Origin of the sequence: Rhizobium sp. JAB6, assembly GCF_003024605.1 — a bacterium.
Classification (GTDB): domain Bacteria; phylum Pseudomonadota; class Alphaproteobacteria; order Rhizobiales; family Rhizobiaceae; genus Rhizobium.
Map to the genome: position 1 here is coordinate 1 of NZ_PYJQ01000007.1, position 114,035 is coordinate 114,035.

The 114,035-nt window shown below is 59.7% G+C and carries 107 protein-coding genes, 8 tRNA genes and 3 pseudogenes (1 of these 118 running past the window's edge); 81 read left to right on the forward strand and 37 right to left on the reverse strand.

The genetic code is table 11. The features are described 5' to 3' along the window. The 13 genes and pseudogenes from C7U61_RS08720 to C7U61_RS08780 all read left to right on the forward strand — a co-directional run. Positions 1 to 670: pseudogene (locus C7U61_RS08720) on the forward strand (deoxyguanosinetriphosphate triphosphohydrolase); the annotation flags it as partial. 56 nt (positions 671 to 726) lie between these two features. Continuing rightward, positions 727 to 2,487, forward strand: a complete 1,761-nt coding sequence (gene argS / locus C7U61_RS08725; protein WP_106997938.1) for an arginine--tRNA ligase — start codon at positions 727 to 729, stop codon at positions 2,485 to 2,487. A gap of 61 nt (positions 2,488 to 2,548) precedes the next feature. Then, positions 2,549 to 5,302: an SPOR domain-containing protein gene (locus C7U61_RS08730; RefSeq protein ID WP_106997724.1), complete on the forward strand. Its 2,754-nt coding sequence runs from the start codon at positions 2,549 to 2,551 to the stop codon at positions 5,300 to 5,302. A gap of 123 nt (positions 5,303 to 5,425) precedes the next feature. Next, positions 5,426 to 6,439 (forward strand): beta-N-acetylhexosaminidase, encoded by a 1,014-nt coding sequence (gene nagZ, locus C7U61_RS08735; protein ID WP_106997725.1) that lies wholly within the window; start codon positions 5,426 to 5,428, stop codon positions 6,437 to 6,439. 20 nt (positions 6,440 to 6,459) lie between these two features. Then, positions 6,460 to 7,311: a ScpA family protein gene (locus tag C7U61_RS08740; RefSeq protein WP_106997726.1), complete on the forward strand. Its 852-nt coding sequence runs from the start codon at positions 6,460 to 6,462 to the stop codon at positions 7,309 to 7,311. A 40-nt stretch (positions 7,312 to 7,351) separates the two neighbouring features. Next, the gene (gene scpB / locus C7U61_RS08745) at positions 7,352 to 8,044 is read left to right on the forward strand and encodes an SMC-Scp complex subunit ScpB (RefSeq protein WP_245410780.1); all 693 of its coding nucleotides are present in this window, start codon (positions 7,352 to 7,354) and stop codon (positions 8,042 to 8,044) included. 246 nt (positions 8,045 to 8,290) lie between these two features. Continuing rightward, complete coding sequence (locus C7U61_RS08750) at positions 8,291 to 8,497, forward strand: twin-arginine translocase TatA/TatE family subunit (protein WP_106997728.1); 207 nt, start codon at positions 8,291 to 8,293, stop codon at positions 8,495 to 8,497. 55 nt (positions 8,498 to 8,552) lie between these two features. Continuing rightward, entirely contained in the window at positions 8,553 to 9,263 is a 711-nt protein-coding gene (gene tatB / locus C7U61_RS08755) for a Sec-independent protein translocase protein TatB (RefSeq protein WP_106997729.1), read from the forward strand. Further along, entirely contained in the window at positions 9,260 to 10,087 is an 828-nt protein-coding gene (tatC, locus tag C7U61_RS08760; RefSeq protein ID WP_106997730.1) for a twin-arginine translocase subunit TatC, read from the forward strand. Before tatB ends, tatC begins: the two co-directional genes overlap by 4 nt. A 100-nt stretch (positions 10,088 to 10,187) precedes the next feature. Continuing rightward, the gene (serS, locus tag C7U61_RS08765) at positions 10,188 to 11,471 is read left to right on the forward strand and encodes a serine--tRNA ligase (protein ID WP_106997731.1); all 1,284 of its coding nucleotides are present in this window, start codon (positions 10,188 to 10,190) and stop codon (positions 11,469 to 11,471) included. Between the two features lie 15 nt (positions 11,472 to 11,486). Further along, a complete protein-coding gene (gene surE / locus C7U61_RS08770) occupies positions 11,487 to 12,251 on the forward strand; it encodes a 5'/3'-nucleotidase SurE (protein WP_106997732.1) in 765 nt (254 codons plus the stop codon). Positions 12,252 to 12,255: 4 nt separating this feature from the next. Then, a complete protein-coding gene (locus C7U61_RS08775; protein WP_106997733.1) occupies positions 12,256 to 12,909 on the forward strand; it encodes a protein-L-isoaspartate(D-aspartate) O-methyltransferase in 654 nt (217 codons plus the stop codon). 169 nt (positions 12,910 to 13,078) lie between these two features. Next, the gene (locus C7U61_RS08780) at positions 13,079 to 14,773 is read left to right on the forward strand and encodes a peptidoglycan DD-metalloendopeptidase family protein (RefSeq protein ID WP_106997734.1); all 1,695 of its coding nucleotides are present in this window, start codon (positions 13,079 to 13,081) and stop codon (positions 14,771 to 14,773) included. A 71-nt stretch (positions 14,774 to 14,844) separates the two neighbouring features. On the opposite strand, the gene C7U61_RS08785 is transcribed toward C7U61_RS08780, so the two are convergent. After that, the gene (locus C7U61_RS08785; protein ID WP_106997735.1) at positions 14,845 to 15,717 is read right to left on the reverse strand and encodes an ATP-binding protein; all 873 of its coding nucleotides are present in this window, start codon (positions 15,715 to 15,717) and stop codon (positions 14,845 to 14,847) included. A gap of 206 nt (positions 15,718 to 15,923) precedes the next feature. On the opposite strand from C7U61_RS08785, the gene yajC reads away from it, so the two are divergent. From yajC to C7U61_RS08805, 5 genes and pseudogenes are all read left to right on the forward strand, one after another. Next, positions 15,924 to 16,271, forward strand: coding sequence for a preprotein translocase subunit YajC (yajC, locus tag C7U61_RS08790; RefSeq protein ID WP_106997736.1), 348 nt, complete (start codon positions 15,924 to 15,926; stop codon positions 16,269 to 16,271). A 158-nt stretch (positions 16,272 to 16,429) separates the two neighbouring features. After that, a pseudogene (secDF, locus tag C7U61_RS08795) lies at positions 16,430 to 18,958 on the forward strand (protein translocase subunit SecDF); the annotation flags it as partial. A gap of 18 nt (positions 18,959 to 18,976) precedes the next feature. Next, on the forward strand, positions 18,977 to 19,363 hold the full coding sequence (locus tag C7U61_RS19735; protein ID WP_112421411.1) for an Mth938-like domain-containing protein: 387 nt from the start codon (positions 18,977 to 18,979) through the stop codon (positions 19,361 to 19,363). 16 nt (positions 19,364 to 19,379) lie between these two features. Continuing rightward, positions 19,380 to 20,240: a phytoene/squalene synthase family protein gene (locus tag C7U61_RS08800; protein ID WP_106997738.1), complete on the forward strand. Its 861-nt coding sequence runs from the start codon at positions 19,380 to 19,382 to the stop codon at positions 20,238 to 20,240. Positions 20,241 to 20,317: 77 nt separating this feature from the next. Continuing rightward, entirely contained in the window at positions 20,318 to 20,779 is a 462-nt protein-coding gene (locus C7U61_RS08805; RefSeq protein ID WP_106997739.1) for a hypothetical protein, read from the forward strand. A gap of 19 nt (positions 20,780 to 20,798) precedes the next feature. Here the strand turns inward: C7U61_RS08805 and trmFO are convergent, their stop codons facing one another. The 4 genes from trmFO to C7U61_RS08825 form a co-directional block, all read right to left on the reverse strand. Beyond that, the gene (gene trmFO, locus C7U61_RS08810; RefSeq protein ID WP_106997740.1) at positions 20,799 to 22,235 is read right to left on the reverse strand and encodes a methylenetetrahydrofolate--tRNA-(uracil(54)-C(5))-methyltransferase (FADH(2)-oxidizing) TrmFO; all 1,437 of its coding nucleotides are present in this window, start codon (positions 22,233 to 22,235) and stop codon (positions 20,799 to 20,801) included. 117 nt (positions 22,236 to 22,352) lie between these two features. Next, positions 22,353 to 22,709 carry a VOC family protein gene (locus C7U61_RS08815; RefSeq protein WP_106997741.1) on the reverse strand — a complete coding sequence of 119 codons (357 nt, stop codon included), beginning with the start codon at positions 22,707 to 22,709 and terminating at the stop codon, positions 22,353 to 22,355. 279 nt (positions 22,710 to 22,988) lie between these two features. Next, positions 22,989 to 23,132 carry a DUF1127 domain-containing protein gene (locus tag C7U61_RS08820; RefSeq protein ID WP_069611985.1) on the reverse strand — a complete coding sequence of 48 codons (144 nt, stop codon included), beginning with the start codon at positions 23,130 to 23,132 and terminating at the stop codon, positions 22,989 to 22,991. A gap of 305 nt (positions 23,133 to 23,437) precedes the next feature. Then, the gene (locus C7U61_RS08825; protein ID WP_081615319.1) at positions 23,438 to 23,584 is read right to left on the reverse strand and encodes a DUF1127 domain-containing protein; all 147 of its coding nucleotides are present in this window, start codon (positions 23,582 to 23,584) and stop codon (positions 23,438 to 23,440) included. An 873-nt stretch (positions 23,585 to 24,457) separates the two neighbouring features. On the opposite strand from C7U61_RS08825, the gene C7U61_RS08830 reads away from it, so the two are divergent. From C7U61_RS08830 to C7U61_RS08855, 6 genes are all read left to right on the forward strand, one after another. Then, positions 24,458 to 25,597, forward strand: a complete 1,140-nt coding sequence (locus C7U61_RS08830) for a DUF2157 domain-containing protein (protein WP_106997742.1) — start codon at positions 24,458 to 24,460, stop codon at positions 25,595 to 25,597. Further along, entirely contained in the window at positions 25,594 to 26,208 is a 615-nt protein-coding gene (locus tag C7U61_RS08835; protein WP_106997743.1) for a GDYXXLXY domain-containing protein, read from the forward strand. The genes C7U61_RS08830 and C7U61_RS08835 overlap by 4 nt, the downstream gene beginning before the upstream one ends. Before the next feature lie 146 nt (positions 26,209 to 26,354). Then, positions 26,355 to 26,439 (forward strand) — tRNA-Leu (locus tag C7U61_RS08840). A 279-nt stretch (positions 26,440 to 26,718) separates the two neighbouring features. After that, complete coding sequence (tig, locus tag C7U61_RS08845) at positions 26,719 to 28,206, forward strand: trigger factor (RefSeq protein ID WP_106997744.1); 1,488 nt, start codon at positions 26,719 to 26,721, stop codon at positions 28,204 to 28,206. Positions 28,207 to 28,585: 379 nt separating this feature from the next. Continuing rightward, complete coding sequence (locus C7U61_RS08850) at positions 28,586 to 28,888, forward strand: antibiotic biosynthesis monooxygenase (RefSeq protein WP_181315822.1); 303 nt, start codon at positions 28,586 to 28,588, stop codon at positions 28,886 to 28,888. Positions 28,889 to 28,899: 11 nt separating this feature from the next. Next, positions 28,900 to 29,676 carry an AraC family transcriptional regulator gene (locus C7U61_RS08855; protein WP_106997746.1) on the forward strand — a complete coding sequence of 259 codons (777 nt, stop codon included), beginning with the start codon at positions 28,900 to 28,902 and terminating at the stop codon, positions 29,674 to 29,676. Between the two features lie 37 nt (positions 29,677 to 29,713). On the opposite strand, the gene sthA is transcribed toward C7U61_RS08855, so the two are convergent. The 6 genes from sthA to phaC all read right to left on the reverse strand — a co-directional run bounded on the left by sthA (position 29,714) and on the right by phaC (position 36,483). Beyond that, entirely contained in the window at positions 29,714 to 31,120 is a 1,407-nt protein-coding gene (gene sthA, locus C7U61_RS08860) for a Si-specific NAD(P)(+) transhydrogenase (protein WP_106997747.1), read from the reverse strand. Positions 31,121 to 31,321: 201 nt separating this feature from the next. Then, entirely contained in the window at positions 31,322 to 31,918 is a 597-nt protein-coding gene (locus C7U61_RS08865; RefSeq protein WP_106997748.1) for a dual specificity protein phosphatase family protein, read from the reverse strand. Positions 31,919 to 32,178: 260 nt separating this feature from the next. Next, positions 32,179 to 33,033: a DNA repair protein RadC gene (radC, locus tag C7U61_RS08870; protein WP_106997749.1), complete on the reverse strand. Its 855-nt coding sequence runs from the start codon at positions 33,031 to 33,033 to the stop codon at positions 32,179 to 32,181. A gap of 2 nt (positions 33,034 to 33,035) precedes the next feature. Continuing rightward, on the reverse strand, positions 33,036 to 33,872 hold the full coding sequence (gene map, locus C7U61_RS08875) for a type I methionyl aminopeptidase (RefSeq protein ID WP_106997750.1): 837 nt from the start codon (positions 33,870 to 33,872) through the stop codon (positions 33,036 to 33,038). A gap of 2 nt (positions 33,873 to 33,874) precedes the next feature. Continuing rightward, a complete protein-coding gene (gene sfsA, locus C7U61_RS08880) occupies positions 33,875 to 34,621 on the reverse strand; it encodes a DNA/RNA nuclease SfsA (protein ID WP_106997751.1) in 747 nt (248 codons plus the stop codon). Positions 34,622 to 34,635: 14 nt separating this feature from the next. Beyond that, positions 34,636 to 36,483 carry a class I poly(R)-hydroxyalkanoic acid synthase gene (gene phaC / locus C7U61_RS08885; RefSeq protein WP_106997752.1) on the reverse strand — a complete coding sequence of 616 codons (1,848 nt, stop codon included), beginning with the start codon at positions 36,481 to 36,483 and terminating at the stop codon, positions 34,636 to 34,638. Between the two features lie 159 nt (positions 36,484 to 36,642). Here phaC and C7U61_RS08890 point away from each other — a divergent pair, with 159 nt between their 5' ends. The 4 genes from C7U61_RS08890 to recJ all read left to right on the forward strand — a co-directional run bounded on the left by C7U61_RS08890 (position 36,643) and on the right by recJ (position 41,772). After that, positions 36,643 to 37,095, forward strand: a complete 453-nt coding sequence (locus C7U61_RS08890) for a hypothetical protein (protein WP_106997753.1) — start codon at positions 36,643 to 36,645, stop codon at positions 37,093 to 37,095. A 222-nt stretch (positions 37,096 to 37,317) separates the two neighbouring features. Beyond that, on the forward strand, positions 37,318 to 38,538 hold the full coding sequence (locus C7U61_RS08895) for an LL-diaminopimelate aminotransferase (RefSeq protein ID WP_106997754.1): 1,221 nt from the start codon (positions 37,318 to 37,320) through the stop codon (positions 38,536 to 38,538). A gap of 56 nt (positions 38,539 to 38,594) precedes the next feature. After that, complete coding sequence (locus tag C7U61_RS08900; protein WP_106997755.1) at positions 38,595 to 39,914, forward strand: homoserine dehydrogenase; 1,320 nt, start codon at positions 38,595 to 38,597, stop codon at positions 39,912 to 39,914. Positions 39,915 to 39,969: 55 nt separating this feature from the next. Further along, the gene (gene recJ / locus C7U61_RS08905; RefSeq protein ID WP_106997939.1) at positions 39,970 to 41,772 is read left to right on the forward strand and encodes a single-stranded-DNA-specific exonuclease RecJ; all 1,803 of its coding nucleotides are present in this window, start codon (positions 39,970 to 39,972) and stop codon (positions 41,770 to 41,772) included. A gap of 74 nt (positions 41,773 to 41,846) precedes the next feature. Here the strand turns inward: recJ and C7U61_RS08910 are convergent. The 7 genes from C7U61_RS08910 to C7U61_RS08940 all read right to left on the reverse strand — a co-directional run bounded on the left by C7U61_RS08910 (position 41,847) and on the right by C7U61_RS08940 (position 44,249). Then, a tRNA-Glu gene (locus tag C7U61_RS08910) sits at positions 41,847 to 41,921 on the reverse strand. 127 nt (positions 41,922 to 42,048) lie between these two features. Beyond that, positions 42,049 to 42,123, reverse strand: a tRNA-Glu gene (locus C7U61_RS08915). A gap of 83 nt (positions 42,124 to 42,206) precedes the next feature. After that, positions 42,207 to 42,281 (reverse strand) — tRNA-Glu (locus C7U61_RS08920). Positions 42,282 to 42,408: 127 nt separating this feature from the next. After that, positions 42,409 to 42,483, reverse strand: a tRNA-Glu gene (locus C7U61_RS08925). 83 nt (positions 42,484 to 42,566) lie between these two features. After that, positions 42,567 to 42,641 (reverse strand) — tRNA-Glu (locus C7U61_RS08930). 172 nt (positions 42,642 to 42,813) lie between these two features. Continuing rightward, positions 42,814 to 43,533, reverse strand: coding sequence for a hypothetical protein (locus C7U61_RS08935; protein WP_245410776.1), 720 nt, complete (start codon positions 43,531 to 43,533; stop codon positions 42,814 to 42,816). A gap of 275 nt (positions 43,534 to 43,808) precedes the next feature. Continuing rightward, the gene (locus C7U61_RS08940; RefSeq protein ID WP_106997757.1) at positions 43,809 to 44,249 is read right to left on the reverse strand and encodes a VOC family protein; all 441 of its coding nucleotides are present in this window, start codon (positions 44,247 to 44,249) and stop codon (positions 43,809 to 43,811) included. 197 nt (positions 44,250 to 44,446) lie between these two features. On the opposite strand from C7U61_RS08940, the gene C7U61_RS08945 reads away from it, so the two are divergent. The 5 genes from C7U61_RS08945 to C7U61_RS08965 all read left to right on the forward strand — a co-directional run bounded on the left by C7U61_RS08945 (position 44,447) and on the right by C7U61_RS08965 (position 46,413). After that, a complete protein-coding gene (locus tag C7U61_RS08945) occupies positions 44,447 to 45,025 on the forward strand; it encodes a cold-shock protein (RefSeq protein WP_106997758.1) in 579 nt (192 codons plus the stop codon). A 1-nt stretch (position 45,026) separates the two neighbouring features. After that, positions 45,027 to 45,539 (forward strand): DUF192 domain-containing protein, encoded by a 513-nt coding sequence (locus tag C7U61_RS08950; protein WP_106997759.1) that lies wholly within the window; start codon positions 45,027 to 45,029, stop codon positions 45,537 to 45,539. A gap of 146 nt (positions 45,540 to 45,685) precedes the next feature. Continuing rightward, a tRNA-Pro gene (locus C7U61_RS08955) sits at positions 45,686 to 45,762 on the forward strand. A 177-nt stretch (positions 45,763 to 45,939) separates the two neighbouring features. Further along, positions 45,940 to 46,245: an ETC complex I subunit gene (locus C7U61_RS08960; RefSeq protein ID WP_106997760.1), complete on the forward strand. Its 306-nt coding sequence runs from the start codon at positions 45,940 to 45,942 to the stop codon at positions 46,243 to 46,245. 91 nt (positions 46,246 to 46,336) lie between these two features. Next, positions 46,337 to 46,413 (forward strand) — tRNA-Arg (locus C7U61_RS08965). A gap of 108 nt (positions 46,414 to 46,521) precedes the next feature. On the opposite strand, the gene C7U61_RS19500 is transcribed toward C7U61_RS08965, so the two are convergent. Beyond that, a complete protein-coding gene (locus tag C7U61_RS19500; RefSeq protein ID WP_181315824.1) occupies positions 46,522 to 46,683 on the reverse strand; it encodes a hypothetical protein in 162 nt (53 codons plus the stop codon). 89 nt (positions 46,684 to 46,772) lie between these two features. Continuing rightward, positions 46,773 to 47,381 carry a LysE family translocator gene (locus C7U61_RS08970; protein ID WP_106997761.1) on the reverse strand — a complete coding sequence of 203 codons (609 nt, stop codon included), beginning with the start codon at positions 47,379 to 47,381 and terminating at the stop codon, positions 46,773 to 46,775. A 104-nt stretch (positions 47,382 to 47,485) separates the two neighbouring features. Here C7U61_RS08970 and C7U61_RS08975 point away from each other — a divergent pair, with 104 nt between their 5' ends. After that, on the forward strand, positions 47,486 to 47,953 hold the full coding sequence (locus tag C7U61_RS08975) for an Lrp/AsnC family transcriptional regulator (protein ID WP_181315825.1): 468 nt from the start codon (positions 47,486 to 47,488) through the stop codon (positions 47,951 to 47,953). A gap of 87 nt (positions 47,954 to 48,040) precedes the next feature. Here the strand turns inward: C7U61_RS08975 and C7U61_RS08980 are convergent, their stop codons facing one another. The 4 genes from C7U61_RS08980 to C7U61_RS08995 all read right to left on the reverse strand — a co-directional run bounded on the left by C7U61_RS08980 (position 48,041) and on the right by C7U61_RS08995 (position 52,309). Then, positions 48,041 to 48,814, reverse strand: coding sequence for an amino acid ABC transporter ATP-binding protein (locus C7U61_RS08980; protein ID WP_106997763.1), 774 nt, complete (start codon positions 48,812 to 48,814; stop codon positions 48,041 to 48,043). A gap of 18 nt (positions 48,815 to 48,832) precedes the next feature. Next, on the reverse strand, positions 48,833 to 49,987 hold the full coding sequence (locus C7U61_RS08985; RefSeq protein WP_106997764.1) for an amino acid ABC transporter permease: 1,155 nt from the start codon (positions 49,985 to 49,987) through the stop codon (positions 48,833 to 48,835). Between the two features lies 1 nt (position 49,988). Then, positions 49,989 to 51,182 (reverse strand): amino acid ABC transporter permease, encoded by a 1,194-nt coding sequence (locus tag C7U61_RS08990; protein ID WP_106997765.1) that lies wholly within the window; start codon positions 51,180 to 51,182, stop codon positions 49,989 to 49,991. Between the two features lie 101 nt (positions 51,183 to 51,283). Beyond that, positions 51,284 to 52,309: an amino acid ABC transporter substrate-binding protein gene (locus C7U61_RS08995; protein WP_106997766.1), complete on the reverse strand. Its 1,026-nt coding sequence runs from the start codon at positions 52,307 to 52,309 to the stop codon at positions 51,284 to 51,286. Between the two features lie 371 nt (positions 52,310 to 52,680). Here C7U61_RS08995 and C7U61_RS09000 point away from each other — a divergent pair, with 371 nt between their 5' ends. Further along, positions 52,681 to 53,871 carry a cystathionine beta-lyase gene (locus C7U61_RS09000; RefSeq protein WP_106997767.1) on the forward strand — a complete coding sequence of 397 codons (1,191 nt, stop codon included), beginning with the start codon at positions 52,681 to 52,683 and terminating at the stop codon, positions 53,869 to 53,871. On the opposite strand, the gene C7U61_RS09005 is transcribed toward C7U61_RS09000, so the two are convergent. Both C7U61_RS09005 and C7U61_RS09010 read right to left on the reverse strand, forming a co-directional pair. Next, a complete protein-coding gene (locus C7U61_RS09005; protein WP_106997768.1) occupies positions 53,872 to 55,035 on the reverse strand; it encodes an FAD-dependent monooxygenase in 1,164 nt (387 codons plus the stop codon). Between the two features lie 29 nt (positions 55,036 to 55,064). Next, complete coding sequence (locus tag C7U61_RS09010; RefSeq protein ID WP_015339780.1) at positions 55,065 to 55,310, reverse strand: zinc-finger domain-containing protein; 246 nt, start codon at positions 55,308 to 55,310, stop codon at positions 55,065 to 55,067. 201 nt (positions 55,311 to 55,511) lie between these two features. On the opposite strand from C7U61_RS09010, the gene C7U61_RS09015 reads away from it, so the two are divergent. Beyond that, on the forward strand, positions 55,512 to 56,297 hold the full coding sequence (locus C7U61_RS09015) for an alpha/beta hydrolase (protein ID WP_106997769.1): 786 nt from the start codon (positions 55,512 to 55,514) through the stop codon (positions 56,295 to 56,297). A gap of 9 nt (positions 56,298 to 56,306) precedes the next feature. Here the strand turns inward: C7U61_RS09015 and C7U61_RS09020 are convergent, their stop codons facing one another. Next, entirely contained in the window at positions 56,307 to 57,107 is an 801-nt protein-coding gene (locus C7U61_RS09020; RefSeq protein WP_106997770.1) for an enoyl-CoA hydratase-related protein, read from the reverse strand. A gap of 76 nt (positions 57,108 to 57,183) precedes the next feature. On the opposite strand from C7U61_RS09020, the gene cysE reads away from it, so the two are divergent. The 5 genes from cysE to clpA all read left to right on the forward strand — a co-directional run bounded on the left by cysE (position 57,184) and on the right by clpA (position 62,270). Then, on the forward strand, positions 57,184 to 58,047 hold the full coding sequence (gene cysE / locus C7U61_RS09025; protein ID WP_106997771.1) for a serine O-acetyltransferase: 864 nt from the start codon (positions 57,184 to 57,186) through the stop codon (positions 58,045 to 58,047). Between the two features lie 124 nt (positions 58,048 to 58,171). Next, a complete protein-coding gene (locus C7U61_RS09030) occupies positions 58,172 to 58,375 on the forward strand; it encodes a DUF3126 family protein (protein WP_015339784.1) in 204 nt (67 codons plus the stop codon). A 349-nt stretch (positions 58,376 to 58,724) separates the two neighbouring features. Next, positions 58,725 to 59,090 (forward strand): phasin family protein, encoded by a 366-nt coding sequence (locus C7U61_RS09035; protein ID WP_106997772.1) that lies wholly within the window; start codon positions 58,725 to 58,727, stop codon positions 59,088 to 59,090. Positions 59,091 to 59,377: 287 nt separating this feature from the next. Next, positions 59,378 to 59,731, forward strand: coding sequence for an ATP-dependent Clp protease adapter ClpS (gene clpS, locus C7U61_RS09040; RefSeq protein WP_069612294.1), 354 nt, complete (start codon positions 59,378 to 59,380; stop codon positions 59,729 to 59,731). A 10-nt stretch (positions 59,732 to 59,741) separates the two neighbouring features. Further along, positions 59,742 to 62,270, forward strand: a complete 2,529-nt coding sequence (gene clpA / locus C7U61_RS09045; RefSeq protein WP_106997773.1) for an ATP-dependent Clp protease ATP-binding subunit ClpA — start codon at positions 59,742 to 59,744, stop codon at positions 62,268 to 62,270. Positions 62,271 to 62,379: 109 nt separating this feature from the next. Here the strand turns inward: clpA and C7U61_RS09050 are convergent, their stop codons facing one another. From C7U61_RS09050 to C7U61_RS09065, 4 genes are all read right to left on the reverse strand, one after another. Continuing rightward, complete coding sequence (locus tag C7U61_RS09050) at positions 62,380 to 62,808, reverse strand: HIT family protein (RefSeq protein WP_106997774.1); 429 nt, start codon at positions 62,806 to 62,808, stop codon at positions 62,380 to 62,382. Positions 62,809 to 62,849: 41 nt separating this feature from the next. Beyond that, positions 62,850 to 64,037 (reverse strand): GNAT family N-acetyltransferase, encoded by a 1,188-nt coding sequence (locus C7U61_RS09055; RefSeq protein WP_106997775.1) that lies wholly within the window; start codon positions 64,035 to 64,037, stop codon positions 62,850 to 62,852. A gap of 121 nt (positions 64,038 to 64,158) precedes the next feature. After that, entirely contained in the window at positions 64,159 to 64,878 is a 720-nt protein-coding gene (locus C7U61_RS09060) for a glycerophosphodiester phosphodiesterase (RefSeq protein WP_106997940.1), read from the reverse strand. After that, positions 64,878 to 65,345: a RidA family protein gene (locus C7U61_RS09065; RefSeq protein WP_106997776.1), complete on the reverse strand. Its 468-nt coding sequence runs from the start codon at positions 65,343 to 65,345 to the stop codon at positions 64,878 to 64,880. The genes C7U61_RS09060 and C7U61_RS09065 overlap by 1 nt, the downstream gene beginning before the upstream one ends. Positions 65,346 to 65,481: 136 nt before the next feature. On the opposite strand from C7U61_RS09065, the gene C7U61_RS09070 reads away from it, so the two are divergent. The 14 genes from C7U61_RS09070 (at position 65,482) to lpxB (ending at position 80,523) form a co-directional block, all read left to right on the forward strand. Next, complete coding sequence (locus C7U61_RS09070) at positions 65,482 to 66,309, forward strand: cell envelope integrity EipB family protein (RefSeq protein WP_106997777.1); 828 nt, start codon at positions 65,482 to 65,484, stop codon at positions 66,307 to 66,309. Positions 66,310 to 66,515: 206 nt separating this feature from the next. Next, entirely contained in the window at positions 66,516 to 67,283 is a 768-nt protein-coding gene (rpsB, locus tag C7U61_RS09075) for a 30S ribosomal protein S2 (RefSeq protein WP_106997778.1), read from the forward strand. A gap of 263 nt (positions 67,284 to 67,546) precedes the next feature. Next, positions 67,547 to 68,473 carry a translation elongation factor Ts gene (gene tsf / locus C7U61_RS09080; RefSeq protein WP_106997779.1) on the forward strand — a complete coding sequence of 309 codons (927 nt, stop codon included), beginning with the start codon at positions 67,547 to 67,549 and terminating at the stop codon, positions 68,471 to 68,473. Between the two features lie 237 nt (positions 68,474 to 68,710). After that, positions 68,711 to 69,430 (forward strand): UMP kinase, encoded by a 720-nt coding sequence (pyrH, locus tag C7U61_RS09085; RefSeq protein WP_106997780.1) that lies wholly within the window; start codon positions 68,711 to 68,713, stop codon positions 69,428 to 69,430. A 55-nt stretch (positions 69,431 to 69,485) separates the two neighbouring features. Beyond that, positions 69,486 to 70,046, forward strand: coding sequence for a ribosome recycling factor (frr, locus tag C7U61_RS09090; RefSeq protein WP_106997781.1), 561 nt, complete (start codon positions 69,486 to 69,488; stop codon positions 70,044 to 70,046). A 108-nt stretch (positions 70,047 to 70,154) separates the two neighbouring features. After that, a complete protein-coding gene (locus C7U61_RS09095) occupies positions 70,155 to 70,901 on the forward strand; it encodes an isoprenyl transferase (protein ID WP_106997782.1) in 747 nt (248 codons plus the stop codon). Next, complete coding sequence (locus C7U61_RS09100) at positions 70,901 to 71,734, forward strand: phosphatidate cytidylyltransferase (protein WP_106997783.1); 834 nt, start codon at positions 70,901 to 70,903, stop codon at positions 71,732 to 71,734. The genes C7U61_RS09095 and C7U61_RS09100 overlap by 1 nt, the downstream gene beginning before the upstream one ends. A gap of 126 nt (positions 71,735 to 71,860) precedes the next feature. Further along, positions 71,861 to 73,534, forward strand: coding sequence for an RIP metalloprotease RseP (rseP, locus tag C7U61_RS09105; protein ID WP_106997941.1), 1,674 nt, complete (start codon positions 71,861 to 71,863; stop codon positions 73,532 to 73,534). A gap of 196 nt (positions 73,535 to 73,730) precedes the next feature. Then, a complete protein-coding gene (bamA, locus tag C7U61_RS09110) occupies positions 73,731 to 76,064 on the forward strand; it encodes an outer membrane protein assembly factor BamA (protein WP_106997784.1) in 2,334 nt (777 codons plus the stop codon). Positions 76,065 to 76,115: 51 nt separating this feature from the next. Then, entirely contained in the window at positions 76,116 to 77,183 is a 1,068-nt protein-coding gene (gene lpxD / locus C7U61_RS09115; RefSeq protein ID WP_106997785.1) for a UDP-3-O-(3-hydroxymyristoyl)glucosamine N-acyltransferase, read from the forward strand. Beyond that, positions 77,176 to 77,649 (forward strand): 3-hydroxyacyl-ACP dehydratase FabZ, encoded by a 474-nt coding sequence (gene fabZ / locus C7U61_RS09120; RefSeq protein ID WP_106997786.1) that lies wholly within the window; start codon positions 77,176 to 77,178, stop codon positions 77,647 to 77,649. The genes lpxD and fabZ overlap by 8 nt, the downstream gene beginning before the upstream one ends. Beyond that, a complete protein-coding gene (lpxA, locus tag C7U61_RS09125) occupies positions 77,646 to 78,461 on the forward strand; it encodes an acyl-ACP--UDP-N-acetylglucosamine O-acyltransferase (RefSeq protein WP_106997787.1) in 816 nt (271 codons plus the stop codon). The genes fabZ and lpxA overlap by 4 nt, the downstream gene beginning before the upstream one ends. Positions 78,462 to 78,463: 2 nt before the next feature. Next, positions 78,464 to 79,345 (forward strand): LpxI family protein, encoded by an 882-nt coding sequence (locus C7U61_RS09130; RefSeq protein ID WP_106997788.1) that lies wholly within the window; start codon positions 78,464 to 78,466, stop codon positions 79,343 to 79,345. After that, positions 79,342 to 80,523 carry a lipid-A-disaccharide synthase gene (gene lpxB / locus C7U61_RS09135; RefSeq protein WP_106997789.1) on the forward strand — a complete coding sequence of 394 codons (1,182 nt, stop codon included), beginning with the start codon at positions 79,342 to 79,344 and terminating at the stop codon, positions 80,521 to 80,523. Before C7U61_RS09130 ends, lpxB begins: the two co-directional genes overlap by 4 nt. Before the next feature lie 26 nt (positions 80,524 to 80,549). Here lpxB and gltA read toward each other — a convergent pair whose 3' ends face one another. Next, positions 80,550 to 81,839, reverse strand: coding sequence for a citrate synthase (gene gltA, locus C7U61_RS09140; RefSeq protein WP_015339806.1), 1,290 nt, complete (start codon positions 81,837 to 81,839; stop codon positions 80,550 to 80,552). 528 nt (positions 81,840 to 82,367) lie between these two features. Between gltA and C7U61_RS19630 the strand changes: the two are divergent. After that, a pseudogene (locus C7U61_RS19630) lies at positions 82,368 to 82,814 on the forward strand (DUF4131 domain-containing protein); the annotation flags it as partial. 301 nt (positions 82,815 to 83,115) lie between these two features. Next, positions 83,116 to 84,600 (forward strand): ComEC/Rec2 family competence protein, encoded by a 1,485-nt coding sequence (locus C7U61_RS19635; protein WP_245410777.1) that lies wholly within the window; start codon positions 83,116 to 83,118, stop codon positions 84,598 to 84,600. Between the two features lie 16 nt (positions 84,601 to 84,616). Here C7U61_RS19635 and lexA read toward each other — a convergent pair whose 3' ends face one another. Continuing rightward, positions 84,617 to 85,339, reverse strand: coding sequence for a transcriptional repressor LexA (lexA, locus tag C7U61_RS09150; RefSeq protein ID WP_106997790.1), 723 nt, complete (start codon positions 85,337 to 85,339; stop codon positions 84,617 to 84,619). Between the two features lie 407 nt (positions 85,340 to 85,746). On the opposite strand from lexA, the gene C7U61_RS09155 reads away from it, so the two are divergent. The 14 genes from C7U61_RS09155 (at position 85,747) to C7U61_RS09220 (ending at position 98,374) form a co-directional block, all read left to right on the forward strand. Beyond that, positions 85,747 to 86,634 (forward strand): VOC family protein, encoded by an 888-nt coding sequence (locus tag C7U61_RS09155; RefSeq protein ID WP_106997791.1) that lies wholly within the window; start codon positions 85,747 to 85,749, stop codon positions 86,632 to 86,634. Further along, entirely contained in the window at positions 86,631 to 87,470 is an 840-nt protein-coding gene (gene kdsA / locus C7U61_RS09160; RefSeq protein WP_106997792.1) for a 3-deoxy-8-phosphooctulonate synthase, read from the forward strand. Before C7U61_RS09155 ends, kdsA begins: the two co-directional genes overlap by 4 nt. A 148-nt stretch (positions 87,471 to 87,618) precedes the next feature. Beyond that, on the forward strand, positions 87,619 to 88,893 hold the full coding sequence (eno, locus tag C7U61_RS09165) for a phosphopyruvate hydratase (protein WP_106997793.1): 1,275 nt from the start codon (positions 87,619 to 87,621) through the stop codon (positions 88,891 to 88,893). 218 nt (positions 88,894 to 89,111) lie between these two features. Then, positions 89,112 to 89,423 (forward strand): septum formation initiator family protein, encoded by a 312-nt coding sequence (locus tag C7U61_RS09170; RefSeq protein WP_106997794.1) that lies wholly within the window; start codon positions 89,112 to 89,114, stop codon positions 89,421 to 89,423. Between the two features lie 157 nt (positions 89,424 to 89,580). Continuing rightward, entirely contained in the window at positions 89,581 to 90,624 is a 1,044-nt protein-coding gene (gene pdhA / locus C7U61_RS09175; RefSeq protein ID WP_106997795.1) for a pyruvate dehydrogenase (acetyl-transferring) E1 component subunit alpha, read from the forward strand. Between the two features lie 18 nt (positions 90,625 to 90,642). Then, on the forward strand, positions 90,643 to 92,025 hold the full coding sequence (locus C7U61_RS09180; RefSeq protein ID WP_106997796.1) for a pyruvate dehydrogenase complex E1 component subunit beta: 1,383 nt from the start codon (positions 90,643 to 90,645) through the stop codon (positions 92,023 to 92,025). A 15-nt stretch (positions 92,026 to 92,040) separates the two neighbouring features. Next, entirely contained in the window at positions 92,041 to 93,399 is a 1,359-nt protein-coding gene (locus tag C7U61_RS09185) for a pyruvate dehydrogenase complex dihydrolipoamide acetyltransferase (RefSeq protein ID WP_106997797.1), read from the forward strand. Positions 93,400 to 93,425: 26 nt separating this feature from the next. Next, a complete protein-coding gene (locus tag C7U61_RS09190) occupies positions 93,426 to 94,067 on the forward strand; it encodes an SGNH/GDSL hydrolase family protein (protein ID WP_106997798.1) in 642 nt (213 codons plus the stop codon). A gap of 52 nt (positions 94,068 to 94,119) precedes the next feature. Further along, positions 94,120 to 95,565, forward strand: coding sequence for a dihydrolipoyl dehydrogenase (lpdA, locus tag C7U61_RS09195; protein WP_106997799.1), 1,446 nt, complete (start codon positions 94,120 to 94,122; stop codon positions 95,563 to 95,565). A 55-nt stretch (positions 95,566 to 95,620) separates the two neighbouring features. Further along, the gene (locus C7U61_RS09200; RefSeq protein ID WP_106997800.1) at positions 95,621 to 95,875 is read left to right on the forward strand and encodes a GlsB/YeaQ/YmgE family stress response membrane protein; all 255 of its coding nucleotides are present in this window, start codon (positions 95,621 to 95,623) and stop codon (positions 95,873 to 95,875) included. Positions 95,876 to 95,909: 34 nt separating this feature from the next. Beyond that, positions 95,910 to 96,158 (forward strand): GlsB/YeaQ/YmgE family stress response membrane protein, encoded by a 249-nt coding sequence (locus tag C7U61_RS09205; protein WP_106997801.1) that lies wholly within the window; start codon positions 95,910 to 95,912, stop codon positions 96,156 to 96,158. 36 nt (positions 96,159 to 96,194) lie between these two features. Beyond that, positions 96,195 to 97,166, forward strand: a complete 972-nt coding sequence (lipA, locus tag C7U61_RS09210) for a lipoyl synthase (RefSeq protein ID WP_106997802.1) — start codon at positions 96,195 to 96,197, stop codon at positions 97,164 to 97,166. A 158-nt stretch (positions 97,167 to 97,324) separates the two neighbouring features. Then, a complete protein-coding gene (locus C7U61_RS09215) occupies positions 97,325 to 97,918 on the forward strand; it encodes an AAA family ATPase (protein ID WP_106997803.1) in 594 nt (197 codons plus the stop codon). Positions 97,919 to 97,927: 9 nt separating this feature from the next. Continuing rightward, entirely contained in the window at positions 97,928 to 98,374 is a 447-nt protein-coding gene (locus C7U61_RS09220; RefSeq protein WP_106997942.1) for a type II toxin-antitoxin system RatA family toxin, read from the forward strand. Positions 98,375 to 98,386: 12 nt separating this feature from the next. On the opposite strand, the gene C7U61_RS09225 is transcribed toward C7U61_RS09220, so the two are convergent. Then, a complete protein-coding gene (locus C7U61_RS09225) occupies positions 98,387 to 98,884 on the reverse strand; it encodes a CinA family protein (RefSeq protein ID WP_106997804.1) in 498 nt (165 codons plus the stop codon). Beyond that, positions 98,881 to 100,101, reverse strand: a complete 1,221-nt coding sequence (locus C7U61_RS09230) for a bifunctional 2-C-methyl-D-erythritol 4-phosphate cytidylyltransferase/2-C-methyl-D-erythritol 2,4-cyclodiphosphate synthase (RefSeq protein WP_106997943.1) — start codon at positions 100,099 to 100,101, stop codon at positions 98,881 to 98,883. Before C7U61_RS09230 ends, C7U61_RS09225 begins: the two co-directional genes overlap by 4 nt. A gap of 219 nt (positions 100,102 to 100,320) precedes the next feature. Here C7U61_RS09230 and dusB point away from each other — a divergent pair, with 219 nt between their 5' ends. The 8 genes from dusB (at position 100,321) to hflX (ending at position 110,540) form a co-directional block, all read left to right on the forward strand. Beyond that, entirely contained in the window at positions 100,321 to 101,349 is a 1,029-nt protein-coding gene (dusB, locus tag C7U61_RS09235) for a tRNA dihydrouridine synthase DusB (protein WP_106997805.1), read from the forward strand. Continuing rightward, positions 101,346 to 102,503, forward strand: coding sequence for a nitrogen regulation protein NR(II) (locus tag C7U61_RS09240; protein WP_106997806.1), 1,158 nt, complete (start codon positions 101,346 to 101,348; stop codon positions 102,501 to 102,503). The genes dusB and C7U61_RS09240 overlap by 4 nt, the downstream gene beginning before the upstream one ends. Beyond that, the gene (gene ntrC, locus C7U61_RS09245; protein WP_106997807.1) at positions 102,500 to 103,951 is read left to right on the forward strand and encodes a nitrogen regulation protein NR(I); all 1,452 of its coding nucleotides are present in this window, start codon (positions 102,500 to 102,502) and stop codon (positions 103,949 to 103,951) included. The genes C7U61_RS09240 and ntrC overlap by 4 nt, the downstream gene beginning before the upstream one ends. Before the next feature lie 285 nt (positions 103,952 to 104,236). Beyond that, positions 104,237 to 106,510, forward strand: a complete 2,274-nt coding sequence (locus tag C7U61_RS09250) for a PAS domain-containing sensor histidine kinase (protein ID WP_106997808.1) — start codon at positions 104,237 to 104,239, stop codon at positions 106,508 to 106,510. Further along, entirely contained in the window at positions 106,500 to 107,864 is a 1,365-nt protein-coding gene (locus C7U61_RS09255; protein WP_106997809.1) for a sigma-54 dependent transcriptional regulator, read from the forward strand. Before C7U61_RS09250 ends, C7U61_RS09255 begins: the two co-directional genes overlap by 11 nt. A gap of 49 nt (positions 107,865 to 107,913) precedes the next feature. Continuing rightward, positions 107,914 to 108,777: a D-amino-acid transaminase gene (locus tag C7U61_RS09260; protein ID WP_106997810.1), complete on the forward strand. Its 864-nt coding sequence runs from the start codon at positions 107,914 to 107,916 to the stop codon at positions 108,775 to 108,777. Between the two features lie 107 nt (positions 108,778 to 108,884). After that, on the forward strand, positions 108,885 to 109,127 hold the full coding sequence (gene hfq, locus C7U61_RS09265; protein WP_003539403.1) for an RNA chaperone Hfq: 243 nt from the start codon (positions 108,885 to 108,887) through the stop codon (positions 109,125 to 109,127). A gap of 78 nt (positions 109,128 to 109,205) precedes the next feature. After that, on the forward strand, positions 109,206 to 110,540 hold the full coding sequence (gene hflX / locus C7U61_RS09270; RefSeq protein ID WP_106997811.1) for a GTPase HflX: 1,335 nt from the start codon (positions 109,206 to 109,208) through the stop codon (positions 110,538 to 110,540). Positions 110,541 to 110,646: 106 nt separating this feature from the next. Here hflX and mazG read toward each other — a convergent pair whose 3' ends face one another. Together mazG and C7U61_RS09280 are read right to left on the reverse strand one after the other, a co-directional pair. Then, positions 110,647 to 111,495 (reverse strand): nucleoside triphosphate pyrophosphohydrolase, encoded by an 849-nt coding sequence (gene mazG / locus C7U61_RS09275; RefSeq protein ID WP_106997812.1) that lies wholly within the window; start codon positions 111,493 to 111,495, stop codon positions 110,647 to 110,649. 22 nt (positions 111,496 to 111,517) lie between these two features. Then, positions 111,518 to 112,105 carry a nucleoside deaminase gene (locus C7U61_RS09280; protein ID WP_106997813.1) on the reverse strand — a complete coding sequence of 196 codons (588 nt, stop codon included), beginning with the start codon at positions 112,103 to 112,105 and terminating at the stop codon, positions 111,518 to 111,520. 291 nt (positions 112,106 to 112,396) lie between these two features. On the opposite strand from C7U61_RS09280, the gene cysG reads away from it, so the two are divergent. Both cysG and C7U61_RS09290 read left to right on the forward strand, forming a co-directional pair. After that, positions 112,397 to 113,833 carry a siroheme synthase CysG gene (gene cysG / locus C7U61_RS09285; RefSeq protein WP_106997814.1) on the forward strand — a complete coding sequence of 479 codons (1,437 nt, stop codon included), beginning with the start codon at positions 112,397 to 112,399 and terminating at the stop codon, positions 113,831 to 113,833. 3 nt (positions 113,834 to 113,836) lie between these two features. Further along, positions 113,837 to 114,035, forward strand: the 5' portion of a protein-coding gene (locus C7U61_RS09290) for a DUF2849 domain-containing protein (RefSeq protein ID WP_106997815.1). 116 nt of this gene lie beyond the right edge of the window; 199 of the gene's 315 nt are visible here — the first part of the coding sequence; the start codon lies at positions 113,837 to 113,839; the stop codon falls past the right edge of the window.

Below are 114,035 nucleotides of genomic sequence, written 5' to 3' on the forward strand. Positions count from 1 at the left end.
GGTGCCGCAGCCAATCCTCGATTATTGCGAGATCCACGATCTCGAAATCGCCTCCTATGCCAGCCTTGAAGCGCAAGTCGCCGCGATCGCGGATGACATCGCCTACAATACGCACGACATCGACGACGGCTTGCGTTCAGGCTATCTGACTTTCGACATGCTGGAGGAAGTGCCGTTTCTCGCCGGGCTGATGGCGGAGGTAAGGGCACGCTATCCGCATCTGGAGGCGAGCCGTTTCACGAACGAGATCATGCGCCGGCAGATCACCCGCATGGTGGAGGATGTGATCGCCGTTTCGCAGCAGGCGCTCGCCGAAATCAAGCCCGGCAATGTGGCCGACATCCGTGCTGCCGGGCGGATCATCGCGACTTTCTCGCCCGAGATGGCCGAGACCGACAAGCTGATCAAACAGATGCTGTTCAAGCGCATCTATCGTCATCCCGACATCATGCGCATCCGTGCCGGCGCGGCGCAGATCGTCACGGACCTTTTCCGCGCCTATATGGAAAATCCCAGGGAGATGCAGAGCCATTACTGGGTCGATCATATTGCGGGGCTGGCGATCGCCCCGAAGGCAAGGCATGTCGGCGACTATCTTGCCGGCATGACGGACACCTATGCCATCAGCGCCCACAAGCGCCTGTTTGACCAGACTCCCGATTTGCGGTAGGCAGCGGCGGCGTCGGGCCGATAGCGGCTCGCCGAAGCTCATGCGTGGACGATATGATGAACCTTTTCACCGACTTCGAAGTAAGAATTAAGAACGCTCTCGAACAAATTGATATTGTGCGAGAAAAGCGATCTGAGCTCGATTTCGGACGTATCGGCGTGGAGCCGCCGCGCGATGCCAGCCACGGCGATGTCGCTACCAATGCGGCCATGGTTCTGTCAAAGCCGTTGGGCACGAATCCGCGTGCGCTCGCTGAGATCATTGTCGCCAAGCTGAAGGAAGATGCTGATGTCGCCGAGGTTTCGGTGGCAGGACCCGGCTTCATCAATATCCGTCTTTCGGTCGGCTACTGGCAGCGGCTGCTGTCCACGATGATCGCCGAAGGCGAAAAGTTCGGCCGCTCCAAGATCGGCGAGGGGCAGAAGGTCAATGTCGAATATGTTTCGGCCAACCCGACCGGACCGATGCATGTCGGCCATTGCCGCGGCGCCGTCGTCGGCGATGCGCTGGCGAATCTGCTGGCCTTCTCCGGCTATGACGTCACCAAGGAATATTACATCAACGATGCGGGCTCTCAGATCGACGTGCTGGCGCGCTCCGTCTTCATTCGTTACCGCGAGGCGCTGGGCGAGCAGGTCGGCGAGATACCGCCGGGCCTCTATCCAGGTGATTATCTCGTTCCGGTCGGCGAAGCGCTTGCCAAGGAATTCGGCACCAAGCTGCGCGGCATGCCGGAAGATCAATGGCTTCCGATCGTCAAGGAGCGTGCCATCGATGCGATGATGGCGATGATCAAGGAGGATCTGGAGGCGCTGAACGTCCATCACGACGTGTTTTTCTCCGAGCGCACGCTGCATGCCAATGGCGCGGCCCTCATCCGTACCGCGATCAACGACCTGACCTTCAAGGGCTATGTCTACAAGGGCGCACTGCCGCCGCCGAAGGGGCAGCTGCCGGAAGACTGGGAAGATCGCGAGCAGACGCTGTTCCGGTCGACGGAGGTGGGTGACGATATCGATCGCCCGCTGATCAAGTCGGATGGTTCCTATACTTACTTTGCCGCCGATGTTGCTTACTTCAAGAATAAGTTCGACCGCGGCTTCAACGAGATGATCTACATTCTCGGCGCCGACCATGGCGGCTACGTCAAGCGGCTTGAGGCGGTCGCCCGTGGCGTTTCCGATGGCGCGGCGAAGCTGACGGTGCTCCTGTGCCAGCTCGTCAAGCTGTATCGAAACGGCGAACCGGTGAAGATGTCGAAGCGCTCGGGCGATTTCGTCACCCTGCGCGAAGTCGTCGATGAGGTTGGTCGCGATTCGGTGCGCTTCATGATGCTTTACCGGAAGAATTCCGAGCCGCTGGACTTCGATTTCGCCAAGGTCACCGAGCAGTCGAAGGACAATCCGGTCTTCTATGTGCAGTACGCGCATGCCCGCTGCATGTCGGTCTTCCGCCAGGCCAAGGAAGCCTTCCCGGACCTCGATATCGCCTCGCTCGACCTGTCCAAGGCCGTCATCGGCGCGATCTCCGATCCCGCTGAATTGCAGCTTGTTGCGAAGATTGCGGAATTCCCGCGAATCATCGAAGCTGCAGCACAGTCTCAAGAACCGCATCGCATCGCTTTTTATCTTTACGATTTGGCCAGTTCCTTCCACGGACACTGGAATAAAGGTAAAGATTTACCGGAATTACGTTTTGTTAACGATAAGAACCGAGAATTGAGCATAGCCAGACTTGGGCTGGTGTACGCTGTCGCGTCGGTTTTGAAGTCGGGTCTTGGTATAACCGGGACCGCAGCACCGGACGAAATGCGATAAACGTCACCATTTACCCACATTGCGCTGGCATTAGTTGAAGCGTTTTCGAGTGGAACGGGTGATGGCAGAAAAACAGTTCGCGTATCGCGCAAGCGGAAACGACAAGTTCTTTGCGGATGATGATCCGCTTGCGGAACTTGCTCGTATCGTAGGTTTCGAGCCGCGCCCCGCCGCTCAGGCGAATGCTTCGGTTCAACGGCAGGACCCTGCCTTCAACCTTGAAGACGAACTTCTTCGCGAATTCGAGCGTTACGATACGCCGCGAATGAGTCCGGCAAATGACATTTCGGCTCCGGCGGAGCAAGTGGCGCCGCCGAGCCATGAGCAGGCCGCCCTTTCAGCTGAGCCGGTACGGGTCGAACCTAAGTTTGAACAGCCGAAGTTCGAAGAACCAGCGCCTCAGCCTGCGGCTCCGATCAAGCCGACGATCGGCGCTCGCGATCTGATCGACGAGCTCGAAATGTCGATCGCGCCGGTTTTGCACTCAGCCCCGAAGTCTGCGTCCGTCGAGCCGCAGCCAACTGCCCCGGTGGTGAAGCCGACGCCGCAATCCGCTGCTGCCACCATAAGGTTGCCGCTTGCGAACTTTACGCTGGCAACCCCGGCTGCCCCGCGTGAGCAAATCACGCCGGCTGCTCCCGCTCCGAAGGCCGCTTCCGACGAGGCGCTCTTCGATGGTGCCGTCGATTTTGAAGCGTTCGATCCCATTGATCTCCCGCGCTCTTCGGAACCCGCCGCGCAGCCGGCTCCTGCCGTCTTCCGTGCGCCCGAGCCCCCAAAGGTGGTCAAGGCCGATCCGGCAGCGCTTTCGGCCGAGATCGATGCCCTTCTTGCCGACGTGAATCGCTATCCGGTTCCATCCCGGGCCGATGCGCCGGCAGCCAAGGAAGAACCGGCTGTCGGAATTTTCAGCACCTCCTTCCCGGAGCCTGCGGAGCTGCCGGTCGCTTCCGCTCCTGTGGTGCAACGCGCAGAGGCAAAGCCGATTTCCTTCGGTGCGGAAGATCCCTTCGCCGATCAGGACTTCGAATTCGATCTGGCCGATATCGAAATGGAACTTGCGGGTTTCGATTTCGCTGAGGCCGACAAGTCTTACGGCGCACGGCAACCGGCTCCGGCTGCTCCGATGGCCGAGCCGGTTCTTTCCCGTGCAACCCCGGTTGCGCCTGCACCTGCTGCTCCGGTGTTTGTACCTGCTGCTCCGGTGTTTGCCGCTGCGGCGCCGCAGCCCATGCAGCCTGCGCCGGCATCAGCCGTAAATGCTGCGCCTGCCGCGACCAAGGCAGCGGCGGTATTCGAAGCCGACCAGCCGCTGCCGTTCGATCCGACGGAAATCGCCGAGACGGAGGATCGTGTCGAAACCTTCGAGGGTTCCCATGTTCCGCATCTGCCGGCGATCGAACCGGAGGAGCCGATCGCGGTGCCGCCGGAATTTGATTTCGATCTCGATTCGGAAATGGCGAGCCTTCTGGGTACTCCGGCCAGGGAGGTCGCTCCCGAACCGAGCAAGCCCGCCGTTGCCGCCGCACTTGGCGGTATCGCAACCGCTGCCTCCTGGTCGAAGAATGCGGCTGCCCAGCCTGCTGCTCCCGCCGCAAAGCAGCCGATAGAGGAATTCGACGAGTTCGAACGCGCGCTGGAGGAGGACTTCCGTCGCAGCTATCGCGAAGCTTCTCATCCGGTCGAGAATGTCGCCAGGATGACGCTGAACCCGGCCGCGGGCAGCCACCGTCCGGTTCGTTCGGTGCGTGGCATCGTTACGACCGCTGCTGTCGTCGTGGCTCTTGGCGTCGGTGCCTACGGCGCCTATAGCTGGGTCCGTCACGGGACGCCGCTCTCCAGCTTCTCCGGCGAGCCGCGTGTGATCGCGGCCGATAGCGATCCGGTAAAGGTCGCTCCCGAAAATCCGGGCGGCACTGTCGTCCCGAATCAGGACAAGGCCGTCTATGACCGCGTTGCCGGCGATGGCACCGCAGCGCCGAAGCAGAAGGAGCTTGTCTCCTCCAACGAACAGCCGGTCGATGTCGTCCAGAAGACGCTGATCCCCGAAGCGGTATCTCCCGATGACGGCAGCGGCGATCAGGTCACGTCGACACCGGTCGGTGAAACCGAAGATCCGCGCCTGCTGCCGAACCAGAATGGCGGCAATACCAATGTCGCCGCCAACAACGACGATCAGGTGCCGTCGGTTTCGCCGCGCAAGGTGCGCACGATGATCGTCAAGCCGGACGGCTCGCTGGTGCCGCGCGACGAGCCGGTGGCCGATACGGCGCCCCCCGCCGCCAAGCCGGCGAACAATCCGGTCGCATCGACCAATTCGCGCCCGTCTCAGGCAAACACGCCGGCAGCGGCCCAGTCGGACGACGCCGATGCCGCCAGTGCCGAAAGCACGCCGATCCGCGTCGTGAAGACGAACCCGGTCCCGACGGCACGTCCTGAGCCTGCTAAGGCGAATACGGCTGCTCCGGTCCAGGAGGCCCAAGCCCAAGCTCAGCCCAAGGCTCAGCCGAAGCAGGTCGCATCGGCCAGCCCGGCGGCGGCTGCCCCGGCAGCGACCTCCGCTGCAGGCGGCGGCGCTTATGGTGTGCAGATCGCATCCCTGCCGACCGAAGCCGATGCGCAGAAGTCGCAGGCGAACCTCAAGGTCAAGTTCGCCAGCGTCATCGGCAACCATCCTCTGGAGATTCGCAAGGCCGACATCGCCGGCAAGGGCACTTACTATCGCGTCCGCGTCGTCGCCGGCTCGAAGGATGAGGCCGCGGCCATCTGCACGCGCTATCGCGCCGCCGGCGGCACCTGCCTGATCTCGAAGTAAATTCAGATACAAAATTTGGAAAACGGCGGCATCTGTTCGCCGTTTTCGTTTGTAACGTGCTCTTCCTGTGTATCTCCGCTTGACGTCACTCGCATTTCCCGGCGCAAGCCTTATGATTCGGATATGACCGAATCGAAATCCATGATCCTTGGCTGTAGCGGCCACACCATCACGCCCGAAGAGCGATCCTTCTATCAGGGAGAGCAGCCTTGGGGCTTCATCCTGTTCGGACGCAATATTTCCGAGCCGGCACAGATCGCCGATCTCGTTGCGTCCCTGCGCGATAGCGTCGGCCGTGATGCGCCTGTTTTCATCGATCAGGAGGGCGGCAGGGTGCAGCGCATCCGTCCGCCGATCCTGCCGCATTATCCGTCGGGCCAGGCACTCGGTGACATCTATCGTCAGGATCGCGAACGAGGCGTGCGTGCCGCGTGGCTGATGTCGCGGCTCCATGCCTTTGATTTGCTGAAGTTCGGCATCAATGTCGATTGTCTGCCGGTGCTGGACGTGCCGGTGGAGGGATCGAGCAATGTCATCGGCAATCGCGCCTATGGTGCCGATCCGGTGACGGTAACGGAGATGGGGCGTGCTGCCGCGGAAGGCCTGAAAGCCGGCGGCGTGCTGCCCGTGATGAAGCACATGCCCGGCCACGGCCGCGGCTTTGCCGATTCGCATCACGAACTGCCCGTCGTCTCGGTTCCGCGCGCAGAGCTGGAGGCGCATGATTTCGCACCCTTCGTGGCGCTCAAGGATGAGCTGATGGCGATGACGTGCCATGTCGTCTTCACCGATATCGATTCGGAGAACCCGGCGACGACCTCGCGCAAGGTGAACGAGGAGATCATCCGCGGCTACATTGGTTTCCAAGGGCTGCTGCTGTCGGACGATACCTCGATGAATGCACTGAAAGGCACGATCGGCGAGCGCGCGGCGAATATTGTTGCGGGCGGATGCGATATCGTGCTGCATTGCAACGGCCTCATGGACGAGATGCAGCAGGTGGTTCGCAATGTTCCGGCGCTGGCGGGTGCGTCGCTGGCGAGAGCCAAGGCGGTCGAAGCCGCTCTCGGCAAGAATGACGGCGCCGATGAAGCCTCTATTCGGGCGGAATTCGACGCGATCTTCGCCGTAGCGTAAAACCGGACTTCAAGGAACGGATGGGTGACAGAGTGAGCGGCAGCACGGACAAGCTTCAGCAGGCGGCAACGCCGATGGACAAGCTCTGGCAGGAAGGCGAGACCCAGCGCGGCTCGCATGAGCCGGCGCTCGTCGTTGATCTTGCCGGCTTCGAAGGGCCACTGGATCTCCTGCTGCATCTGGCGCGCACCCAGAAGGTCGATCTATCCCGTATTTCCGTGCTTGCGCTTGCCGAGCAATATCTTCAGTTCATCGACAGCGCCCGTCGCATCCGCATCGAGCTTGCGGCCGATTATCTCGTCATGGCCGCATGGCTCGCCTATCTGAAATCCAAGCTGCTCATCCCGCAGCAGAGCAAGGAAGACGGGCCGACGGGCGAGGAGATGGCGGCAACGCTTGCCTTCCGGCTGAAGCGCCTCGAGGCCATGCGCGATGCGGCAACCGATCTGGTCAATCGCAATCGCCTCGGCCGCGATATCTTCGCGCGTGGCGCGCCGGAGCATATTCCCGATCGCCGCCAATCGGCCTTCGATGCCAGCCTTTATGATCTCCTGACAGCCTATGCCAGCCTGCGCCAGCGCCAGGCCGTGACCCAGGTGACGATCGAGAAGCGCCGTGTCTGGTCGCTTGCCGATGCCCGCGTGATCCTGGACCGTATGATCGGCGAAATCACCGATTGGACGGCCCTGGAGCATTACCTATTGAGATATATGGCAACTTCGAGCGAGCGGGTGACGGCGATCGCCAGCGCCTTTGCGGCCTCGCTCGAGTTGGTGCGCGAAGGGCAACTGGAAATTCGTCAGGAAGGTGCGTTTCAGCCGCTTTACATGCGGCGCGGGCCGAAGCATTCGTCGCTGGAAGCAGCGGAATAGGGCAGGGAAGCGCGTGACGGAACCGGACGACGAGCAGCATTTGGAGCACGAGGCGGAAGCGTCCGATGTCGATGAGCGCCGGCTGAGCGAGGCCGAACGCATTGCAGAAGCGCTGGTCTTCGCCTCGGCGCAGCCGGTTTCCGAGACCTTCATTGCCGAGCGCGTGGCGCGTGGCGTCGATATTCCTGCCATCATGCGGAAGCTCAAGGCCGATTACGCCATGCGTGGTGTCAATCTCGTACAGGTGGATGGCGCCTGGGCCTTCCGAACGGCGGCCGATCTTTCCTTCGTGATCCGGCGCGACGAGAGCGAGGTACGCAAGCTGTCCCGCGCGGCGCTGGAAGTGTTGGCCATCATCGCTTACCACCAGCCCGTCACGCGCGCCGAGATCGAGGATATCAGGGGCGTACAGACCTCCAAGGGCACGCTCGACGTGCTGATGGAATCCGGCTGGGTACGGTTTCGTGGCCGCCGCCGCACGCCGGGACGGCCGGTGACGCTCGGCACGACGCGCGATTTCCTCGATCATTTCGGCCTGGAAGAGCTGCGTGACTTGCCCGGTCTCGAAGAGTTGAAGGGGGCGGGGCTGCTGTCGGGGCGGATTCCGGCCAACTTCAATATTCCCTCCCCCCTGATGAGTGACGAGCTCACCGAGGACGAAGATCCCATCACGCAGCTGGATCTGGAGGAACTCGGCATCCTGCCGCCGAGCGGCGCGGGCTCAAGCGATTGAACCATCGATCGGTTCCCGGCAGGCGACCGCGACCGCATCGGCAGATTTTCGCGAAACGGCGCGTCAGGTCTCTCTTTTGCCATCAGCGGGTGCGAATATAACAATCATCCTCTCTGCCTGGAGACGTCTGGTCGCCCGCATCGGCGTTCGTCCTCCCGATATGCGTGGATGCGCCACATTTTGGTGTTTGAAAAACATCCGCAAACGTCTTACATCGGGAAGACACTGTAATTGGGAGTTAAAGCAATGGGTTCTCTAAGCATATGGCACTGGCTCATCGTCCTGGCCATCGCGCTGTTGTTGTTCGGCCGTGGAAAGATCCCGGAGCTGATGGGTGACGTCGCCAAGGGCATCAAGAGCTTCAAGAAGGGCATGAGCGACGACGAAGATACGTCGGCATCCGCGTCGACGGCGTCCCGTACGGTCGAGCACAAGGCTGACGAAACGAAGTAATCATGTTCGGGCAGGCGCAAGCTGAAAGGTTTGCCATTGGCCCAGGAGCCTTTGCATGTTCGATATAGGCTGGTCCGAGCTGGTGGTTATTGGCGTCGTGGCCTTGGTGGTGATTGGCCCCAAGGAGCTGCCGTCGACATTGCGAACCATCGGTAAGATGACGGCGCGGGCCAGGAAAGTCGCTGGTGAATTCCGCGCTCAGTTCGATGAAGCCATGCGCGAGGCGGATCTGGACGATGTGCGCCAGACGATTGCCGATGCGCAGAAGCTCAATCCGGTCCACTCGCTACGGGAAGCCATGAACCCGCTGCGGGAAATGGGCAATGAGATAAAGGCAGATCTCCAGCGTACGGCAACGCCGGACAAAGCAGCTCCGGCCGCCACGCCGTTGCCGTCTGAACCGGTTCCCGGTGTTACGTCCGGCCTGCCGGAAGCGCTGGGTTCGACGTCAGTGCCGCTGGATTCTGCACCGGTCGTTGCACCCGCGCCGCAGCCAGTCGCTGCCCCGAGCCAAGTTGTTGTCAGCGAAGCCGCCGAGAAGCCAAAGGCCGTGCGCAAGCCGCGCGCCAAGGCTATCGCCAAATTTGAAGACGTTGCCGCCGCGGCCGTCCAGACGCCCGTCGTAACGGAAAAACCAAAGCGCGCCCCGCGCAAGGCCGCGACCGCTCCTGCCGTAGAGAAGGCGCTTCCAGCTCCCAGGAAGCGCCTCGCTGTGACGGCCACCAAGGCGACGCCTAGAACGCCCAAGAAGAAGGACCAGGCATGACGGGTGATATCGACGATAAGCCGCAGCCGCTTATCGAACACCTTATGGAATTGCGCACGCGGCTGATCTGGTCGCTCCTTGCGTTCTTCGTTGCCTTCATCGGATGTTTCGCCGTGGCGAAGCATCTTTTCAATTATTTGGTCTACCCGTACAAATGGGCGGTCGAGTGGGCTCATCTCGATCTCGCCAAATCCGAACTGATCTATACCGCGCCGCAGGAGTTCTTCTTCACGCAGGTGAAGGTCGCCATGTTCGGCGCCCTGGTGATTTCCTTCCCGATCATCGCTTCACAGATCTACAAGTTCGTCGCGCCGGGGCTCTACAAGAACGAGCGCAATGCCTTCCTGCCGTTTCTGATCGCGTCGCCGGTTCTGTTCCTGATGGGCGCGGCGCTCGTCTATTTCTTCTTCACGCCCATGGTGATGTGGTTCTTCCTCAAGATGCAGCAGACGGGCGGTGACGGTCAGGTCGGTATCGCGCTGATGCCGAAGGTCTCTGAATATCTGAGCCTCATCATGACGCTGGTCTTCTCCTTCGGCCTCGTCTTCCAGCTGCCCGTCATCACGACTCTGCTTGCGCGCGTCGGCCTCCTGACCTCGGCCTGGCTGGCGGAAAAGCGCAAGTTTGCCATTGTTTTTGCGTTCATCGTCGCCGCCGTGCTGACGCCGCCGGACCCGATGTCCCAGATCGGCCTTGCACTGCCGACAATCCTTCTCTACGAGATTTCCATCTACGCGGCGCGACTCGTGGAACGCCAGCGTGCCCGGCAAGCGCTTGAAGAGAGTGGCGGAAGTTCCGATATCGCCAAGACGGATGGCGTCTAGGTGAAGAAGGCTTAGCCTCGTTTCACATCTATTTGCCGGTTCGACCTCCGACCGAAGTCTCGGCCGGAGTTATACTCATGTCAAACGACCTGGAACGAAGATGCTTGATATCAGATGGATTCGTGAGAATGCCGAAGCTTTCGATGCAGCGCTTGCCAAGCGCGGTGCGGAGCCTCAGTCGCAAAGCCTCATCGCGCTCGATGAGAAGCGCCGCTCCGTCATTCAGTCCGTCCAGGACATGCAGTCCCGCCGCAACGCCGCTTCGAAAGAGATCGGCGCAGCGATGGCGCAGAAGAACACAGAGGTTGCCGAAAAGCTGAAGGCCGAAGTCGCTGACATCAAGACCTCGCTGCCGGCGGCGGAAGAGGAAGAGCGCGCTCTGACGGCGGAGCTCAACGACGCACTTTCGCGCATCCCCAACATTCCGCTGGACGACGTGCCCGTCGGCAAGGACGAGCACGACAACGTCGTCAAGCGTGTCTGGGGCGCCAAGCCGACCTGGAACCATGAACCGAAAGAACATTTCGATATCGGCGAAGCGCTGGGCTACATGGATTTCGAGCGCGCGGCAAAGCTTTCGGGCTCGCGCTTCACGGTGTTGACCTCGCAGCTTGCTCGTCTTGAACGCGCGCTTGGCCAGTTCATGCTCGATCTGCACACCGGCGAGCACGGCTACACCGAAGTCAGCGCACCGCTGATGGTACGCGACGAGGCGATGTTCGGAACCGGCCAGCTGCCGAAATTTTCCGAGGATTCCTTCAGGACCACGGACGGTCGCTGGCTGATCCCGACGGCGGAGGTTTCGCTGACCAATCTCGTTTCTGGCGAGATCCTTGATCAAGAGAAGCTGCCCCTGCGCTTTACGGCGCTGACGCCATCCTTCCGTTCGGAAGCCGGCTCCGCCGGCCGCGATACGCGCGGCATGCTGCGCCAGCACCAGTTCTGGAAGTGCGAGCTGGTCTCGATCACCGATGCGGAAAGCTCCATTGCCGAACATGAGCGGATGACGGCTTGCGCGGAAGAGGTGCTGAAGCGTCTCGGCCTGCATTACCGCGTCATGACGCTGTCGACCGGCGACATGGGCTTTGGCGCACGCAAGACCTACGATCTCGAAGTCTGGCTGCCGGGGCAGGATACCTATCGCGAGATTTCGTCCTGCTCTGTCTGCGGTGATTTCCAGGCCCGGCGCATGAATGCCCGCTACCGCGGCAAGGACGACAAGAACACCAAGTTCGTCCACACGCTGAACGGCTCCGGCACCGCCGTCGGCCGCTGCCTGATCGCCGTGCTTGAGAATTATCTCAATGCGGATGGCTCGGTCACTGTCCCCGACGCACTCCTGCCATATATGGGTGGTCTGAAGAGGATCGAAAAGGCAGCATGATCGGGCGGTGGGGCGATGCGGATTCTTCTGACCAATGATGACGGCATTCATGCCGAAGGTCTGGCGGCATTGGAGCGTATCGCCCGCACTCTGTCCGACGATGTCTGGGTCGTTGCGCCCGAGACGGATCAGAGTGGTCTTGCCCACTCATTGAGCCTTTCCGAGCCGCTGCGCATGCGCAAGGTTTCCGAGAAGCATTATGCACTCAGGGGAACGCCGACCGATTGCGTCATCATGGCGATCCGCAAGGTGATGGATATCAAGCCGGATCTGGTGCTTTCGGGCGTCAATTCCGGCTCGAACGTCGCTGACGACGTCACCTATTCCGGCACCATCGCGGGCGCCATCGAAGGCACGCTTCAGGGCGTGCGCTCCTTCGCGCTGAGCCAGGCCTATCTCTACGAAAACGGCGCCCGGGTCGTCCCCTGGGAAGTGGCAGAGGCACATGCTCCGGCTTTGCTTAACAAGCTCATGAATGTCGATCTGTCTGACGGGACCTTCCTCAACCTGAATTTTCCGAATTGCCGTCCCGCCGAGGTCGACGGAGCGGAAGTGACTGCACAGGGCAATCTTGCATTCAACGTGCAGGTCGAGGAGCGGGCCGATGGCCGCGGCTTCCCTTATTATTGGCTTCGCTTCGGCGAGCGAAACGGTATCTTCCGTCCGGGAACCGATATTCAGGCGTTGAAACAAAATCGTATTTCGGTAACGCCTTTGAAACTCGATTTGACGGATTATTCGGCGCAAGACCGCGTGGCGCGGGCGCTCGGCATGGAGTAGCGGATTGACACCTCGTTTGGTGGAAAAGGAAGGCTTCGCGGCCGTGGTTTTGCGGCTGCGGGCAGAGGGCATATTGGACATCGATCTGATGACGGCGGTCGAGCAGACGCCGCGCATGCCTTTTGTGCCGGTGCAGTTTGCCGATGATGCCTATTCCAGCCGGACCATCCCGATCGATTGCGGTGCCTTCATGGAAGGCATCGATCTCGTTGTTCGAATTCTTCACAGTCTGAAGATCAAGCCGGGCCATCGCGTACTGGAAATCGGTACGGGCAGCGGTTTCACCGCTGCCGTCATGGGGCGCATCGTCGAGCGCGTGCTGACGATCGATCGCTATAAGACGCTGACGACATCGGCGCAGCAGCGCATCGATGCGCTCGGTCTGCGCAACGTCATCATCCGTCAGGCGGACGGCAGCGCCGGCTTGCCGGGCGAGGGCACCTTCGATCGCATACTGGTCACAGCGGCCTTTACCACGATGCCGCGCTTCTATGCCGAACAGCTGGTGTCCGGCGGCTCGATGATAGCCCCGCTTATCGTCGATGAGCATACGTGTCGCCTGGTGCGTCTGACGAAGACGGGAAGCCGATTCGAGCGCGAAGAATTATTCGACGTTCCCTATCAGCCCATCGTCCCGATGCTCGCCTCCTATCTTTGAGGCTCAATTCGGGCTGATGCCTTTGTGAAACGGGCGGTTGGCGCCGTTTCATTTTCTATGGTTAGCAATTCCTCAAAAAAACACATGCGACACCAGTGCTTTAACCGCATGGTAAGATTAACGCGCTTTAATCGACCCATAATCGGTTGCGTCTTAAGTGGGTCGAGTCATGGGTTTCAGTCTTTCTTCAAACGTCAGCAAATCGGCAGGGAAAGTCCTGGTGGCCATTCTTCTGGCGAGCACTGCCACAGCTTGCAGTTCGGACACGACCCGCTTCAGCGGTCTCTTCCGTAAGACGGACAATGTAACGACCGGCTCGATCAATCGCCGCAGTCTCAATGGCCCGAACGGCGACCCGGTGCCGCGTGCCGACGTCGCTCAGGCGGGCGGCTACAGCCAGCAGGATTATTCGCAGCAGAGCGCGCCGGTGTCGCAACCATATCCGAATTCTCCGGCTCGCTATAACCCATCCTACTCCAGTGCACGGGCTTCGACCGCGCCTGTCGCAATTCAGCGCACCGATCTCGCTCCTCCGAGCGCTTCCGCCAGCGCCGGCAATTCTCGTCGGATGCCGCGGGCGGAGTCCGAGGCAATGGCGCAGCCTTTCCCCGCATCTCGCAACAATAACGGTTCCCGTGCCGCGCCGGCGCTTGCTCCCGATACAATGTCGACCGGCACGATCAAGGCCGCCGCCGCGCAGCAGATGTCTCCTGGCTGGACGACGGTCAATGCTCCGAGCGTAACGCTGCATCAGGGTGAGAATATTGCACTGCTGTCGCGCCGCTACGGTGTTCCGGAAAAGGAAATCCTGCGCGCGAACGGTCTGCGCAATGGTGCCGCCGCGCAGCCAGGCCAGCAGATCATCATCCCGACGATGAATGGCGCAGGTGTTTCGGGTCCGGCCAAGATGGCCGCTGAAGCGACGGACCTTTCCAAGGGTGGCAAGATGCCCGGCCCGGCCAAGGCGCCGCAGCAGGAAGCACTTGCTCTGCCTTCCGGCAACCAGATGCGCGGCAAGTCCCAGGCCGGCCTTGCTGATCCCAATAAGCTCGCGGCCGGTAATGGCAAAGGTCCGACGCCGAAGGGGACCTATGTCGTCAAGCCGGGTGACTCGCTGGCAAGAATCGCGAAGGAAAGCGGCGTTTCCGTCGCCGAACTGAAGCGTGCGAACAACATGCAGGCTGGCGACAGCATTCGCATCGGCCAGGCGCTCGCATTGCCGCACGGTGGCGTAGCCGCCGCGGATCCGGTCAAGACTGCGTCCATCGAACCCCAGAAGGCTTCCGCCAAACCAGGTGCGCTGCCTGTAGAGCCGAAGCAGGCCGCTGCCGACCCGGCCGCCAAGCAGGCGCCCAAGACGGTAGCGCATGCAGATACGGAAGCGGATGCCCCTGCCAAGCCGAAGGAAGTCGCCTCCGCTTCGCCAAGCCAGTCCATCAATGATGCCGCAAAGTCGGATGCGCAGGCCGATGCGCCTGAGGCAACCGGTATCGGCAAGTATCGCTGGCCGGTTCGCGGTGCGGTCGTTGCCGGCTATGGCGCCAACGTCAACGGTAGCCGCAACGACGGGATCGACATCTCCGTTCCCGAGGGCACGCCGATCAAGGCTGCCGAAAACGGCGTCGTTATCTATGCCGGCAATGGCCTGAAGGAGCTCGGCAACACGGTTCTCGTCCGCCACGACGACGGCACGGTTACGGTTTACGGCCACGCCGATGCGCTGAACGTCAGCCGCGGCCAGAAGGTTCAGCGCGGCCAGACGCTGGCAACGTCGGGCATGAGCGGCAATGTCAGCCAGCCGCAGCTGCACTTCGAAGTCCGTAAGAATTCGGCTCCGGTCAACCCAATGACGTTCCTTGAATAGGGTAGTGCGTCTCAAGGACTCTGCAAAAAGCCCGGTCAGTGCCGGGCTTTTTGTCGTTTGTGGCTCCGAGATCAGTCGCGATCGAGCATGATGCGCAGCCGGCCGGCAAGATCCTGGATATATTGCCAGGCGACACGGCCGGACCGGGCGCCGCGGGTCGTCGCCCATTCAAGCGCCTCGTGATGCATCTGCGCGCGGTCGAGATCGAGCTTGAAGTGATCGGCATAGGCATCGATCATCTGCAGATAATCTTCCTGGCTGCATCTGTGGAAGCCGAGCCAGAGACCGAAGCGATCGGAGAGCGAAACTTTCTCCTCGACGGCTTCCGAAGGATTGATGGCGGTCGACTGTTCGTTTTCCATCATGTGGCGCGGCAATAAGTGGCGGCGGTTGGAGGTCGCGTAAAACAGCACATTATTCGGCCGCCCTTCCACGCCGCCATCCAGCGCCGCCTTCAGTGACTTGTAAGCTGTATCGTCGTGGTCGAAGGAGAGATCGTCGCAGAAGATGATGATGCGATGCGGCGTCGCCTTCAATATATCGAGCAGCACCGGTAGCGAGGAAATGTCTTCGCGATGGACTTCGATCAGTTTTAGCGACACGCCGGTCGCCCGCCGTACATCTTCATGCACCGCTTTGACGAGCGAGGATTTGCCCATGCCGCGTGCGCCCCAGAGCAGCACGTTGTTGGCCGCAAACCCTTCCGCGAAACGCAATGTATTCTCGTGCAGAATATCGCGAACATGATCGACGCCGCGGATGAGGGTGAGCGCCACCCGGTTCGGCCGCGGGACCGGTTGTAGATAAAGTCGGGCAGGGACCCAGACGAAGCAATCGGCGGCATTCCAGTCGTTGACGGCAGGGGCTGGCCCGGCCAGGCGTTCGACAGCGTCGGCAAGGCGACGGACTTCGGCAAGGATCAGGGCGTTTTGGTCTTCAGTCACCGTTTCCTCCTGAATATTGAACAGGAAAGTCGTAAAATGCGCGCGCTGTCTTGCCGGGTATCATGCTCCTTTGGGAGCTGAAAGGCTAACAGACCGGGAAAACGGTACGGTTGACGGCTGTTTTTGTTGCATTCGCCATACGTGTAACTATATTCCGGCCACCTGACGCGGGGCCTGTTCCCGCTCGGAATTCAAGGGAGTTCTCGATGTTTATCACCAACGCATATGCGCAGAGCGCGACAGATTCGGCCGCGAGTGCCTTCGGCGGTTCCGGCTTTGAAATGATCATCCTGTTTGTGCCGCTGATGGTCGTTTGGTATTTCCTTCTCATCCGCCCGCAGCGCGCGCAGGCGAAGAAGCGTGACGAGATCCTGAAGAATATCCGCCGCGGCGATCAGATCGTCACCAGCGGCATCGTCGGCAAGGTCACCAAGGTCGTCGACGACAAGGAACTGGAAGTCGAGATCGCCGAAGGCGTGCGCATCCGCGTCGTTCGCAGCGCCATTTCCGAGGTTCGCGTCAAGGGTGAGCCCGTCAAGGCGGACGCTGCGTAAGGCTCCTCCCGAAAGGCGGCTCCCGCCGCTGCTGCGCATTTTCGAAATTCGAGATCGACTTTCTTGAAGGACTGTGCACAAATTCAAGGTGTTACTGCGCCCGTTGCATTTTCTGTCGAAAGTGGGCGCAGTAGGGGAAGCCCTAATTCGAGAGAACGATGCTGCACGTCTCCTGGTGGAAGACCGCCCTAATCTGGTTCGTCGTTCTCTTGAGCGTGCTTCTGGCCGCTCCCAACCTGCTTGGCGAGCGCGCGCTTTCATCCATTCCGGCATGGTGGGCACATCGAAAGATCGAGCTAGGTCTCGATCTTCGCGGCGGATCGCATCTGCTGCTGAAGATGGAACGCGGCGATGTCGAGAGGGATCGCCTGGAAAACATCGTCGGGGATATCTCGACGCGGCTGCGCACCGTCAATGTCGCCTATTCGGGCCTGACCGGCACCGGGCGCAAGATCCAGCTTCGCATCAGCGACCCAGCGCAAGTCCAGACCGCCTTGACGGCACTGCGGCCGTTGACATCAGGAGCGGATAAGCCATCCGTGGTTCTGTCCCAAGGGGACAACGGCGCGCTGACGCTCGATATCACCGATGCCGACATCGACAGCCATGTGTCGGCTGCGGCCGCGCGTGCGATGAAGGTCATCCACGCCCGCATAGCACAGCTCGGCGTAGGCGAGCCCGTAATCCGCAGGCAAGGAGCCGACCGCATCGTCGTGCAGGTGCCTGATCTTGCCGATGCCCAGCGGCTGAAAAACCTTCTCGGCCAGCCCGCCAAACTCAGCTTCCGACTGACCGATCAGTCGATGTCGGTCCAGGACGCCATGGACAAACAGCCGCCGGCCGGATCCGACGTGCTGTTTTCCGAAGACGATCCGCCCGTCGGCTATCTGGTCCAGCGGCAGCCGTTGCTCTCGAACATCGATTTTTCGGATGCCGTCGCGGTCGTCGATAATCAGAAGGGCGAGGGCACCGTCTCCGTCAAACTGACGCCGGAGGCGACCCATCGCTTCGCGCAGGCGACGGCCAGCAATCTCGGCAAGATCATCGTCGTCGTGCTTGACGATCAGGTCATCTCCGCCGCCTCGCTGAAGACGGTCATTGCAACCGGTGAGATCGACGTTCCCGGAGATTTCACCGCTCAGGGCGCACAGGATCTGACCGTCATGATCAAGAGCGGCCCGCTGCCGGCAACGCTGACGACGGTCGAGGAGCGCACCATTCAGCCGGGCCTTGGCGGAGAAACGGCGCGTTACGGCCTAGTTGCCTGCATTGCCGCCGCCATCTTCGTTGCTGCCTTGATGATCGGCTTCTACCGCCTGCTCGGCATCATCGCGACCATATCGCTTGTCATCAACATGGTCATGGTCGCGGCCCTCATGGGACTGCTCGGCATCACGCTGACCTTGCCTGGCGTCGCCGCGATCGTTCTCATCATCGGCATCGGTCTCGATGCGCTGGTGCTGATCTATGAGCGCGTGCGCGAGGAGGAGAAGAAGACCCATCTTCTCGTCGACGCGCTGCGCCACGGCTTCAACCGGGCGGCGGCGACCGTTGCCGATGCCAATCTGACGGTTCTGATCGTTGCAGCCATTCTTTTCTATGCGAGCACCGGTGCGGTGCGCGGCTTTGCCGCCACGTTGATGGTCGGCGTTATCTCGACCTTCTTCACTTCCTGCTTCGTCACGCGGTCGTTGGTGAATATGTGGATCTCACGCCGCAAGCCGCGCACTTTGCTGGTTGGCGTGCGCAGCGGTATTTTCGATAATGCCAATATCCGCTTCATGGGCATCCGCCGCTATACGTTTACGGTCTCCGCCGCGCTTTCCGTTGCCACACTCATTGCTTTCGCGACGGTCGGAATGCATCTCGGCATCGATTTTGCCGGGGGATCGATCATCCAGGTCCGCGCCAAGCAGGGTGTCGCCGACGTTGCGGATATTCAGACGCGCCTGGAGGCCGTCGTACCTGGCGACGTGCGCGTCGAGCGGCTGGCCGATCGGCTTGGCGCCGTGATTCGCGTCCACGCGCAGGACGGCGGCGAGAATGCTGAACAATCGGCCGTTTCCCTCGTGCAGGACGAATTGGGCAAGACCTATAATTTCTCTCGTGTGGAGGTGGTCGGTCCAGCCGTATCGGGCGAGATCACCACGACGGCCTCCCTTGCCGTCCTCGCGGCGCTGGCGGCGATCCTAATCTACATCTGGCTACGGTTCGAATGGCAGTTCGCGGTCGGCGCGATCATCGCGACGCTGCACGACGTCATCCTGACGCTCGGCCTGTTCGTGCTGTCAGGCATGGAATTCAACATGACCGGCATTGCCGCGATCCTGACCATCGTCGGCTACTCGCTGAATGACACCGTTGTCGTCTATGACCGCATGCGCGAGAATCTGAAGCGCTATTCGCAGATGCCGCTGCCGATTTTGATCGATGCCTCCATCAATCAGACGCTATCTCGTACCATTCTGACATCCGCGACCACGTTTCTGGCGCTGCTCGCGCTCTATATTTTCGGCGGCGAGGTGATTCGTGCCTTCACCTTCGTCCTGCTTTTCGGCGTCGCTGTGGGCACTTTCTCGTCGATTTATATTGCGGCGCCCGTGCTGATCCTGTTCAAGCTGCGTCCGGACAAGTTCCAGACCGGCGGCGAAAGCAATGGACCCGCGGCCGGCAATATCCAGTCAGGCAAACCAGCGTGTGAGACAGTGGCTAAAGGTATAGAAATCCGAAACGCGCATTTCCCCGGGCGCGCACCGATCGACGCTTACGGCAATGGTGGTTTCCGCTTTGCAGACATGTCGCATCGCGGTTCGCTGCTGTGCCTGCCTTCTGGCATCTACGGTTGGGACATGCTGCAGGGCGACGCGCTGACGCCGGACCGCTTCCAGAAGGTTCTCGATGAAGCCGCGGAAATAGAAGTGCTGCTGGTCGGCACTGGCACGGAGCTGCGTCCGCTGCCGGCCGATCTCAAGGCGGCACTGCGCTCCAAGCAGATTTCCTCCGATCCGATGAGCACCGGCGCCGCCGTGCGCACCTTCAACATCATGCTTTCCGAATCGCGCGCCGTGGCGGCGGCGCTGATTGCCGTTTGACCCTTGGATCAAGAGTATGGCAACAACAGCCGCGCCCCGCAGCAACCGGGACATCTGCCTCGCGACGCTTCGCGACACGGACCGTGATCGCTATCTCGCCTGTCTGCTGGCGCCGGAGGAGAAGCGTCCCGCTCTGGCCGCGCTCTATGCCTTCAACGCCGAGCTGGCGCGCGTGCGCGATCTCGTGCATGAGCCGCTGCCCGGCGAAGTGCGGATGCAGTACTGGCGCGATCTCCTCGAAGGGCAATCTCACGGCTCGAGCGAGGCCAATCCGCTGGCCTTCGAACTTCTCACTGCGATCGAAGAGTATCGTCTACCGCGCCAGACGCTGATCGACATGATCGATGCGCGCATCTTCGATCTCTACGACGATCCTATGGAAAGCCGCAGCAGCCTGGAAGGCTATGCCGGCGAGACTGCGTCCGCTCTCATCCAGCTTGCAAGCCTGGTTCTGTCCGCCGACGAGGCGAAGTGTTCCGCAGATGCCGCCGGTCATGCCGGCGTCGCGCAGGCAATCGCCGGTCTGCTGCTTCTGATGCCGCTAAATCGCCATCGCGGCCAGCTCTACCTTCCGCTGGAGATTCTCTCGGCGACAGGGCTCGATCGCGACAGTTTTCTCGCCGGTGAAGACAAGCCGCGCATTTCGGCAGCGGTCGAAGCCTTTGCCGGTCTTGGCCGCGATCATCTCGCCAAGGCGAGGGCCGCAGGCCCCGTACCGCAGGCGATATTCCCCGCCTTTCTGCCGGTTACATTGGCGGAGCCTGTGTTGAAGAAGGCGCAGAAGCTTGGCGCCGGCATCTTCGATCGATCCCTGGTATTGCCGCAATGGCGCCGGCAGCTGCGCATGGCGATAGCGTCGATTACAAAGAAAATCTAAAATACACCAAGCTCGCGCAAGTCTCGGCGTTTATGGAGATAGCCGGCGCTTGATTTGCATTTCAGGGGGATCTTGCAGTGGGTATTGTCGTCTGGTGCATACTGTTTGCGATCGTCGTCTTCATCGCCTACTACGCGACGCGCATGGCATCGCAGAACAAGGAAGACGGCCTGCACGATACCGGTCTTGCCATCCTGGAATTCGGCCGCGCCTTTCCGGCCGAAGCGATCCGCCAGTTGCAGGCGACCGCAGACGGGCAGGCAGTCTTCGTGCGCCTGCACGATGACAAAGCCGGCTTCATGCGCAACGTGCGCAATCATTTCAGCGTCCATCTGATCGAACCGGGCAGGGCGCGTGCCAAAATTTCGGAAACCGGACGCGGCTTGACCGTCGATTTCCTCGATGTCCCGCATCACAACGGCACCTTCGAATTCAAGACGCCAGCGGAAGCTGCGGAGGTCTCGCTCTGGCTGCTCGGCAATTACGTCGCCGGCGAAGACGCGAAGCTCGAGCACCACGCGCCGCCGGCAACAAGCTGAAATCCCGAAGCCCGATGTGTCAGGCGCTTTCCGCGAGCACCGGCGCCTGGACGCCAAGCCATTTGGCGCAGTCGGCAAGCGCACGCTTGGCGATCAGCTGACGCTTCATGATGGTCTTGTCCTTGCCGCGAAAGCGCTTGACGCCCTCCGGCTTGACGATCGAGCCCGGCTCCAGCTCCGGGAAAAGGCCGAAATTGATATTCATCGGCTGGAAGGAGCGTTTGCCCGGCTCCTCGTCCGAGACGATGTGGCCGCCGGTGATGTGGTTCAGAAGCGAGCCGAGCGCCGTCGTAGCCGGAGGCAGCAAGGGTGCTTCGCCCTTGCGTTCGGCTGCGGCGAAGCGGCCGGCGAGCAGGCCGATGCTGGCGCTCTCGACATAGCCTTCGCAGCCGGTGATCTGGCCGGCAAAACGCAGGCCGGGCCGGGACTTCAGCACGAGCGAGCGGTCGAGCAGGGTGGGCGAGTTGATATAGGTATTGCGGTGCAAACCGCCGAGGCGGGCGAATTCCGCATTTTCGAGACCCGGAATGAGCCGGAAGATTTCTGCCTGCGCCCCATATTTCAGCTTCGTCTGGAAACCGACCATGTTGTAGAGCGTGCCGAGCGCATTGTCCTGACGCAATTGCACGACGGCATAGGCCTTGACCGTCGGATTATGGGCATTGGTCAGCCCCATCGGCTTCATCGGTCCATGGCGCAGCGTCTCGCGACCGCGCTCGGCCATGACCTCGATCGGCAGGCACCCGTCGAAATAGGGTGTGCCTTCCCATTCCTTGAAGCCGACGGCATCGCCGGCGATCAGGGCATCGACAAAGGCGTTGTACTGGGCTTCGTCCATCGGGCAGTTGATATAGTCCTTGCCGGTACCGCCGGGACCGACCTTGTCATAGCGCGACTGATACCAGCAGATGTCCATGTTGATGCTCTCGCGATAGACGATCGGCGCGATGGCGTCGAAGAAGGCGAGCGCATCCGCGCCCGTTTCCGCCTGGATGGCGCTGGCAAGATCCGGCGCCGTCAGCGGACCGGTGGCGATGATCGCCTGATCCCATTCCTTGGGCGGCAGCCCCTGGATTTCTTCACGAACGACGGTGATCAAGGGATGGTTTGCAATCGCCTGTGTTACCGCAGCCGAAAAGCCATCGCGATCGACGGCAAGCGCACCGCCGGCCGGCACTTGATGCTTGTCGGCGCATGCCATGATCAGCGAGCCGGCCATGCGCATCTCGGCATGGATGACGCCGACGGCATTGCTGGTCGCATCGTCGGAGCGGAATGAGTTGGAGCACACCAGCTCGGCAAGATCGTCCGTCTTGTGCGCTTCCGTGCCGCGCACGCCGCGCATCTCGTGCAGAATGACGGGAACACCGGCATTGGCGATCTGCCATGCGGCTTCCGAGCCGGCGAGGCCGCCCCCGATAACGTGAATGGGAGAATGGGAAGTGATCTGTGTCATGCGCGCGTCATTATCACGGGCGGGCCGACGATCCAATGCTTTGCTAAGGCATGCCGCGCAAAACTGGGCAACGGTGTTATGGCAAACTTAGTCCTTCGTCTGCCCGCCTAATGGGAGCTACGTATTGAAAGGCCTCGAGGGCGGTTCTGCAAGAGTGATGCGGTTTCCGTCAGGATCCGCCAATTGGGCGATCTTTCCATAGTCGCCTTGCGATTCTGCGGTGAGCTTCCCGCCAAAGTCTTCGAGCGATTTGCGAGCTTCATCCATTTTCGGCACCACAATGGTCAGTCTGCCGTACCCCGCATTCTCCTTGTCGCGGAAGATTTGAATGTTCGCCCCTGCAACATTGCGCCATTGGATCAACCCATCCATGGGACGATCGTCAGGCCCTCGGCCGAACAGTCGAGTATAGAAGGTCTCTGCTCGATCCATGCTGGCCGTAGCAAGCGCGGCGTAAATTCCTTGGATTTGCATTTTCCGCCTCCGTGCCAAAAGGTCTCCACCTGGAAATGAGAAACGCGCGGTTCCGTTCCAAAATGGCGGATGATGGCGGCCGTGACTATGTCCATTCCGCCGCGTGGGTAGCTTGGCGCAGTATGTCTGGCGGCAACGATATGCGGCGGCGGGCGAGCGGCTCGTCGCGGATCAACGGAAGCTCTGCGAGGCGATTAACTTGTGCGGCGATCTGATCGCCGGAATCAAAAACGGCGCCCAAAGGCGCCGTCTTGAGGCAGTCTGCTCAGTCGGTTCCTATTAACGGAAAGAACGAGCAGCGATGTTGCGGATTTCGTAGCGGCTGACGCCGATGTCCGAAAGGGTCTGGCTGGAGAGATTGCCAAGTTCGTTCAGAGTGCGGCGGTAGCTGATCCAGTTCTTTGCAATGCGAATCGGGTTCATGATCTTTTCCTCGGTATCTTGTTTGCGGGCGGTACGGTTACCGCCTCAGCGCTTGCACTCTATATAGGCGCGAAGAGGTTGATTGTGCAGTGCAAAGAAGAAGCGTCTGCTATGCATTTGTGCAATATGACGCCCAAAAAGCCGCCAATGCTCAAAATTTGTGTGCCTTGCGTATGGCGAATAGCTTGGAGGAGAATGGATAATGCTGCGGCTGCTCACTCGATGAGCAAAAAAGAACGCCCGCCGCGGAGGTCCGCAACGGGCGTTGAGTAGGCTTTCGCTGTTGGGCGAAGCCTATCCGGCGATTAACGGCCGGTAGCTTCGCGAGCAACGCGATGGATGTCGGCGCGGTCGATACCGAGGTCGTGCAGTTCACGGGCGCTCATGCGGCCGAGTTCGTTAACGGTTTGACGATACTTGCGCCAGTTGTTGAAAGAACGGGTCAGGTTCATGGTAGTCCCTTTCGAGGATCAAGGGATCGAGCAGTTCCGTCATTGGTTCCGTCGTCGATCTAATGGATTTAAATATATGCTGCGCCGCGAAAACTAAAAGCGCGAAAGCTTCATGCCACCTATGCGTAACGCGCAAGTCTGATGGATGCTTTGCCTAAGATGGTGGCTGCTTTGTGCGCATATCGCGGCCAAAGCGGGCTGCCGCCGGACGTCGATTTCCAGCCATTATCAGGCATTTCATGGCCTTGCCGATGGCTGCCGGCTTATAGCCACTTTTTTTACCAGTCCGGCTATTTCCGAGGAGCGAATGTTGCCGCAAATTGCTTTGCTGCGGTTCGGAAACGAGCTTGGGACTCCTCTCATACCGGCAATTGCCTTCTGCCGGTCGGCAAGGGCATCAGCACAGCATAAACCGATTTAGGGAGATAAAAAATAACGCCCACCGCGGGAGGAGGATGCGGTGGGCGTCATTTATGATGATCGACGACTTGGGAGGAGGAGTGTCGTCAATCGATCGGAGCGCATTGGGAGGAGGAGTATGCGGCTCCGAATGTCGTGTCGGGATTCATATCCCCAGGCTAGTCCGATCAGGATCGGCCGGCGCGCCATTGCCGTGTTTGTTGCAGGATAAATAGTATGACTTTTTGAATTTGTGCAGCGCAATAATTTCATGGGAGGCATGACCTAGGCGCATACCTCTCATCGGTATCTCTTTACCGGCCCTGAAGATACTCCATGAGCCCTTAATTTCGTATTAATATGGCACATACCTATGAGCCGAAGCTTCGGCTAGAAACGCGCGGCTCGCATCGATTGTGCGCGGATTTGTGCTAGCTCTGCCGCGAGCAGAATCGCAACGAGGGGGAGCCGAGCATGTACAGGGGCAGGCTGCAGCGGGATCTGAAGATCTGGACCGACAAGGGCCTGGTCGATGCGGTAACGGCGAAAGCCATACTGAGCGAATATGACGGCCGCCAGGCAAGTTTCAGCGCCGGGCGCGTGCTGGCCATCATCGCCGCCGTGCTTCTCGGCCTCGCCATCTTGCTGTTCATCTCTGCAAACTGGGAGGTTCTTCCGAGAATTGCCCGTCTGCTGGGGCTGGTTGCGATGATATGGGCCTTCTATCTCGCGGCGGCATATTTGTTAGCCCAAGGCCGCTCCCTCATCGCCGCTGCATTGTTGATTCTCGGCACCTTGAGTTTCGGTGGCGCCATGGCGCTGGTCGGCCAGATGTACAATCTGTCCGGCGACGAGCTTAGAATGATGACTGTATGGTTCGCCGCGGCCTGCCTCGTCGCGGCCTTGTTCCGCTCCTCGGCGCAGGTCGGTCTCGCCGGTTTTCTGGCCTGGGCATTTTGCGGCGTCTATCTCTGGGGGCATTTCGATGAATGGTATGGGATCATGCCCTGGATGCCGCCTCTGATGGCTGCGGTCCTGATTGCACTTGTCCGCTATGTCAACGCGCCCATGGCCCGGCATTTGGCATATCTCATGCTCGTCGGCTGGCTGACATGGCTCTTTGGCCGGCATGAAGGACTGAATACCGCCATCCTGTTTGCCGCTCTCGGCATGGCGGCGTTTCTCGTCGTCAGCATTCCCGCCTTGCCGCTCCTGCGCTTTGCACGCACCGCCGGCGCGGCGCCGGCGTTCTACACCTTTTTAGTTGCGTCGATCGGCTTCTTTCTTGTTCATGCCGAGATCAGCAACGGCTCCTTGGAAAATAATGTCTGGGTCGAGGATAAATTGCCGCTTGTCATCGTGGCAGCAACGACACTGGCGAGCTCGGTGGTAGCCATCTCGCTCAGCGGCCGCGACAATGGCGCGGTGCGCTATCTCGCTTACTTCGTCTTTGCCTGCGAAATTCTCTATCTCGCAGGCGAGACGATCGGCTCGATCATCGGCACGGCAGGCTTTTTCCTTGTCGCCGGCATGGTTGTGGCGATTGCCGCCTGGCTGGTCATCCAGCTGGAACGGCGCTTTTCCGACCAGAACGGGCAGGGGACACGGGCATGAGCGATATCGCCGAAAAGAGCCCGATCATCGGCTCCTCTCGCTTGTGGATCGCAGCCATCGTCGTTGCCGCTCTGCAGACGGCCGTTCTCGGCTATATGGTCGGAGAGCGGGCCTGGGGTTTGCGGACCGGCGTCGAGGTTCTCTTGAAGACGGCGCCGGTCGATCCGCGCGATCTTCTGCGCGGCGACTACGTGACCTTGAACTACGACATCTCCCGAGTTCCGATCTCGTCATTGGTCGACGGACCGCCGAAAACAAGCCGAAGTGCTTCGATCCTGTCCGTTCGCCTGAAGAAGCAGGAGGACGGCTATTGGGGCATTGTCGAATCGTCTTTCGGAGTCCTCGATCCGAAACCCGACACGGTCGTTCTCAAAAGCCTGCCTTACGATTATGTGTTTTATGGCGATGCAGCCGATCAATCCCAAGCGATGCTCGGCGTTACCTATGGTATCGAACGCTATTATATGCCCGAAGGACAGGGCCGCGAGATCGAAAGTGCCCGCAACGACAATCGCGTCGCCATCGTGGCGCGCGTGTCTTCCGACGGCGTTGCCCATATCAGAAGCCTGCTCCTCGATGGCAAATCCGTCTACGAGGAGCCGCTTTACTGACGATATCTGCGCGAAGTGCTCCGATAAGCTTTAAGCGTCGTCGCGGAACCGTCATTTTTCCTTTGCGTGGTTTGAAACGGGTGATATAGAGACGCCGCGCTCCGGAAGGCCCCATGGGCAGGCATTCGCCGTGCGGTTTTGGGAACGCGGGTATGGTGAAATTGGTAGACACGCCAGATTTAGGTTCTGGTGCCGCAAGGCGTGGGAGTTCAAGTCTCTCTACCCGCACCAACACTGTCTTGTGGACGGGGGGAGGCTGACCAAGCCTGTCTTCCAATATGCCGCAGGACGCGCCATCTTGCCCAAAGCATCCCGCTTTCGATGAGGAAGGGGACAAGATGTTTTGGCTCGTGACGGGATAGAGCTGCCTTTTGCGCGTTCGGCTGGATGCGCGGCGCTCTTGCAAGGTGAAAGAGAATTGCATCCAAGCCACGCTCGGGATTTTCCGGCGTCGTGCTCATCGAAACGAACGGCTGTCTGGGCACGGCCGCCATGAATGAAGGTAGGACAATGCAGGTTATCGAAACGCTCGCTGAAGGGCTGAAGCGCGAAATCAAGGTGGTCATCCCGGCCAAGGACATGGAAGTGCGCATGAACGAGCGCCTCGCCGAGGTCAAGGACAAGGTCCGCATCAACGGCTTCCGTCCGGGCAAGGTTCCGGTCTCGCACCTGAAGAAGGTCTACGGCAAGTCGATCATGGCCGATCTCGTCAACGAAATCGTTCGCGATCAGCCGCCGGCGATCCTGACCGAGCGCGGCGAAAAGTCGGCCACCCAGCCTGAAATCGCAATGACCGAGGACCAGGAAGAGGCCGAAAAGATCCTCTCCGCCCAGGCCGACTTCGAATTCACGCTGTCTTACGAAGTCATCCCGGCGATCGAGCTGAAGCCGGTCAACGGCATCAAGGTCACCCGCGAAGTCGCTGAAATCACTGAAGATGAAGTGACCGAGCAGATCCTCAAGATTGCCGAAAGCGCCCGCAGCTATGAAGCCAAGAAGGGCAAGGCCGCCAACGGCGACCGCGTCACCATCGATTACCTCGGCAAGGTCGACGGCGTAGCCTTCGACGGCGGCAAGGACGAAGACGCACAGCTCGTTCTCGGCTCCAACCGCTTCATCCCGGGCTTCGAAGAGCAGCTCGTCGGCCTCAAGGCTGGCGATGAGAAGGTCATCACCGTAACCTTCCCGGCCGACTATCCGGCCAAGAACCTCGCCGGCAAGGAAGCCACCTTCGACATCAACGTCAAGGAAGTTGCAGCTCCCGGCGAAATCGAAATCAACGACGAACTCGCTTCCAAGCTCGGCATCGAATCCGCCGATCGCCTGAAGGAAATCGTTCGCGGCCAGATCGAAAGCCAGTACGGCTCGGTCACCCGCCAGAAGGTCAAGCGCCAGATCCTCGACCAGCTTGACGAAATGTACCAGTTCGACACGCCGCAGAAGCTTGTCGACGCTGAATTCGCCAGCATCTGGCGCCAGATCGAAACCGATCTCAGCGAATCCGGCAAGACCTTCGAAGACGAAGACACCACCGAAGAAAAGGCTCGCGAAGAATACCGCAAGCTCGCAGAGCGCCGCGTTCGCCTCGGCCTCGTTCTCTCCGAAATCGGCGAAAAGGCCGGTGTCGAAGTCAGCGAAGACGAACTGCAGCGCGCGCTTTACGCACAGCTGCAGCAGTTCCCGGGCCAGGAAAAGGAAATCCTGGAATTCTTCCGCAAGACGCCAGGCGCTTCCGCCAACCTGCGCGCCCCGATCTTCGAAGAAAAGGTTATCGACCACCTGCTGACCGAGGTTAACGTCACGGATAAGACCGTTTCCAAGGAAGCGCTGCTGGCCGACGACGAAGAAGAAGACAAGCCGGCTGCCAAGAAGGCCGCTCCGAAGAAGAAGGCTGCCAAGGCTGAAGCGACGGAAGCCGCTGCCGAAGGCGAAGAAGCTGCCGCTCCGAAGAAGAAGGCCGCCCCGAAGAAGAAGGCTGCTGAAGACAGCGCCGAATAATCGGTTTTCTACCGGACTGAAATCGAGCCCTGCCGTTCGCGGCGGGGCTTTTTGTTGTGAGGAAACAGTAAACTTCCTCTCCTCGCGCACGAGGAGAGGAGCTGCGACTTATCGGCTGGATAAGGAATTGACCGATATTGGCATTCATCGTTGCTATATTGATAAGATGCTCGATGATGGCTTGCTTGCAAAGACGGGCCACATCGCGGTCAAACGCATCTCACCACAGCTGCGTAAATGAGCAAACCGGAAACCCGGCTGGTGCCCGCCGGATATGAATTGTTTCTGTCCTTTAGACGCGTACATTTGACCGATGCGCGGCAGCCATCAATCACTATGTTCGACTAACCTCCCGAGCGTTAAAGGCAAGGAGAGCCAAATGTTCATCGCGATCGTCGATTTTACTGTTGAACCCGAAAGCCGCCCCGCAGTCGTTGCAAGGCTGCTTCAAGATAGTGATGTTATCCTCGCCATGAAGGGAAACCTCGCATTCAGTGCCTATATCGACCCTGTCGACGACGGGGCGGTTCGCATTTGGCACGAGTGGTGGGACGTTGAGCATTTCCGCACCTACACGGCGTCGGACGTGTTTAAGCAGCTCGGCCTTGTGTTGCGCCCATTGATGAAGGCGCCGCCGATTAGCCGACGGATGATGTCCGAAGTTCTTGAGACGATCGTCTGAGGCATATTCTGATGGTAGAAGCAGCCGAAGCTTACAGCGTTTCCCGGCTGTTCCCGCCAGCCGACCGTGCTGAATTGTGTTTCGACCGGCATTACCTGCTTTACTGTACGGCCGGCACGATGCGTCTGGAGGCGGAGGGCAAGGTGTGGTCATTGCCCCCGTCGCGGGCCGCCATCATTGAAGCGGGCCGGAGTATTCATGTGACCTTGCCGCAGACGGTGATGGCCTGTTCAGCTCTCTTCGCTCGAACATTCATTCCCGCTCCGGCAGAGGCTCTTACGGTCATCAATGTGACTCCTCTCGCGCGAGAATTGATCCTTGCTTGCCGTGTCTGGACCGATGCCGATAAGCCGCTCGATCCCTATGCGCGGCAACTCTTCGCGACCTTGGCCGCGGTCGTCAGCCAACTCGCCGCTACGCCGTCCCATGCCGCCATGCCGCTACCCCGTTCGAGTAGCGTCGCTGCGGCGATGCGGCTGACCGAACAGCGAATGGCCGAAGCGCCGGACTTTGCCTCGATTGCGCGCGACGTTGCGATGACGGAGCGGTCACTCGCTCGTCGTTTCTCGGATGAGATGGGTATGACCTGGCGTCAGACGTTGCGCCGGTTGCGCATCATTCGCGCAATGGAACTCCTCGGAGTGAATGATGTGACTATCACCGAGGCGGCATACTCGGTCGGCTACGCATCGCTATCGGCCTTCAACGCCGCATTTTTAGAAATCAACGGCCAGACGCCGACGGCCTTCCGCCTCAGCATCCAGGGCGCTAGTCTTCCAAACCCCTAATTTGCCTGGGCTTCGCACAGCTGCCGTCACAGGGATATCAAAGTTCCGACTTGATGTCGCCCATTCGATTCCAGGCGTCGAGGCCGGCAATCTTGTAGGCTTCGGCGAGCGTCGGATAGTTGAAGGTGTTTTCGACGAAATATTCGACGGTGCCCTTGAGGTTCAGCACGGCCTGGCCGATGTGCACGAGTTCGGTCGCGCCTTCGCCGACGATGTGGACGCCAAGCAGGCGGCGGGTCTTCAGCGAGAAGATCATCTTCAGGAGACCTGTATCAAGGCCCATGATGTGGCCTCGCGAGGTCTCGCGGAAGCGGGCAATACCGCATTCGTAAGGGATATGCCGCTCCTTGACCTCTTCCTCCGACAGGCCGCAGGTGGAGATTTCCGGCACGGCATAGATGCCGTAGGGGAAGTATTTCGGCGGCTCCTTGGCGATCGCACCGACGGCGACCCGGGCGGCGATGCGGCCCTGTTCCATCGAGGTCGAGGCGAGGCTCGGGAAACCGACCACATCGCCGGCGGCAAAGATATGCGGAACCTTCGTCGCAAAGGTCTCCGGATTAACACTGAGGCGGCCGCGTGCATCGGCCTCAAGGCCGGCGGCGGCAAGATTAAGGGTATCGGTGGCGCCCATGCGCCCGGCGGCGAAGAGAACCATGTCAGTGGTGATGCGGCGGCCATTGTCCAGCGTCAGCTCGACCTTGCCGTTCGGCAAGCGCTCCACTTTCTCCGCCTTCTGGCCGAGCAGCAGCTTCATGTTGCGGTCGCGCAGCTGATAGGTGAAGTCCTCGACGATCTCCTTGTCGATAAAGTCGAGCATGGTGGATTTCGGATCGATCAGCGTCACCTGCGTATCGAGCGCGCTGAAGATCGTCGCATATTCGATGCCGATGACGCCGGCGCCGATGACCACCATCGATCGAGGCAGTTCCTCGATATCGAGCAGTTCATCGCTGTCGAGAACCGTCTTGCCGTCGAACGGCATGTAATCCGGACGGAACGGCTTGGTGCCGACCGCGAGCAGGATGCTGGTAGCGGAGACGGTGACAACCTCGCCATCATCCTTGAGGATCTGCATCGTCTGCGGATCGACGAAGCTTGCCTTGCCTCGGATATGCTGCACGCGGTTGCGGGCAAACTGATGTTCCAGCACTTCGACCTCGTGGTCGAGGGTGATCAGCAGGCGACGGCGCAGGTCTTCGGCGCTGATTTCCTGTTTGACGCGATAGGCGCGGCCGTAGAAGCCGCGTTCGCGCCAACCCGAGAGGTTGAGCGCCGTTTCGCGCAGCGTCTTGGAGGGAATGGTGCCGGTGTGGACCGAGACGCCGCCGACGCGCTTGCCTTGCTCGACGACGAGCACCCTCTTGCCGAGCTTGGCGGCCTGGATAGCGCCTCTGCGGCCGGCAGGGCCGCTGCCCACGACTAGGAGATCGAATTGGTCCATCGGGAAGCCTCGGATGAATGGAATAGGGAATCAATGTCGCAATGCAACATGCTCCGTCAACCGGTAGCGGCTCAATGTTACAGATTATCTAACGGGAAGTCAGAGCATGTCGGGCAAAGGGTGCGGTGGCTTTGCGATAACGACATGCGCAAAATCAAAGACCGAAAGCGTGGGAAGCAAATCTGAAAGATCGCGACGCGCTCAGGACGCCGAAAGCCCAAGCCAGGGTTCCAGCTTCTCGAAGGTACGGTCCATGGCATAAGCACGCGTGAAGGAGAACGGCAGGTGGCCATAGATGATCGACATCTGGCCCTCTGCGGTAGCCTCGTTGGTCTTGGCGATCGCGGCAAGGTAAAGTGCGGAGGCCAGGCCGGTTCTGTCGGCTCCGGCCTGGCAATGAATGAGGATCGGCTTCGGCGCATTCCGCATGATGTCGACAAGCTGCGCGGCCTGCTCTTGGGTCAGCTCGCGGCCCGAAGACATATGGAAATCGATATGGTTGATGTTGAGCTCTTTCGCTTCAGCAACTTCATTATCATACCAACGGTGCCCGCTATTGTCGCCACGCAGGTTGATAATGGTCTTGATACCGTATTGCTTTTGAAACTCCGCGATGTTGCTGGCCGAGGGCTGCGAGGAGCGGTAGAGCTCGCCGGCGACGACCGGATGGAAATTCGTCGTCCAGAGCATGTGAGCATAGAAGCCACCGGCGACTGCCGCGAAGCCGATCGAGGCAACGAACGCGCCCCGGCCAAAATGGCGAAGGCGAGAGGCAAGTGTCGGCGATGTCTTTTGCATGCGATCTCCGGATCGGATCGACCACTGAGGCGGATTGGTCAAATCAAAACAGCAGCTTCCGCCAGCAAGCTTGCCGTTGCGAGAGCCGCAATCCTTCTGCCAGACCATCCTGACGCTGAGCTGAAAAATAATGACTGACGAGGATTGGCGATTCACAGCCGCTTCGAAAAGGCGGACGTGTCTTCTGCTTAAAAAAGCTAATTACATCAAATTGCTGATTTATATTTTTGAATAAGAATCTTAGGAAGCGTTGGGCAATTTCAGATCAATCGCAACGCGCGGAAGCTGACATGTCCGTTTTTTCCAATGATAACATGGTCGTGAACGGTGATGCCGAGGGGCTTGGCGGTATCGATGATCGTCTTCGTCATGTCGATATCGGCGCGAGATGGGGTCGGGTCTCCCGACGGGTGATTATGCACCAGAATCACCGCCGAGGCGGAGAGTTCGAGTGCGCGCTTGACGACCTCGCGCGGATAGACAGGCGTATGATCGATCGTGCCGAAGCCCTGCACTTCGTCTGCGATCAGGGCGTTGCGCTTGTCGAGAAACAGCAGGCGGAATTGCTCGCGGGCTTCGTGCGCCATGGCGGCATGACAGTAGTCGATAAGCGCTTTCCACGAGGAGAGCACCGGTTTGCCCGTCAATTCGCTCTTCAGCATGCGCTGTGCGACGCTCGCGACCAGCTTCAGGTCGAGCGCGACCGCATCGCCGACACCGCTGATCTCGGTCAGCAGACCGACGGGAGCGCCGAACACGCCGCCAAGCGTGCCGAAGCGGGCAAGCAGAGCCTTGGCGATCGGTTTCGTATCGCGGCGCGGGATCAGCCGGAAAAGCAGGAGCTCGAGGATTTCGTAGTCCGCCAGCGCCGCATCGCCGCCATCGCGGTAGCGATTGCGCAACCGTTCGCGGTGACCATGATAATGGGCTTCGCCATTGGTCGGCGTGGATTGAGCTACTGAAGCGGATTTGGCGGTCTGCGCCGCGGGCTTAGCCGGTTGGGGGAAGAATAGCCGCTCGTCGAGCAGGGGGGCTTCTTCCAACGCCTCCGTCTTCCCGCCTCTATCGAGGGGCATGTCGCCATGTCCGTTGGGAGAAGCGGGACGTTTCGCCATGTTTATCCCTGCAGCGGCGGCAGGCCGGGACGGTCGAGCCCGCCGGGCGACAGGGTGAAGATTTCGCAGCCCGTGGCGGTAACGCCGACCGTATGCTCGTACTGCGCCGAGAGCGAACGGTCGCGGGTGACGGCCGTCCAGCCATCGCCGAGCACCTTCACATGCGGCTTGCCAAGATTGATCATCGGCTCGATGGTGAAGATCATGCCTTCGCGCAGTTCGGGGCCGTCATTGACGCGGCCGTAATGCAGGATATTCGGTGAGTCATGGAAGAGGCTGCCGACGCCGTGGCCGCAGAAGTCGCGCACGACCGAGCAGCGCTCGCCTTCGGCATAGGTCTGGATCGCTTCGCCGATGGCGCCGGTGCGGGCACCCGGACGAACGGCGGCAATGCCGCGCATCAGGGATTCATAAGTGACTTCGAGCAGCCGTTCGGCCGAGCGCTTGATTTCGCCGACCGGATACATGCGGCTGGAATCGCCGTGCCAGCCATCGAGCACATAGGTCACGTCGATATTGACGATATCGCCTTCACGTAGCGGCTTGTCGTTGGGAATACCGTGGCAGACGACATGGTTGATCGAGGTGCAGGAGGATTTCATATAGCCGCGGTAGTTCAGCGTCGCGGGATAAGCGCCGTGATCCATGCCGAATTCGAAAACGAAGCGGTCGATGACATCGGTGGGCACGCCGGGCTTGACGATCGCGGCGAGTTCGTCGAGGCAGCGGGCGGTCAGCTGGCATGCCTTGCGCATTCCGGCAAACGCGTCTTCTCCGTAGATGCGGATAGCCCCCGTATTTTTCGCCGGCGCCGTTGCCGCTTCGATGTAATTCACCATGACTAGCCTTCGGTAGAGATCTTAAACTGTTCTAATGCAGCTATGCCGGGTTCGTCCATGGGGATCAACCCGGCAGGCGCGATTTCCGTCGGCGAGACCCTGCATTTCAGCGCATAGACTTCGACGCCACGCGCCAGAGCACGATCAAATGCCCGGGCGTAAACCGGATCGAGATCACCGCAGATGCGGAAGCGATCGCAATCATTGCGCTGGATCATGAACAGCATGACGGCGCGGTAGCCGGCCTCAGCCATGTCGCCCAGTTCTTCGAGATGCTTGGCGCCCCGCGCCGTCGCCGTATCGGGGAATTCCGCAAGACCCGGCTGCCGCATGAAATGGACGTTTTTCACCTCGACATAGGTGGTTGTCCGCAAAGGGTCGGTCAAGAGCAGGTCGATGCGGGAGTTGCGGCCGTAATTCTGCTCGCGCTTGACGGTCGTATAATCGCCGAGATCGGAGACCTGTCCGAGCGCGATCGCTTCGGCTGCGATACGGTTCGGCATGGCGGTATTGACGCCGACGGTGGTGCCGTCTGCCTCGATCAATTCGAAGACATGGCGGTATTTTCGCTTCGCGCCTTCATGTTCGGAGAGCCAAATGCGCGAGCCGGGTGCCGTGAGGCCGAGCATCGAGCCGGTATTCGGGCAGGATCCGGTGATGAAGGTCCCGTCCTCCAGCTCGGCATCGAAGAGGAAGCGCTTGTAGCGGGAAATCAGGCGGGCAGGGACGAGAGGCGAAGGAAATTGCATAATCGGGCGACTGCTTACGCCCGTTCCAGAACGAAGCTGCCGGGTGCCTCTTCCAGCGCATTGAGCGCCTTGCCGCCGGGTTTGCGCGCCGCCGTCATGCGGTGGTCTTGCGCGAGGATCCAGGAATGCCAATGCGGCCACCAGGAGCCAGGCGTCTCCTTTGCTCCGGCGAGCCAATCCTCATAGTCGCCGCCCGTCGGGCCGCCCGTCCAGAACTGATATTTATGCTTATCAGGCGGGTTGACGACGCCGGCAATGTGGCCTGAGCCCGTTACCACGAATTCCACCGGACCGCCGAAATACCGGCTGCCGACGAAGACGGATTTGGCCGGCGCGATGTGATCCTCGCGGGTTGCCAGATTGTAGACGGGGATGCGCACGTCCTTCAGCGACAATGTCTTGCCGTCGAGCACCATTTTGCCCTGGCTCAATGCATTGTTGAGGTAGCAGTTGCGCAGGTAGAATGAATGGTTGGCCGCGGCCATACGCGTGGAGTCAGCATTCCAGAACAGCAGGTCGAAGGGCAGGGGTTCCTGTCCCTTCAGATAGTTGTTGACGAAATAGGGCCAGATCAGTTCGGAGGCGCGCAGCATGTTGAAGGCCGTCGCCATCTTCGAACCTTCGAGATAGCCGAGCACATTCATCTGCTCTTCCAGGGCTGCGATCTGCTCCTCGTCGACGAAAACCTTCAGGTCGCCGGCAAAGGTGAAATCGACCTGCGTCGTCAGGAAGGTTACCGTTCGGATGCGCTTGTTCTTTTCCTTGGCATGGAGGGCGAGCGTGGCCGCGAGCAGCGTGCCGCCGACGCAATATCCGACGGCATTCACCTCCTGCTCGCCCGTCGCCTTCTCAATCGTTTCGAGTGCGAAATCGATGCCTTCGCGGGCATAGGAGGTCCAGTCCTTTGCCGCATGCCGATGGTCGGGGTTCACCCAGGAAATGACGAAGACGGTGTGACCTTGCTCGACACACCATTTGATGAAGGATTTCTGCGGATTGAGATCGAGAATGTAGAATTTGTTGATCCACGGCGGGCAGATCAGCAGAGGCCGCTTCAGCACCTTGTCCGTCGCCGCCTCGTATTGGATGACCTGGCAGACATCGCTTTGCGCGATGACCTTGCCCGGCGTCAGAGCCATGTCGCGGCCGACGGCGAATTTCGTCATGTCGGTCTGCCGCAGGCGAAGTTCGCCATGGCCAATGCTGATATCTTCCGCCAGCATCTTCATGCCGCGCACGAGGTTCTCGGCGTTGGAGGCGATGGTTTCGCGGTAGACCTGCGGGTTGGTCGCGACGAAATTGGTGGGCGAGAGAGCAGCGGTGATCTGCTTCGTGTAGAACGCCGCCTTGTGGCGCGTATGCTCGTCCAACCCTTCGGCTTCGCCGACCAGCTTTTCCGCCCAGTTCGACGTCAGGAGATAGGTCTGTTTCAGAAAGTCGAAGAAGGGGTTCTTCTGCCAGTCTTCATCGGCAAAGCGCCTGTCCTTGACCGCTTCAGCTTCTGCCTCGGCGGACGAATCGCCGCTGAGGCGTTGCATCGTTTTCGTCCAAAGGCCGAAATAGCCGGTCAGGAGGTGAGTCTGCGCCTCCAGCGTCCGGCGGGGATCGGAGAGCCAATATTCGCCGACCTTGGACAGCGTCTTGACCATATCGGTGATAGGATCGGCGAGCGTATCGACCTTCTCGCCGCGTTCGCGCGGCGCCAGCCAGGCCGAGGCTGCCTTGCCGAGATTTTCCAGCGCACGGGCAAAATTGACGGCCATCGCTTCGGGATCCCTGACGATGTAAGGCTCGACTGACTTTGGATCAAAGCCGGGAAAGCCACCATTGCCTTCATTCTTGTCCCGCTTGCTGTCGGTCACGCATCATCCTCCCGGCGGCAGCTCGTGTCTTGTTTTCCATTTGTACATCTTGCGGGAAAAGGAATACAAGTCGAATGAAACGCAACCCTGCTCTTGCTTTGCTGCTGCGACAAATTTAACAGTCGCAACCCACGGCAAAGATAGCGCAGGAAGACAATTATGAGCGGCGGCATGGTGGCAAGATTGAACCGGTATTCCGTACTCTGCGGTGCGATGTGCGGAATTCTCGCATTGACGCTCGCAAGCTGCTCGACGCCCGAAGAAAAGGCAGCCTACGCCAAGCGCAAGCAGCCGCCTCAGGCTGTGATCGTGAAGCCCGCCAAGGGCACGCCGGTCTTGGAAACCAGCACGCAGCAATATTACAAGGACGGCTATCCTTCCTTCAACGCACCGCCGACCGCGGCAAACGTCCAGATCAACGATCAGCAGGCGGGTGATATGGTAAAGCAGCTGACCTCGCTCGGATCTCAGCGCAAGGCCGGTACGATCTCGGAAGCCGAGTACCAGAGGCGCGTTGCCGAGATGCGCAAGCTTGCCGCCGAACATGGCCAGGATACGCTGCAGGAAATTCAGAAAGAGGGCGGCGCGCAGCCGGGCCAGACGCAGAATTAACCTTGCGTTTCAGACGATTTGGACGCAAAGCGTTCGGATAGGCCGAATTTGGATGTATCTGACAGGCGGATTGCACTTTGCGTGCATAAGCGCCCAAGATTCACCTTATCTTTCGAGATAGCATGAATACGGCGCCGCGAGTCCCAAGTTCGTATCGCGGCTGGCCGGGAGATCGACGAACTTCAGCGCGGTTTTGAGGGCCGCTGTCCCATGGGGAAAGAAATGGAAGAGTTTCATAAAGTCCGGCGTTTGCCGCCCTACGTTTTCGAACAGGTCAATCGTTTGAAAGCGAGCGCGCGAGCGGGCGGGGCGGACATTATCGACCTCGGCATGGGCAATCCAGATCTTCCGACCCCCAAGGCGATCGTCGACAAGCTGTGCGAAGTGGTCCAGGATCCGCGCACGCATCGCTATTCCTCCTCCAAGGGCATTCCGGGGCTTCGCCGCGCGCAGGCCGCCTATTATGCCCGCCGTTTCGGCGTGAAGCTCAATCCGGATACGCAGGTGGTCGCCACCCTCGGCTCGAAGGAAGGCTTCGCCAATATGGCGCAGGCGATCACGGCGCCCGGCGACGTCATTCTCTGCCCGAACCCGACCTATCCGATCCATGCTTTCGGCTTCCTGATGGCCGGCGGCGTGATCCGCTCGATCCCGGTCGAGCCGGACGACAGTTTCTTCCCGCCGCTGGAGCGGGCCGTGCGCCATTCGATTCCGAAGCCGCTGGCGCTCATCCTGAACTATCCGTCGAACCCGACGGCCTATGTGGCAACGCTTGATTTCTACAAGGAAGTCGTCGCCTTCGCGAAGAAGCACGACATCATCGTGCTTTCGGATCTGGCCTATTCGGAAATCTACTTCGACGACGCGCCGCCGCCGTCGGTGCTGGAGGTTCCGGGCGCCATCGACGTGACGGTCGAATTCACTTCGATGTCGAAGACCTTCTCCATGCCCGGCTGGCGCATGGGCTTCGCTGTCGGCAACGAGCGGCTGATCGCGGCGCTGACGCGCGTGAAGTCCTATCTCGATTACGGCGCCTTCACGCCGATCCAGGTGGCGGCGACCCACGCGCTGAACGGCGACGGTTCCGACATTGCCGAAGTGCGCAACATCTACAAGCGCCGCCGCGACGTTCTGGTTGACAGCTTCGGCAAGGCGGGCTTCGACGTGCCGCCGCCGGCCGCGACCATGTTTGCCTGGGCGAAGATCCCGGAAAAGTTCCGTCATCTCGGCTCGCTGGAGTTCTCCAAACTGCTGGTCGAGAAGGCCGACATCGCGGTTGCTCCGGGCATCGGCTTCGGCGAACAGGGTGATGATTACGTCCGCATCGCGCTTGTTGAAAACGAGCATCGCATTCGTCAGGCGGCGCGCAACCTGAAGCGCTTCCTCTCCTCTGCGGACGAGACGATGCACAATGTCATTTCGCTGAACGCTCACCGTTCATAATATCGCGCGGCAGCCGTTTCCGCGGCTGCCGTCCCAATACTGATCAGGAATTTTCCATGGCAGATGCCCTCAAAATCGGCATTGCGGGCTTGGGCACCGTCGGTGCCTCGCTCGTCCGCATCATCCAGAGCCGCGCTAACGAGCTTGCCGTTACCTGCGGTCGTCCCGTCAAGATCGTTGCCGTTACCGCGCGCGATCGCACGCGGGACCGCGGCATCGATCTGACGGGCATCGAATGGTTCGGCGGTCCGGTCGATCTGGCGCAGAAGGCCGATATCGATGTGTTCGTCGAGCTGATCGGTGGTTCCGAGGGTGCGGCCAACGCCGCCGTACGGGCCGCACTGGCGCGTGGACTGCACGTTGTCACCGCCAACAAGGCGCTGCTTGCCTATCACGGCGTCGAACTTGCGCAGATCGCCGAAGAGAAGGGTGTCCTGCTGAATTTCGAAGCAGCCGTCGCCGGCGGCATTCCGGTGATCAAAGCCCTGCGCGAATCTCTGACGGGCAATACGATTTCCCGCATCTACGGCATCATGAACGGCACCTGCAACTACATCCTGACCCGGATGGAGAAGGAGGGTCTGTCCTTCGCCGATTGCCTGAAGGAGGCGCAACGCCTCGGCTATGCCGAAGCCGATCCGGCCTTCGACATCGAGGGCAATGATACCGCTCATAAGCTTGCCATCCTCACGACGCTCGCCTTCGGCAATCGTATCGCGGCCGACGATATCTACCTCGAAGGTATCACCAACGTCTCCATTGAGGATATCCGCGCCGCTGCCGATCTCGGATATCGCATCAAGCTGCTTGGCGTCGCCCAGCGCACCGAAAGCGGCATCGAACAGCGCGTGCATCCGACCATGGTCCCGCTCGATTCCGTCATCGCCCAGGTCGATGGCGTTACCAATGCCGTGGCGATCGAATCCGACATTCTCGGCGAGTTGCTGATGGTCGGCCCTGGTGCCGGGGGCAACGCAACGGCTTCGTCCGTGCTCGGCGACATCGCCGATATCGCCAAGAGCCGGCCGGGCGAACAGCGCGTGCCGGTGCTCGGTCATCCAGCCAAGGCGCTGGAGCCCTACCGCAAGGCGCAGATGCAGAGCCACGAGGGCGGCTATTTCATTCGCCTGACCGTTCTCGATCGCACCGGCGTCTTTGCAAGTGTCGCGACCCGCATGGCGGAAAACCATATTTCGCTCGAATCGATCGTTCAGCGCTCCAAGCAGCATCTGGCGCCGTCCGATCATCAGACGATCATCCTCGTCACCCATGCGACGACCGAGGATTCGGTGCGTAAGGCAGTTGCGGCAATCAAGAACGAAGGCTATCTCGTCGGCGAACCGCAGGTCATCCGCATCGAGCGGCCGAAAGAATAGGGTGATAGCGGCGGCCCGTCTCGCAAAGACGCCGCCCCAAATTCCGGGAGAGATGGTGGAGCAACCGGTCGATCCAGTTCAACGGGCGTTTCTGGGTGTCGAGCGCTCGGTAACGGGCAATCGCTGGGTTTCCCGGCTTGATCAGGCGGGCCAGAACAGGGCCCTCGCCATCGCGCAGACCCATGGCCTGCCGGAACTGATCGCCCGGGTGCTTGCCGGCCGCGGCGTCGGCCTGGACGAGGCCATGGCCTTCCTCGATCCGACGATCCGCGGCCTGATGCCGGATCCGCATCTGCTGACGGATTGCGAAAAGGCCGCACGGCGCCTCCTGCATGCGATCAGGAAGGGCGAGACGGTTGCGATCTTCGGCGATTACGATGTCGACGGCGCGGCCTCCTCGGCGCTGCTCTACCGATTCCTGACGCATTTCGGCGTTCCGGCCAGCATCTATATTCCCGATCGCATCTTCGAAGGCTACGGCCCCAACCCGACCGCCATCGGCCAGCTCATCGACAATGGCGCAACGCTGATCGTGACAGTCGATTGCGGCTCCACCAGTTTCGAATCGCTTGAGGTGGCCAAGGCGCGGAGCATCGATGTCGTCGTCATCGATCACCATCAGGTGGCGCATGAACTCCCGCCGTGCCACGCGCTGGTCAATCCCAACCGCGAAGACGATCTTTCGGGGCAGGGGCATCTCTGTGCCGCCGGCGTGGTCTTCATGGTTCTGGTCGCGGCGCTCAGGATGCTGCGCGAGGCGGGCGATTCCCGCGTGCGATCCATCGACCTGCTTGCCTGGCTCGATATCGTCGCGCTTGCGACGGTCTGCGATGTCGTACCCCTGAAGGGCTTGAACCGGGCCTATGTCGTCAAGGGGCTGATTGCTGCCCGCCATCAGGGTAATCTCGGACTGTCGGCGCTGTTTCGCAAAGCCGGCCTCAATGGCCCCGTATCGCCCTACCATTTTGGCTTCCTGATCGGTCCGCGCATCAATGCCGGCGGCCGCATCGGCGACGCCGCGCTTGGCGCCCGCCTGCTGACGCTGGCCGATGGGGGTGAAGCGGACACGATCGCCGCGAAGCTGGACGAGCTCAATCGCGAGAGACAGGCCATGGAAGCTGCCATGCTGCAGGAGGCGGAGGCCGAGGCTCTGGCGGAATATGGCAATGGTGATGGCGCCTCCATTATCGTCACGGCGCGCGAGAACTGGCATCCGGGAATCGTCGGCCTGATTGCCTCACGCCTCAAGGACAAGTTCCGCCGGCCGGCCTTCGCCATTGCCTTCGATCCGACAGGAAAGGGCACAGGCTCGGGCCGCTCGATCAACGGCTTCGACATGGGCCGCATGGTGCGCGCGGCAGTCGATGCCGGTCTGCTGGTAAAGGGCGGCGGCCATGCCATGGCTGCCGGCCTGACGGTGGAGCGAAGCAATCTCGGAAAGCTGCGCGCCTTCTTCACGGAAAAGGCGGAAAAGCAAGTAGCGGGGCTCGTCGCCAACGAAACCCTGAAGATCGACGGTGCACTCGGCGCAAGCGGCGCGACCGTGGAGCTCATCGACAGGCTTGAGACAGCCGGTCCCTATGGCTCGGGCCATCCGCAGCCCGTCTTCGCCCTTCCAAGCCACAGGCTGCGCGATTCCCGCCTTGTCGGCCAATCGCATATCAAGATTACGCTCGAAGCGCAGGACGGTAGCCGGGTAGATGGCATTGCCTTCCGCGCAGCAGAAACACCGCTGGGTGAACTGCTGATGTCTTCCCGCGGCGCGCAGATCCATGTCGCCGGTACTCTAGGGGCCGATCACTGGCAGGGAAGCCGCCGCGTGCAGCTGCGCGTGACCGACGCGGCAAAAGCTCCGTAACGCAAGTCAAGCCTGATATGAGGCTGACTGCCCGCGCTTTCCGAGCAAAATCATTGATTTAGGAGAAGGGACAGTGGCACGCCCTAGGGGAGTCGAACCCCTCTTTACAGAATGAAAATCTGTCGTCCTAACCGATAGACGAAGGGCGCGTGCTGTGGCGCCCTTATAGTCAGCACCTTTCATTCCCGCAAGCGGAAAAACGAGAAAAATCGCAGAAAAATCCATGACTAGGCGAAGATTTTCGAGGTGCTTGTGGAAAACGTCGAGCCACCCGATTGGCACGCCCTAGGGGAGTCGAACCCCTCTTTACAGAATGAGAATCTGTCGTCCTAACCGATAGACGAAGGGCGCATGCTGCATGGCCTAGATAGGAATAGCCTATTGCGTCCGCAAGCGGTAGCTTAAATGAATTGCAGCGGGAAGAAAAACAACAGTGGCACGCCCTAGGGGAGTCGAACCCCTCTTTACAGAATGAAAATCTGTCGTCCTAACCGATAGACGAAGGGCGCGTGCTGTGGCGCCCTTATAGTCAGCACCTTTCATTCCCGCAAGCGGAAAAACGAGAAAAATCGCAGAAAAATCCATGACTAGGCGAAGATTTTCGAGGTGCTTGTGGAAAACGTCGAGCCACCCGATTGGCACGCCCTAGGGGAGTCGAACCCCTCTTTACAGAATGAGAATCTGTCGTCCTAACCGATAGACGAAGGGCGCATGCTGCATGGCCTAGATAGGAATAGCCTATTGCGTCCGCAAGCGGTAGCTTAAATGAATTGCAGCGGGAAGAAAAACAACAGTGGCACGCCCTAGGGGAGTCGAACCCCTCTTTACAGAATGAAAATCTGTCGTCCTAACCGATAGACGAAGGGCGCGTTCAGCTGTTGTGTGGCGCGCTTATAGCGGGGTGATTTCATTCCCGCAAGCGGCAATTTTGCTTTTTTGTGGAAAAAATGACAGATGGATGAAACTGCCGGCAGCCGTAAATAAGTGAGACTTAACAGGCTCTTGCCGGGGACAATGAAGAACCCTGGAAATGTGCGCTCTTTATTGCCCCGTCGCGCCCTGCACCGGCTGCACCAACAGCTTGCCGTTCTGCGGCTGGTTCTTCGAGGCGATGAATTGGGCGAGCGCGGCCGCCTGTCTGCCGTTCAACTCATGGACATTCGGGGTCGGCGTTGCCGCAACACCTGATGCGGTCGCCTGGGCGATCGGCTGCGGCGAACCCGCAGCCGGCGAGACTGCGTTGCGGATGACGGGCGGCGGCAGCATGTCTGCCGAGGTGCGGCCGCTCGGCGTGGCGGTATCCGCCGTCTGTGGTGCCGTCGCCTGCATTGCTGCTGGCGGTGTGCTGTAGACGCTGCGCATCATTGGCGTGATGGGCTGGCTCCCGTCGGCTTGGCTCTTGGCGAGGGTGCCATCCGGATTGACGGCAATGGGCGGCGGTGCGGAAAAGATGCTGCTTCTGCTCGCGTTGACGCCGGTCGGCTGCGTCACCAGACCGGCAATACCGGTTTGCCCCTCAGGGGGAGTTTCCGCTGGCGCCGGATAGAGTGCTTGATTCTGCTGGGCGACGATCTGCTGGCGCGTGCCGTTGACGCTGTGCACCAGCGGATCGCGATAGGCAAGGTCGGCCTTGCGGCGCCGGGCGTCGGCCTTGCTGTTCATGTCGGCTGCGAGCTGTTCGGCTGCCGTCGGCTGCGCGGCGGGTGCAATGTCCGATGTCTCCGTCGGCTTTAGACCCTTGGTCGCGCAGCCCGCAATCATCACAAATGAGGCAAGAACGGCAATTGTGCTTGCTAGCTTCTTTCTGCCGTATAAAATCTGTTGATCGCACATAGGACGTTCCCTGCAAAATAAGCCTGCATCGGAACGGCCTCGTGCGAGGGACGACGATATCGTGCGCGCCGACCGGGAACGATGACCGCGCGATATCCGATGCATGATGCTTCGAGTCGTCCAAGCATGCCGGAGGATGGGCACGGGCGGCAAGCGCGAAACGGATGGCTCCGCGCGGCCGCAAGCCTCGCGTAAGCCTGGCTCTACCAGGAGCCGGTATTGGCCATGGAAGCCCAGGGCTCGGCGGAGGGTAGATTGCCGCCCTTCTGCAGGATCTCGATCGAAATACCGTCCGGAGAACGCACGAAAGCCATGTGGCCATCGCGCGGCGGCCGATTGATCGTGATACCGTTGTCCATAAGCTTCTGGCAGGTCGCGTAGATATCGTCGACCTCATAGGCGAGGTGGCCGAAATTGCGTCCTCCGCTATATTCTTCCGGGTCCCAGTTATAGGTCAGTTCCAGGCTGGGGGCGCCGTTGCTGCGGGACGATTCGGCATCTTCGCTGGCCGCAAGGAAAACGAGCGTATAGCGACCTTTCTCGTTTTCGTAGCGGCGGGTTTCGACAAGCCCGAATAAGGTGCTATAAAAATGCAACGAGGCGTCGAGATCGGTGACGCGGACCATCGTATGGAGATAACGCATTCTATTTCCTCTCTTAATGTTGAGCTGGAGGGATCTTCGACCGAGACGCCAGCTTCGCGCAAGTCTTGGAGCAATAATCTTAGGGTGGGAATAAACGAAAACTAGGACTTGCGCTTTTCCGTTACCAAGATGTTAATCTTGATATCAAGGAATCAGTTAACCGTAACAGCGTGACGCGTAATCGAGGGCTGGCTAGGATGGGTGACAGAATTTCATCGAAGGGAGTTGTCGACTTCGAGGAGATGTCGGGCGATACCGTCGAGCTCATCGAAATCTCAGGCGTTGTCAAATGGTTCGATGTCGCCAAGGGCTTCGGTTTTATCGTGCCTGACAATGGCATGCAGGACGTACTGCTGCATGTGACCTGTCTGCGCCGTGACGGTTATCAGACGATTCTCGAGGGAACCCGCATCGTTGCGCTGATCCAGCGCCGGGAGCGCGGCTATCAGGCCTTCAAGATCCTCTCCATGGATCAATCGACCGCCGTGCATCCCTCGCAGATGCCGCCCGTGCGCACACATGTGCAGGTGACGGCGACGAGCGGCCTTGAACGCGCGCTGGTCAAGTGGTTCAACCGCACCAAGGGCTTCGGCTTCCTGACGCGCGGCGAGGGCACGGAGGATATCTTCGTGCATATGGAAACGCTGCGTCGCTTCGGTCTGGCTGAGCTGCGGCCGGGGCAGGTGGTGCTCGTCCGCTTCGGACCGGGCGAAAAGGGCTTGATGGCGGCCGAAATCCATCCGGATACGCCGAGCCCGGTTACGCGGCCGCACTGATATGAGCAAAGCCGGTTTTCTCGGAATTTTGAAAAGCGCCATTTTGGCGCTTTTTCTCGTTGGGGCCGCAATCCCTGCGTCCTTCGCGGCGCAGACCGCGGGACAGCAGTCGATGGCCTTCGATTCGGAACCGCTTTCGATTGCATCATCCAAGGGCCAGACGCATAAATTCACCGTGGAACTGGCGTTGACGCCGCCGCAGCTCGAGTTCGGCCTGATGTATCGTGACAAGATGCCGGCAGATCACGGCATGCTGTTCGATTTCGGTACGCCGCGGCCCGTCATGATGTGGATGAAGAACACGAAACTGCCGCTCGACATGCTGTTTCTGGATCAGGAAGGCGTCGTCACCCATATCCAGGAAAACGCCGTGCCTTATTCCGAAGCGATCATCAGTTCCGGCGGGCCGGTCGCCTATGTCATCGAGCTGAACGGCGGAGTGGTCGAGAAACTGGGGCTCGCCGTCGGCGACAAGGTGACGAGCGCCACCATTTCGGCAAAGCTTCGCAGGTAAAATTTCGTCGGGGAAGATCTGCCAGGCGAGATTTTACCTGTTGCAGCGAGGAGATGAACCGTGTATCTCCCCACTCGTTCCGCAGGACTTGGCGTTCGGCGGTGCGGAAATCAGCTCATGACCTCGTTTTGGTCATGCTGACGGTACGGAGTGTAGCGCAGTCTGGTAGCGCATCTGGTTTGGGACCAGAGGGTCGGGAGTTCGAATCTCTCCACTCCGACCATTTAAAATCCCTCATCGATATCGCTGAATTCGCACTTTTCCCGGCTGCCTTTTTGCTTGAAAACAAAGGGATTCGCGGCTAAGCAAAAGTCGTGTTCGCGCGGCCCTCATGGACCGCATCAATGCAAAAGAAGCAAGAAAGCGGATCATTCCCGCTTGATTCGGAGGCGCTGCAGCAATGCCTGCCAAGATTTATCGTCCTGCAAAGACCGCCATGCAGTCCGGCAAGGCCAAGACCAATATCTGGGTTCTGGAGTTCGACCCGGAAACGCCGCGCAAGATCGATCCGATCATGGGCTATACGTCATCGGGCGATATGCGCCAGCAGCTCAAGCTGACCTTCGAGACGCAAGAGCAGGCCGAAGACTACGCCAAGCGCAACGGCATCGAATACCGCGTCATCCCGCCGAAGGATCCGATCCGGCAGACGGTGTCCTATTCCGACAATTTCCGCTTCAACCGCATCCAGCCCTGGACCCATTGAAGCCAGGCACTTATTGAACGCCGCCCGTTGAGTTTGGTGTCGGTTTCAGGCATGTGTTGCCAGCCGCACGTAGGGTGCGGCTAGGCCTTACGGCCCCTTAGCTCAGCTGGATAGAGCACTTGCCTTCTAAGCATGTGGTCGCAGGTTCGAATCCTGCAGGGGTCGCCAAAACCTATTTGTGTCCAGCCCGGAGACATAGGTAACGGAACGTACCTGAGACATAGGAAACACTTTTAGGCCGAAATGACGTTGATCGGCTATGCGAAGCGCTTTCTTCTAATTGGTTACTCCTGGCCAGCCACCGGCATCCTTTGGTCTCGTGGCATCGACCGCCATCTGGACTAGGTCGTAGCCGTACATGGCTCCGGCCAGTTTGATGACGATGATGGCCGCGCTCAGAAGCGCCAGTCCGCCGATGATTCTGTCGCTTTTTTTCACGGCCGCTTCCCCCGACGTCTCGTGAACTCCGCATTATTCGCGGCGGCAAGGAGTATAGCGCCTTTTCTAGGAAGAGCTACAGGGCTTGCTTACGCTGCCAATTGCCAGGCGGCAATCAGAAGGAGACAGCCTGCGACACCTTCGACCCAACGCCGATGACGATCGCTGAAACCGGCGCGTGATCCGATCGCGGCGAGGACGAGGCTGAGGAGAACATCGACGATCGCGCAGAGCCCGATGAATATGGATGACAGCAGGGATGCCTGCAGCGCTATGTTTCCACCGTGGTTGATGAACTGCGGCAGGATGGCGAAATAGATCATCATGCCCTTGGGATTGAGGACAGAGGTCAGAAAGCCGCGCCGAAATCCACGTGTCGCAATTCTGGATACCGGTGTGATCTCGCCAGCCTTCAGCGAAGAGCTTATGAGGCGGGCCGCCAGATAGGCGAGATAAGCGATGCCGATCCAGCGCAGCAGCATGAACAAAATGGGGAAGGCGATGACGAAGGTTGCCACGCCGAGGGCAGCCAGCGTGGAGTGGACGATGTAGCCGATGCAGATACCGGCCGTCGAACGTAGCCCGGCAATGGCGCCGCCGGAGATCGTCTGCGATGCCACGAACATGATATCCGGCCCGGGCGTGCAGATAAGGGGCAGGACCGTGGCTGCAAAAAGGAGCAGATTGGCGTTTTCCATGGATGGAAGCCTAGGAGTTTTCCAGCACAATCGGCTTGCGAAAATGCTAATTTTCATCTCATAATTGGCATTGAAGGTCACAAAATCTGTTTTATCGATCGGAAATGCCAATGCGGCTGGATGAAATCGACAGGCGTATCCTGCGGGCGCTGCAGCGCAACGGGCGGATTCAAAATGTGGAACTGGCAAAGGAGGTCGGGCTCTCTCCATCGCCGTGCCTGCGGCGCGTCAAACTCCTCGAGGACGCCGGCATTATCGATCGCTATGTCGCCGTGGTAAATCCGGTCAAGGCGGGTCTACCGCTCTCGATGTTTGCTCGCGTCTGGCTGGTCGCTCAGGACGCGGAGACGATCGATCGCTTCATCGCTGCCATGAAGAAGCTGCCCGAAGTGATGGAATGCTACATCATGCTGGGCGAGAGCGACGCCTTGCTGCGCGTCGCTGTTTCCGATCTCGACGACTACAGACAGTTCCAGTCCACGCATCTGACGAAAGTCAATGGCATTCAGAACGTCAAGACCGACGTGCCGAGCCAGATCGTCAAGCAGACCTACGCTTTGCCGCTACGCTGACGGCTTGTCGGCGCATGGATCAAGGCCTGTGAAAAACCCGCCGGCTGCGATGCAGCGGCGGGTCCCGTTCATTCAATCCATTCCAAATCAGTGCAGGATCTGGCTGAGGAAGAGCTTTGTGCGCTCATGCTGCGGATTGTCGAAGAATTCCCTTGGTGAATTCTGTTCGACGATCTGGCCCTGGTCCATGAAGATGACGCGGTTGGCGACCTGGCGGGCAAATCCCATTTCGTGCGTCACGCACAGCATCGTCATGCCTTCTTCGGCAAGGCCGACCATGGTGTCGAGCACTTCCTTGATCATTTCGGGGTCGAGGGCCGAAGTCGGCTCGTCGAACAGCATGATTTTCGGGTTCATGCAGAGCGAGCGGGCGATCGCCACGCGCTGCTGCTGGCCGCCGGAAAGCTGGCCGGGATATTTCTTTGCCTGTTCCGGGATCTTGACGCGGGTGAGGAAGTGCATGGCGATCTCTTCCGCCTGCTTCTTCGGCATCTTGCGCACCCAGATCGGCGCCAGCGTGCAGTTCTCCAGAATGGTCAGGTGGGGGAAGAGGTTGAAGTGCTGGAACACCATGCCGACTTCGCGGCGCACCTCGTCGATCTTCTTCAGATCGTTGGTGAGCTCGACGCCATCGACGATGATCTGGCCCTTCTGATGTTCTTCCAGGCGGTTGATGCAGCGGATCATCGTCGATTTACCCGAGCCGGACGGGCCGGCAATAACGATGCGCTCCCCGCGCATGACCTTGAGGTTGATATCGCGCAGCACGTGGAAATCGCCGTACCACTTGTTCATATTGATCATGTTCACCGCGACCTCGGTCTCGGAAACCGTCATTTTTTTCGATTGGGCTTCAGCCATTTTGTATTTCCCTCAATTTTATCGCTTGTGGCCGGTGTCGAGATGGCGTTCCACGAAACCTGAATAGCGCGACATGCCAAAGCAGAACAGCCAAAAAACGAAGCCGGCGAAAACAAGTCCCGTTACGGGGGTCACCGCAGTCGCCCAATTGGCATCCGCGAAGTTCTGGCGGACGATGCCGAGCAGGTCGAACATGCCGATGATCGCAACCAGCGACGTATCCTTGAACATACCGATATAGGTATTGACGATGCCGGGAATGACCAGTTTGATCGCCTGCGGCAGAATGATCAGCCGCATTTTCTGCCAGTAGCCGAGGCCGAGCGAATCGGCGCCCTCGAACTGGCCCTTCGGTATCGCCTGCAAACCGCCGCGGATGACTTCGGCCATATAGGCCGAGGTGAAGATCGCGACGCCGACGACGGCGCGCAGCAGCTTGTCGACAGTCCAGCCCTGCGGCATGAACAGCGGCAGCATATAGCTCGCCATGAACAGCACCGTGATCAACGGCACGCCACGGATCACTTCGATGAAGATCACGCAAAGCATGCGCACGACAGGCATTTTCGAGCGGCGCCCTAGTGCGAGCAGGATGCCAAACGGGAAGGAGACCGCGATCGCGACGAAGGCGATCACCAGCGTCACCAACAGCCCGCCCCATCTTTCCGTTTCGACCACCTCGAGGCCGAAACCGCCATGAAGCAGGAAGAACGAAATGACCGGCAGCACGAAGAATGCCAGGACGGCGTTCAATCCCTTCCTGGGAACGGACGGCATCAGCAGCGGTACGAAGCTGGCGACCATCAGGATACAGACGAGTAGCGGCCGCCAGCGCTCGTCCGGCGGATAGAGACCGAACATGAAGACCGCGAATTTGGCGCGAACGAAGGCCCAGCAGGCGGCATTCCAGCCATCCGGCTGTGTTCCGCCCTGAACCGTAGTGGCGCAGAATGTGCGGTCAGTGCCGCTCCAGACTGCGTTTACGAACAGCCAGTCGACCAGATGCGGTATCGTCCAGGCAAGGAAGGCGACAGCAATCACGGTCAGGACGATGTCCTTCGGCGTGGCAAACAGGTTCTTTTTCAACCAGTGCCACGCGCCTCTCTCGCCGGCCGGTGCTGGCTGCGCCATAAGCAATGTCTTGCTGACGAAGTGTTGATCTACGCTCGACATCTTATCTCTCCACCAGAGCCATCTTGGCGTTGAACCAATTCATGAACAGCGATGTTATGATGCTCAAGATGAGATAGATGATCATCCAGATGATGACGATTTCGACGGCGCGGCCGGACTGGTTGAGGATCACGCCGCCGACGGCGACGACATCCGCATAGCCGATGGCGATGGCAAGAGACGAGTTCTTGATGAGGTTGAGATATTGGCTCGTCAGCGGCGGAATGATGATGCGCATTGCCTGTGGAATGACGATTAGCCTGTTGATGGCTGACGCCCGCAGACCGAGTGCGCCCGCCGCTTCCGACTGCCCCTTCGGTACGCCGCGAATGCCGGCGCGAACGATCTCGGCAATATAGGACGCGGTGTAGAGGGAAAGGGCAAGGAAAAGCGCGAGGAACTCGGGACTTATCACCGTGCCGCCCGTCAGGTTGAATTTGCCGGCAATGGGATAGTCGAAGGAAAGCGGCATGCCCGTCGCCAGGAAGACCAGCAACGGCAGGCCGATCAAGATGCCGACCGACACCGAGATGGTATGGAATTGCTGGCCGGTGGCCGCCTGACGCTTATGTGCCCAGCGCGCGACGAAGAACACCGCAGCTAGGGCGAGGAGAAATGCGATGCCCACGGCCCACATGCCCACGCCGAAGATCGGGCTTGGGAAAGCAAGTCCGCGGTTGCTGAGATAGCTGGAGAACGGCAGATGCACGGCCTCACGCGCCTGCGGCAGCAATACGAGAACGCCACTGTACCAGAAGAAGATGACCAGGAGCGGCGGGATATTGCGGAAGATTTCGACATAGGCCTGCGATAGCTTTGCAATCAGCCAATTATGCGAAAGCCTTCCCATGCCGACGATGAAGCCGACGATTGTTGCCGCGACGATGCCCACCAGCGAAATGAGAAGCGTGTTGAGCAGGCCAACGAGAAGTGCTGTGATATTGGTCGAATCGCTGGAGTAGGGGATCAGAGCCTGGCCCAGGTTGAAGCCGGAGCGACCTTCGAGAAAGCCGAAGCCGAAGGCGCGGTTCAGATCGCTCAGATTTCGAGCCGTATTACGAATGATGAACCAGCAGAAGGCCACAAGGATAATGATTGTGACCGCTTGGTAGAAGATACCCCGAACCTTGGGGTCGTATAACGCTGCCGATAAGGCCGAACGCTCGCCTTCAGGCGAGTTTGCAGTAATTGCCATGTAGAAATTTTCCCCAATATGCCCGTTTCAGGCTTGTTTTCTTGAGGGGAGAGAGGCGAAACCGCCTCTCTCTTTAAGTTAGGGCCTGGGCTCTTTGCGTCTCAGCGCACCGGAGGTGCGTACTGGATGCCGCCCTTGTTCCACAGAGCATTGATGCCGCGAGCAATCTTCAGCGGGCTGTTTGTACCGATATTACGCTCGAAGATTTCGCCGTAATTGCCGACGCCCTTGATGATGTTGTAGGACCAGTCGTTGGTCAGGCCGAGGTCGGTGCCGATCGTGGAGCCCTGTTCGGTGCCGAGGAAGCGCTTGATATCCGGGTTGGCCGAATTCTTCATTTCATCGACGTTCTTCTGGGTGATGCCGAACTCTTCGGCGTTCACGAGCGCATAGGCCGTCCAGCTGACGATGTTGAACCACTGGTCGTCACCCTGACGAACGGCCGGGCCAAGCGGCTCCTTCGAGATGATCTCAGGCAGGATCACGTTGTCGTCCGGGTTCTTCAACGTCAGGCGCACGGCATACAGCTGCGACTGGTCCGTTGTGAACACGTCGCAACGGCCGGAATCATAGGCTGTCGTGATCTCTTCCAGCTTGTCGAAAACAACGGGATTGTACTGCAGGTTGTTGGTCTTGAAATAGTCGGCGAGATTCAGCTCGGTCGTCGTGCCGGACTGAACGCAGATGGCGGCGCCCGACAGCTCGAGTGCCGACTTCACGTTCAGTTCCTTGCGGACCATGAAGCCCTGGCCATCATAATAGGTGACGGGGCGAAACTTGAGGCCGAGCGCCGTGTCGCGGTTGATGGTCCAGGTGGTGTTACGGGAAAGCACGTCGATTTCGCCGGACTGCAGCGCGGTGAAGCGGTCCTTGGCGCTGAGAGGCGTATACTTCACCTTGGTCGGATCGCCGAATACGGCGGAAGCCACAGCCTTGCAGAAGTCGATGTCGAAGCCGGCCCAGTTGCCGGACGCATCTGGCTGTGCGAAGCCGAGAAGGCCAGGATTCACGCCGCATTGTACGAAGCCTTTGGCTTTCACGTCGCTGAGCGTCGAAGCCGACGCGCCGGACACGGTGTAAGCCAATGCTGCGGCTCCGAGGAATACGGAGAGAGCAAACTTTTTCATTTTCCCTACCTTTGTCTATTTGTTTTATAGTTAGAGTATCGTCTCCGAAGCAGGGTCCCTGGGGAACCATGTTCCTTCCTTTCCCGGAGCGAGTGACGCTATCACAGTCGTAAAAGGTGTAGCGGTCAAGAGATTGTCCCAATTATTGCGGATTTATTCGGCATTTTCGCTCGTCGCGGCCGAAAACCGGGCATTTGGCGCCAAAATGTGCGATGTTCTGCCAAAAAACTGCACTAAAATGCGGTTTCGTCTCTCATTTTCGTTATTTTAGCCTTCGAATAAGGTGAGCGCAGTGGAAGGATCAGGCTTGACCAGGCGGGGCTAGGTCGCCACAAAGCCAGTTTCCCGCAGCGCCAAAGGCATATCCGGACATGAAAGACAAAGACAATTTCCTGAAGAACGCCGGCATCAACACGCGTTTGTCCCACATGGGCAATTCGCCATTCGATTTCCATGGATTCGTCAATCCGCCGGTGGTGCATGCTTCGACGGTATTGTTTCCCAATGCGCGCGTGATGGAAACGCATGACCAGAAATACACATACGGGACGCGCGGAACTCCGACCACCGATGCGCTTTGCGAGGCGATGAATGCGCTGGAAGGCTCCGCTGGAACGGTGATCGTTCCCTCCGGCCTCGCGGCAGTTACGCTGCCGTTTCTTGCCTATCTATCCGCCGGCGATCATGCCTTGATCGTCGATTCGGTCTACGGCCCCACGCGATTCTTCTGCGATACCATGCTGAAACGCCTCGGTATCGAAGTCGAATATTATGATCCCACGGTGGGTGCCGGCATCGAGCAGCTGATCAGACCGAACACCCGGCTGGTCCATACCGAAGCGCCGGGCTCCAACACCTTCGAAATGCAGGATATTCCGGCGATTTCGGCCGCGGCTCATCGTCATGGCTGTGTCGTCACCATGGACAATACCTGGGCGACGCCGCTCTATTTCAAGCCGCTCGACCATGGCGTCGATGTTTCCATTCATGCGGTGACGAAATACCCGGCCGGCCACTCCGATATTTTGATGGGAACCGTTTCGGCCAATGAGTCGCATTGGAAGCAATTGATCGACGCGCATGGGCAGCTCGGCCTCTGTGGCGCGCCCGACGATGCCTATCAGGTCCTGCGCGGCTTGCGCACCATGGGCGTGCGTCTGGAGCGTCACCAGGAAAGCGCGCTTGCGATTGCGCAATGGCTCGAGGGCAGGGAAGAAGTTGCGCGCGTGCTGCATCCGGCCTTGCCGAGCTTTCCCGGCCACGACTTGTGGAAGCGCGACTTCAAGGGCGCGAGCGGGATATTTTCTTTCGTTCTGGCGGTCGACGATCCGCAAAAGTTCAAAGCGAAGGCGCATGCCTTCCTGGATGCCCTGCGTATTTTCGGTCTCGGCTATTCCTGGGGCGGCTTCGAGAGCCTCGCGTTGCAAGTCAACCTCAATGACCGGCGCGTCACCAAGGCTCCGACGGAGGGACCGGTCATCCGGCTGCAAATCGGCCTGGAAGACGTCACCGACATCAAGGCAGATATCGAAAAGGGCTTTGCTGCCGTCCGGCAGGCCTGATCAGCCGATGGCGCGATAGCCGTAGATCCAGTCCATGTCCGCCGCAAGGCTTTGCGGCGGGCGCAGCGAGAGGACGAGGTCGCGCGCCAGACGGATGGGGCCGCGCGCGTGATAGGCAAACCGATTGAAGGCGGCGCGCTGGCGCAGGCGGGATATCCGCGGGGCTCGATGCTTCTCATAAAGTTCGAACGCTTCGGCGGGCGTGCGTCCCGAAAGCATGCCAGCAAGTTCGAAGGCGTCCTCTATCGCCATGGCCGCGCCCTGAGCCGCAAATGGCATCATCGCATGCGCAGCGTCCCCTATCAGGATCGTATCGCTGCCATTGTGCCATCGGCCTTCCTTGATCTCGTAAAGCGGCCAAAAGCTGGCCTGCTCCTGGGCTTCGAGCATTTGCAGGATCGCACCGCTCCAGTCGGAAAAGCCGCGCAGCATCTGCTCGCACTGCGTTTTGTTGCCGGCTGCGCCCCAATGGCGGCTGGCGCTGCTGCCGGAGACGATCGCGACGATATTGAAGGTGGCATTTTCCCGAATGGGATAGCAGACGAGATGGCTCGACGGTCCGAGGAAGGCGGTAACGCTTGTCTTGCTCAGGACGGAAGGGGCTGCGGTCTCTTCAATGGAGAAGCGCCAGGCAATATTGCCCGAGAAGAGCGGCGCGGGCGCGCCAGGCACCATCGCATGCGCCTTCGACCATACGCCGTCGGCACCGATGACGACATCAAACTGTCTGCCGGTAATCTCTTCCAGTGCCTGCTTGTTCTTGATGTCGATGCGCCGGCCGAGATGCAGCCTGCATAAGGCATCGCCCGCCACCAGATGGAGGAGCGCCTTTTGCAGGGTCGCGCGATGTGCAACGCCATAGGGAGCCGCCCATCGATCCCTCGCAAAACTGCCGCAGGGAACGGACGCGACGGGACGCAGGGAGGAGCCGGAGACGAGCCGAATTTCCTCCGGCTCCAGCCAGACCGACCGAAGCCTATCGAGAACGCCGAGCGTATCGAGGATGCGGGAGGCATTCGGCGAAATCTGCAGGCCGGCGCCGACCTCGGTCAGCACATCTGCCTGTTCGAAAATGTCGGAGGCAATGCCATGCCGCGCCAGCGCCAGCGCCGCCGTCAATCCAGCTATTCCGGCGCCGATGATCGCGGCTGTCTTGATCGGCATTTTCTTGTGTCCGATCGGACGTTATGGCGTCATGCGGCCTTGAAATGGAAGACGCAGCCGGCCGGGTTCGTCTGGTCCGCCTTCAGCGACGGATTGTAGCGATAGAGCGTCGAGCAGTAGGAGCAGACCTTCTCGTTCTCATCGCCGAGATCGATGAAGATGTGCGGATGATCATAGGGAACCGAAGCGCCGGTGCACATGAATTCCTTCACGCCGATTTCGATGACGCGATGTCCGCCGTCGTTCTGGAAATGGGGAATATTGTGGCCGGCCATGATGATCTCCGAATGCGTCTTGCCGTGAGCGGCATGAATGTTGCGCCAGACTTGGTAGCCCCTCTTTATAATCCTTCTTTCCGATTGTGTAGTGCGAAAGTCCGGCTTGACGCAGAGATTTTCGCAAGCGCAGGGTTCATTTGATATCGCCGATAAAATATGGTCCGCCGCCGACAGACCCGAATTTGTAAAGACGAAACCATGAATTTGAATGCTCCCAAGATGCTCCATTTCGTCCGCGATGGATTGAAGCTCGCTTTTTTCGACGAAGGAGATCCAAACGGTCCGCCGGTGCTGCTGATCCACGGCTTCGCTTCCACGGCGATTACCAATTGGGTCAATCCCGGCTGGCTGAAGACACTGGGGGATGCCGGCTACCGTGTGATCGCCATCGACAATCGCGGTCACGGCTTGAGCGACAAGCTCTATGATGCCGATGTCTACCATCCCTGGATCATGGCGGAGGATGCCGTCGCACTCCTCGATCATCTGGGCATCGCCGAAGCCCATGTCATGGGTTATTCCATGGGTGCGCGGGTTTCGACCTTCATGGCGATCGCGCATCCTGATCGCGTCCGCTCGCTGGTGCTGGGCGGCCTCGGTATCGGCATGGTCGAAGGTGTCGGCGATTGGGACCCGATTGCCGAAGCACTGGTTGCGCCTTCGCTCGATGATGTCACCCATGCGCGGGGACGCATGTTCCGCGCTTTTGCCGAACAGACGAAAAGCGACCGTCAGGCGCTTGCCGCCTGCATCCAGGGCTCGCGCGATCTGGCTTCGCCGGACGATCTGGCGAAGATCGAAGCACCGACGCTGATCGCCGTCGGCACCAAGGACGATATTGCAGGCTCCGGCCAGGAATTGGCAGCACTGATGCCGAACGCCGAAGCCATCGACATTCCGAACCGCGATCATATGCTCGCCGTCGGCGACAAGATCTTCAAGGCTGCGGTTCTGGAGTTTTACCAGCGCTTGGATAAGCGCTAAGTTTCGAAATCACTTGCCGGTGAAACGAGGCTTCCGCCGCTCGGCAAAGGCGGCACGGCCTTCGGCGTAATCGGCGCTGTCGAACGTCTCGGCGCCGATCACCTCCGCCTCGCGCAAGAGATCGCTATCCTGCTCGATGACGGCGCGGATCGCGAGTTTCGAAGCGTGCAGCGCAATCGGCGCATTGGCGGCGATTGCATGGACGAGGGCGGATACTTCCTGATCGAATACGCTTGTCTCGACTTCCTCCAGAAGAAAGCCGGCGGCAACCATCTTCTCGCTCGACATAGGGGCACCGGTAAACAAGGTGACCTTCGCCATCTGCGGCCCGAGCGCGTTGACGATGTCCTGCACGGCGTCGGCGGGATAGGCGATGCCGAGGCGAGCCGCGGGGACGGAAAACCGTGCGCCTTTTTCGGCGATCCGCAGATCGCAGGCCGCCGCAAGCCCAAAGCCCCCGCCATAGCAGATGCCGCGGATTGCGGCGATCGTCGGCACGCGGCAGTGGCGAATTGCCTCGAAAGCCCGGCTGTTCAGCGCCTCGTAAGCCACGGCCGTTTCGGAATTCTTGCGAACCCGGTCGAATTCGCTGATGTCGGCGCCGGCCGAAAAATCCGCACCCGTGCCGCGCAGAACAATCACATGCGCATGGGCTTCATCGGTCAGAATGCGCACGGCCTGCGGGATCGCGCGCCACATGGCGGCCGTCACGGCATTCTTTCTCTCGGGGTTGCTGATCGCAATCGTGGCTATGGCATCGCTGCATGTCGCGCGAATGAGACCGCCGGCAAAGTCATGCTCGAAATTCATGTGCGATCAACCCATTTGTCTTGCGTGGCATTTATTCTATATAATGCACCCCTGACAGAAAATCGGGAGACCGCCAATGGTCGCAGCAACGGATATTCGCCAGGTAGAAGGCTTGGGCGCGGTGAAGGTCATGGACCCGATCTGGGACAGCATGCGCGAGGAAGCACGCGCCGCTGCCGAAAAGGACCCCCTGCTTGCCGCCTTCCTCTATTCGACGATCATCAATCATCGTTCGCTGGAAGAATGCGTCATCTATCGCATCTGCGAGCGGCTCGACCATCCGGATATGCAAGCCATCCTTTTGCGGCAGACATTCGAAGAAATGCTGGCCGACTGGCCGGAATGGGGATCGATCCTGCGCGTCGATATCCAGGCCGTCTACGATCGCGATCCCGCCTGCCTGCGGTTCCTGGAGCCTGCCCTCTATTTCAAGGGTTTCCATGCATTGCAGACACATCGTTTGGCGCACTGGCTGCATAATCGCGGCCGCCGCGATTTCGCGCTCTATCTGCAGAGCCGCTCCTCCAGCGTCTTTCAGACCGATATCAACCCGGCGGCGCGCATCGGCAAGGGCATATTCCTCGATCACGCAACCGGTCTCGTCGTGGGCGAGACGGCCGTCATCGGCGACAACGTCTCGATCCTGCACGGCGTTACGCTCGGCGGTACCGGCAAGGAGGGCAGCGACCGCCATCCGAAGATCGCCCATGGCGTATTGATCGGGGCGGGGGCAAAAATTCTCGGCAATATCCAGATCGGCCATTGCTCGCGCATTGCCGCCGGCTCGGTGGTGTTGAAGGAGGTGCCCGCCAAGACGACCGTTGCCGGCGTTCCGGCCAAGGTGGTGGGAGAAGCAGGGTGCTCGGAACCCTCGCGCTCGATGGACCAGCTCTTGGCCGAACAATTGGTTGTCGATCAGATCATGGGCGCGGGAATTTAGAAAAATCCAGTCCGACGTTCGGAGGCGTGCGCTGTCGCTGGGGAGGTATGTGCGGTTCCGGTCTTTACACCGCCGCTTTTCCTATGCAAGAAGCGGCCAACCGAGATCCTCACGGAGAAGCATTGTGAAGCCTGAAGAAATCAAGAAACTGGACGCCTATTTCAAGCGCACGTTCAACCCGCAGGTCGTGGTGAAGGCCCGGCCGCGCAAGAACGATTCTGCGGAAGTTTATCTCGGCGAAGAGTTTCTGGGCGTCGTCTATATCGACGACGAAGATGGCGACCGCTCCTATAATTTCTCGATGGCCATTCTGGACGTCGATCTCTGATTCCATCGATCTCGTATAATGATCGAATAATCGGGCCGTATTTCGTTGAAATGCGGCCTTTTTCTTTGGCAGTTGCCAATTTGATCATTTCGCCGCGGTTCTATCCCTTCCGGCTTCTTCTGACTAAATGACAATATTTTAATGAAAGCCTGTGGTTGCAGGCGTGATGATATATTTTAGTAAAAACAAAATGATGCGCCGCACTGATAAGGGATAACAGCGCAGCGCCGCGCAAAACACAATCTGAAGATGATATTGCGTCGCACAAGACTACTTGACTAATTGTGCATCGCAATTAACTTTACTCCTGTAAACCGGTCGTCGGCCGGCCAACAAGGGACGGAGAAGCATGTTCAATTTCGATGAAGCGAACAAGAAGGGCAAGGAAGCCATGGACACGGCGCTGAAGAGCTATTCCGATGTCACCAAGGGTTTTCAGGCGATCGCGGCCGAAGCCGCTGAATATTCCAAGAAGTCTTTCCAGGATGGCGTCGCACACTTCGAAACGCTCGCCGGCGTGAAGAGCTTCGAAGCTGCCTTCGAACTGCAGAGCAGCTATGTGAAGTCTTCCTACGAAAACTTCATCGCTGAAGCCACCAAACTTGGCGAAATGTACGCCGATCTCGCCAAGACTGCCTACAAGCCTTACGAAGCGCCCGTTGCGGCTGCAGCGAAGACTACCAGCAAGGCAGCAGCAACGGCGACCGCCGCTTAAACTTTCGCCGAAAGGCAAAATTTCCGGAAAGACCGGCTGCGCGATGCGTGGCCGGTCTTTTGCGTTTGGCGCGCCGAACCGGAGTTGAGGATATGCAGCGACTTTTTGGGCCGCAGCCCGCTTTGTCAGCGAATTGTGATTGCAGTGTCCCGCAAGGGGCTTAAAATCACGCCAATATGAACTAAGTTAGAGGTTCGGATATCCGGCCCGACCAAATGAAGAGCCCAACCCCCAGTGCCAAGTCGGAATGCGATAGCTTCTGCCGGATGATTTGAGGAATGAATGAAATGATCGCTGAGCCGATCCGGATGCAAAACAATAGCGAAAGGAACGGGGACAACGGAAATCGCGGGACCTCGGTGATTACACGCACCAAGCCCAAAACCAAGAAACCCAATCTATACCGCGTGCTGCTTCTGAACGATGACTATACGCCCATGGACTTCGTGATCCATATCCTGGAGCGTTTCTTTCAAAAGGATCTCGAGAGTGCCACCCGCATCATGCTTCATGTCCACAACCACGGCGTGGGCGAGTGCGGGATATATACATATGAAGTAGCCGAAACGAAGGTGAGCCAGGTGATGGATTTTGCCCGGCAGCACCAGCATCCGCTGCAATGTGTTATGGAAAAGAAGTGAGGATCTGAACGTGCCAACATTTTCGCCTAGTCTTGAGAAGGCGCTGCATCAGGCACTGACCTACGCGAACGAGCGGCATCACGAGTATGCCACGCTGGAACATCTGCTTTTGGCGCTGGTAGACGACGCCGATGCCGCAGCTGTCATGGGCGCGTGCAATGTTGATCTCGACGCGCTCCGTAAGACTCTGACTGAATACGTCGATAATGAACTTTCAAACCTAGTCACAGGCTATGACGAGGACTCGAAGCCGACCTCCGGCTTTCAGCGCGTCATCCAGCGCGCCGTGATCCATGTGCAATCTTCCGGCCGCGAGGAAGTGACGGGCGCAAACGTTCTCGTCGCGATTTTCGCGGAGCGGGAAAGCCATGCTGCCTTCTTCCTGCAGGAGCAGGAAATGACCCGCTACGACGCGGTCAACTATATCTCTCACGGCATCGGCAAGCGCCCGGGTTCCTCCCAGACCCGCGCGCCGCGCGGCGCCGAGGAAAGCGAATCCGAAAGCAAGCCGACCTCCCGCGGCGAGCAGGAGGAGGGCAATGGCAAGAAGCAGCAGGATGCGCTGAAGGCCTATTGCGTCAACCTCAACGAGAAGGCCAAAAACGGCAAGATCGATCCGCTGATCGGCCGTAACTCCGAGGTCAATCGCACTATCCAGGTCCTGTGCCGCCGCTCGAAGAACAACCCGCTCTATGTCGGTGACCCCGGCGTCGGCAAGACGGCGATTGCCGAAGGTCTTGCCAAGCGGATCGTCGAGGGCAAGGTTCCGGAAGCTTTGGCCGATGCCACGATCTTCTCGCTGGATATGGGCACGCTGCTTGCCGGCACTCGTTATCGCGGCGATTTCGAAGAACGCCTGAAGCAGGTAGTCAAGGAACTCGAGGAGTATCCTGGCGCCGTGCTGTTCATCGACGAAATCCACACCGTCATCGGTGCAGGCGCCACCTCCGGCGGCGCGATGGATGCGTCGAACCTGTTGAAGCCGGCCCTTTCCTCAGGCGCGATCCGTTGCATCGGTTCGACTACCTATAAGGAATATCGTCAGTTCTTTGAGAAGGACCGGGCTCTCGTCCGCCGCTTCCAGAAGATCGACGTCAACGAGCCGAGCATCGAGGATGCCATCGAAATCATGAAGGGCCTGAAGCCCTATTTCGAAGAGTATCACCACCTGCGCTACTCGAACGACGCCATCAAGACGGCTGTCGAGCTGTCGGCCCGGTATATCTCCGACCGCAAGCTGCCGGACAAGGCGATAGACGTGATCGACGAGACGGGTGCGGCCCAAATGCTGCTGCCGCCATCCAAGCGCCGCAAGCTGATCACCGAAAAGGAGATCGAAGCGACGATTGCGACCATGGCCCGCATTCCGCCGAAGACGGTTTCCAAGGATGACGAGATGGTTCTCGCCAATCTCGAACAGGAGCTGCGTTCGGTCGTCTACGGTCAGGATACCGCGATTGAAGCACTATCGACCTCGATCAAGCTCGCCCGTGCCGGCCTGCGCGAACCGAACAAGCCGATCGGCTGCTACGTCTTCTCAGGCCCCACCGGCGTCGGCAAGACCGAGGTCGCCAAGCAGCTTGCGTCCTCGCTCGGCGTCGAGCTGCTGCGCTTCGACATGTCGGAATATATGGAGCGCCACACGGTTTCCCGTCTGCTCGGCGCACCTCCCGGCTATGTCGGCTTCGATCAGGGCGGCCTGCTGACCGATGGCGTCGATCAGCATCCGCACAGTGTGGTTCTGCTAGACGAAATCGAGAAGGCGCATCCGGATATCTTCAATATCCTGCTGCAGGTCATGGACCATGGTGCGCTGACCGACCACAACGGCAAAAAGATCGACTTCCGCAACGTCATCCTGATCATGACGACCAATGCAGGCGCTTCGGAAATGGCCAAGGCCGCCATCGGTTTCGGCTCGTCCAAGCGTACGGGCGAGGATGAAGAGGCGCTCAACCGCCTGTTCACGCCGGAATTCCGCAACCGTCTGGATGCGGTCATTCCCTTCGCACCGCTGCCGACGACCGTCATCCACAAGGTCGTGCAGAAGTTCATCATGCAGCTGGAAGCTCAGCTTTCCGAGCGGAACGTGACCTTCGATCTGCATGAAGATGCCGTCGCATGGCTGTCCGAGAAGGGCTACGACGATAAGATGGGTGCCCGCCCGCTGGCGCGCGTCATTCAGGAAAACATCAAGAAGCCGTTGGCGAACGAAATCCTCTTCGGCAAGCTGAAGAAGGGTGGCGTCGTCACTGTCACGGTTGGCACGAAGGAAGATGGCTCGACCGGCCTTCTGCTCGACGCGATCGCCGACACCGCTCCGATCCGGCCGAAGCCGGAAGCCGAGGTGGGCGACGTGCCTGCCGAGGTGGAAGAGGATGATGGCGACACTACGGTGAAGGCCAGAAGCCGCGTCGGCAAGGCTGCGACGGCAGCGGATAGCCGGCGCTCTGCCAAGGCCCCCACATCGAGTGACGAGTCCGAAGGCAAGTCGCCGCGCAAGGGCGGCGGCACGGTTCCGAAGGTTCCGCGGAAGTAATCACCGACCGATGATATGAGAAAAATGCAACGGCTGCGTTAGAGGTAATGCAGCCGTTTTTATATGGTTATGAAGAAAGCCTCAGGAAAGACTTGAGGAGCTCAGTCCATCAGGCCAGCGTTTCGATGATCTTTCTGGCATTTTCCGCCAGCACAGCGCCATCCTCCATCTTGCCCGAATGCGGCTTCAGCGCGACGCCCTCGATGCGCGGGATAACGTGGAAATGCAGATGGAAGACGGTTTGTCCCGCCGGGGGCTCGTTGAACTGCGCGATATAGACGCCGTCCGCGTCGAAGGCTTCCCGAACTGCGACAGCGATCTTCTGTACTACGATGATCGCCTGCTGCAATGCAGCCGGATCGGCATCGAAAATATTGCGCGAGGGCGCCTTCGGGACGACAAGCGTATGGCCAGGCGACTGCGGCATGACATCCATGAAGGCAACGGTGTACTCATCCTCGTAGACGCGGTAGGAAGGGATCTCGCCTTTCAGGATCTTTGCGAAGATATTGTTGTCGTCATAGGCGGGGCTGGTCATCCAGGGTCTCCTCGTCTTGCGTTTGTGTTTATGCCGAACGGTTAGATATCCTGCCGCTCACCCTTGCGGAAGGGGCTGTGCTCGGTAAGAATTTCGCTCATCTCCTCCACCTGTTCCCGCTCATGCTTCAGGTAATCGGCAACGGCGCGCCGCAGGCCCTGATGGCCGATATAATGCGCCGAATGCGTGATGACGGGAAGATAGCCGCGTGCCAACTTGTGTTCGCCCTGCGCCCCGGCTTCCACGCGCTTCAGCCCCTTGCTGAGCGCAAAATCGATTGCCTGGTGATAGCAGACCTCGAAATGCAGGAAGGGATGATCCTCGATGCAGCCCCAGTGCCGCCCGTACAGCGTCTCCCCACCGATGAAGTTGATGGCGCCGGCAATATAGCGGCCATCGCGCTTGGCCATGATAAGCAGGATGTCGTCGGGCATGCGCTCGCCGATGAGGGAATAGAATTTACGGGTGAGATAGGGCCGCCCCCATTTGCGGCTGCCCGTATCCATATAGAAAGCGAAGAATTGATCCCAGATATTTTCGGTGAGATCGCTGCCGGTTAGCCAGTCGATGGTGATGCCATGCTCGACCGCCGCGCGGCGCTCTTTCTTCAGCGCCTTGCGCTTGCGTGACGCCAGCGTCTCCAGGAAGGCGTCGTGATCGGCATAGCCCTCGTTGATGAAGTGGAACTGCTGGTCGGTTCGATGCAGATAGCCGTCGGTTTCGAAAACCGAAACCTCATCTTCCGGCAGGAAGGTGATATGCGCTGAGGAAACGCCGAGCTGCCGGGTGACCTCCTTGAGGCTTTCGGCGAGCGCCGGCTGCAGCACGCTCCTATCCTGTCCCTCGGCAACCAGCAGCCGAGGCCCGGTGGCGGGCGTGAAGGGAATGGAGCATTGAAGTTTCGGATAGTAGCGGCCGCCGGCGCGCTCGAAGGCATCGGCCCAGCCATGGTCGAAGACATATTCGCCCTGACTGTGGCTCTTGAGGTAACCGGCGACGGCACCGAGCAACTCACCGTCCTCTGTTTCCAACAGCAGATGATTGCCGAGCCAGCCGGTCCTGTCGGTCGCCGAGCCGGACTCCTCAAGCGATGAGAGAAAGGCATGCGAGACAAAGGGATTGTAGGGCAGGATGCTGCCGGCTGTGGACGTTCCGGCCAGCTTGGACCAGCTCTCCGGAGCGATATTCTTGAAGGATCGTTCGACTCGAATGGATAATTCGTCTGTCATCAAACTCTTGCGCAAAGAAGGAAGGGCAGGGCTCTTGCCGCTGCGCCTCCATCCTGAGGATGCGTGTCAGGCGCAGCAGAATTTGGCGTTGCGCAAAGCCTCTCCTTCAATCGATGCCGATTTATGAGGCTTGGCGCGGATCGAAACCTTCGAAGGTCATCTGGTCTGCATTGGCAAATGTATGTTTGCGGGCCGCTTCGTCGCGCACGGTCCAGGTGATGACCGGAATGCCGCGCTGGCGCTGCGCCGTGATGAAGGGGTTCGGCAGGTGGCCATAGAAGTACGAAATGAAGTCTAGCCCAAGATGCATGGCTTCGTCATGCTGAAAAAATGTCTCGGCCTTGTTTCCTTCAGCCGTCAGTCCCACAGGGTAGGGCGCTTCCAGCGCCTTGAGGTCCTTCAGCAGCCATTGGTCGAAGCTCATCAGCGCCACATGCCCTTTATAGCCTTCAAGCACTTCGAGCACGGATTCCGCGAACCCCTCGTCATCGCCTTCGCGCCCTTTCAGTTCCAGCACCAGCGGCACTTTTCCCTCGCAAAGCTGCAGCAGCTGCTTCAGCGTCGGGACCTTGTCCTTGGTACCACCGACCGAAAGCAGACCGAGCTCGCCGGAGGTGCGCTCCCGTACATCGCCCGGCAGGTTGCAGACGCGCTGGAGGTCGTCGTCATGGAAGACCACGGGAACGCCGTCCGAGGCGTAATGCAGGTCGCACTCGATGGCAAAGCCCGCCTCGATGGCGCGGCTGAAGGCCGAGAGCGTATTCTCCCAGACTTCCTTGTTCATATCATGATAGCCGCGGTGAGCGACGGGACGCTCGGTCAGCCAGGCAAGCTTGCTCATCATGCGATTTCCAGAAGGGCATCGATTTCGACGGCGGCATTCAGCGGCAGGGCTGCCATGCCGACGGCGGCGCGGGCATGCTTGCCGGCTTCGCCCAATACGTTTGCCAGAAGATTGGAGGCGCCGTTGATCACAAGGTGTTGTTCGACGAAATCGGGTGTCGAGGCGACGAAGCCGTTCAGCTTGATCAGCCGCTTGATCCGGCCGAGGTCGCCGCCGAGAGCCGCTTTCGCCTGGGCGAGAATGTTGATGGCGCAAAGTTCGGCCGCGCGGCTTCCCGCCGCAACATCGACATCCTTGCCGAGATGGCCCGTCACGCCGATCTTGCCGTTTTCCATCGGCAACTGGCCCGAAAGATAAAGGAGATTGCCGCTGATGACATAGGGAACGTAATTGGCGGCCGGTGCGGCAGCCTGCGGCAGAACGATGCCGAGTTCTTTCAGGCGGTCCTCAATAGCGTCGGACATTATTCATCTCCCGTTTTGTTGTAAAAACTTCAAAAATCCGGCATCAAGACTAAATTCCGTCACTTGGGATCGGCAGCCTCGTTTCAGCCGAAAGCGTTCTTATAACATCGCGTGCGAGTCCAACAGGAGATAATGAATGTTCCGCTCGAGTCTTGCTGCTACCGTTATTTCGGGCCTGAGCATTCTGTCCCTGGGCGTTTCGGCAGCCTATGCCGCCGGTCCGAGCGGGCTGATCGCGCATCGCGCCGTTTATGATCTCGAACTGAAGGACGCCTCCGATCGCTCCGGCATTTCCGGCATGGTCGGCCGCATGGTCTATGAGTTCGAAGGCTCGGATTGCACCGGATTTACCACCAATTTCCGCTTCGTGACGAAGATCGACACCGGCGATTCCACACGCGTCAGCGACCAGCAGACGACGACCTTCGAGGATCTCGGCAAGCGCCTGTTCCGCTTCGAAACCAAGTCCTATACCGACAATCAGCTCGACAAGGATGTGCGCGGCGCCGCAAGCGATGACCAGAAGGGCATCAAGGTCGATCTCACCCAGCCGCAGAACAAGCAGGTCCAGATCATCGAGAGCCGTTTCCCGACGGAGCACATGCTCGACATCATCCACAACGCCAAGCTCGGCAAGAACTTCTTCGAGGCGCAGGTTTTCGATGGGTCCGACGACGGCGACAAACCGCTGATCGCCACCACCGTCGTTGGCAAGGAGCAGACGCCGGCCACCGACGATCCGGATGCCGACAAGGCTGGCGCCTTCTCCAAGACGCCTTTCTGGCCGGTGACCGTGGCTTATTTCAACGAAAACTCCGCTGGCGATGCCATGCCCGTTTACCGTATGTCCTTCAAGCTGTATGAGAACGGCATCACGCGCGACCTCACCATGGACTATGGCGACTTCGTGCTGACTGGCAAGCTCACCAAGCTTGAAGTTCTCGGTACGAAGGCGTGCCAATAACCCGTTGCGGGATCGGTTGCCGACAAGAATCGGCTATTTTGACCCTCAAGCCTTGCATTCCCGGCGAATCGAATGTATGGCCACCCGCATTCCACACGTAAGGCATGGGATTGTCCGGGAGAAATCCGGATGGTTCCGCCCGGTGGCATTCTCGAAGAGGGTGCTGTTCGCCTTGCGGAGGTTCAACCGGTAAAGGAGACAAAGGCATGGCATTGCCTGATTTTTCTATGCGCCAGCTTCTGGAAGCTGGTGTTCACTTCGGCCACCAGACGCATCGCTGGAATCCGAAGATGAAGCCCTACATTTTCGGCGATCGTAACAACATCCACATCATCGACCTCGCTCAGACGGTTCCGATGCTGAGCCGCGCCCTGCAGGTTGTCAGCGACACCGTTGCCCGCGGCGGCCGCGTTCTGTTCGTCGGCACCAAGCGTCAGGCGTCCGAACTGATCGCCGATAGCGCCAAGCGCTCGGCTCAGTACTACGTCAACGCCCGCTGGCTGGGCGGCATGATGACCAACTGGAAGACGATCTCCAACTCGATCCAGCGTCTGCGCAAGCTCGACGAAATCCTCTCCGGCGAAGCCCAGGGCTTCACCAAGAAAGAGCGTCTGAACCTCGAGCGCGAGCGCGAAAAGCTCGACAAGGCCCTTGGCGGTATCAAGGACATGGGCGGCACGCCGGACCTGATGTTCATCATCGACACCAACAAGGAAAAGATCGCGATCGACGAAGCCAAGCGCCTCGGCATTCCGGTCGTCGCCATCATCGACTCGAACTGCGATCCGGACCTGATCGACTATCCGATCCCGGGCAACGACGACGCTTCGCGCGCCATCGCTCTTTACTGCGACCTGATCTCGCGCGCTGCCATCGACGGTATCGCTCGCCAGCAGAGCGCATCGGGCCGTGACCTCGGCGCTTCTGAAGAAGCTCCGGTTGAGCCGACCCTGGCGGACGGCGCCGAAGCCTGATCGCGCCCAGGGGCGGCTGTCCGCCCGAGCGTATTGACATCCGGGACAAGGCCGTCGCGACTTCAAGGAGTTCGAGCGGCCTTGTTCTTTTTCTGGGAATGCAAGGACCGGGCGATAGATCCGGCCTGTTCCAATCAAGAATTCCACAGTATGACGCAGCTTCATAACGCTGTCATACTTACGGGTACATTTCGTCCCTCAAATCGGTGCCGCATCGGCTAGACGCCTTCTGCCGCACCGTATGAACCGACAAGAGGAAGCTTATGACCGAGATTACGGCTGCACTGGTGAAAGAACTGCGCGAAAAGTCTGGCGCAGGCATGATGGACTGCAAGAAGGCGCTGACCGAAACGAACGGCGATATCGAAGCCGCGATCGACTGGCTGCGCGCCAAGGGCATCTCCAAGGCCGACAAGAAGTCCGGCCGCACCGCCGCCGAAGGCCTGATCGCCATTGCCGGCGCCGGTCACAAGGCCGTTGTCGTCGAGCTCAACTCCGAAACCGACTTCGTTGCCCGCAATGACGCCTTCCAGGACCTCGCTCGCGGCATCGCCGAAGTTGCGCTGTCCACCGACGGCACGGTCGAAGCCATTTCGGCTGCGACCTATCCCGCATCCGGCAAGCCGGTTACCGACGCCGTCAAGGACGCGATCGCCACCATCGGCGAGAACATGACGCTCCGCCGTGCGGCCAAGCTGGAAGTCGAGCACGGCGTCGTCGCGACCTACATCCATAACGCTGCTGGCGATGGGATCGGCAAGCTCGGCGTCCTGGTCGCGCTGAAGTCGGTCGGCGACAAGGCCGTTCTGACGTCGATCGGCCGCCAGATCGCCATGCACATCGCTGCTACCAACCCGCTGGCTATCCGCGCCGAAGAAGTCGACGCCGCCGTCGCCGAGCGCGAACGCAACGTCTTCATCGAGCAGTCCCGCGAATCCGGCAAGCCGGAAGCCATCATCGAAAAGATGGTCGAAGGCCGCATGCGCAAGTTCTTCGAGGAAGTCGCTCTTCTCTCGCAGGCTTTCGTCATCAACCCGGACCTGACGGTCGGTGCTGCCCTCAAGGAAGCTGAAAAGACCGCCGGCGCCCCGATCGAAATTACCGGCATGGCCCGCCTGCTGCTCGGCGAAGGCGTCGAGAAGGAAGAAAGCGACTTCGCTGCCGAAGTTGCGGCTGTCGCCAAGGGCTGATCTGAGCATTTCCAGGAAAAGTGCGTAGCGGTTTTCCGTTCGGAATGCGTAAGGAAACAAAACGATAGGGCTTTTCCGCAATTTGAAGAAGTGCGGAAAAGCACGGTCGAAAAGAGACATATCCCGGTTTGGTGAAACCATATCAGGGAAAACGTATGGGCATCGCGTGACAACGCGGTGCCCTTCGTGTATCCGGCATTCACATTCATTCCCCGGTGATCACTTCAAGGAGCTACGATGTCCCAGCCGATCTACAAGCGCGTGTTGCTCAAGGCCTCCGGTGAAGCTCTGATGGGCAGCCAGGGTTTCGGTATCGATGTCACCGTCGCGGACCGGATTGCCGGTGATATCGCGCAGGCGCGCGAAATGGGTGTCGAGGTCGGTGTCGTGGTCGGCGGCGGCAATATCTTTCGCGGCGTTGCCGTGGCCTCCAAGGGCGGCGACCGCGTGACCGGCGACCATATGGGCATGCTCGGTACCGTTATAAACGCATTGGCGCTCGCAACATCGCTGCGCAAGCTCAATATCGACACCGTCGTGCTTTCGGCGATCTCCATGCCTGAAATCTGCGAAAGCTTCTCGCAGCGCGCGACGCTCTACCACCTGTCCCTCGGCCGCGTGGTGATCTTCGCCGGCGGCACCGGCAATCCCTTCTTCACGACCGATTCCGCCGCGGCGCTGCGGGCTGCCGAAATGGGCGCCGAAGCGATCTTCAAGGGCACGCAGGTCGACGGTATCTATTCGGCCGATCCTAAGAAGTTCCCCGATGCCGAGCGCTTCGAACATCTGACCCACAGTCAGGTGCTCGAAAAGGGGTTGGCCGTCATGGATGTGGCGGCCGTGGCGCTTGCACGTGAAAATTCCATTCCGATCGTCGTCTTCTCCATTCACGAGAAGGGCGGCTTTGCGGAAATCTTGACCGGCGGCGGCCGCAAGACCATCGTATCAGACAATTGACGTTCCTGTGGCGCCAGGCGTGCCCGGCGTCGCCTTATCTGACGGGAGTATAAACATGAGTGAAGGCACCGACCTCAAGGAACTGAAGCGCCGCATGGACGGCGCCATCGCTGCATTCAAGAGCGACATCGCCTCGCTGCGCACCGGACGCGCATCCGCCAACATCCTCGATCCGGTCACGATCGAAGCCTATGGCTCGCGCATGCCGCTGAACCAGGTGGCCAACATCACCGTGCCGGAGCCGCGCATGCTGACCGTGTCGGTGTGGGACAAGTCGATGGTCGGCGCCGTCGAGCGCGCCATCCGCGAATCCAATCTCGGCCTCAATCCCATCGTCGATGGCCAGAATCTGCGCATCCCGCTGCCGGAACTCAATGAAGAGCGTCGTCGTTCCCTGGTGAAGGTGGCCCACGAATATGCCGAAAAGGCGAAGGTGGCGATTCGCCACGTGCGCCGCGATGGCATGGATGGCCTCAAAAAGGCCGAAAAGGATGGCGTAATCGGTCAGGACGAGAGCCGCTCGCTCTCCGAACGTGTGCAGAAAATGACGGATGAGACGATTTCGGAAATCGACCGCTTGCTAGCGGACAAGGAAAAGGAAATCATGCACGTCTGATCGTACGCTGGGGAGTGTCGAGCTTTCAATTCTCGCAACGTTGAATGCCGCGACCGCGCCCTAGATTACGAAGCCTTAGCATCTTCCGCTGAACGAAACCGGACCCATATGTCAACTCCTACGTTGCCTGTCGTACCTGAACACGTTGCCATCATCATGGATGGCAACGGTCGCTGGGCCAATGCGCGCGGCCTGCCGCGCACCATGGGTCATCGCAAGGGCGTGGAGGCGGTTCGGGAGACGGTGCGGGCGGCAGGCGACATCGGCATAAAATATCTGACGCTGTTCGCCTTCTCTTCGGAGAACTGGCGCCGGCCCGAGGCGGAGGTCAGCGATCTCCTTGGCCTCCTCAAGGCCTTCATCCGGAGGGACCTTGCCGAACTTCATCGCCAGAACGTCCGCATCCGTGTCATCGGCGATCGCACGGGCCTGCGCGGCGATATCCTGCCCTTGCTGATCGAAGCGGAGGAGACCACCAGGAACAACACGGCCCTGACGCTCGTCATTGCCTTCAACTACGGCTCGCGTGACGAAATCACGCGTGCCTTCGTAAGTCTTGCCAAGGATGTCGAAGCCGGAAGGCTGCGCCCGCAGGACATTACGCCGGAGTTGGTCGATGCCCGCATGGACACGGCGGGTATTCCCGATCCGGATCTCATAATCCGCACGAGCGGCGAGGAGCGGCTCTCGAATTTCCTGCTGTGGCAGGCGGCTTATTCGGAATTCATGTTCGTGCCGGATTATTGGCCTGATTTCAGCCGCGAGCTCTTCTTCTCCGCGCTCGAGAAATATGCTGCACGCGACCGGCGTTTTGGCGGCCTTTCCGCCAAGCAGGCGGCGGCCGTGGGGTCCTGATGAGCCGCGAACTCAGGCTGCGCATCATCTCCGGCATCGTCCTTGCCGTCATCGTTCTTGCCGCCACCTGGTATGGCGGCTTGGGTTTTCGCCTTTTGGCTGCGACAATCGGCCTGCTTGTCTACTATGAATGGTCGACAATGACGGACCTGCACGGAGGCGATCCTCAGGGAAACGCGCTCGGCTGGCTCGGTCTCGTATTGATTGCCGCCGCGACGGCGATGGACGCTTCGGTTTATTCCATGGAGGTTCTGGCTGCGTTCGTCGTCGTCACGGGGATCATGGTCGCCGTGCGGCAAAAGAGCTGGTGGCTTCCCGGAGGAATATTCTATTCCGGATTGACCGTGATCGCTCTCGCAGAGATTCGCGACGACGGTCTGCGCGGATTCGTGCTGATGCTGTTCATCTTCGCCACCGTTTGGGCAACCGATATCTTCGCCTATTTCGTCGGCCGCGCGATCGGCGGCCCGAAACTCGCGCCTCGCATATCGCCGGGCAAGACGTGGTCGGGCGCGATCGGCGGTGCAATTGCGGCCGTGATCGTCGGTACGGCGATCGTCTGGCGCTATTTCCTCGCGGATGGTTTATGGATTCCTGCGCTCGCTCTGATGCTGTCCATTTGCAGCCAGATCGGCGATCTATTCGAGTCTTTCATCAAGCGTCGTTTTGGCGTGAAAGACTCCAGCCATCTCATTCCCGGTCATGGCGGCGTCATGGATCGGGTGGATGGACTAATTTTTGCTTGTTTTGCGGCGTTTTTGTTGGCTATCGTAATCTCGCTGACAATGAGCGGCGAGACCATTTCATTGGGCGGCGTTCTGCTCGGGGTCTGATACTAGAGCAATTCCAGGAAAAGTGCCCAGCGGTTTTCCATCCGGAGTTGCGGGAAAACAGAAAAGATGGAGGGGTTCGGAGCTTCCCTGAAAGCCGAACTGCTCCAACACGAACAGGATCGTTGCATGGGTAGCGCGGCTGGCTTCATCGGTTTCTTGACGAACAACGTCATCACATTCGTTTTTGTGCTGTCGCTGCTCGTTTTCGTGCACGAGATGGGCCATTATCTGGTGGGACGCTGGTCTGGCATCCGTATCATGGCTTTTTCGATCGGCTTCGGGCCGGAAATCGCCGGATTTACCGACGGGCACGGCACGCGCTGGAAGCTCTCCCTCATTCCCCTCGGCGGTTATGTGCGATTCTTCGGTGACGAGGATGCCTCCAGCAAAACCGACGTGGATCAGCTGTCGGCCATGACGGAGGAGGAGCGCGCCCAATCCTTCGCCGGCGCCAAGCTCTGGAAGCGGGCAGCAACCGTGGCTGCAGGCCCGATCGCCAATTTTCTCCTCGCCATTGCGATTTTCGCCGTTCTTTTCAGCGTCTACGGGCGCACGGTCGCCGATCCCGTCGTTGCCATGGTGACACGTGACGGAGCCGCCGCGGAGGCCGGCATCGAGCCAGGCGACCGCCTGATCGCCATCGACGGCAACAAAGTGACGACCTTTGATGAGGTGCAGCGCTATGTCGGCCTGCGCCCCGGCCGCACCATTGTCCTGACCGTCGACCGCGACGGCCAGAACCGCGATTTCCGAATCGTGCCGAAGCTGGTGGAGGATACGGATCAGTTCGGCAACAAGATGGAAATGGGGCGTATCGGCATTGCACTGGTTGATCCGGTCGTCACTGCCGTGGAGCCGGCCGGACCGGCGGCGAAGGCCGGCGTGCAGGCGGGAGACCGCCTGATTGCAGTCGACGGCAACAATGCTGCCACCTATTACGATATCGGCCGCTACATCGCCGAGCGCCCCGGCAAGAGCATCGTGCTGACCGTTCAGCGTAATGGCACGATCCGCGATTTCGCCATGACGACCGAAACATTGGCGGACACGGATGCGGCCGGCAACAAGAAGGGTGTCGGCAGCATCGGCATCGCGCCGATCGATCCGTTGATCGCGTCGATCGGCGCTGACAGTCCGGCCGAGACGGCAGGCCTGGAGCTCGGTGACCGCATTCTTTCTGTGGATGGACGTGAGGTCGGTTCTATCGGCGAGGTGCAGCGTTATGCGGCCGCTCATGCCGACAAGCCTGTCACGCTGTCAGTGGAACGCAACGGTCAGCAACGCGACGTGACCGTGACGCCGAAAAAGTCGGAGGACACCGATGTCTTTGGCGCTCGGGTTGAGATAGCCACGATCGGAATCGGCGACGGACAGAAGCCGATCAGACTGCGTTACGAGGCCTATGGGCCGCTGCGGGCGCTTTCCGAAGGCGTGAAGCAGACCGGCAGCATCGTTTCCGGCACCTTCGAATATCTCGGCAACGTCATTGGCGGATACATGAAGGCCGATCAGCTCGGCGGGCCGATTCGGGTTGCGCAGCTTTCCGGGCAGATGGCAACTCTGGGCCTTGCCGCGGTGCTTCAGTTTGCCGCCATACTTTCTGTTTCAATAGGGTTATTAAATTTGATGCCGGTCCCGGTACTTGATGGCGGCCATCTGATGTTCTATGCGATTGAAGCTGTAAGGGGAAAACCTCTGGGTGCACGGGCGCAGGATATCGCTTTCCGGATCGGATTTGCGATGGTGCTCTCACTCATGGTGTTTGCGACCTGGAACGATATTAGTTCCAGAATAGGCTAGTGGGGCGACGAGAGGAAATTACGATTTATTTACGATGTTTCAAAGCCGTAGTGGCGAATGAGCCACGCTTTGAAATGAAGTAAACAGAAATTAACGTGCTCCCTTGCTTGTATGTCAAAAGCGGGTAAAACGACACACGTGGCCGGAATCGGGTTCGCTCGAGGCTGGGGACGATTGAAAAAAGGTAAGAAGTGAAATGAAGGCTGGTTCAAAATTTTTGAACGCAGTGTCGGCGGTAGCGCTGTCTGCAGGTGTTGTTGCGTCGGGCGCTGGTGTGATCACCCTTGCCTCTGCTTCCGTCGCTGAAGCAGCTGTCATTCAGCGGGTTGATGTTCGCGGTGCTGGGCGCGTCGGTGCGACAGCCGTTCGGGATAATATCACGATCAAGCCCGGCAAGAGCTTCTCCGCCAGTGACATTGATGCTTCGGTGAAGCAGCTCTATGCCACCGGGTATTTCTCCGATGTCCACATTACCGTTTCGGGCAGCACGCTGGTCGTATCGGTCAGCGAAAACAAGCTCATCAACGCTGTGGTCTTCAACGGCAACCGCAAGATCAAGGACGACAAGCTTCAGGGCATCGTCCAGACGCATGCTGCGGGCCCGTATAACGAGGCCACCGTTCAGGCTGACGTCAAGACCATCAAGGATGCCTATGCCTCCATCGGCCGTAACGATGTGCAGGTGACGACGCAGACCGCCGAGGTCGCGCCGGGCCGTCTGAACGTAGCCTTCGTCATCAACGAAGGCGAGCGTACCAAGATCGACAAGATCAATTTCTCGGGTAACCAGGCTTATAGCGGTGGTCGTCTTGCTTCGGTCATCGGCACGAAGAAGAGCAACTTCCTGTCGTTCCTGACACGTAAGGACGTCTACAGCCCCGAGCGTCTGCAGGCTGACCAGGATCAGCTGCGTCAGTTCTATTACAATCACGGTTATGCCGATTTCCGCGTCGTCAGCGCCGATGCGACGCTGAACGAGCAGAGCAACGAATACACGCTGAACTTCAACGTCGATGAAGGTCCGCGCTATACCTACGGCGACATCAACGTCATCTCGACGGTCGAAGGCATCAATGCCGACGAGCTGAAGGGCCTCGTCATCACCCACAAGGGCGATGTCTACAGCGCCAAGGATATCCAGACTTCGATCGAGAACATTTCCAAGCGCGTCGCGGCTGCCGGCTATCCGTTCGCGCGCATCACGCCGCGTGGTAACCGCGATCTTTCCGGTCACACGATCGGCATCGAATATCTCGTCGATCAGGGCGAGCGCGCCTATGTCGAGCGTATCGAAATCCGCGGCAACACCCGTACGCGCGATTACGTCATCCGCCGCGAGTTCGATCTCAACGAGGGCGATGCCTTCAACCAGGAAATGATCACGCGCGCCAAGCGTCGCCTCGATGCGCTCGGCTATTTCACTAAGGTCGATATCTCGACGGCTCAGGGTAGTGCTCCGGACCGCGTCATCGTCATCGTCAATGTCGAAGATCAGCCGACCGGTTCGTTCGGTATCGGTGCCGGTTACGCCGTCGGCAACAATGGTGGTCTGCTTCTCGAGGCCTCGGTCGAAGAAAAGAACTTCCTCGGTCGCGGTCAGTACATCCGCCTCGCCGCAGGTGCCGGTACCGAAGGTAATCGTACCTACAACATCTCGTTCACCGAGCCTTATTTCCTCGGTTATCGTCTGGCTGCCGGTTTCGATATCTTCAAGAATCAGACGTCGAGCGACGATTACTACGATTATTCGGAAGAGGGCTTCTCGCTGCGCGTCACCGCGCCGATCACCGAGAACCTGGCAACGACCCTGCGCTATAACTACAAGCGCCTGACCTATGACGGCACGAACGATTGGCAGAACAATCTTTCGGCTCCGTATCTCAACCTCGTCGAGAACGGTCCTTGGGTACAGTCGACGGTTTCGCAGACCTTCACCTACAACACGCTGGACGATCAGAATCTTCCGCGTGAGGGTATTATCGCCAAGTTCACGCATGAATTCGCGGGTCTCGGCGGCGACTCCGACTTCTACAAGCTGAGCGGCAAGGCTCGCTACTACCAGATGATCAGCGACGAAGCCGATATCATCGGCTCGCTGACGGTCGGCGCCGGCTATGTGATGCCGACGAATGGCAAGCTGAACGTCTTCGATCAGTTCACGCTCGGCGGCCGTGAAATCCGCGGCTTCGAGAATGCAGGTATCGGTCCACGTTCGTCGCATGGCGATCCGCTCGGTGGCACGACCTACTTCACGGCTTCGGCGGAAGCAAGCATGCCGATGCCGGGTGTTCCCCAGGATATCGGTCTGCGTATCGCAGCCTTCGCCGATGCGGGCACGCTCTACGGCAACAAGGCGAATCTCTTCGGAGATACGCTTCACAACGACAGCTCGATCCGCGCATCGCTCGGTGCTGGTCTGATCTGGTCGTCGCCGTTCGGTGTCATCCGCGTCGACTATGCCGTACCGGTCTTGAAGGAAGATTACGACAAGACTGAGAATTTCCGGTTTGGCATCGCCAACCAGTTCTGATATCGGCAGTCCAGAACTGCGGGCTTGAACACCGTTCTGGAGCTGGTGCTTATGGAACATACTGGTTTTTTCCCGCTCCATGGTGGCGTCAGCTTGAAACAACTGGCTGAGCATCTTGGGGCGGAACTGGCTGATGCGGCCTCCTCGGAGGTCGTGATCAGGTCTATCGCCCCCGTATATCGGGCCGGCGAGGGTGATATTTGCTATATCCTATCCCGAAAGAATCGTGCTGAGCTGGAGACCTGCAAAGCTTCGGCGATCATTTGTCTTCCGGCGCTGAAATCTTTCGTTCCCGATCATATCCCGGTGCTTCTGTCGAAGAAGCCTCATACGGATTTCGCCATTGCCGGTGCGTTGCTGCATCCGCAAGCCATGCGGCCGGTCGCGTTCACCGCGAACCCGGCGGCGATTTCGCCGGCTGCAACGATCGATGCGACCGCGAAGCTGGAAGCCAATATCGGCATCGAGCCGGGTGCGATCATCGGTCCTGGCGCGGAGATCGGCGAGGGGACCTACATCGGCCCCAATGCTCTCATTGGGCCGGGCGTTAAAATCGGGCGCAATTGCAGCATCGGTGGGGGCGCGAGCATCCTTTGCGCCTATCTCGGTAACGGCGTCATCATCCATAATGGCGCACGGATCGGCCAGGACGGGTTTGGCTATGCGCCCGGGCCGCGCGGCATGGTCAAGATCGTGCAGATCGGCCGCGTCATCATCCAGGACAATGTCGAGATCGGTGCCAATACGACGATCGATCGCGGCACCATGGATGATACCGTGATCGGCGAAGGCACGAAGATCGACAATCAGGTCCAGATTGGACATAACGTTCGCATTGGCCGCCACTGTGCTATCGTCAGCCAGGTCGGTATAGCCGGAAGTACGGTGATCGGCGATGGCGTACAGATTGGCGGTCAGGCAGGGCTCAACGGGCATATCCACATCGGCGACGGCGTGCAGATCGGTGCTAAGAGCGGCGTGATGAACAGCATCCCGGCGGGTGAGCGCTATGCAGGGCTTCCGGCGAGGCCGCTTTGGGATTTTCTAAGGGAATCGGCGGAGATCGCGAAGCGGTCAGGAGCCAGAGACAAGAAAGACGGGAGTGCGGAGCATGACTGAGGAAGCCAAGACATCGCTGTCGTCGGCTGACATCATAGAAATTATGAAGCTTTTGCCGCATCGCTATCCTTTCTTGATGGTCGACAAGATCATCGAGATCGATAGCGATAATTCCGCGATCGGCATCAAGAACGTGACGGCGAACGAGCCGCAATTCACCGGTCATTTTCCGGAATCGCCGATCATGCCGGGCGTGCTGCTCATCGAAGGCATGGCGCAGACTGCCGGTGCGATCTGCGCCCGCAAGGACGGCATCGGCGGCAATCTCGTCTACTTCATGACGATCGACAATGCCCGTTTCCGCAAGCCTGTCGTTCCGGGTGATCGCGTCGAGTTCCACGTCGTCAAGCAGAAGCAGCGCGGCACTATTTGGAAATTCCATTGCGATGCCAAGGTGGACGGTTCTCTGGTCGCTGAGGCCGATATCGGTGCGATGATCGTGCGGAAGGATCAGGAACAGGCATGAGCAGCATTGCAAAAAGCGCCCGCATCCACAAGCTGGCGGTCGTCGAGGATGGCGCAGTCATCGGCGAAGGTGTGACGATCGGTCCGTTCTGCTATGTCGGTCCCAAGGTGGTGCTGCATGACAATGTTCAGCTGCTCAACAATGCTGTCGTGACCGGCCGTACTACGCTCGGCAAGGGAACGAAGATCTTTCCGATGGCGGTTGTCGGCGGTGATCCGCAGAGCGTTCATCATCACGGCGAAGAGACGACGCTTGACGTCGGCGAGAACTGCACGATCCGTGAGGGCGTGACGATCAACACCGGTACGGCCGATTACGGCGGCAGGACGATCGTCGGCAACAACAACCTGTTCCTCGCCAATTCGCACGTCGCGCATGATTGCCGCGTCGGCAACAATGTCATCATGTCGAACAACGTCATGCTGGCCGGACACGTTACCATCGAAGACCGCGCCATTCTTGGCGGCGGCTGCGCGGTGCACCAGTTCACCCGTATCGGCAGGCAAGCCTTCATCGGGGGCCTTACGGCTGCCAGCTACGATGTCATCCCTTACGGCATGTTGAACGGCAATCCCGGCGTGTTGTCCGGGCTGAATGTCGTCGGGATGACCCGCGCAGGAATAGATCGCGCCGTCATTCACCGGGTTCGCCGTGCCTACAAGAGCATCTTCGAAGGCGAAGGATCCATCCGCGAAAATGCGGTCGCTATCCGCGAAGAATATGCCGATTGCAAAGAAGTAATTGAAATTCTCGATTTCATTGCTGCCGACAGCGACCGCGCGCTTTCATCGCCGAATCGCGGCAAGAGCTGAGGGTGGTTTCGGCCAGCGAAAACGGCAAGGGCAGGCTGGCGATCATCGCGGGCAGTGGGCTTTTGCCGGTTTACGTCGCCGACGCCGCCCGTCAGGCCGGTGAAAACCCCGTTATCATCGCTTTGACTGACGAAGCCGACCGCGACTGGTCCGCTTTTGATCATGCCAATCTCGGCGTCGGCAATTTCGCCGGTCTCGAGGCGATGTTCCGCCGGCATGGCGTCGATCGCGTCGTTATGTCGGGTGGTGTTGCCCGGCGTCCCTCTTGGCGGCAGGTGCATCCGACTTGGCGTGTGATCAAGGAATTGCCCTCCACCATCCGCACCCTTCTTTCGGGAGGGGACAACGCCGTTCTGCAGATGGTCATACGACTGATCGAGGCTGGAGGCGTTCGCGTGGTGGGTGCGCATGAAATTGCGCCGGATCTCCTGGCGACGACAGGTCCTTTGGGAAAAGTCTTGCCGGCGGACGAGGATATCCGCGATATCGCCCAGGGCGCAAGGGCCGCGGATGCGCTGGGGCTTCTGGATGTCGGGCAAGGCGCCGTCAGCGTCGGCGGCCGCGTTGTCGCGCTTGAAGGCGCCGAAGGCACCGATAAGATGATCGAGCGAGTTGCCGAGCTCCGTGCGGCCGGACGCATATCGACGCGCCGGCGCGGCGTGCTCGTCAAACTCTGCAAGCCGCAGCAGGATATCCGGGCCGATCTGCCGTCGATCGGTGTTTCCACGATAGCGAACGCCAAGAAGGCGGGGCTCGCCGGTATTGCGGTCGAAGCCGGCAGAGCGCTGATCCTCGACCGGCAAGCCGTGATCGCCGCTGCGGATGAGGCGAGTATTTTCGTCTGTGGCATCGATCGAGGCCTGAGCGCGGAGGGCTTCATGTGAGCGCAGCCTCTTTGAAGCTTGCCGTTGTTGCCGGGGAAGTCTCCGGCGATCTGCTGGGCGGTGATCTGGTCGCGGCCCTGAAGCGGCGTCACCATGGTCCGGTCGAACTGGTGGGTGTCGGAGGCGAGGCGCTGGAGGCGCAGGGCCTGCGCTCGCTTTTCGATTATTCCGAGCTCTCGATCATGGGCTTCATTCAGGTCATCAAGCGGCTGCCAAAGCTACTGGGCCGCATCCGACAGACGGCAGATGCGATCATTGCCGCAAAACCGGATGTGCTTGTGATCATCGATAGTCCGGATTTCACCCACCGTGTTGCCAAGCGCGTGCGTAAGGCTTTGCCCGACCTGCCTGTTGTCGATTACGTGTGCCCTAGCGTCTGGGCGTGGAAGGAATATCGCGCGCAGCAGATGCTCGCCTATGTCGACCATGTGCTGGCCGTCTTGCCCTTCGAGCCTGCTGCGATGCAGCGTCTGGGCGGGCCGACAACCACCTATGTCGGTCATCGCCTGACGGTGGACAGCAATCTGGTGGAAACTCGCCGTAAGCGGGCCTTGCGCGGTCTCGGCGACGCTGATGTGCTGAAGACGATCTTGCTTTTGCCTGGATCGCGTGCATCGGAGATAAGGCAACTTCTTCCCGTTTTTGAGCGGGCTACCGAAGAACTTAGTCGGCGAAATAATAATATCCGTTTTCTGCTGCCGACAGTGCCGAAGCAGGAGGCGCTGGTTCGCTCGTTGACGGCGAATTGGCAGCTCAAGCCGGATATAGTAGTCGGCCATGATGCCAAGTGGAGCGCTTTTGCTGAGGCCGATGCTGCCATGGCCGCCTCCGGCACGGTGATTCTGGAGCTGGGCCTAGCCGGCGTTCCGGTGGTCTCGACCTATAAGACCGAGTGGCTGGCGAAATTCGTGCTGTCGCGCATCAAGATCTGGACGGCAGCCTTGCCGAACCTCATCGCCGACTATGCCGTTCTGCCGGAGCTTATCAATGATGTTCTGCGGCCGGGCATGCTCGCTCGTTATATGGAGCGGCTGTCGAGCGATACACCGGAACGCGCGGCGATGCTTGCTGGCTATGATCTGGTCTGGCAGCGAATACAGACGAAGGAGCCGCCCGGCGATAAGGCGGCGCAGATCGTTCTGGATGTTTTAGCCCATAAAAAAACCGGTCATCGCTGACCGGTTTTTTGTTTGAATACCGAAGCTTAGCGCTTGGAAACAGGCACATATTCGCGCAGCGGAGCGCCCGTATAGAGCTGGCGCGGGCGGCCGATGCGCTGATGCGGATCCTCGATCATTTCGTTCCACTGAGCGATCCAGCCGACGGTGCGGGCAAGAGCGAACAGAACGGTGAACATGGTCGTGGGGAAGCCGAGAGCCTTCAGCGTGATGCCGGAATAGAAGTCGACATTCGGATACAGCTTCTTCTCGATGAAATATTCGTCCGTCAAAGCGATGCGCTCGAGTTCGATCGCGATGTCGAGCAACGGATCGTCCTTGATGCCGAGTTCGCCGAGAACCTCGTGCGCCGTCTTCTGCATGATCTTGGCGCGCGGATCGTAGTTCTTGTAGACGCGGTGGCCAAAGCCCATCAGGCGGAACGGATCGTTCTTGTCCTTGGCGCGGGCGATGAATTCCGGAATGCGATCGACGGTGCCGATTTCGTTCAGCATATTCAGCGCAGCTTCGTTGGCGCCGCCGTGAGCCGGTCCCCAGAGGCAGGCAATGCCTGCAGCGATGCAGGCGAACGGATTGGCACCGGAAGAGCCCGCCAGGCGAACCGTCGACGTGGAAGCGTTCTGCTCGTGATCGGCATGCAGGATGAAGATGCGGTCCATGGCGCGGGCAAGCACCGGATTGACCACATATTCTTCGCACGGAACGGCAAAGCACATGCGTAGGAAGTTGGACGCGTAGTCGAGATCATTCTTCGGATAAACGAAGGGTTGGCCGATATGGTACTTATAGGCCATGGCAGCGAGCGTCGGCATCTTGGCGATCATGCGCAGGCTTGCGACCATGCGCTGGTGCGGATCGGTGATGTCGGTGGAATCGTGATAGAAGGCCGAGAGCGCGCCGACACAGCCGCACATGACAGCCATCGGATGCGCGTCGCGGCGGAATCCGGTGAAGAAGCGCGACATCTGCTCGTGCACCATCGTGTGGTGGGTCACGCGATAATCGAAGTCCTTCTTCTGCGCGGCCGTCGGCAGTTCGCCGTAGAGCAGGAGGTAGCAGACTTCCAGGAAATCGCCGTGTTCGGCCAGCTGATCGATCGGATAGCCGCGGTGCAGCAGAACGCCTTCGTCGCCGTCGATATAGGTAATGCTCGATTCGCACGATGCGGTGGAGGTGAAGCCAGGATCATAAGTGAAAGTGGAGGTGTTCTTATAAAGGGCACCAATATCAATGACACTCGGGCCGATGGTTCCGGTCTTGACCGGCAGGTCCACCGTCTTTTCACCCCAAGTTAGTTTCGCGCTTTGTTCCGTCATGCTGATCCTCCAAGATTTGGCGGGATTGACGCCATAAAAAGCGCCAAAAGGTTAAGCGACTACCGACTAGCTATATGATCCAGAGCCTAATGCCAAGTTATCCTAACGCCGAATTGTGCAATGCAGTATCAACTTTTGGGCACTGCAGAAGCATCCTTGTGTGTGCTACGCCGGGAAACAGGCCCAATTGAGCTTTGTTCCCGCGGATTTCAGTTGAATTCACTGTATGGTGACGGCAAAAATCGCGCGTAAGCTGCAATTCGGCGTGGGGGCAGTCAGCGAGTGCCTAATTTGGAGGCATCCGACCAACAGGAAGAGAGCAGGGACGTTGCCGCGTCCCCGCAAGCTCGCACCTTTTCCACCACGATCGCCCTTCGCGGCAAAGCGGGACAATGGGAACGAACACAGGATCTGGCGCCGCTGACGTCGCGTTTCCTGCACGTTCCGAAGCGTCTTGGCCAAATTGTCCTCGGCTTGATTGCGGAGGAGGCGGCCCATGGCCGTGCTGTTCTTTTCGCGCCGATCTACATGGGCTTGGGGGCGATTATCTGGTTCGAGGCACAAGTCGATCCGCCTCCGCAGGCGGTTCTTGCAGGCCTCGCCCTGTTTGCTTTGGGCTTTTTGCTAAAACGCGATGCGGGCAGGCTGCTCCACCATACACTTTTTGCCGGTATGCTCATCTGCCTGGGCATGGCGCTCGCGCAGTGGGAAAGCTGGCGGGCTTCCACCGTGATGCTCGATTCGGCCGTGACGACGACCGTGACCGGACAGATCGAGCGGCGGGAATCCTATGACAACGGGCGCTGGCGCTATGTCGTCCGCGTCGAGACAACGGAAAAACCTTCTATCCGTCGCGCGCCGCAGCGGGTTACGCTCTTCGTGCGCAAGCAGGCGGAGCCATTCGATCTGGGTGACCGAATCCGGGGCAGGGCACGCCTGACGCCTCCGGCCGGGCCGGCATTGACCGGTCTCAACGATTTCGCCTTCAGCTCTTATTTCAACGGCATCGGTGCGAACGGCTTTGCCTACGGAACGCCGGAGTTGTTGTCACCATCCGGTGATAATGCTGCCGGTTCGTTACTGGACGCTGCCGATATCTGGCTCGCGGGCCTGCGCAACAGCATAGGTGACCGCATCAGGCAAACCCTGCCCGGCGATACCGGTGCCTTTGCAGCAGCGCTTGTCACCGATGAGAGACGTGCAATCTCCAAGGATACGACCGAGGCGTTGAGAATTGCGGGCCCTCACCCACATCATCGCAATTTCCGGCCTCAACATGGCGCTGTCGGCCGGCATCTTCTATATCGGCCTGCGGTATCTGTTCAGCCTGTTTCCCGGCGCCGTCCAGGCTTGGCCGACCAAGAAGTTCGCGGCTTTCGGCGCGCTTCTCACTGTAACGGCCTATTACCTTGTTTCCGGCTTCGGCGTCTCCGCCGAACGCGCCTTCATCATGATGGCGATTATGCTGGTAGCCGTGCTTTTCGATCGGCCATCGATCAGTCTGCGCAATGTGGCGCTCTCAGCCATCGTCATCCTCGTCTTGTCACCGTCTCAGGTACTCGGGCCGAGCTTCCAGATGTCCTACGCCGCAACGCTGGCGCTGGTATCAGGCTATTCGCTCTGGAAACGGCGGCGTCATCGTGAAAGCATTGCTTCGCGCATCCGTTTGTTGAGCCCCTTGCTGTTCGTCACGCGCTTCTTCGGAGGCGTGACGTCGACCTCCTTCATCGGCGGTGCGTCGACAGCGATCTTTTCGATCGAACATTTTCACCGGTTGGCGACATACGGACTTGCTGCCAATCTCGCGGCCATGCCCGTCGTCTCTTTCATCGTCATGCCGTTCGGCATGATGGCGATGCTGCTGATGCCTTTCGGAATTGATGGACCGTTCTGGAAAGTCACCGGCGAGGGACTGGCGCTTGTGATCGCCATTGCGAAAACGGTGGCAGGCTGGGGAGGCGACATCACCTTCGGCCGACAGCCCGGCTGGCTGATGCCGACCTTCATAGCCGGCTTCCTGATCATGAGCATGTTGCGGACCCGGCTCCGCCATCTGGGCCTGTTGCTGCTGCTGTCATCTGTCGGTATGGCTGCGTTCGGCTCCGGCGTGCCGAAGCCGGATCTGATGATTTCGGAAGATGGCGTCCTCGTAGCCTTGCGTCAGGATGACATTCTCGCCACCAATCGCGAGAGACCACAGGCCTTCATCTTCGAGCAATGGCAAAAAGCCCTGGTGGCGGCCGAACATCAGCCGCCGACCATGCTTGCGGCCGATGACCGACTTCCGCAGATCGGCAAGACGGAGCGGCACAGACGATTAAGTGACGAAGAGCAGAAGGCGGTCGGTACCGCAATGGCGGAAGCCCTGGACCGCACCATGCAGGGCAGCTTTGCCTGCCAGAAGGCATCTTGGTGCGTAGCCATGCTTAAAAATGGCGCGATACTGGTCACCATCGAAAATGCTGCCTATCTGCCCGCGGCTTGCGATACCGGGAATATTATCGTGACGCCCATCCGGCTGCGGCTGGATCATTGTCGTTCCGGAGCGATGCTCGTAACCGGTGCGACATTGCGCAAAACCGGCTCCATCGAAATGGTCCTTACCGCCGACAAGCCCATCATATCAGCCGCATTCGAGAACCCGCAGCGCCCATGGACCCGACATCGGACTTATGATTGGCGCACCGGCAAATTCGACACGCCAATTGCAAAGGTATCGCCCGTCGTCGATAATTCACCGGTTAGTGATAACGACGAATAAGGCCAACGAGCTTGGGTTAGTGATAACGACGAATAAGGCCAACGAGCTTGCCCTGTACCTTGACGCGGTCCGGTCCGAAGATGCGGGTCTCATAGGCGGGGTTCGCGGCCTCAAGCGCGATGGAAGCGCCCTTGCGGCGAAAGCGCTTCAGCGTCGCCTCTTCGTCGTCGACGAGCGCCACGACGATGTCGCCCGGGTTGGCTGTCGTCGAATTACGGATGATGACGGTATCGCCGTCGAAAATGCCCGCATCGATCATCGAATCCCCTCGGACTTCCAGCGCATAATGCTCGCCGGAGCCAAGCATGTCGGCGGGCACGGTAATGTCATGGGTGTTGTTCTGTATGGCCGAGATCGGAACGCCGGCGGCGATCCGGCCCATCACAGGCACGGATGCAGAGCCGTTGTGATCCTCATTTGCCACCTTCGGCGGCGCAGGCGGGGCAACAGGCTGCGGCTTGCCGAGACTGCCCTCGATGACGCTCGGCGAAAAACCGCGGCGTGGCTGCAAACTTGGATTATAGGCATCCGGCAGCTTGATGACTTCGAGCGCCCTGGCCCGGTTCGGCAACCTGCGGATAAAACCGCGCTCCTCCAGCGCCGTGATCAGACGGTGGATGCCGGACTTGGATGCCAAATCCAGTGCATCCTTCATCTCGTCGAAGGATGGCGGAACACCGGATTCCTTCATGCGTTCGTGAATGAAGAGAAGCAGTTCCTGCTGCTTGCGCGTCAACATCGTTTTGGAACCCCAGAATCAAAAAGCCCGTGAAACAAATCCAGAACAGACACTATATGTTCCATATGTGTTCCGCAAGTACTTAAATTTCAGTAAAGCCTTGTAGAACAATTAAATAATTGCAATTTACGAATAGATGGGCTTCATGCGTAGAGACGTCATATCTACCGCGACGATTTGAAAAATATGAGAAATGCCCTCGGTAGGTTCCGAGGCTCGATCGGCCTCTTCAAGAAGCGGATCGATGATGCGCGTCATCACAGAAGCCCGGCTGCAGGTGAGAATCGGCCATCACGTTTGCGAGATTGCCTTCGCTCCTGTTCTCTGCATAGAGCGTTCCGTGCTGGTATCTTGAATTGAGCGAAGGATGGGCGCAAATCTGCTGCCGCAGGCAAACAGGAGGAACCATGATTTCGTCACCGCATCCGCTGGATCATCTCGTGCTGCCGACCGTGGACATCGCTTTAGCGCGCGAGCGTCTTGGCCAACTCGGTTTCACGGTGGCTCCGGATGCGCGTCACCCCTTTGGGACCCAGAATGCCTGCGTCTTCCTTGCCGATAAGACCTATCTCGAGCCTCTGGGTGTGGTATCTCCGGAGCAGTACGAGAAGAGCATCATGGATGGCAATGTTTTCGTCGCCCGCGACCAGGCTTATCGCTTCCGCGTGGGGGAGGATGGCTTTTCGGCCGTGGTGTTCGGCACGGACGACGCGATGACCGATGACGAGCGCTTCAAGGCGTCGGCGATTTCGGCGGGGCGAATGCTGGATTTCTCCCGCCCCATGAAGATGCCGGATGGAACCGAAACCACGGCCGGCTTTCGTCTTGCCTTTGCCGCCGATCTGCGTGCGCCGGATTTTCTTGCCTTCTGCTGTCAGCGCATCAATCCGCTTCCCGCTGACCGCAGCGTACTGGAGCATCATGAAAATGGGGTGACCGGTATCGCAAGCGTCGCGCTTTCCGCACCGCAGCCGGCCGCCTATCGCCGCTTTTTCGAAGAGGTTGCCGGCGGCCCGCAAATAACGGAGCATTCCTTCGGCTTGACCGTCAAAGCAGCGAATGCCGATCTCGAGATTCTAACGCCGGAAGGCATGGAGGCTTTCTACGACCTGCCCGTTTCCGCTGACGATCCGGGACTCAGGGCACGGGCAATCCTTTTCAAGACGCGCGATCTTTCCGTGACATCGTCGCATTTCGCTGCTAACGGCGTCACCTATACGCGTAAGAGCAATCGTCTTTTGGCGAGGTTGGCGCCCGGTCAGGGCGCGTTGTTCGCCTTCGAGGAGATAAAATGAGCACGAATTCGGAAGTCACCGTTGGCGAGGGTGCGTCCAACGTCCTCTTTTCCAATACCGCGAAGCTGTCGCTGATCGCCGGTCCTTGTCAGATGGAAAGCCGCGATCATGCCTTCATGATTGCCGGCGTGCTGAAGGAGCTCTGCGGCAAGCTCGGCATCGGTCTTGTCTACAAGTCCTCCTTCGACAAGGCGAACCGCACTTCGCTGTCCGGCAAGCGCGGCATCGGTCTGGAAAAGGCGCTGGAAGTCTTTGAAGACCTGAAGAAGGAATATGGTTTTCCGGTCTTGACCGACATTCACACCGAAGAGCAGTGCGCCATCGTCGCCAAGACGGTCGATATCCTCCAGATCCCGGCTTTCCTGTCACGCCAGACCGATCTTCTGGTCGCCGCAGCCAGGACCGGCCGCGTCGTCAACGTCAAGAAGGGTCAGTTCCTCGCCCCCTGGGACATGAAAAACGTGCTTGCCAAGCTGAACGACAGCGGCAATCCGAATATTCTTCTCTGCGAGCGCGGCGCCTCCTTCGGTTATAACACGCTGGTCTCGGATATGCGTTCGCTGCCGATCATGGCGGCAATGGGCGCGCCCGTTATCTTCGATGCGACCCATTCCGTGCAGCAGCCGGGCGGGCAGGGCGGTTCGACCGGCGGCGACCGCCGCTTCGTGGAGACCTTGGCGCGCGCGGCCGTTGCCGTCGGTGTGGCCGGCGTCTTCCTTGAAACGCATGAGGATCCGGACAATGCCCCATCCGATGGCCCGAACATGGTCTATCTGAAGGACATGCCGCGGCTTCTCGAGAAACTGCTGGCCTTCGACGCCATCACCAAGGCCTGAAGCGTAACCGGCATTCAACAGGCTGACATGAACTTGCGTTACGGGCCTGCAGGAGTGCCAAATCGCGGTGCGGATCGCCATTGTAATTTCCGCGCCTTCGATTAAGACGATTTAAATCGATTTATAAACCAGCGAGCAGGAAGCTATCATGACCGCAATCACCGACATTATCGCCCGCGAGATTCTCGACAGCCGCGGCAATCCGACCGTCGAAGTCGATGTCTACCTCGAAGATGGCAGCATGGGCCGCGCGGCGGTTCCGTCGGGTGCGTCGACCGGCGCACATGAAGCCGTCGAGCTTCGCGATGGCGGCAAGCGCTACCTCGGCAAGGGTGTCGAGAAGGCCGTCGAAGCCGTGAATTCGGAAATCTTCGACGCGATCGGCGGCATGGATGCTGAAAACCAGATCCAGCTCGACAACATCATGATCGAGCTCGATGGTACTCCGAACAAGTCGCGCCTGGGCGCCAACGCCATTCTCGGCGTCTCGCTCGCCATTGCCAAGGCCGCTGCCCAGAGCGCCAACCTGCCGCTCTACCGCTATGTCGGCGGCGCTCACGCCCGCCTCCTGCCGGTTCCGATGATGAACATCATCAACGGCGGCGCCCATGCCGACAACCCGATCGACTTCCAGGAGTTCATGATCCTGCCGATCGGCGCAGACTCGATCCGCGAAGCCGTCCGCATGGGGTCGGAAGTCTTCCACGTTCTGAAGAAGGAACTGGCATCGCAGGGCCATAACACCAACGTCGGCGACGAGGGCGGTTTCGCACCGGGCCTTTCCAGCGCTCCGGCCGCCCTCGACTTCATCATGAAATCCATCGAAAAGGCAGGCTACAAGCCGGGCGATGAAATCGCTCTCGGCCTCGACTGCGCCTCGACCGAATTCTTCAAGGACGGCAAGTACGTTCTCGAAGGCGAAGGCCGCACGCTGGAATCCGGCGCCATGGCTGAATATCTGGCCGAACTCGCAGCCAAGTACCCGATCGTTTCGGTCGAAGACGGCATGGCTGAAGACGACTGGGAAGGCTGGAAGACCCTGACCGACCTCATCGGCAAGAAGACCCAGCTCGTTGGCGACGACCTGTTCGTCACCAACTCTGCCCGTCTGCGCGACGGCATCCGCATGGGCGTTGCCAACTCGATCCTCGTCAAGGTCAACCAGATTGGCTCGCTGACCGAGACCCTCGACGCCGTCGAAACCGCGCACAAGGCCAATTACACGGCCGTCATGTCGCACCGCTCGGGCGAAACGGAAGATTCCACGATCGCGGATCTCGCCGTTGCCACCAACTGCGGCCAGATCAAGACCGGCTCGCTGTCGCGCTCCGACCGTCTTGCCAAGTACAACCAGCTCATCCGTATCGAGGAAGCGCTCGGCCCGCAGGCAAAATATGCCGGCCGCTCCATCCTGCGCGGCTGATATCCGATCAGTCGGATTCATCCCGGGTCCGAGGCAAATTATTCTCTTGGATTGAACCGCGCCCCCGGGCGCGGTTTTTTGTTGGGCCGTGCAGTTAGAGTCAACGGACGGTTAATCTCTACGGATTAAATTAGCTATAGGTATTTGATTTGATGTGATCTTATTCGAAGCGCATTGCTTTGGGGAGATTGCGTAAAGCCAGAGCGTGACGAGCGAGTATGTGGACAAAGTATCATAAGAAGAGAAGGTTCGGCCGTCTCATCCTTCCCGCCATTACCATCGCTTTCGTGAGCTATTTCGGTTATCATTGCATTCATGGCGACTATGGCTTGAAGGCAACCGAAGTTTTCGAGAAGCGGCGCATCGATCGCGCCAAGGAACTGGCTGATCTTGTCGCCAAACGCGAGCACCTCGAAAAAGAGGTTGCCCTTTTGAGTGACGGCTCGTTGGATAAGGATATGCTCGATCAATATGCACGCTATCAATTGACTTATTCGAAGGCGAACGAAATCGTCATCTTCAACAAATAGCCACAATTAACCGAATTCCGGTTAATTGAATTTTTGCAAGTTATATCAATAATTTGCAATGAATATGAGCCATGCAATTATAGCATTGCTGTGGCGGTCAATCTTCCCTATGTTACGCCTCACCATAAAACGAGGCTACTCACACAGGGAGGGTTGAATGGCGCCGCGAAAAACCGCGACCGTTTCCAGCCGTAAGACAGCATCAAGGCCTGCTAAGGAAACCAATGGCGGCCCGATCGCAGATTTCGATCGCGATGCGGAGCTCAAGGCTTATCGTGAGATGCTCCTGATCCGCCGCTTCGAAGAGAAGGCCGGTCAGCTTTACGGCATGGGTTTCATCGGCGGCTTCTGTCACCTTTATATCGGCCAGGAAGCCGTCGTCGTCGGCATGCAGATGGCGCTGAAGGATGGCGACCAGGTCATTACCGGCTATCGCGACCACGGCCATATGCTGGCAACCGGCATGAGCGCCCGTGGCGTCATGGCCGAGCTCACCGGACGCCAGGGCGGTTATTCCCGGGGGAAGGGCGGCTCCATGCACATGTTCTCCAAGGAAAAGAACTTCTATGGCGGTCACGGCATTGTCGGCGCGCAGGTCTCGCTCGGCACCGGTCTCGGCTTCGCCAACTGGTATCGCGGCAATGACAATGTCAGCGTTGCCTATTTCGGCGACGGCGCGGCAAACCAGGGTCAGGTCTACGAAAGCTTCAACATGGCGCAGCTCTGGAAGCTGCCGGTGATCTTCGTGATCGAAAACAACCGCTACGCCATGGGCACGTCGACGGCTCGCGCCACGGCCCAGGCCGATTTCTCAAAGCGCGGTGCATCCTTTGGCATTCCGGGCATCCAGGTCGACGGCATGGACGTTCGCGCCGTCAAGGCTGCGGCCGATGAGGCCGTCGCGCACTGCCGTTCCGGCAAGGGCCCGATCATCCTGGAAATGCTGACCTACCGCTACCGTGGTCACTCCATGTCCGATCCGGCCAAGTACCGCTCCAAGGACGAAGTGCAGAAGATGCGCTCCGAGCATGACCCGATCGAGCAGGTCCGTGTTCGCCTGCTCGAAAAGGGCTGGGCGACCGAGGACGATCTGAAGGACATCGATAAGGATGTCCGCGATATCGTCGCCGATAGCGCCGATTTCGCTCAGAACGATCCGGAGCCGCATGCATCCGAGCTCTACACCGACATTCTGCTCTAAATCGGGGAGGGACGATCCATGCCCATCGACATTCTCATGCCCGCCCTTTCTCCGACGATGGAAGAGGGTACCCTTTCGAAATGGCTCAAGAAGGAAGGCGACAAGGTCGTTTCCGGTGACGTCATTGCCGAAATCGAAACCGACAAGGCCACCATGGAAGTGGAAGCCGTCGATGAAGGCACGATCGGCAAGCTGCTGATCGACGCCGGCACCGAGGGCGTCAAGGTCAACACCAAGATCGCTATCCTCTTGCAGGACGGCGAATCCGCAGATGCCATTTCGTCCGCAAAGGCTGCGCCCGCAGCCGAGCCGGCAAAGACCGAAGCGCCAGCCGCCGCTCCGGCACCGGCCGCTGCACCGGTTCCTGCCCAGCCGAAGGTCGCTGCTCCTGCCGATCCGGAAATCCCCGCCGGCACGGAAATGGTGTCGATGACGGTGCGTGAAGCGCTGCGCGACGCAATGGCCGAAGAAATGCGCGTCAACCCGGACGTCTTCGTCATGGGTGAGGAAGTCGCCGAATACCAGGGCGCCTACAAGGTGACCCAGGGCCTGTTACAAGAGTTCGGCGCACGCCGCGTGATCGACACCCCGATCACCGAGCATGGCTTTGCCGGTATCGGCGTCGGCGCTGCGATGGCCGGCCTCCGCCCGATCGTCGAGTTCATGACCTTCAACTTCGCCATGCAGGCGATCGACCAGATCATCAACTCCGCCGCCAAGACGCTCTATATGTCCGGTGGCCAGATGGGCGCTCCGATCGTCTTCCGCGGTCCGAACGGCGCCGCTGCCCGCGTCGGTGCTCAGCACAGCCAGGACTATGCTGCCTGGTACAGCCACATTCCGGGCCTCAAGGTCGTCATGCCATACACGGCAGCCGACGCCAAGGGCCTGCTCAAGGCTGCCATTCGCGATCCGAACCCCGTCATTTTCCTCGAAAACGAAATCCTCTACGGTCAGCATTTCGATGTGCCGAAGCTCGATAATTTCGTTCTGCCGATCGGCAAGGCCCGCATTCATCGTCCTGGCAAGGACGTCACCGTCGTCTCCTTCGGCATCGGCATGACCTATGCCACCAAGGCTGTTGCCGAGCTGGAAGCCCAGGGCATCGATGTCGAACTCATCGACCTGCGCACCATCCGCCCGATGGATCTTCCGACGATCATCGAATCGGTCAAGAAGACCGGCCGCCTGGTCACCGTCGAGGAAGGCTATCCGCAATCCTCCGTCGGCACGGAAATCGCCACCCGCGTCATGCAGCAGGCCTTCGATTATCTCGATGCGCCGATCCTGACGATCGCCGGCAAGGACGTACCCATGCCATACGCCGCCAACCTCGAAAAGCTGGCGCTCCCGAGCGTCGCCGAAGTGGTCGATGCGGTGAAGGCCGTTTGCTACAAATAAGGGGAGGGCTCATCGATGCCTATCAACATCACTATGCCTGCCCTCTCGCCAACCATGGAAGAGGGCAACCTCGCCAAGTGGCTGGTCAAGGAAGGCGACAAGATCAAGTCCGGCGATGTGATCGCCGAGATCGAGACTGACAAGGCAACGATGGAAGTCGAGGCTGTCGATGAAGGCACCGTCGCCAAGATCGTCGTTCCCGCCGGCACTGAAGGCGTGAAGGTCAATGCCTTGATCGCCGTGCTTGCCGCCGATGGCGAAGATGTCGCCGCTGCGGCATCCGGCGCTGGCGCCTCTGCTGCCCCCGCAGCCAAGGAAGCTCCGAAGGCGGAAGCAGCACCTGCTGCAGTTCCGGCTCCGGCAAGCGTTTCGGCTCCTGCGGCTGCACCTGCACCCGTTGCATCGGCTCCGGCAGCGAACGACGGTCATCGCACCTTTGCTTCGCCGCTCGCACGCCGCTTGGCCAAGGAAGCCGGCATCGATGTGACTGCGGTTTCCGGCACGGGCCCGCATGGCCGCGTAGTCAAGAAGGACATCGAAGCTGCCGTTTCCGGCGGCACCGCCAAGGCTGCTTCTGCAGCAGCACCGGCTGCACAGCCGGCAGCAGCCGCTGCTCCGGCAGCACCGAAGGGCATGTCCGATGACGCCGTGCTCAAGCTGTTCGAGCAGGGTTCCTACGAGCTCGTGCCGCATGACGGCATGCGCAAGACCATTGCCAAACGTCTGCAGGAATCCAAGCAAACGATTCCGCACTTCTACGTCTCTGTCGATTGCGAACTCGATGCACTGCTGGCGCTCCGCACGCAGCTCAACGATTCCGCGCCGAAATCGAAGGATGGCGTGCCGGCCTACAAGCTTTCGGTCAACGACATGGTCATCAAGGCCTTGGCGCTGGCGCTGCGCGATGTTCCGGATGCCAACGTCTCCTGGACCGACAGCGCCATGGTCAAGCACAAGCATGCCGATGTCGGCGTCGCCGTCTCCATTCCGGGCGGATTGATCACGCCGATCATCCGCAGCGCCGAGCAGAAGACGCTCTCCACCATCTCCAACGAGATGAAGGACTACGGCAAGCGCGCCAAGGAGCGCAAGCTGAAGCCCGAGGAGTATCAAGGCGGTACCACGGCCGTGTCCAACATGGGCATGATGGGCGTCAAGAACTTCGCTGCCGTCGTCAACCCGCCGCATGCGACCATCCTGGCCGTCGGCGCGGGCGAACAGCGCGTCATCGTCAAGAAGGGCGAAATGGTGATTGCCAACGTGATGACCGTCACGCTGTCGACCGACCACCGCGCCGTCGACGGTGCACTCGGTGCCGAGCTCCTGGCAGCCTTCAAGGGCTACATCGAAAATCCCATGGGGATGCTCGTCTGAGCCTTGTTGCGACACGGAGGGCATGAATGACCAAGACTGTTCTGTGTTACGGCGACTCGTTGACATGGGGCTACGATGCCGAAACGGTCGGCCGTCATGCCTATGAAGATCGGTGGCCGAGCGTGCTGCAAAAGGCGCTCGGCAACGAGGTGCGGATCATCCCGGAAGGATTGAACGGCCGCACGACCGCTTTCGATGATCATCTCGCCGATTGCGACCGCAACGGCGCGAGGATACTGCCGACGATCCTGCAGACCCACAATCCGCTCGATCTCGTCATCATCATGCTCGGCACCAACGACATGAAGCCTGTCATCGCCGGTTCGGCCTTTGCCGCTCTGCAGGGCATCAGCCGTCTGGTCCAGCTGGTACGCAATCATGCCTGGGGGTTCGACTACGAGGTGCCCGATATCCTCATTGTCGCCCCGCCGGCAATTACCGAGACGGCCAATGCCGCCTTTGCAGCGAGCTATCTCGGCGCAGTCAAGGAATCGAGCAAGCTGCCGACGCTCTATAGCGATCTGGCCGACGAGCTAGGCTGCGGCTTCTTCGACGCCAATACCGCCGCCGTCACGACGCCGCTCGATGGTGTTCATCTCGATGCGGAAAACACCCGGGCGCTCGGTCGCGGCCTCGAGCCGATCGTGCGGATGATGCTCGGTCTCTGATAGATTCAAGGCGCCGGCTCCGATCCGCCGCCACCAATAAGGCAGGAAACATATGGCTGAGAATTACGACGTCATTATCATCGGCTCCGGTCCCGGCGGTTATGTCGCCGCCGTGCGCGCCGGCCAGCTTGGCCTGAAGACCGCAATCGTCGAGCGCGAGCACCTGGGCGGCATCTGCCTCAACTGGGGTTGCATTCCAACCAAGGCGCTGCTCCGTTCGGCCGAAATTCTCGATCATTCCAATCACCTCAAGGACTACGGCCTCGTTCTCGAAGGAAAGGTCAGCGCGGATGTAAAGGCGGTTGTCGCCCGCTCGCGCGGCGTCTCCGCTCGTCTGAACGCCGGCGTCGGCTTCCTCATGAAGAAGAACAAGGTCGATGTGATCTGGGGCGAAGCCAAGATCACCAAGCCCGGCGAGATCGTCGTCGGCAAGTCGACCAAGCCGGTCGTCGAGCCGCAGCACCCGGTGCCGAAGAACGTCAAGGGCGAGGGCACCTATACCGCCAAGCACATCATCATCGCGACCGGCGCCCGTCCACGCGCGCTGCCGGGCATCGAGCCGGACGGCAAGCTGATCTGGACCTATTTCGAGGCCCTGAAGCCGGATTTCCTGCCGAAATCGCTGCTCGTCATGGGCTCGGGCGCGATCGGTATCGAATTCGCGAGCTTCTATCGCTCGATGGGCGTTGACGTCACCGTGGTTGAAATCATGCCGACCATCATGCCGGTCGAGGATGCGGAAATCTCGGGCATCGCCCGCAAACAGCTCGAAAAGCGCGGCCTGAAGATCTTCACCAAGGCGAAGGTCACGAAGGTCGACAAGGCTGCCAACAGCATCACCGCTCACGTCGAAACCGAAGACGGCAAGATTCAGCAGATCACGGCCGATCGCATGATCTCGGCCGTCGGCGTTCAGGGCAACATCGAGAACCTCGGCCTCGAGGCGCTCGGCGTTAAGACCGACCGCGGCTGTGTCGTTATCGACGGCTATGGCAAGACCAATGTTCCCGGCATCTACGCGATCGGCGATGTTGCCGGGCCGCCGATGCTGGCGCATAAGGCCGAGCACGAAGGCGTCGTCTGCGTCGAAAAGATCGCCGGCCTGCCGAACGTTCATCCGACCGACAAGAGCAAGGTTCCGGGCTGCACCTATTGCCAGCCGCAGGTCGCCTCCGTCGGCCTGACGGAAGCCAAGGCCAAGGAACTCGGCCGCGACATCCGCGTCGGCCGCTTCTCCTTCGCTGCCAACGGCAAGGCGATCGCGCTCGGCGAGGACCAGGGTCTCTGCAAGGTCATATTCGACAAGAAGACCGGCGAACTCCTTGGCGCCCATATGGTCGGCGCGGAAGTGACCGAACTCATCCAGGGCTTCGTCGTCGCCATGAATCTGGAGACGACGGAAGAAGAACTGATGCACACGATCTTCCCGCATCCGACCGTCTCGGAAACGATGAAGGAAGCCGTGCTCGACGCCTATGGCCGGGTGCTGAACGCTTGATAATTTCCTGCCATGCCCTTTATCCGAAGGGTGGAAAACAGGAAGGGAAATCAACATGTCTATGGCAGCGCAAGGTTGGGTCGTCTTTCTTCTCATCGGTCTGGTCGCGGGGTTCCTCGCGAGCCTTATCGTTGGCGGAGGCGGGCTCATCAGTTGCCTGGTGAGCGGCGTGATCGGCGCTTTTGTGGGCGGTTTCCTGTTCCATTATTTCGGGATATCGCTCGGCATTGAAAATGCGCTTGTCGTGGAGATCATTCATGCCACGGTCGGCGCCATCATCGTGGTGTTATTGGCGAGATTGATCGCCTAGAGCATGTTGGCAACAGACCTGGAACGAGGGTTTGATGGAAAGCGTAGGTTGGCTGGGTTTGATCATCATCGGCGGTCTTGCGGGCTGGCTCGCGGGCAAGCTGATGGACGCGCGCTATGGTGTCATCCTGAACATCATCCTCGGTATCGCCGGCTCGGTCGTGGCTGCGGCGCTGATGGTGGCTCTGCATGTCGGCGTACCAGGCGGCCGACTGGGCTTTTTCATCACCGGTTTCATCGGTGCATGCATTCTGATATTCCTCGCCAAAGTCGCTCGGCGATGAAGGGCCGCATTTCAAGCGGCGGAAAGTAGACGTTTCATGGTCACCATTCTCGACACGATCAACCCCGAAGCCAAGCGCGTGCGCCACCCTGAGAAGGCGCATCGGCCGGATACGGAAGTCCTGCGCAAGCCGGACTGGATCCGTGTGAAGGCGCCGACATCGAAAGGTTATGCCGAGACCCGCTCGATCGTGAAGGAGCACAAGCTCGTCACGGTCTGCGAAGAGGCCGGGTGCCCGAATATCGGCGAGTGCTGGGACAAGAAGCACGCCACCTTCATGATCATGGGCGAAATCTGCACGCGCGCCTGCGCCTTCTGCAACGTCGCGACTGGCAAACCGAATGCGCTTGATATTGCCGAGCCGGAAAACGTCGCCAAGGCCGTCAAGCAGATGGGCCTCAGCCATGTCGTCATCACCTCGGTCGACCGCGACGACCTGGAAGACGGCGGCGCCGAGCATTTCGAGAAAGTCATCTGGGCGATCCGCGCCGCTTCGCCGGCCACCACGATCGAGATCCTGACGCCGGACTTCCTGAAGAAGCCGGGCGCTCTGGAGCGCGTCGTTGCCGCCAAGCCCGACGTCTTCAACCACAATTTGGAAACCGTCCCCGGCAACTATCTGACGGTTCGCCCCGGTGCCCGTTACTTCCACTCCGTCCGTCTGCTGCAGCGGGTCAAGGAACTGGACCCGACTATGTTTACCAAATCGGGCATCATGGTGGGCCTTGGCGAAGAGCGCAACGAAGTGCTTCAGTTGATGGACGACCTGCGCACAGCGGATGTCGACTTCCTGACCATCGGCCAGTATCTGCAGCCGACGCGCAAGCATCATCAGGTCATGAGCTTCGTCACACCGGAAGAGTTCAAGTCCTATGAGACCGTCGCCTATAGCAAGGGCTTCCTCATGGTGTCGTCGAGCCCGCTGACCCGCTCCTCACATCATGCGGGCGACGATTTCGAGCGGTTGCGGGCCGCGCGGGCCAAGAAGCTGCTGCTCGCTGCCGAGTAAACCCAGCCCGGATATATTTTTGCCATTCGGATGAATCGCGGCGATTACGCCGCGATTTTCGCTCGCGTGGTCATGTTTTTGTCATTGAGGCGGCTTAGGGAACACGCAGCCGTTTGTTACCGGTTTCGGCGCTTTCGATTCGATCATGGAGCAGAACCGTGGAACAGATCGTCGCGCCGCAGGCGCTTACCCATGCCGTTGATATAAATCAGGCAGCTGCGCTTATCAAAAAGGCCAACCGCATCCTCGTCATGGGCTGCTCCGGCGCCGGAAAATCGACCCTGTCCCAGAAGATTGCCGCCCGTTTCGGTCTCGTCTATGTGTCGATCGATCGCGACGTTTTATGGCTGCCGGGTTGGGTCCAGCGCGAAAAGGCCGAACAGCGCGCCATCATCCTTGCTAAGGTGCAGGGCGAGCGATGGATCATGGACGGGACCAACCCCTCGACATTCGACATCCGCCTGCCGCGCGCGGATTTGGTCATATGGGTGCGGATGCCCCGCCTGCTGTGCATCTGGGGAGCCGTCACTCGTTGGATCAAATGGATGGGCCGCACGCGTCCGGACATGGCGCCCGGCTGCATCGAGAAAGTCGACTGGGAGTTCCTGCGCTTCATCTGGACGTTTGAGGAAAAATTCACGCCCAAGGTTCTTGCCGGCCTTGCCGAACATGGTCCCGATGTCCCTTTTTTACAGCTGAAATCCCGCGGCGAAATGCGTCAACTCCTTGATCTTCTCGGTCGGCCTGCTTAATTGCGGCTCATGCCTCAGTTCGAAACTCATCGCCCCGTTCCGCATTCGCCCGACCAGATGTTCGACCTCGTCGCCGATGTGGAGCGCTATCCGGAATTTCTGCCGCTTTGCAACGCGCTCACGGTCCGTAGCCGCAAGGAGCGGGACGGCAAGACCTTGCTCGTTGCCGATATGACGGTTGGCTATAAGGCCATCCGCGAGACCTTCACCACACAGGTGCTGCTGAACAAGGCGGAGCGTGCGATTGACGTGAAATATATCGACGGGCCGTTCAAGTATCTCGACAATCGCTGGCGCTTTCAGCCGGCGGAGAATGGCGGCAGCGTCATCGATTTCTTCATCGACTACGAATTCAAGAGCCGCATCCTCGGTGCCCTGATGGGATCGATGTTCGACCGGGCCTTTCGCATGTTCACGGATGCCTTCGAGACGCGCGCGAACAAAATCTATGCTTGAAGCCGCGTCCGGTCACTGGGCGACCGTGACAAGCATCTCCAACGCCGTCTGTAACGTGGCGAGCCGAACCTTGTCGCGGCCGATGTCGCCATAGCGCATTTCATGATGGATGATCCCACCGCTTCGCCCCTTGGCGGCGAGGTGGACGAGCCCGACCGGCTTTTCGGCGGAGCCGCCGCCAGGGCCGGCAATACCGGTCACCGCCACGGCAAAATCGGCCCGGGAGCGGAAGAGGGCGCCATGCACCATCTGCAGCGCCGTTTCCTTCGATACCGCGCCGAATTGCGCCAGCGTCTGCTCCTGAACGCCGAGCATCTCCATCTTGGCGGTATTGGTATAGGTGACGAAGCCTCGGTCGACCACGGCGGATGAACCGGGGATTTCCGTCAGCGCGCCGGCGATCAGCCCGCCCGTGCAGGATTCGGCCGTCGCGACCATCAAGCCCCTGGCTGTGAAGTCGGTAACGATCTTCTGAGCGAGCGCAATAATCTCATCGGGAAAATGCATCATGCCTTGCCTCCGCGAAAGACGACGGTCGCCGTCGCGATGGCCGCGATACCTTCGCGGCGGCCGACGAAGCCGATCTTTTCGTTCGTCGTCGCCTTGACCGAGCAGCGATCGATGCTGATGGCGAGAAACTCTGACAGCTTAGCGCGCATGGCGTCGCGATGCGGTCCGACCTTCGGCGCTTCCGCAATCAGCGAGACATCCGCATTCATGATGGTGCCGCCGCGCTCGCGCACGATTCTTGCCGCATGCTCGATGAAGATGCGCGACGGCGCGCCCTTCCATTGTGGATCGGAGGGTGGAAAATGATCGCCGATATCCCCGGCGCCGCAGGTGGCGAGCAGCGCGTCCGTCAGGGCATGCAGGGCGACATCGGCATCCGAGTGCCCCTTCAGCTTCTGGTTGTGCGGAATGAACACGCCGCAGAGCGTCACGCCATCGCCCGGCTCCAGCTGATGCACGTCATAGCCGTTGCCGGTGCGCACGTCGGGCAGCAGCGCGGCACCGAGCTTTTCATCGGCCATGGCAATATCCCTCTTGATCGTCAGCTTCACATTGTCGGCGCTGCCGTTCACCAACGTCACTGGCAGGTTGCACCATTCCGCGATCGCGGCGTCGTCGGTGAAATCGCTTCTGCCGTTGGCTTCGGCCTTCTCATGCGCGGCGAGAATATCGGCGAAGCGGAAGGATTGCGGCGTCTGTGCAGCGTGAAGCCCGGCGCGGGGAACGGTATCGATGACGAGCCCATCCGCATTGCCGCGCTTCAGCGTGTCTGTCACAGGCATGGCCGGCAAAACCGCCGGCGCGCCACCAGCAAGCGCTGCGGCCACTCGGTCGAGCAGATCGTGATCGAAGAACGGGCGCACGGCATCGTGGATCATCACATGGGTCACGCCGCAATCTTTCAACGCGCGTAGCCCGGCAAGCACGGATTGCTGACGGGTCGTCCCACCCAAGGCGATTGTGATCTCAGGCCGGCCTGGAACCTGCTCCAGCGCGGCTCGAAGCAGCTTTTCATCGTCGGGATGGATGACGACGACGATCTTCGATGCCTGCGGCCATGTCACGAATTTTTCAAGCGTATGCGCAATAACCGCTCTGCCGCCGATCGGGCGATATTGTTTGGGGCCTTCTTCGGGAGAGCCCGCCCGTTCGCCGCGCCCGGCGGCAACGATGACGATTCCCACCGACAGCGGTTGCTTTGAATGCATTTGCGTCATAAACCCCCGAAGGATGAAAGGCTTGGTTTCCGGCATGGCTTTGAAAGCGTGAAACTTTCCTTGGTGCAAGCACATGCTAAATAGATCGCCAAATGCGATCGTGCTTCAGCAGGGTCTATCGCCTTGGCCGAGTATTTTCCAGCATTTGCCAAAAAATATCGGCATTCTTCGAAACCCCTTGGCAAACTTTTAAAGCGTGTCTAAAAATAGTGCAGACGTATGGTGTGCCCGAAAGATAATCATTTGCTGTCTTCCAAGCTTGCAACCTCATTTTCAATCGGTTCCGTATCCATCCGGAATCGTGTGATCCTGGCACCGATGTCGGGCGTGACCGATTTGCCTTTCCGGCAGCTCGCTTTGCGCTACGGCGCCGGTCTGGTCGTTACGGAGATGGTCGCAAGCCGCGAGCTCGTGCAGGACACGGCCGAATCCTGGGCTCGTTTGAAGAGCGCTGGCTTGAAGCCGCATATGGTGCAGCTTGCCGGCCGCGAGGCGCATTGGATGGCCGAGGCCGCAAAGATCGCCGCGGACAACGGCGCAGATATCATCGATATCAATATGGGCTGCCCCGCCAAGAAGGTGATCGGCGGCTATTCCGGTTCCGCGCTGATGCGCGATCCGGACCATGCGCTGACATTGATCGAAGCGACGGTCCGCGCCGTGACTATTCCCGTGACGCTGAAGATGCGGTTGGGTTGGGACGAGAATTCAATCAACGCGCCTCATATCGCGCGCCGCGCCGAAGAGGCCGGCATCCAGCTCGTCACCATCCACGGCCGCACGCGCACGCAGTTCTATGAGGGCAGGGCGGATTGGGATGCCATCCGCGGCGTGCGCGATGAGATCTCCATTCCGCTTGTTGCCAATGGCGATGTCGAAACTGGAGAGGACGCGCAGGAAATCCTGCGGCGCTCGGGTGCTGACGCGGTGATGATCGGCCGGGGCTGTCAGGGCCGTCCATGGCATGCGGGCGTGCTGGCAGGACATCGCGAGCCCAGCAGTCAGGAGATCGTCGAGATCGCTCTCGAACACTATCGGATGATGCTGGAATTCTATGGCGAAGCGGTGGGCATTCGCCATGCCCGCAAGCATCTCGCCTCGTATCTCGATCGCTACGCGCCGGCGACGACAGGTGCCGACAAGGCAAAAATCATGACGTCGAAGGACAGCGGCGAGGTGGCGGCATCCTTCCATGCCGCGCTGCAGGCAGGCGCCGATCTCGCTCAATGCGTCCAGGAGGCTGCATGACTTCGAAATCCAGCTCCGGCGCCGGCGACACCTCAGCCAACTCCGTTGCCATGGCCGTCCTCAACGCGATCCAGAATCCCGTGGTCATGGTCGATGAGGCGGGCTTGATCGCCTTCGCCAACTGGGAGGCGGAAGCTTTCTTCGGCGCCAGCGCATCGCATCTGTCGCGCTATAGGATTTCGAGCTTCATTCCTTTCGGCAGCCCCTTGCTGGCGCTAATCGACCAAGTGCGCGAGCGCCGCGCACCGGTGAACGAATACCGTGTCGATCTGAGCTCGCCGCGCCTCGGACAGGACAAGCTAGTGGACATTTATGTCGCGCCGGTTTCCAGCGACCCCGGCTCCGTGGTGGTGGTGTTCCAGGAGCGCTCCATGGCCGACAAGATCGACCGGCAGCTGACACATCGCGCCGCCGCCCGCTCGGTCACCGGCCTTGCCTCCATGCTGGCGCATGAGATCAAGAACCCGCTTTCGGGCATCCGAGGGGCCGCGCAACTGCTCGAACAATCGGTCGAGGACGACGACCGCGCGCTGACGCGCCTGATCTGCGACGAGACCGATCGCATCGTTTCGCTGGTCGACCGCATGGAGGTTTTCTCCGACGAGCGGCCCGTCGATCGCGTCCCTGTCAACATCCATTCCGTGCTCGATCATGTGAAGGCCGTTGCCAAGGCCGGCTTTGCCCGAAACATCAAGATTTCGGAGAATTACGACCCGTCGCTGCCCGCAGTCTTCGCCAATCGGGACCAGCTCGTACAGGTGTTCCTCAATCTGGTGAAGAATGCTGCCGAAGCGGTCGGCGACCGTCCGGATGGCGAGATCATGCTGACGACGGCCTATCGTCCCGGTATCCGGCTTTCGGTTGCCGGCACGCGGGAAAAGATCTCTCTGCCGCTGGAATTCTGCGTCATCGATAACGGCCCGGGCGTGCCGGCCGATCTCGTGCCGCATCTCTTCGATCCGTTCATCACCACCAAGATGAACGGAACCGGCCTTGGCCTCGCGCTGGTCGCCAAGATCATCGGCGACCACGGCGGCATCGTCGAATGCGACAGCCAGAACCATCGCACCACATTCCGTGTTTTGATGCCTGCCTCCAAGGGCATCACCTCAGAAGATGCCCCACTTCCGAACTCTACAGGGACTACTCGATGACAGCCACGATCCTTGTCGCCGATGACGATGCGGCCATCCGCACCGTGCTCAACCAGGCTTTGAGCCGCGCGGGTTACGACGTACGCATCACGTCCAACGCCGCCACGCTCTGGCGTTGGGTCTCGGCCGGCGAAGGCGACCTCGTTGTAACCGACGTCGTCATGCCCGATGAAAACGCATTCGATCTGCTGCCGCGCATCAAGAAGGCGAGGCCGGATCTGCCTGTGCTGGTCATGAGCGCGCAGAATACCTTCATGACCGCCATCAAGGCATCGGAGAAGGGTGCCTACGACTATCTGCCGAAGCCTTTCGACCTGACCGAGCTGATCGCGATCGTCGGTCGAGCTCTGTCCGAACCGAAGCGCAGGCCGGCAAAGATCGAGGACGACGTGCAGGACGGCATGCCTCTCGTCGGCCGCTCCGCCGCCATGCAGGAAATCTACCGCGTGCTCGCGCGCCTCATGCAGACCGATCTGACGCTGATGATCACCGGCGAATCCGGTACCGGCAAGGAACTGGTCGCGCGCGCTCTGCATGATTACGGCAAGCGCCGCAACGGTCCGTTCGTGGCCATCAACATGGCGGCCATCCCGCGTGACCTGATCGAATCCGAGCTGTTCGGCCACGAAAAGGGCGCCTTCACCGGTGCGCAAACCCGTTCGACGGGCCGTTTCGAACAGGCCGAAGGCGGCACGCTGTTTCTTGACGAAATCGGCGATATGCCGATGGATGCCCAGACGCGTCTGCTGCGCGTGCTGCAGCAGGGCGAATATACCACCGTCGGCGGCCGCACGCCGATCCGCACCGATGTCCGCATCGTCGCCGCCACCAACAAGGATCTGAAGCAGGCCATCAATCAAGGTCTGTTCCGCGAGGATCTCTACTACCGCCTCAACGTCGTGCCGCTGCGGTTGCCGCCGCTGCGCGACCGCGCCGAGGACATCCCGGATCTGGTGCGTCATTTCATTCAGCAGGCTGAGAAGGAGGGGCTTGGTTCCAAGCGTTTCGATCAGGAAGCGCTCGAACTCATGAAGGCCTATCCCTGGCCCGGCAACGTCCGCGAGCTGGAAAATCTTATCCGCCGCCTGATGGCGCTTTATCCGCAGGACGTCATCACCAAGGAGATCATCGACGCGGAGCTGCGTGCCGACGTGCCCGACAGCCCGATCGAAAAAGGGCCGGTTCGCACCGGTTCCATGACCATTGCGCAGGCGGTGGAAGAGAATATGCGGACCTATTTCGCCAGTTTCGGCGAGAATCTGCCGCCGCCGGGTCTCTATGACCGCGTGTTGACGGAGATGGAATATCCACTGATTCTCGCCGCTCTGACCGCTACGCGCGGCAATCAGATCAAGGCAGCCGATCTCTTGGGCCTCAACCGCAATACGCTGCGCAAAAAGATTAGAGAACTGGGTGTTTCGGTTTACAGAAGCTCCCGAACGGCTTGACAACGCGATCCGATGCGTTGCATTTTCGCCACAATGCGTTGCTTAAAGGTCACGCAGCAGATTCGTCGTTTTTGCGGTGGCGATTCATCTGACCGCTCTTGTCTGAACGAGAGTCCGTCTGATTTTTCAAAATGTTGCAGAGATGACGTGAAGTAAAGGTTTCGCTTCAGTGCGAAACCGAACGACAGTTCCCGCCTCTGCCAATCACTCGCATGGATGCCCGACAGTGGCCATGCGATGTTGATCAGGGCGCCGACCGTCGCTCGGGCGTGGAGATTGATGGGAATGATGCAGGATGCGGTGTCGCCGGCGGCGAGCGACGAGGCGGTTGTCAAGGTGACGGACCGTCGTGCTTCCTTTGCCCTACCTGGTCTGATCCTGGCCGGCGGCGCGCTTTTGTGCGCCATCGCGACTTTGCTGATGCTTCTCGGACTGACGCCGGTCGCCCCGACATCATCGGTCGTCTTCACCTCCGTCGTCATCAACGGTCTTTTCGTGCTGGGGCTTATCGCTCTGATCGGCCGCGAAGTGGCGCGGCTGATGAAGGCACGCAGCCGTGGACGCGCTGCGGCGCGGCTGCATATCCGCATCGTCGTTCTTTTCTCGATCGTCGCGATCACGCCCGCCATCCTCGTCGCCATCGTCGCCAGCCTGACGCTCAATGTCGGCCTCGACCGCTGGTTCGGCGTACGCACGCAGCAGATCATCAGTTCCTCGCAGAACGTCGCGCAAGCCTATCTGATGGAGAATGCGAGCTATCTGCAGGGTCAGACCGTGTCGATGGCGAACGATCTGGAGCGCAACCGTACGCTCTTCAACCTCGATCGCACCGGTTTTGCCGATTTGATGACCCGTCAGGCCCGCGGACGCGGCTTGCTCGGCGCATTTCTCGTGCGCCGCGACGGCAGCGCCATCGTCCAGGCCGAGATCAAGACCGAGCGTCCGCTGCCGGCCATTCCGAAGGATGCGCTCGATTCCTCGGCCAATGGACAGCCGACCCTCATCCCGCCTGGCGTGACCAATCTTGTCGGCGCGGTTATCAAGCTCGATGAAATACCCGGCGCGTTCCTCTACACCGTGCGCGCGGTCGACCCACGCGTCATGAACGCCATGCGGATGGTGGAGGACAACACCGTCGAGTACAAGGCGATGGAAGAAGGGCGCATGTCGCTCCAGATCGCCTTCGCCGTTCTCTATATCGGCTTTGCTCTCATCGTACTTCTGGCGGCGATCTGGACCGCGATCGCTATTGCCGATCGTATCGTCAGGCCTATCCGCCTCCTCATCAGTGCTGCCGACAACGTTGCTTCGGGTAACATGAACGTGCTGGTGCCGGTACGCTCGGCCGACGGCGACGTCGGCAGCCTGTCGCGCACCTTCAATAAGATGATCTCGGAAATTCGCACGCAGCGCGATGAAATCCTTGAAGCGAAGGACGAGGTCGATGACCGGCGCCGCTTTATCGAAGCGGTGCTTTCGGGTGTGACGGCGGCCGTGATCGGCGTTGAGCATGATCGGCGCATCACCATCGTCAACACTTCGGCGGAAGATCTGCTGACGCTCAAGAGTGACGAACTGATCGGCAAGAACCTTTCGGATATCGCGCCTGAAGTCGATCAGGTCGTCACCGAGGCGACGACCCGCCATCGCAGCGATTTCCGCAAACAGATCAGCCTCGTTCGCGGCGGTACAGTGCGTACGCTCAGCGTTCAGGTGACGCGTGAGGAATCGCGCGATGCCAATGAATCCTATGTCATCACCCTCGATGACATCACCGATCTTGTCATAGCGCAGCGTTCGACCGCCTGGGCGGATGTCGCCCGCCGCATTGCGCATGAGATCAAGAACCCGCTGACGCCCATTCAGCTGTCGGCCGAGCGTATCCGTCGCCGCTTCGGCAAGAACATCGCCGATGCCGACCGCCCGGTCTTCGACCAATGCACGGAGACGATCATCCGGCAGGTGGGCGATATCGGCCGCATGGTCGACGAGTTCTCCTCCTTCGCCCGCATGCCGAAGCCGACCATGGAGCCGACCGACCTGCGCGATATTCTGCGCGATGCCGTGTTCCTGCGCGAAATGGGCAATACCCATGTCCAGTTCGAGCGCGAGCTGGGCGACGAACGGCTCGAGGGCATGTTCGATGCGCGAATGCTCGGCCAGGCCTTCGGCAATCTCATCAAGAATGCCGTCGAGGCGATCGAAGGGGTGCCGAGCGACCAGGCGCGGGAGCAGCCGAAGATTCTCGTGCGCTCGTCGCTCGATCCGGATCGGGATCGCTTCACCGTCGACGTCATCGATAACGGCCGCGGCCTGCCGGTGGAGAATCGGCACAGCATTCTCGAACCCTATATGACGATGCGCGAGAAGGGCACGGGCCTTGGCCTCGCCATTGTCAAGAAGATCATTGAAGACCATGGCGGGCAGATCGAACTCCACGACGCTCCCGCCGATTTCGACCAGGGCAGGGGGGCCATGATCCGCGTGCATCTGCCGCGCCGTGAGCAAGCCGCCGTCGCCCATACGAAAAATGACAAGGAAAGCGTCTATGGCATCTGATATTCTCGTAGTCGACGACGAGGAAGACATTCGCGAAATCGTTTCGGGAATTCTTTCGGATGAGGGCCACGAAACCCGCACCGCGCATGACAGCGACAGCGCGCTAGCGGCTATTTCCGATCGCGCGCCGCGTCTGATCTTCCTCGATATCTGGATGCAGGGCAGCAAGCTCGATGGGCTTGCGCTGCTCGATGAAATCAAGGCACGCCACCCGGATCTGCCCGTGGTGATGATCTCCGGTCACGGCAACATCGAGACGGCCGTCTCCGCCATCAAGCGCGGCGCCTTCGATTTCATCGAAAAGCCGTTCAAGGCCGATCGCCTGATCCTGATCGCCGAGCGGGCGCTCGAAAATTCCAAGCTGAAGCGTGAAGTCTCCGAGCTGAAGCGCCGCACGGGCGATGCCGTTGAACTGATCGGCACGTCGGTTGCCGTTTCGCAGCTGCGCCAGACGATCGACAAGGTGGCGCCGACCAACAGCCGCATCATGATCTTCGGCCCGTCTGGCTCCGGCAAGGAGCTCGTGGCTCGGATGATCCACAAGAAGTCGGCTCGCGCGAATGGTCCCTTCGTGGCCCTGAATGCCGCCACCATCACGCCGGAGCGCATGGAAATCGCCCTGTTCGGCACCGAAGGCTCGCCGGGCCAGGCGCGCAAGATCGGCGCCCTGGAAGAAGCCCACCGCGGCATCCTCTATCTTGATGAAGTCGGTGAAATGCCGCGCGAGACGCAGAACAAGATCCTGCGCGTCCTTGTCGACCAGCAGTTCGAGCGTGTCGGCGGCTCCAAGCGCGTCAAGGTGGATGTGCGCATCATCTCGTCCACAGCCTACAATCTCGAAAGCCGTATCGCCGAGAGCCTGTTCCGCGAGGATCTTTATCACCGTCTCGCAGTCGTGCCCGTCCGGGTGCCGGCTCTGGCCGAGCGCCGCGAAGATATTCCCTTCCTCGTCGATCAGCTGATGCGCCAGATTTCCGAGCAGGCGGGCATCCGCCCACGCCGGATCGGCGATGATGCCATGGCGGTGCTGCAGGCGCACGACTGGCCGGGCAATATCCGCCAGTTGCGCAACAATATCGAACGGCTGATGATTCTCGCGCGCTCCGATGGCGCGGAAACGCCGATCACCGCGGAAATGCTGCCGACCGACCTCGGCGACATGCTTCCAAAGGTTTCCGCCAAGAACGATTACCACATCATGACGCTACCGCTGCGCGAAGCCCGCGAAATGTTCGAGCGCGATTATCTCATCGCCCAGATCAACCGCTTCGGCGGCAATATCTCGCGCACGGCGGAATTTGTCGGCATGGAGCGCTCAGCGCTCCATCGCAAGCTGAAGTCTTTGGGCGTCTGACCGGACGCCCGGCGTTTCAAACATTGCAAGATTCGGATCAGGGGCTTCCATGCCGAGAATAGCTTATGTCAACGGCCGCTACGTCAAGCACAGCGACGCCATGGTGCATATCGAAGACCGCGGCTATCAATTCGCCGATGGCGTCTACGAGGTTTGCGAAGTTCGCCACGGCGTGATCGTCGATCTGACGCGCCATCTCGATCGCCTCAACCGCTCGCTGAACGAGCTGCGCATCGCCTGGCCGATGACGCGCCAGGCATTGGTGCTGGTGATTCGCGAGACCTTGCGCCGCAATCATGTCCGCAACGGCCTGTTCTACCTGCAGGTTACGCGCGGCGTCGCCCGCCGCGATCACGTCTTCCCGCCGGCCGGCACGCCATCCTCCATCGTCGTTACCGCCAAGAGTACCGATCAGTTGGTGATTGCCAAGAAGAATGCCAATGGCATCAAGGCGATCACCGTCCGCGACAACCGCTGGGATCGCGTGGATATCAAGTCCGTTGGCTTGCTTCCGAACGCGATGGCCCGCCAGCAAGCCAAGGAGGCCGGCGCGCAAGAGGCGATCTATATCGATCACAACGGCATGGTGAAAGAAGGGGCCGCGACCAACGTCTGGATTGTCGATCACGACGGAAATCTCGTCACCCGTCCCGCCGAGCACGGCATCCTTCGCGGCATCACCCGCACGACGCTGATGGACGTCGCAGCCAAGCTCGATGTGACGATTGTCGAGCGATTCTTCTCGGTCGAGGAGATGATGCAGGCCCGCGAAGTCTTCATCACCGCTGCAACAAGTATCTGTTTTCCGGTCGTTTCTATCGACGGTGAGACCATTGCCAACGGTCATCCAGGCAGCATGTCACAGAAAATTCGCGAAGCCTTTTTCGACATTGCGGAAAAGACTGCGATTTGATACCAACATTCGCTGGGTGGAGAGAGCGAGGGTATCTCCGGTCCGGGACCTCTGTATATCATGACATTTAACCGGCTCAGGTCGGCAAAAAAGAAAGAAGCGGCGCGATGGCGGAACGTTCTCAGAACTTGCAGGACTTGTTTCTCAATACTGTTCGCAAGCAAAAGATTTCACTCACAATTTTCTTGATTAACGGCGTGAAGCTCACAGGGGTCGTAACCTCCTTTGACAATTTCTGTGTCCTGCTCCGCCGCGATGGCCACTCGCAGCTCGTCTACAAGCATGCGATCTCGACGATCATGCCGGGTCAGCCGATGCAGATGTTCGAGAGCGAAGAAGCCGCATCCTAACTGGGACTTGCCGTTATCACGACACGCGATACCAAAAATGATTCCCTCATCCCGGAGACCGTAAAACACCGGGATGATATGCGCGCCGTTGTCGTCGTGCCTGTGCTGAAACAGGCACGCTCCGCGCGCTCCGCTCAAGCCGACAGTGCCATCTCCGTTTCGCGCCCGCCTGAAAGCCGGCTGGAAGAGGCCAAGGGGCTTGCGCTCGCCATCGACCTCGATGTCGTCAACGGCTCTATCGTTCCCATCAACGACCCGCGGCCGGCAACCCTGCTCGGAACCGGTAAAATCGAGGAAATCCTTGCGCTGCTCGACGAGTTCAACGCCGGGCTTGTCATCGTAGATCATCCGCTGACGCCGGTACAGCAGCGCAATCTCGAGAAGGCCTGGAACGCCAAGGTCATCGACCGTACCGGCCTCATTCTCGAAATCTTCGGCCGCCGCGCCTCCACCAAGGAAGGCACGCTGCAGGTAGAGCTTGCGCATCTGAACTATCAGAAGGGCCGGCTGGTTCGAAGCTGGACCCATCTTGAGCGCCAGCGCGGCGGTGCCGGCTTCATGGGCGGCCCGGGTGAAACCCAGATCGAAGCCGACCGCCGTATGCTGCAGGAGCGGATCATCCGGCTCGAGCGGGAGCTGGAGCAGGTGGTCCGCACCCGCCAGCTTCATCGCGCCAAGCGCAAGAAGGTGCCGCATCCGATCGTGGCTCTGGTCGGCTATACCAATGCCGGCAAGTCGACGCTCTTCAACCGCATCACCGGCGCCGGCGTGCTGGCGGAAGACATGCTGTTTGCGACGCTCGATCCGACGTTGCGCCGCATGAAGCTGCCGCATGGCCGTACCGTTATCCTCTCCGATACCGTCGGTTTTATCTCGGACCTTCCGACTCACCTGGTGGCCGCGTTTCGCGCGACGCTGGAAGAGGTCTTGGAAGCCGACCTGATCCTGCATGTCCGCGATCTCTCCGATGATGACAATCAGGCCCAGAGCGCAGATGTCATGCGCATTCTCGGCGATCTCGGCATTGGCGAGGCCGAAGGCGCCGAGCGCATTCTCGAGGTCTGGAACAAGATCGACCGTTTGGAACCGGAGGCCCATGACGCCATCGTGCAGAAGGCGTCGACCGCTGAAAACGTCATTGCCGTTTCAGCGATAACAGGCGAGGGCGTCGATCGTCTGATGGATGAAATCAGCCGGCGCCTCTCCGGCGTGTTGACGGAAACAACGATCACCTTGCCCGTCGAAAAGCTGGCGCTGCTGCCCTGGCTCTACGACCACGCTATCGTCGACAACCGCAAAGACAATGAAGACGGCACGGTGACGCTCGACGTCCGTCTGACAGAAACCGAAGCGGCCGAACTGGAGCGTCGTATGGGCAACGGCCCGAAGCCGCAGCGCGAAGACTGGGAATAGGCGGCGTTCCGCATGTCGCGCAAAAGTGTGCAGCGGTTTTGCAGCACCGACATGCGAAAGACCAGAGCCTGAGGTGCGAGAAGCGAATCCTAGATCACGGCGCGCTTCAGGCCGTTTTTACACCGGCAAGCTGCCGCTCGATGGCTTTGGCCGCCTGCCAAATCTCTTCCATCCGCTCCAGCGAGGCGCCTTCCAGCGTCTCGCCTTCAGCCTCGAGCGTTGTTTCGATGTGATGGAAACGGCGGCGGAACTTGGTGTTCGTGCCGCGCAGCGCCTGCTCGGGATCGGCGTTCACGTGCCGGCCGATGTTGACGACAGCAAAGATCAGGTCCCCAAGCTCGTCGCTGACCTTGGCCTTGTCGCCGCTTACAAGCGCTGCCCGCAATTCACCGATCTCCTCCTCGATCTTGTCGAGGATCGGCTCCGGCGTCGACCAATCGAAGCCCACCTTGGCGGCGCACTCCTGCAGTTTCAAGGCTTCGGTCAGGGCAGGGAAGGTGCGTTGTACAGAGCCCAGGAAGCCGCCCTTGAAATCTTCCGTGATACCGCTCTTGGCGCGGCGCTCGGCGCGTTCCCGCTTCTCCTCGGCCTTGATCCGGTCCCACTGCAGCGTCACCGCATCCTCGGTCTTGGCATCGGAGACGGCAAAGACATGCGGATGGCGGCGGATCATCTTGCGGGTAATAGCATGCACGACATCGCCGAAGGAAAATGCGCCAGCCTCCTCGGCGATCCGGGCGTGGAAGACGACCTGCAGCAGGAGATCGCCGAGCTCGTCGCAGAGATCGTCATTGTCCTTGCGCTCGATCGCATCCGCGACCTCATAGGCTTCTTCGATCGTGTAAGGCTTGATGGTCTCGAAGGTCTGGACGATGTCCCAAGGGCAACCGCTCTCTGGGTTCCGGAGCGCCGCCATGATGTCGATCAGACGGGAAATGTCTCGCGATGCTTCCATCGTTGCCTCAAATTTTGCTCTGTCAGTTCAAAGGAATGTCGTTGCCGCTCTTCGACGCCTGGTAATTCTCGGAGAGACCGGCATAGGCTTGCTTTATGCGCGCCGTCTGGTCCTTCAGCTCGGCCTTACGCGGATCGGCTTCCGTCTCCACAAGGTCGGAAATGGCAAAGCTGTTCCAGAATGCGTTTTGGCGGCGATAGCCACCCGGCTCCAGGCCAAAAACTTCTTTCAGGATCTTGAGGTCGTGCGGGATCGCAAAGGCATCCCGGGAGTCCTCGTGGCTGAAAAAATAATAGAAATTGTCGAAGCCGGCCCAGGTGATCGCCGACATGCACATGGTGCAGGGCTCATGGGTGGACAGGAAGATGAGATCCTTGGTCGCGGGCTTTTCGCCGAGTTCGTAGAAGCGCTTGAGGGTGTGAACCTCGCCATGCCAGAGCGGGTTTTCCAATTCATTGTTGGTTTCCGCAATGACGAGCGAGAGATCGGACTTGCGCAGGATGGCCGCTCCGAAGACCTTATTGCCGGCGGCTACGCCCTTGCGGGTCAGAGGCAGGATATCGTTCTCGACAACGTCGAGAAGTCGGGCTGCAATGCTGTTGTAGGCCAAGGATCTCTCCGGGTTTTGTTGCTAGTCTATCGGCATTGCCCGAGCGGCGGAATGCGCAAATGACGTATGGACCGTGTTTGTCACAGGCAATAAAATCACTGCAGGCGTCAGTCAATGATAAAAGTCTATAGATTTCCTATATTTATCTCGATCTGCTCGCCTGGTGAGTTTTGCTCAAATCCTTGGCATGTCGAGCAAAAGAATACGCGCATGCATGGGCATTAGAATTTCTGTTTCTTCAATCTCTTGCCCGCAAAGGCGATATTCGCCAAATCTCGAAGTGGAACCATGATGTATCCCAGGACTGAACAGCTTTCGGTGTTTCCCGCTTTCTTCCGCGTGGAAGGAAGGGTGGCGGCTGTCTTCGGCAATGGCGACGAAGCCTTTGCCAAGGCACGGCTGCTCATGAACACGCAGGTCCGGATCGTCGCTTATGCACCGGCGCCTGAAGCCGATTATCACGCCTTCCTAATCGCCAATCGCATCGAAACCGCACGCGGCGATTTCTCGCCCGACCAGGTCAAGGGTGCCACGCTCGTTTTCGCTGCCACCGGCGACGCTGAGGCCGATCGCGCGATCGTCGATGCGGCTCGAGCCGAGAAAATTCCGGTAAATGCCGTCGACCAGCCTGAATATTGTGATTTCTATACGCCTGCGCTGGTCAATCGTGCGCCCGTTGCTGTCGCCATCGGCACCGAGGGTGCAGGCCCGGTGCTGGCGCAGATGATCCGCGCTCAGATCGACCAGATGCTGTCGCCGTCGCTTGGCAAGCTGGCAGAGCTCGCGACGCGCTTCCGCAAGCCGGTTGAGCGCTTTGTGCCGCGTGGCGTTGCCCGCCGCATCTTCTGGCGGCAGTTCTTTTCGGGGCCTGTCGCCGATGCCATCAATGCCGGCCATGTCGCACAGGCGGAGCAGGCGGCCGATGAGCTGCTGCAGTCGTCGCGTGAGGTCGAGGGCCGCGTCTGGCTGGTCGGTGCCGGCCCCGGCGCCGAAGATCTGCTGACGCTGCGTGCGCAGCGCGTGATGATGGAAGCCGATGTCATCGTCTATGATGCGCTGGTACCGCAGGCGATCGTGGATATGGGCCGCCGCGACGCCGAACGCCTGTCGGTGGGCAAGCGCAAGGGCTGCCACAGCAAGTCGCAGGAAGAAATCAACGATCTGCTGGTGCAGCTCGGCCGCGAAGGCAAGCGTGTGGTGCGGCTGAAGTCCGGCGATCCGCTGGTTTACGGCCGCGCCGGCGAGGAGATGGCGGCTTTGCGCGCGGCCGGCATCGGCTATGAGATCGTTCCCGGCATCACGTCGGCTTTCGCCGCTGCTGCCGATTTCGAGCTGCCGCTGACGCTGCGCGGCGTCGCCTCGTCGCTGGTCTTCACAACGGGCCACGATCTCACGGGCGATGTGCTGCCCGACTGGGCGAGTTTGGCCGTATCCGGCGCCACGATTGCCGTGTATATGGGACGCACGGTTGCCGCTTCCGTTGCCGGCCGCCTGATGCAGGCCGGCCTGCCGCCCGAGACGACCGTTGCCATCATCGAGAATGCCAGCCGGCGCGATCGTCGCCTGATGCACGGTATTCTGCGGGATCTGCCCGATCTCGAGCACCGCGACGAGTTGAACGGGCCGGTCATGGTCATTATCGGCGATGCCGTCGCCGGTGCGAATTTTGAGCAATCCGAGCCGCTGGTCCGCCGCGAGACCGCTGCTCAAGACTATGCAAGGAACTGATTTATGGTCGACAAGGTTCTGACCGCAAACCGGCTTACCGATGGCGTCGCCGTCTGGCTGAACGCAAATGGTGAGTGGACGACGTCGCTGCAGGAGGCGCTTGTCGCTCGGCATGCGGAAGCTGAAGCCGCGCTGGAAGCGATCGGCAAGCAGGCCTATGCCGAGAACAAGGTCGTCGATGTCAATCTGATCGACGTTCAGG

Coding starts and splice junctions, on each gene's coding strand:
- C7U61_RS09205 (WP_106997801.1), top strand. CDS start 95,910: ATGGAAAGCGTAGGTTGGCTGGGTTTGATCATCATCGGCGGTCTTGCG.
- gltA (WP_015339806.1), bottom strand. CDS start 81,839: ATGACGGAACAAAGCGCGAAACTAACTTGGGGTGAAAAGACGGTGGAC.
- C7U61_RS08960 (WP_106997760.1), top strand. CDS start 45,940: ATGCCTGCCAAGATTTATCGTCCTGCAAAGACCGCCATGCAGTCCGGC.
- lipA (WP_106997802.1), top strand. CDS start 96,195: ATGGTCACCATTCTCGACACGATCAACCCCGAAGCCAAGCGCGTGCGC.
- bamA (WP_106997784.1), top strand. CDS start 73,731: ATGAAGGCTGGTTCAAAATTTTTGAACGCAGTGTCGGCGGTAGCGCTG.
- cysG (WP_106997814.1), top strand. CDS start 112,397: ATGTATCCCAGGACTGAACAGCTTTCGGTGTTTCCCGCTTTCTTCCGC.
- mazG (WP_106997812.1), bottom strand. CDS start 111,495: ATGGAAGCATCGCGAGACATTTCCCGTCTGATCGACATCATGGCGGCG.
- cysE (WP_106997771.1), top strand. CDS start 57,184: ATGGTCGCAGCAACGGATATTCGCCAGGTAGAAGGCTTGGGCGCGGTG.
- lpxD (WP_106997785.1), top strand. CDS start 76,116: ATGGAACATACTGGTTTTTTCCCGCTCCATGGTGGCGTCAGCTTGAAA.
- C7U61_RS08800 (WP_106997738.1), top strand. CDS start 19,380: ATGGCAACAACAGCCGCGCCCCGCAGCAACCGGGACATCTGCCTCGCG.
- yajC (WP_106997736.1), top strand. CDS start 15,924: ATGTTTATCACCAACGCATATGCGCAGAGCGCGACAGATTCGGCCGCG.
- C7U61_RS08750 (WP_106997728.1), top strand. CDS start 8,291: ATGGGTTCTCTAAGCATATGGCACTGGCTCATCGTCCTGGCCATCGCG.
- tsf (WP_106997779.1), top strand. CDS start 67,547: ATGACCGAGATTACGGCTGCACTGGTGAAAGAACTGCGCGAAAAGTCT.
- C7U61_RS09100 (WP_106997783.1), top strand. CDS start 70,901: ATGAGCCGCGAACTCAGGCTGCGCATCATCTCCGGCATCGTCCTTGCC.
- rpsB (WP_106997778.1), top strand. CDS start 66,516: ATGGCATTGCCTGATTTTTCTATGCGCCAGCTTCTGGAAGCTGGTGTT.
- C7U61_RS08835 (WP_106997743.1), top strand. CDS start 25,594: ATGAGCGATATCGCCGAAAAGAGCCCGATCATCGGCTCCTCTCGCTTG.
- C7U61_RS08730 (WP_106997724.1), top strand. CDS start 2,549: ATGGCAGAAAAACAGTTCGCGTATCGCGCAAGCGGAAACGACAAGTTC.
- pyrH (WP_106997780.1), top strand. CDS start 68,711: ATGTCCCAGCCGATCTACAAGCGCGTGTTGCTCAAGGCCTCCGGTGAA.
- C7U61_RS08970 (WP_106997761.1), bottom strand. CDS start 47,381: ATGGAAAACGCCAATCTGCTCCTTTTTGCAGCCACGGTCCTGCCCCTT.
- C7U61_RS09240 (WP_106997806.1), top strand. CDS start 101,346: ATGACTTCGAAATCCAGCTCCGGCGCCGGCGACACCTCAGCCAACTCC.
- C7U61_RS08935 (WP_245410776.1), bottom strand. CDS start 43,533: ATGATTGCGGGCTGCGCGACCAAGGGTCTAAAGCCGACGGAGACATCG.
- C7U61_RS09225 (WP_106997804.1), bottom strand. CDS start 98,884: ATGATGCATTTTCCCGATGAGATTATTGCGCTCGCTCAGAAGATCGTT.
- C7U61_RS09200 (WP_106997800.1), top strand. CDS start 95,621: ATGTCTATGGCAGCGCAAGGTTGGGTCGTCTTTCTTCTCATCGGTCTG.
- C7U61_RS08990 (WP_106997765.1), bottom strand. CDS start 51,182: ATGGCAATTACTGCAAACTCGCCTGAAGGCGAGCGTTCGGCCTTATCG.
- frr (WP_106997781.1), top strand. CDS start 69,486: ATGAGTGAAGGCACCGACCTCAAGGAACTGAAGCGCCGCATGGACGGC.
- serS (WP_106997731.1), top strand. CDS start 10,188: ATGCTTGATATCAGATGGATTCGTGAGAATGCCGAAGCTTTCGATGCA.
- clpS (WP_069612294.1), top strand. CDS start 59,378: ATGATCGCTGAGCCGATCCGGATGCAAAACAATAGCGAAAGGAACGGG.
- C7U61_RS08985 (WP_106997764.1), bottom strand. CDS start 49,987: ATGTCGAGCGTAGATCAACACTTCGTCAGCAAGACATTGCTTATGGCG.
- pdhA (WP_106997795.1), top strand. CDS start 89,581: ATGGCGCCGCGAAAAACCGCGACCGTTTCCAGCCGTAAGACAGCATCA.
- C7U61_RS08830 (WP_106997742.1), top strand. CDS start 24,458: ATGTACAGGGGCAGGCTGCAGCGGGATCTGAAGATCTGGACCGACAAG.
- sthA (WP_106997747.1), bottom strand. CDS start 31,120: ATGGACCAATTCGATCTCCTAGTCGTGGGCAGCGGCCCTGCCGGCCGC.
- C7U61_RS09015 (WP_106997769.1), top strand. CDS start 55,512: ATGAATTTGAATGCTCCCAAGATGCTCCATTTCGTCCGCGATGGATTG.
- argS (WP_106997938.1), top strand. CDS start 727: ATGAACCTTTTCACCGACTTCGAAGTAAGAATTAAGAACGCTCTCGAA.
- C7U61_RS19635 (WP_245410777.1), top strand. CDS start 83,116: ATGGCGCTGTCGGCCGGCATCTTCTATATCGGCCTGCGGTATCTGTTC.
- lpxA (WP_106997787.1), top strand. CDS start 77,646: ATGAGCAGCATTGCAAAAAGCGCCCGCATCCACAAGCTGGCGGTCGTC.
- tatB (WP_106997729.1), top strand. CDS start 8,553: ATGTTCGATATAGGCTGGTCCGAGCTGGTGGTTATTGGCGTCGTGGCC.
- C7U61_RS09000 (WP_106997767.1), top strand. CDS start 52,681: ATGAAAGACAAAGACAATTTCCTGAAGAACGCCGGCATCAACACGCGT.
- C7U61_RS08815 (WP_106997741.1), bottom strand. CDS start 22,709: ATGCAAATCCAAGGAATTTACGCCGCGCTTGCTACGGCCAGCATGGAT.
- map (WP_106997750.1), bottom strand. CDS start 33,872: ATGGTGAATTACATCGAAGCGGCAACGGCGCCGGCGAAAAATACGGGG.
- dusB (WP_106997805.1), top strand. CDS start 100,321: ATGGTGTGCCCGAAAGATAATCATTTGCTGTCTTCCAAGCTTGCAACC.
- C7U61_RS09005 (WP_106997768.1), bottom strand. CDS start 55,035: ATGCCGATCAAGACAGCCGCGATCATCGGCGCCGGAATAGCTGGATTG.
- C7U61_RS08855 (WP_106997746.1), top strand. CDS start 28,900: ATGGTAGAAGCAGCCGAAGCTTACAGCGTTTCCCGGCTGTTCCCGCCA.
- C7U61_RS09250 (WP_106997808.1), top strand. CDS start 104,237: ATGATGCAGGATGCGGTGTCGCCGGCGGCGAGCGACGAGGCGGTTGTC.
- C7U61_RS09220 (WP_106997942.1), top strand. CDS start 97,928: ATGCCTCAGTTCGAAACTCATCGCCCCGTTCCGCATTCGCCCGACCAG.
- C7U61_RS08940 (WP_106997757.1), bottom strand. CDS start 44,249: ATGCGTTATCTCCATACGATGGTCCGCGTCACCGATCTCGACGCCTCG.
- hfq (WP_003539403.1), top strand. CDS start 108,885: ATGGCGGAACGTTCTCAGAACTTGCAGGACTTGTTTCTCAATACTGTT.
- C7U61_RS08980 (WP_106997763.1), bottom strand. CDS start 48,814: ATGGCTGAAGCCCAATCGAAAAAAATGACGGTTTCCGAGACCGAGGTC.
- C7U61_RS09010 (WP_015339780.1), bottom strand. CDS start 55,310: ATGGCCGGCCACAATATTCCCCATTTCCAGAACGACGGCGGACATCGC.
- C7U61_RS09055 (WP_106997775.1), bottom strand. CDS start 64,037: ATGACAGACGAATTATCCATTCGAGTCGAACGATCCTTCAAGAATATC.
- lexA (WP_106997790.1), bottom strand. CDS start 85,339: ATGTTGACGCGCAAGCAGCAGGAACTGCTTCTCTTCATTCACGAACGC.
- radC (WP_106997749.1), bottom strand. CDS start 33,033: ATGGCGAAACGTCCCGCTTCTCCCAACGGACATGGCGACATGCCCCTC.
- C7U61_RS09170 (WP_106997794.1), top strand. CDS start 89,112: ATGTGGACAAAGTATCATAAGAAGAGAAGGTTCGGCCGTCTCATCCTT.
- kdsA (WP_106997792.1), top strand. CDS start 86,631: ATGAGCACGAATTCGGAAGTCACCGTTGGCGAGGGTGCGTCCAACGTC.
- rseP (WP_106997941.1), top strand. CDS start 71,861: ATGGGTAGCGCGGCTGGCTTCATCGGTTTCTTGACGAACAACGTCATC.
- nagZ (WP_106997725.1), top strand. CDS start 5,426: ATGACCGAATCGAAATCCATGATCCTTGGCTGTAGCGGCCACACCATC.
- C7U61_RS09260 (WP_106997810.1), top strand. CDS start 107,914: ATGCCGAGAATAGCTTATGTCAACGGCCGCTACGTCAAGCACAGCGAC.
- C7U61_RS09190 (WP_106997798.1), top strand. CDS start 93,426: ATGACCAAGACTGTTCTGTGTTACGGCGACTCGTTGACATGGGGCTAC.
- eno (WP_106997793.1), top strand. CDS start 87,619: ATGACCGCAATCACCGACATTATCGCCCGCGAGATTCTCGACAGCCGC.
- ntrC (WP_106997807.1), top strand. CDS start 102,500: ATGACAGCCACGATCCTTGTCGCCGATGACGATGCGGCCATCCGCACC.
- fabZ (WP_106997786.1), top strand. CDS start 77,176: ATGACTGAGGAAGCCAAGACATCGCTGTCGTCGGCTGACATCATAGAA.
- C7U61_RS08945 (WP_106997758.1), top strand. CDS start 44,447: ATGGGTGACAGAATTTCATCGAAGGGAGTTGTCGACTTCGAGGAGATG.
- C7U61_RS09070 (WP_106997777.1), top strand. CDS start 65,482: ATGTTCCGCTCGAGTCTTGCTGCTACCGTTATTTCGGGCCTGAGCATT.
- C7U61_RS08740 (WP_106997726.1), top strand. CDS start 6,460: ATGGGTGACAGAGTGAGCGGCAGCACGGACAAGCTTCAGCAGGCGGCA.
- tatC (WP_106997730.1), top strand. CDS start 9,260: ATGACGGGTGATATCGACGATAAGCCGCAGCCGCTTATCGAACACCTT.
- C7U61_RS08995 (WP_106997766.1), bottom strand. CDS start 52,309: ATGAAAAAGTTTGCTCTCTCCGTATTCCTCGGAGCCGCAGCATTGGCT.
- C7U61_RS08950 (WP_106997759.1), top strand. CDS start 45,027: ATGAGCAAAGCCGGTTTTCTCGGAATTTTGAAAAGCGCCATTTTGGCG.
- hflX (WP_106997811.1), top strand. CDS start 109,206: ATGCGCGCCGTTGTCGTCGTGCCTGTGCTGAAACAGGCACGCTCCGCG.
- C7U61_RS09185 (WP_106997797.1), top strand. CDS start 92,041: ATGCCTATCAACATCACTATGCCTGCCCTCTCGCCAACCATGGAAGAG.
- C7U61_RS09065 (WP_106997776.1), bottom strand. CDS start 65,345: ATGTCCGACGCTATTGAGGACCGCCTGAAAGAACTCGGCATCGTTCTG.
- sfsA (WP_106997751.1), bottom strand. CDS start 34,621: ATGCAATTTCCTTCGCCTCTCGTCCCTGCCCGCCTGATTTCCCGCTAC.
- C7U61_RS09020 (WP_106997770.1), bottom strand. CDS start 57,107: ATGAATTTCGAGCATGACTTTGCCGGCGGTCTCATTCGCGCGACATGC.
- C7U61_RS09230 (WP_106997943.1), bottom strand. CDS start 100,101: ATGACGCAAATGCATTCAAAGCAACCGCTGTCGGTGGGAATCGTCATC.
- C7U61_RS09050 (WP_106997774.1), bottom strand. CDS start 62,808: ATGACCAGCCCCGCCTATGACGACAACAATATCTTCGCAAAGATCCTG.
- C7U61_RS09155 (WP_106997791.1), top strand. CDS start 85,747: ATGATTTCGTCACCGCATCCGCTGGATCATCTCGTGCTGCCGACCGTG.
- C7U61_RS08825 (WP_081615319.1), bottom strand. CDS start 23,584: ATGAACCTGACCCGTTCTTTCAACAACTGGCGCAAGTATCGTCAAACC.
- tig (WP_106997744.1), top strand. CDS start 26,719: ATGCAGGTTATCGAAACGCTCGCTGAAGGGCTGAAGCGCGAAATCAAG.
- surE (WP_106997732.1), top strand. CDS start 11,487: ATGCGGATTCTTCTGACCAATGATGACGGCATTCATGCCGAAGGTCTG.
- lpdA (WP_106997799.1), top strand. CDS start 94,120: ATGGCTGAGAATTACGACGTCATTATCATCGGCTCCGGTCCCGGCGGT.
- C7U61_RS08900 (WP_106997755.1), top strand. CDS start 38,595: ATGGCAGATGCCCTCAAAATCGGCATTGCGGGCTTGGGCACCGTCGGT.
- C7U61_RS09060 (WP_106997940.1), bottom strand. CDS start 64,878: ATGAGCAAGCTTGCCTGGCTGACCGAGCGTCCCGTCGCTCACCGCGGC.
- trmFO (WP_106997740.1), bottom strand. CDS start 22,235: ATGACACAGATCACTTCCCATTCTCCCATTCACGTTATCGGGGGCGGC.
- C7U61_RS09180 (WP_106997796.1), top strand. CDS start 90,643: ATGCCCATCGACATTCTCATGCCCGCCCTTTCTCCGACGATGGAAGAG.
- C7U61_RS09255 (WP_106997809.1), top strand. CDS start 106,500: ATGGCATCTGATATTCTCGTAGTCGACGACGAGGAAGACATTCGCGAA.
- C7U61_RS08865 (WP_106997748.1), bottom strand. CDS start 31,918: ATGCAAAAGACATCGCCGACACTTGCCTCTCGCCTTCGCCATTTTGGC.
- C7U61_RS09035 (WP_106997772.1), top strand. CDS start 58,725: ATGTTCAATTTCGATGAAGCGAACAAGAAGGGCAAGGAAGCCATGGAC.
- C7U61_RS08780 (WP_106997734.1), top strand. CDS start 13,079: ATGGGTTTCAGTCTTTCTTCAAACGTCAGCAAATCGGCAGGGAAAGTC.
- C7U61_RS08820 (WP_069611985.1), bottom strand. CDS start 23,132: ATGAACCCGATTCGCATTGCAAAGAACTGGATCAGCTACCGCCGCACT.
- C7U61_RS08975 (WP_181315825.1), top strand. CDS start 47,486: ATGCCAATGCGGCTGGATGAAATCGACAGGCGTATCCTGCGGGCGCTG.
- C7U61_RS09095 (WP_106997782.1), top strand. CDS start 70,155: ATGTCAACTCCTACGTTGCCTGTCGTACCTGAACACGTTGCCATCATC.
- C7U61_RS08895 (WP_106997754.1), top strand. CDS start 37,318: ATGGAAGAGTTTCATAAAGTCCGGCGTTTGCCGCCCTACGTTTTCGAA.
- C7U61_RS08890 (WP_106997753.1), top strand. CDS start 36,643: ATGAGCGGCGGCATGGTGGCAAGATTGAACCGGTATTCCGTACTCTGC.
- C7U61_RS08850 (WP_181315822.1), top strand. CDS start 28,586: ATGTTCATCGCGATCGTCGATTTTACTGTTGAACCCGAAAGCCGCCCC.